This is a genomic window from Collinsella intestinalis (assembly GCF_902501455.1).
Taxonomy (GTDB): domain Bacteria; phylum Actinomycetota; class Coriobacteriia; order Coriobacteriales; family Coriobacteriaceae; genus Collinsella; species Collinsella intestinalis.
In genome coordinates this window covers 569442-684784 of sequence record NZ_CABWIC010000007.1, presented here as the reverse complement: position 1 = coordinate 684784, position 115343 = coordinate 569442, and the positions used below count along the sequence as shown (strand labels likewise).

103 protein-coding genes, 4 tRNA genes and 1 other RNA gene (2 of these 108 cut by a window edge) are annotated in these 115343 nt (G+C 64.1%); 92 read left to right on the top strand and 16 right to left on the bottom strand.

What is annotated here, in order from left to right; genetic code table 11:
* From ftsW to AOBCEHNH_RS04365, 17 genes are all read left to right on the top strand, one after another.
* Window positions 1-1165: the 3' portion of a putative lipid II flippase FtsW gene (gene ftsW / locus AOBCEHNH_RS04445; protein WP_152063303.1), read on the top strand. 542 nt of this gene lie to the left of the window's left edge; 1165 of the gene's 1707 nt are visible here — the last part of the coding sequence; its start codon lies off the left edge, out of view; the stop codon is at window positions 1163-1165.
* Window positions 1155-2285, top strand: coding sequence for a UDP-N-acetylglucosamine--N-acetylmuramyl-(pentapeptide) pyrophosphoryl-undecaprenol N-acetylglucosamine transferase (locus AOBCEHNH_RS04440; RefSeq protein ID WP_152063302.1), 1131 nt, complete (start codon window positions 1155-1157; stop codon window positions 2283-2285). Before ftsW ends, AOBCEHNH_RS04440 begins: the two co-directional genes overlap by 11 nt.
* A 132-nt stretch (window positions 2286-2417) precedes the next feature.
* On the top strand, window positions 2418-3842 hold the full coding sequence (murC, locus tag AOBCEHNH_RS04435) for a UDP-N-acetylmuramate--L-alanine ligase (RefSeq protein ID WP_152063301.1): 1425 nt from the start codon (window positions 2418-2420) through the stop codon (window positions 3840-3842).
* A 3-nt stretch (window positions 3843-3845) separates the two neighbouring features.
* Window positions 3846-4757: a UDP-N-acetylmuramate dehydrogenase gene (gene murB, locus AOBCEHNH_RS04430; protein WP_006722396.1), complete on the top strand. Its 912-nt coding sequence runs from the start codon at window positions 3846-3848 to the stop codon at window positions 4755-4757.
* 148 nt (window positions 4758-4905) lie between these two features.
* A complete protein-coding gene (locus AOBCEHNH_RS04425; protein ID WP_152063300.1) occupies window positions 4906-6048 on the top strand; it encodes a cell division protein FtsQ/DivIB in 1143 nt (380 codons plus the stop codon).
* A 232-nt stretch (window positions 6049-6280) separates the two neighbouring features.
* Entirely contained in the window at window positions 6281-7408 is a 1128-nt protein-coding gene (gene ftsZ, locus AOBCEHNH_RS04420) for a cell division protein FtsZ (RefSeq protein WP_152063299.1), read from the top strand.
* A 492-nt stretch (window positions 7409-7900) separates the two neighbouring features.
* Complete coding sequence (locus AOBCEHNH_RS04415; RefSeq protein WP_152063298.1) at window positions 7901-8689, top strand: purine nucleoside phosphorylase YfiH/LACC1 family protein; 789 nt, start codon at window positions 7901-7903, stop codon at window positions 8687-8689.
* Between the two features lie 271 nt (window positions 8690-8960).
* A complete protein-coding gene (locus AOBCEHNH_RS04410) occupies window positions 8961-9803 on the top strand; it encodes a phosphate signaling complex PhoU family protein (protein ID WP_152063297.1) in 843 nt (280 codons plus the stop codon).
* A 133-nt stretch (window positions 9804-9936) separates the two neighbouring features.
* On the top strand, window positions 9937-10869 hold the full coding sequence (locus AOBCEHNH_RS04405; protein ID WP_226803248.1) for a phosphate ABC transporter substrate-binding protein: 933 nt from the start codon (window positions 9937-9939) through the stop codon (window positions 10867-10869).
* 1 nt (window position 10870) lies between these two features.
* Entirely contained in the window at window positions 10871-11800 is a 930-nt protein-coding gene (gene pstC / locus AOBCEHNH_RS04400) for a phosphate ABC transporter permease subunit PstC (RefSeq protein ID WP_152063295.1), read from the top strand.
* A 3-nt stretch (window positions 11801-11803) separates the two neighbouring features.
* Window positions 11804-12727 carry a phosphate ABC transporter permease PstA gene (gene pstA / locus AOBCEHNH_RS04395; RefSeq protein WP_152063294.1) on the top strand — a complete coding sequence of 308 codons (924 nt, stop codon included), beginning with the start codon at window positions 11804-11806 and terminating at the stop codon, window positions 12725-12727.
* A 9-nt stretch (window positions 12728-12736) separates the two neighbouring features.
* The gene (gene pstB / locus AOBCEHNH_RS04390; protein WP_006722406.1) at window positions 12737-13540 is read left to right on the top strand and encodes a phosphate ABC transporter ATP-binding protein PstB; all 804 of its coding nucleotides are present in this window, start codon (window positions 12737-12739) and stop codon (window positions 13538-13540) included.
* Window positions 13541-13603: 63 nt separating this feature from the next.
* Window positions 13604-14431, top strand: a complete 828-nt coding sequence (locus tag AOBCEHNH_RS04385) for a phosphate signaling complex PhoU family protein (RefSeq protein WP_006722407.1) — start codon at window positions 13604-13606, stop codon at window positions 14429-14431.
* 149 nt (window positions 14432-14580) lie between these two features.
* Window positions 14581-15318: a YggS family pyridoxal phosphate-dependent enzyme gene (locus tag AOBCEHNH_RS04380; RefSeq protein WP_152063293.1), complete on the top strand. Its 738-nt coding sequence runs from the start codon at window positions 14581-14583 to the stop codon at window positions 15316-15318.
* 39 nt (window positions 15319-15357) lie between these two features.
* Entirely contained in the window at window positions 15358-16083 is a 726-nt protein-coding gene (gene sepF / locus AOBCEHNH_RS04375; protein ID WP_006722409.1) for a cell division protein SepF, read from the top strand.
* Window positions 16084-16096: 13 nt separating this feature from the next.
* Window positions 16097-16366, top strand: coding sequence for a YggT family protein (locus tag AOBCEHNH_RS04370; RefSeq protein WP_006722410.1), 270 nt, complete (start codon window positions 16097-16099; stop codon window positions 16364-16366).
* Window positions 16367-16431: 65 nt separating this feature from the next.
* Window positions 16432-17079 carry a DivIVA domain-containing protein gene (locus AOBCEHNH_RS04365; protein ID WP_006722411.1) on the top strand — a complete coding sequence of 216 codons (648 nt, stop codon included), beginning with the start codon at window positions 16432-16434 and terminating at the stop codon, window positions 17077-17079.
* Window positions 17080-17505: 426 nt separating this feature from the next.
* Here AOBCEHNH_RS04365 and AOBCEHNH_RS04360 read toward each other — a convergent pair whose 3' ends face one another.
* The 3 genes from AOBCEHNH_RS04360 to rnpB form a co-directional block, all read right to left on the bottom strand.
* Window positions 17506-18129 carry a DUF47 domain-containing protein gene (locus AOBCEHNH_RS04360; protein WP_152063292.1) on the bottom strand — a complete coding sequence of 208 codons (624 nt, stop codon included), beginning with the start codon at window positions 18127-18129 and terminating at the stop codon, window positions 17506-17508.
* Between the two features lie 47 nt (window positions 18130-18176).
* Complete coding sequence (locus AOBCEHNH_RS04355; RefSeq protein WP_152063291.1) at window positions 18177-19226, bottom strand: inorganic phosphate transporter; 1050 nt, start codon at window positions 19224-19226, stop codon at window positions 18177-18179.
* Window positions 19227-19406: 180 nt separating this feature from the next.
* An RNA gene (gene rnpB / locus AOBCEHNH_RS04350) (RNase P RNA component class A) lies at window positions 19407-19770 on the bottom strand.
* A gap of 235 nt (window positions 19771-20005) precedes the next feature.
* Here rnpB and AOBCEHNH_RS04345 point away from each other — a divergent pair.
* The gene (locus AOBCEHNH_RS04345; protein ID WP_006722416.1) at window positions 20006-20644 is read left to right on the top strand and encodes an IMPACT family protein; all 639 of its coding nucleotides are present in this window, start codon (window positions 20006-20008) and stop codon (window positions 20642-20644) included.
* 112 nt (window positions 20645-20756) lie between these two features.
* Here AOBCEHNH_RS04345 and AOBCEHNH_RS04340 read toward each other — a convergent pair whose 3' ends face one another.
* On the bottom strand, window positions 20757-21197 hold the full coding sequence (locus tag AOBCEHNH_RS04340; protein WP_152063290.1) for a C-GCAxxG-C-C family protein: 441 nt from the start codon (window positions 21195-21197) through the stop codon (window positions 20757-20759).
* Window positions 21198-21297: 100 nt separating this feature from the next.
* Between AOBCEHNH_RS04340 and AOBCEHNH_RS04335 the strand changes: the two genes are divergently transcribed.
* The 5 genes from AOBCEHNH_RS04335 to AOBCEHNH_RS04315 all read left to right on the top strand — a co-directional run bounded on the left by AOBCEHNH_RS04335 (window position 21298) and on the right by AOBCEHNH_RS04315 (window position 25600).
* Window positions 21298-22578, top strand: coding sequence for an O-acetylhomoserine aminocarboxypropyltransferase/cysteine synthase family protein (locus AOBCEHNH_RS04335; RefSeq protein WP_152063289.1), 1281 nt, complete (start codon window positions 21298-21300; stop codon window positions 22576-22578).
* Between the two features lie 10 nt (window positions 22579-22588).
* Window positions 22589-23497: a TIGR02452 family protein gene (locus tag AOBCEHNH_RS04330; protein ID WP_152063288.1), complete on the top strand. Its 909-nt coding sequence runs from the start codon at window positions 22589-22591 to the stop codon at window positions 23495-23497.
* Between the two features lie 24 nt (window positions 23498-23521).
* Window positions 23522-24055, top strand: a complete 534-nt coding sequence (locus tag AOBCEHNH_RS04325) for a nitroreductase family protein (protein WP_152063287.1) — start codon at window positions 23522-23524, stop codon at window positions 24053-24055.
* Window positions 24056-24187: 132 nt separating this feature from the next.
* Window positions 24188-25159 carry an alpha/beta fold hydrolase gene (locus tag AOBCEHNH_RS04320; RefSeq protein WP_152063286.1) on the top strand — a complete coding sequence of 324 codons (972 nt, stop codon included), beginning with the start codon at window positions 24188-24190 and terminating at the stop codon, window positions 25157-25159.
* Between the two features lie 108 nt (window positions 25160-25267).
* Window positions 25268-25600, top strand: a complete 333-nt coding sequence (locus AOBCEHNH_RS04315; RefSeq protein ID WP_370739239.1) for a peptide chain release factor-like protein — start codon at window positions 25268-25270, stop codon at window positions 25598-25600.
* A 12-nt stretch (window positions 25601-25612) separates the two neighbouring features.
* Here AOBCEHNH_RS04315 and AOBCEHNH_RS04310 read toward each other — a convergent pair whose 3' ends face one another.
* Window positions 25613-26590, bottom strand: coding sequence for a diacylglycerol/lipid kinase family protein (locus AOBCEHNH_RS04310; RefSeq protein WP_226803246.1), 978 nt, complete (start codon window positions 26588-26590; stop codon window positions 25613-25615).
* Entirely contained in the window at window positions 26587-27945 is a 1359-nt protein-coding gene (locus AOBCEHNH_RS04305; RefSeq protein WP_152063284.1) for a chloride channel protein, read from the bottom strand. The genes AOBCEHNH_RS04310 and AOBCEHNH_RS04305 overlap by 4 nt, the downstream gene beginning before the upstream one ends.
* A 199-nt stretch (window positions 27946-28144) precedes the next feature.
* Between AOBCEHNH_RS04305 and AOBCEHNH_RS04300 the strand changes: the two genes are divergently transcribed.
* From AOBCEHNH_RS04300 to AOBCEHNH_RS04275, 6 genes are all read left to right on the top strand, one after another.
* Window positions 28145-29425, top strand: coding sequence for a molybdopterin molybdotransferase MoeA (locus tag AOBCEHNH_RS04300; RefSeq protein WP_152063283.1), 1281 nt, complete (start codon window positions 28145-28147; stop codon window positions 29423-29425).
* A 117-nt stretch (window positions 29426-29542) separates the two neighbouring features.
* Window positions 29543-30049: a MogA/MoaB family molybdenum cofactor biosynthesis protein gene (locus AOBCEHNH_RS04295; protein WP_118271305.1), complete on the top strand. Its 507-nt coding sequence runs from the start codon at window positions 29543-29545 to the stop codon at window positions 30047-30049.
* 183 nt (window positions 30050-30232) lie between these two features.
* On the top strand, window positions 30233-31102 hold the full coding sequence (modA, locus tag AOBCEHNH_RS04290) for a molybdate ABC transporter substrate-binding protein (protein WP_152063282.1): 870 nt from the start codon (window positions 30233-30235) through the stop codon (window positions 31100-31102).
* Window positions 31103-31340: 238 nt separating this feature from the next.
* The gene (modB, locus tag AOBCEHNH_RS04285) at window positions 31341-32918 is read left to right on the top strand and encodes a molybdate ABC transporter permease subunit (RefSeq protein ID WP_226803244.1); all 1578 of its coding nucleotides are present in this window, start codon (window positions 31341-31343) and stop codon (window positions 32916-32918) included.
* Window positions 32915-34021: a sulfate/molybdate ABC transporter ATP-binding protein gene (locus tag AOBCEHNH_RS04280; protein ID WP_006722431.1), complete on the top strand. Its 1107-nt coding sequence runs from the start codon at window positions 32915-32917 to the stop codon at window positions 34019-34021. Before modB ends, AOBCEHNH_RS04280 begins: the two co-directional genes overlap by 4 nt.
* 199 nt (window positions 34022-34220) lie before the next feature.
* A complete protein-coding gene (locus AOBCEHNH_RS04275; RefSeq protein WP_193221176.1) occupies window positions 34221-37505 on the top strand; it encodes a sialidase family protein in 3285 nt (1094 codons plus the stop codon).
* Window positions 37506-37585: 80 nt separating this feature from the next.
* On the opposite strand, the gene AOBCEHNH_RS04270 is transcribed toward AOBCEHNH_RS04275, so the two are convergent.
* Both AOBCEHNH_RS04270 and AOBCEHNH_RS04265 read right to left on the bottom strand, forming a co-directional pair.
* Window positions 37586-37659 (bottom strand) — tRNA-Gly (locus tag AOBCEHNH_RS04270).
* Window positions 37660-37664: 5 nt separating this feature from the next.
* Window positions 37665-37741: transfer RNA gene (locus AOBCEHNH_RS04265), tRNA-Pro, on the bottom strand.
* A gap of 213 nt (window positions 37742-37954) precedes the next feature.
* Here AOBCEHNH_RS04265 and gdhA point away from each other — a divergent pair.
* Window positions 37955-39310 carry an NADP-specific glutamate dehydrogenase gene (gene gdhA, locus AOBCEHNH_RS04260; protein ID WP_006722433.1) on the top strand — a complete coding sequence of 452 codons (1356 nt, stop codon included), beginning with the start codon at window positions 37955-37957 and terminating at the stop codon, window positions 39308-39310.
* Between the two features lie 386 nt (window positions 39311-39696).
* Here the strand turns inward: gdhA and AOBCEHNH_RS04255 are convergent, their stop codons facing one another.
* Window positions 39697-40737, bottom strand: a complete 1041-nt coding sequence (locus tag AOBCEHNH_RS04255; RefSeq protein ID WP_152063280.1) for a putative endonuclease domain-containing protein — start codon at window positions 40735-40737, stop codon at window positions 39697-39699.
* 214 nt (window positions 40738-40951) lie between these two features.
* On the opposite strand from AOBCEHNH_RS04255, the gene AOBCEHNH_RS04250 reads away from it, so the two are divergent.
* The 7 genes from AOBCEHNH_RS04250 to AOBCEHNH_RS04220 all read left to right on the top strand — a co-directional run bounded on the left by AOBCEHNH_RS04250 (window position 40952) and on the right by AOBCEHNH_RS04220 (window position 49800).
* A tRNA-Leu gene (locus AOBCEHNH_RS04250) sits at window positions 40952-41036 on the top strand.
* 68 nt (window positions 41037-41104) lie between these two features.
* The gene (gene tig, locus AOBCEHNH_RS04245) at window positions 41105-42400 is read left to right on the top strand and encodes a trigger factor (protein WP_118103529.1); all 1296 of its coding nucleotides are present in this window, start codon (window positions 41105-41107) and stop codon (window positions 42398-42400) included.
* 215 nt (window positions 42401-42615) lie between these two features.
* On the top strand, window positions 42616-43236 hold the full coding sequence (locus AOBCEHNH_RS04240; RefSeq protein ID WP_006722436.1) for an ATP-dependent Clp protease proteolytic subunit: 621 nt from the start codon (window positions 42616-42618) through the stop codon (window positions 43234-43236).
* Entirely contained in the window at window positions 43236-44642 is a 1407-nt protein-coding gene (gene clpX, locus AOBCEHNH_RS04235; RefSeq protein ID WP_152063279.1) for an ATP-dependent Clp protease ATP-binding subunit ClpX, read from the top strand. Before AOBCEHNH_RS04240 ends, clpX begins: the two co-directional genes overlap by 1 nt.
* A 182-nt stretch (window positions 44643-44824) precedes the next feature.
* On the top strand, window positions 44825-47536 hold the full coding sequence (locus AOBCEHNH_RS04230) for a valine--tRNA ligase (RefSeq protein ID WP_152063278.1): 2712 nt from the start codon (window positions 44825-44827) through the stop codon (window positions 47534-47536).
* Between the two features lie 77 nt (window positions 47537-47613).
* Window positions 47614-48423 carry a formate/nitrite transporter family protein gene (locus AOBCEHNH_RS04225; RefSeq protein ID WP_226803242.1) on the top strand — a complete coding sequence of 270 codons (810 nt, stop codon included), beginning with the start codon at window positions 47614-47616 and terminating at the stop codon, window positions 48421-48423.
* A 9-nt stretch (window positions 48424-48432) separates the two neighbouring features.
* Window positions 48433-49800 (top strand): bifunctional folylpolyglutamate synthase/dihydrofolate synthase, encoded by a 1368-nt coding sequence (locus AOBCEHNH_RS04220; RefSeq protein WP_152063276.1) that lies wholly within the window; start codon window positions 48433-48435, stop codon window positions 49798-49800.
* Window positions 49801-49812: 12 nt separating this feature from the next.
* On the opposite strand, the gene AOBCEHNH_RS04215 is transcribed toward AOBCEHNH_RS04220, so the two are convergent.
* The 4 genes from AOBCEHNH_RS04215 to AOBCEHNH_RS04200 form a co-directional block, all read right to left on the bottom strand.
* Entirely contained in the window at window positions 49813-50952 is a 1140-nt protein-coding gene (locus AOBCEHNH_RS04215; RefSeq protein WP_152063275.1) for a septal ring lytic transglycosylase RlpA family protein, read from the bottom strand.
* Window positions 50953-51065: 113 nt separating this feature from the next.
* On the bottom strand, window positions 51066-51449 hold the full coding sequence (locus tag AOBCEHNH_RS04210) for a DUF1667 domain-containing protein (protein ID WP_152063274.1): 384 nt from the start codon (window positions 51447-51449) through the stop codon (window positions 51066-51068).
* A gap of 6 nt (window positions 51450-51455) precedes the next feature.
* On the bottom strand, window positions 51456-52751 hold the full coding sequence (locus AOBCEHNH_RS04205) for an NAD(P)/FAD-dependent oxidoreductase (RefSeq protein ID WP_152063273.1): 1296 nt from the start codon (window positions 52749-52751) through the stop codon (window positions 51456-51458).
* 1 nt (window position 52752) lies between these two features.
* Window positions 52753-54231: an NAD(P)/FAD-dependent oxidoreductase gene (locus AOBCEHNH_RS04200; RefSeq protein ID WP_152063272.1), complete on the bottom strand. Its 1479-nt coding sequence runs from the start codon at window positions 54229-54231 to the stop codon at window positions 52753-52755.
* 301 nt (window positions 54232-54532) lie between these two features.
* Between AOBCEHNH_RS04200 and AOBCEHNH_RS04195 the strand changes: the two genes are divergently transcribed.
* The 3 genes from AOBCEHNH_RS04195 (at window position 54533) to AOBCEHNH_RS04185 (ending at window position 57859) form a co-directional block, all read left to right on the top strand.
* Complete coding sequence (locus AOBCEHNH_RS04195; RefSeq protein WP_006722445.1) at window positions 54533-54964, top strand: double zinc ribbon domain-containing protein; 432 nt, start codon at window positions 54533-54535, stop codon at window positions 54962-54964.
* 193 nt (window positions 54965-55157) lie between these two features.
* Complete coding sequence (gene thrS, locus AOBCEHNH_RS04190; protein ID WP_039910217.1) at window positions 55158-56918, top strand: threonine--tRNA ligase; 1761 nt, start codon at window positions 55158-55160, stop codon at window positions 56916-56918.
* 116 nt (window positions 56919-57034) lie between these two features.
* Complete coding sequence (locus tag AOBCEHNH_RS04185; RefSeq protein ID WP_226803240.1) at window positions 57035-57859, top strand: PLP-dependent transferase; 825 nt, start codon at window positions 57035-57037, stop codon at window positions 57857-57859.
* A 98-nt stretch (window positions 57860-57957) separates the two neighbouring features.
* Here the strand turns inward: AOBCEHNH_RS04185 and AOBCEHNH_RS04180 are convergent, their stop codons facing one another.
* The gene (locus AOBCEHNH_RS04180; protein WP_006722448.1) at window positions 57958-58287 is read right to left on the bottom strand and encodes a winged helix-turn-helix domain-containing protein; all 330 of its coding nucleotides are present in this window, start codon (window positions 58285-58287) and stop codon (window positions 57958-57960) included.
* A gap of 305 nt (window positions 58288-58592) precedes the next feature.
* Here AOBCEHNH_RS04180 and AOBCEHNH_RS04175 point away from each other — a divergent pair, with 305 nt between their 5' ends.
* From AOBCEHNH_RS04175 to rpoD, 11 genes are all read left to right on the top strand, one after another.
* Entirely contained in the window at window positions 58593-60104 is a 1512-nt protein-coding gene (locus AOBCEHNH_RS04175; RefSeq protein WP_006722450.1) for an IMP dehydrogenase, read from the top strand.
* Between the two features lie 166 nt (window positions 60105-60270).
* Window positions 60271-62859, top strand: coding sequence for a leucine--tRNA ligase (gene leuS / locus AOBCEHNH_RS04170; protein WP_152063270.1), 2589 nt, complete (start codon window positions 60271-60273; stop codon window positions 62857-62859).
* 135 nt (window positions 62860-62994) lie between these two features.
* Entirely contained in the window at window positions 62995-63489 is a 495-nt protein-coding gene (gene rimP, locus AOBCEHNH_RS04165) for a ribosome maturation factor RimP (protein ID WP_118103499.1), read from the top strand.
* Window positions 63490-63491: 2 nt separating this feature from the next.
* Entirely contained in the window at window positions 63492-64772 is a 1281-nt protein-coding gene (gene nusA / locus AOBCEHNH_RS04160) for a transcription termination factor NusA (protein ID WP_152063269.1), read from the top strand.
* Between the two features lie 74 nt (window positions 64773-64846).
* A complete protein-coding gene (infB, locus tag AOBCEHNH_RS04155; RefSeq protein WP_118271286.1) occupies window positions 64847-67540 on the top strand; it encodes a translation initiation factor IF-2 in 2694 nt (897 codons plus the stop codon).
* A gap of 84 nt (window positions 67541-67624) precedes the next feature.
* Window positions 67625-68056, top strand: a complete 432-nt coding sequence (gene rbfA / locus AOBCEHNH_RS04150; RefSeq protein WP_006722460.1) for a 30S ribosome-binding factor RbfA — start codon at window positions 67625-67627, stop codon at window positions 68054-68056.
* Between the two features lie 37 nt (window positions 68057-68093).
* Entirely contained in the window at window positions 68094-69062 is a 969-nt protein-coding gene (locus AOBCEHNH_RS04145) for a DHH family phosphoesterase (protein ID WP_006722461.1), read from the top strand.
* 99 nt (window positions 69063-69161) lie between these two features.
* Window positions 69162-70082, top strand: coding sequence for a tRNA pseudouridine(55) synthase TruB (truB, locus tag AOBCEHNH_RS04140; RefSeq protein ID WP_152063268.1), 921 nt, complete (start codon window positions 69162-69164; stop codon window positions 70080-70082).
* On the top strand, window positions 70079-71137 hold the full coding sequence (gene ribF, locus AOBCEHNH_RS04135; RefSeq protein WP_152063267.1) for a riboflavin biosynthesis protein RibF: 1059 nt from the start codon (window positions 70079-70081) through the stop codon (window positions 71135-71137). Before truB ends, ribF begins: the two co-directional genes overlap by 4 nt.
* Entirely contained in the window at window positions 71127-73118 is a 1992-nt protein-coding gene (gene dnaG, locus AOBCEHNH_RS04130; RefSeq protein ID WP_152063266.1) for a DNA primase, read from the top strand. The genes ribF and dnaG overlap by 11 nt, the downstream gene beginning before the upstream one ends.
* Window positions 73119-73276: 158 nt before the next feature.
* Complete coding sequence (gene rpoD, locus AOBCEHNH_RS04125; RefSeq protein ID WP_006722465.1) at window positions 73277-74623, top strand: RNA polymerase sigma factor RpoD; 1347 nt, start codon at window positions 73277-73279, stop codon at window positions 74621-74623.
* A 611-nt stretch (window positions 74624-75234) separates the two neighbouring features.
* Here rpoD and AOBCEHNH_RS04120 read toward each other — a convergent pair.
* Window positions 75235-75309 (bottom strand) — tRNA-Asn (locus AOBCEHNH_RS04120).
* Window positions 75310-75644: 335 nt separating this feature from the next.
* Between AOBCEHNH_RS04120 and AOBCEHNH_RS04115 the strand changes: the two genes are divergently transcribed.
* The 20 genes from AOBCEHNH_RS04115 to AOBCEHNH_RS04020 all read left to right on the top strand — a co-directional run bounded on the left by AOBCEHNH_RS04115 (window position 75645) and on the right by AOBCEHNH_RS04020 (window position 96621).
* Window positions 75645-76673 carry an SGNH/GDSL hydrolase family protein gene (locus AOBCEHNH_RS04115; protein ID WP_193221174.1) on the top strand — a complete coding sequence of 343 codons (1029 nt, stop codon included), beginning with the start codon at window positions 75645-75647 and terminating at the stop codon, window positions 76671-76673.
* A 242-nt stretch (window positions 76674-76915) separates the two neighbouring features.
* Window positions 76916-77500 (top strand): bifunctional pyr operon transcriptional regulator/uracil phosphoribosyltransferase PyrR, encoded by a 585-nt coding sequence (gene pyrR / locus AOBCEHNH_RS04110; RefSeq protein WP_006722469.1) that lies wholly within the window; start codon window positions 76916-76918, stop codon window positions 77498-77500.
* A 3-nt stretch (window positions 77501-77503) separates the two neighbouring features.
* Window positions 77504-78448: an aspartate carbamoyltransferase catalytic subunit gene (locus tag AOBCEHNH_RS04105; RefSeq protein ID WP_118271280.1), complete on the top strand. Its 945-nt coding sequence runs from the start codon at window positions 77504-77506 to the stop codon at window positions 78446-78448.
* Window positions 78432-79721, top strand: a complete 1290-nt coding sequence (locus tag AOBCEHNH_RS04100; protein WP_152063264.1) for a dihydroorotase — start codon at window positions 78432-78434, stop codon at window positions 79719-79721. The genes AOBCEHNH_RS04105 and AOBCEHNH_RS04100 overlap by 17 nt, the downstream gene beginning before the upstream one ends.
* 117 nt (window positions 79722-79838) lie before the next feature.
* Window positions 79839-80609 (top strand): dihydroorotate dehydrogenase electron transfer subunit, encoded by a 771-nt coding sequence (locus AOBCEHNH_RS04095; RefSeq protein ID WP_152063263.1) that lies wholly within the window; start codon window positions 79839-79841, stop codon window positions 80607-80609.
* A gap of 11 nt (window positions 80610-80620) precedes the next feature.
* Window positions 80621-81529, top strand: coding sequence for a dihydroorotate dehydrogenase (locus AOBCEHNH_RS04090; protein WP_193221188.1), 909 nt, complete (start codon window positions 80621-80623; stop codon window positions 81527-81529).
* Window positions 81523-82248, top strand: coding sequence for an orotidine-5'-phosphate decarboxylase (gene pyrF / locus AOBCEHNH_RS04085; RefSeq protein ID WP_152063261.1), 726 nt, complete (start codon window positions 81523-81525; stop codon window positions 82246-82248). Before AOBCEHNH_RS04090 ends, pyrF begins: the two co-directional genes overlap by 7 nt.
* A gap of 204 nt (window positions 82249-82452) precedes the next feature.
* The gene (gene mihF, locus AOBCEHNH_RS04080) at window positions 82453-82761 is read left to right on the top strand and encodes an integration host factor, actinobacterial type (RefSeq protein ID WP_039910222.1); all 309 of its coding nucleotides are present in this window, start codon (window positions 82453-82455) and stop codon (window positions 82759-82761) included.
* A complete protein-coding gene (gene gmk / locus AOBCEHNH_RS04075; protein ID WP_006722476.1) occupies window positions 82762-83331 on the top strand; it encodes a guanylate kinase in 570 nt (189 codons plus the stop codon). It abuts the gene before it with no gap.
* 6 nt (window positions 83332-83337) lie between these two features.
* Window positions 83338-83622, top strand: coding sequence for a DNA-directed RNA polymerase subunit omega (locus AOBCEHNH_RS04070; RefSeq protein WP_039910223.1), 285 nt, complete (start codon window positions 83338-83340; stop codon window positions 83620-83622).
* Complete coding sequence (thiI, locus tag AOBCEHNH_RS04065) at window positions 83623-84864, top strand: tRNA uracil 4-sulfurtransferase ThiI (protein ID WP_152063260.1); 1242 nt, start codon at window positions 83623-83625, stop codon at window positions 84862-84864.
* Window positions 84865-85152: 288 nt separating this feature from the next.
* Window positions 85153-85764: a ComEA family DNA-binding protein gene (locus AOBCEHNH_RS04060; RefSeq protein WP_226803236.1), complete on the top strand. Its 612-nt coding sequence runs from the start codon at window positions 85153-85155 to the stop codon at window positions 85762-85764.
* A complete protein-coding gene (locus AOBCEHNH_RS04055; protein ID WP_152063258.1) occupies window positions 85755-88118 on the top strand; it encodes a ComEC/Rec2 family competence protein in 2364 nt (787 codons plus the stop codon). The genes AOBCEHNH_RS04060 and AOBCEHNH_RS04055 overlap by 10 nt, the downstream gene beginning before the upstream one ends.
* 52 nt (window positions 88119-88170) lie before the next feature.
* Window positions 88171-89142 (top strand): DNA polymerase III subunit delta, encoded by a 972-nt coding sequence (gene holA, locus AOBCEHNH_RS04050; RefSeq protein WP_152063257.1) that lies wholly within the window; start codon window positions 88171-88173, stop codon window positions 89140-89142.
* Window positions 89143-89330: 188 nt separating this feature from the next.
* Window positions 89331-89591, top strand: coding sequence for a 30S ribosomal protein S20 (rpsT, locus tag AOBCEHNH_RS04045; protein ID WP_118271272.1), 261 nt, complete (start codon window positions 89331-89333; stop codon window positions 89589-89591).
* 69 nt (window positions 89592-89660) lie between these two features.
* Complete coding sequence (locus AOBCEHNH_RS04040; RefSeq protein ID WP_152063256.1) at window positions 89661-90098, top strand: 2-thiouracil desulfurase family protein; 438 nt, start codon at window positions 89661-89663, stop codon at window positions 90096-90098.
* A gap of 510 nt (window positions 90099-90608) precedes the next feature.
* Window positions 90609-93437, top strand: coding sequence for an isoleucine--tRNA ligase (gene ileS, locus AOBCEHNH_RS04035; protein WP_152063255.1), 2829 nt, complete (start codon window positions 90609-90611; stop codon window positions 93435-93437).
* An 89-nt stretch (window positions 93438-93526) separates the two neighbouring features.
* The gene (gene lspA / locus AOBCEHNH_RS04030; RefSeq protein ID WP_226803234.1) at window positions 93527-94198 is read left to right on the top strand and encodes a signal peptidase II; all 672 of its coding nucleotides are present in this window, start codon (window positions 93527-93529) and stop codon (window positions 94196-94198) included.
* Window positions 94198-95214 carry an RluA family pseudouridine synthase gene (locus AOBCEHNH_RS04025; RefSeq protein ID WP_152063253.1) on the top strand — a complete coding sequence of 339 codons (1017 nt, stop codon included), beginning with the start codon at window positions 94198-94200 and terminating at the stop codon, window positions 95212-95214. The genes lspA and AOBCEHNH_RS04025 overlap by 1 nt, the downstream gene beginning before the upstream one ends.
* 132 nt (window positions 95215-95346) lie before the next feature.
* Window positions 95347-96621, top strand: coding sequence for a glycosyltransferase family 2 protein (locus AOBCEHNH_RS04020; RefSeq protein WP_006722489.1), 1275 nt, complete (start codon window positions 95347-95349; stop codon window positions 96619-96621).
* 66 nt (window positions 96622-96687) lie between these two features.
* Here the strand turns inward: AOBCEHNH_RS04020 and AOBCEHNH_RS04015 are convergent, their stop codons facing one another.
* Window positions 96688-97041: a hypothetical protein gene (locus AOBCEHNH_RS04015; RefSeq protein ID WP_152063252.1), complete on the bottom strand. Its 354-nt coding sequence runs from the start codon at window positions 97039-97041 to the stop codon at window positions 96688-96690.
* A 60-nt stretch (window positions 97042-97101) separates the two neighbouring features.
* Here AOBCEHNH_RS04015 and AOBCEHNH_RS04010 point away from each other — a divergent pair, with 60 nt between their 5' ends.
* The 21 genes from AOBCEHNH_RS04010 to recN form a co-directional block, all read left to right on the top strand.
* The gene (locus tag AOBCEHNH_RS04010) at window positions 97102-97560 is read left to right on the top strand and encodes a prepilin peptidase (RefSeq protein ID WP_193221173.1); all 459 of its coding nucleotides are present in this window, start codon (window positions 97102-97104) and stop codon (window positions 97558-97560) included.
* A 71-nt stretch (window positions 97561-97631) separates the two neighbouring features.
* A complete protein-coding gene (locus AOBCEHNH_RS04005) occupies window positions 97632-98870 on the top strand; it encodes a deoxyguanosinetriphosphate triphosphohydrolase family protein (protein ID WP_006722492.1) in 1239 nt (412 codons plus the stop codon).
* A 75-nt stretch (window positions 98871-98945) separates the two neighbouring features.
* Entirely contained in the window at window positions 98946-100271 is a 1326-nt protein-coding gene (locus AOBCEHNH_RS04000) for a replication-associated recombination protein A (protein ID WP_152063250.1), read from the top strand.
* A gap of 80 nt (window positions 100272-100351) precedes the next feature.
* Window positions 100352-100915, top strand: a complete 564-nt coding sequence (locus tag AOBCEHNH_RS03995; RefSeq protein ID WP_152063249.1) for a hypothetical protein — start codon at window positions 100352-100354, stop codon at window positions 100913-100915.
* Window positions 100908-101294, top strand: a complete 387-nt coding sequence (locus tag AOBCEHNH_RS03990) for an ATP-binding protein (protein WP_118103440.1) — start codon at window positions 100908-100910, stop codon at window positions 101292-101294. Before AOBCEHNH_RS03995 ends, AOBCEHNH_RS03990 begins: the two co-directional genes overlap by 8 nt.
* Complete coding sequence (locus AOBCEHNH_RS03985) at window positions 101284-102069, top strand: RNA polymerase sigma factor SigF (protein WP_152063248.1); 786 nt, start codon at window positions 101284-101286, stop codon at window positions 102067-102069. The genes AOBCEHNH_RS03990 and AOBCEHNH_RS03985 overlap by 11 nt, the downstream gene beginning before the upstream one ends.
* A 51-nt stretch (window positions 102070-102120) precedes the next feature.
* Window positions 102121-103488: an AI-2E family transporter gene (locus AOBCEHNH_RS03980; RefSeq protein WP_118271260.1), complete on the top strand. Its 1368-nt coding sequence runs from the start codon at window positions 102121-102123 to the stop codon at window positions 103486-103488.
* Between the two features lie 70 nt (window positions 103489-103558).
* Window positions 103559-106213, top strand: a complete 2655-nt coding sequence (gene alaS, locus AOBCEHNH_RS03975; RefSeq protein WP_152063247.1) for an alanine--tRNA ligase — start codon at window positions 103559-103561, stop codon at window positions 106211-106213.
* 21 nt (window positions 106214-106234) lie between these two features.
* Complete coding sequence (gene ruvX / locus AOBCEHNH_RS03970) at window positions 106235-106663, top strand: Holliday junction resolvase RuvX (RefSeq protein ID WP_006722499.1); 429 nt, start codon at window positions 106235-106237, stop codon at window positions 106661-106663.
* Window positions 106656-107939, top strand: coding sequence for an endolytic transglycosylase MltG (mltG, locus tag AOBCEHNH_RS03965; RefSeq protein ID WP_226803232.1), 1284 nt, complete (start codon window positions 106656-106658; stop codon window positions 107937-107939). Before ruvX ends, mltG begins: the two co-directional genes overlap by 8 nt.
* A gap of 5 nt (window positions 107940-107944) precedes the next feature.
* Window positions 107945-108442: a YqeG family HAD IIIA-type phosphatase gene (locus AOBCEHNH_RS03960; protein WP_152063246.1), complete on the top strand. Its 498-nt coding sequence runs from the start codon at window positions 107945-107947 to the stop codon at window positions 108440-108442.
* Window positions 108443-108449: 7 nt separating this feature from the next.
* Entirely contained in the window at window positions 108450-108983 is a 534-nt protein-coding gene (locus AOBCEHNH_RS03955) for a shikimate kinase (RefSeq protein WP_006722502.1), read from the top strand.
* Window positions 108980-110071, top strand: coding sequence for a dehydroquinate synthase/iron-containing alcohol dehydrogenase family protein (locus AOBCEHNH_RS03950; protein ID WP_152063245.1), 1092 nt, complete (start codon window positions 108980-108982; stop codon window positions 110069-110071). Before AOBCEHNH_RS03955 ends, AOBCEHNH_RS03950 begins: the two co-directional genes overlap by 4 nt.
* 36 nt (window positions 110072-110107) lie before the next feature.
* Entirely contained in the window at window positions 110108-111238 is a 1131-nt protein-coding gene (locus tag AOBCEHNH_RS03945; protein WP_152063244.1) for a M24 family metallopeptidase, read from the top strand.
* 53 nt (window positions 111239-111291) lie between these two features.
* Window positions 111292-111855, top strand: coding sequence for an elongation factor P (gene efp / locus AOBCEHNH_RS03940; RefSeq protein WP_006722505.1), 564 nt, complete (start codon window positions 111292-111294; stop codon window positions 111853-111855).
* A 72-nt stretch (window positions 111856-111927) separates the two neighbouring features.
* Window positions 111928-112287, top strand: coding sequence for an Asp23/Gls24 family envelope stress response protein (locus tag AOBCEHNH_RS03935; protein WP_118103422.1), 360 nt, complete (start codon window positions 111928-111930; stop codon window positions 112285-112287).
* Window positions 112288-112290: 3 nt separating this feature from the next.
* Window positions 112291-112941, top strand: a complete 651-nt coding sequence (nusB, locus tag AOBCEHNH_RS03930) for a transcription antitermination factor NusB (protein WP_006722507.1) — start codon at window positions 112291-112293, stop codon at window positions 112939-112941.
* 3 nt (window positions 112942-112944) lie between these two features.
* Window positions 112945-113208, top strand: a complete 264-nt coding sequence (locus AOBCEHNH_RS03925) for an exodeoxyribonuclease VII small subunit (RefSeq protein ID WP_152063243.1) — start codon at window positions 112945-112947, stop codon at window positions 113206-113208.
* Between the two features lie 12 nt (window positions 113209-113220).
* On the top strand, window positions 113221-114036 hold the full coding sequence (locus AOBCEHNH_RS03920; protein WP_118271253.1) for a TlyA family RNA methyltransferase: 816 nt from the start codon (window positions 113221-113223) through the stop codon (window positions 114034-114036).
* A complete protein-coding gene (locus AOBCEHNH_RS03915; RefSeq protein WP_152063242.1) occupies window positions 114033-114893 on the top strand; it encodes an NAD(+)/NADH kinase in 861 nt (286 codons plus the stop codon). The genes AOBCEHNH_RS03920 and AOBCEHNH_RS03915 overlap by 4 nt, the downstream gene beginning before the upstream one ends.
* Window positions 114883-115343: the 5' portion of a DNA repair protein RecN gene (gene recN, locus AOBCEHNH_RS03910; protein ID WP_152063241.1), read on the top strand. The gene runs 1174 nt beyond the window's last position; only the first 461 of its 1635 coding nucleotides appear in the window; its start codon is at window positions 114883-114885; its stop codon lies off the right edge, out of view. The genes AOBCEHNH_RS03915 and recN overlap by 11 nt, the downstream gene beginning before the upstream one ends.

The window sequence follows — 115343 nt, the reverse complement described above, 5'->3', positions numbered from 1 at the left end:
CGATTACTTCGAGGACGGCACCATCGACACCCGTGCGTTCCTCATCCAGATGCTCATCATGCTCCCGTTCCCGCTGTTCTTGATCTTCAAGGAGCCTGATCTGGGCACCACGATCATCATCGCGCTGACGGTGTTCGCCATCGCGATCCTGTGCGGGCTTCCCTGGCGCGTGGTCGCATTCGTCACCATCGCCGCGTTCGTGCTCGGCGCCGCCGCCATCGTCACCTCGCCGTATCGCGCCAAGCGCTTCCTCGCCTTCTTGGATCCGTGGAGCGACCCGTACGACACCGGCTACCAGGCGACACTGGCCATCATGGCCTTTGCCTCGGGCGGCCTGTTCGGCCGTGGCATCGGCAACTCGACGATGAAGTACCACTACCTGCCCGAGGCCCACAACGACTACATCCTCGCCATCATCGGCGAGGAGCTCGGTTTTGTGGGGACGGCCATCTTCGTGTTGGTCTTCGTCGCCATGATCATCGCCGCGTTCTACATCTGTCGCGAGGCGCCGACGCTTCACGCGCAGCTGTTGGCGAGCGGCTGCACGATCATCCTCGCCGTGCAGTTCCTCATCAACGTCTTTGGCATCTTGGGCGTCATGCCCATGACCGGCAAGCCGCTGCCGTTCGTGAGCTACGGTGGCTCGTCGATCATCGCCTCGCTCGTGCTCGCTGCGCTGATATTCCGCGTCTCGGTCGAGAGCAACGTCGAGACCGCGGCCGATCGCCGCCGTTCCGGCATGGCCGTGATGGGGGAGCGTTCCGCCCGAGCATCTGTGCGCCGTTCCGCGGGCTCTGGTGACGATGTGTCGGGCCATATCGGCCGCAGTACCGCCGGCGAGGCCCGCGTCCGTTCGACCCGCCGCGACGGGTCGGCTCCTCGTGCGGACCGCGCCGTTTCGAGCCGATCAGCGCTGAGCGTCTACGACGGCGGCCGGCAGGGCCGCGGTGAAGCGGCGCCGACCCGCCGAGAGTCGCGCGGCACCGCGGGCGGTTACGGCCGTATCGACCTTGGGTCGGATGCCGGGGAGCGCCTTCGCCCCCGCCAGGAGCGCCCGCGAGTCGATTATCGCGGTGTCACGGGCGGAAATGCCCCGCGCCGCTCGGGTGACGGGCGCCCGCCCAGGGGGATGAACGATCGGGAAAGGGGTCGTTATGACCGATAAGCGTCAACTCACCGTCGCCATTGCCGCGGGCGGTACCGCGGGCCACGTCAATCCGGCATTGGCCCTTGCCGACGAGCTCCGCGATCGGGGGCATGAGGTCCATTTCTTCGGAGAGAGCCGCCGCTTGGAGGGCACGCTCGTGCCCAAGGAGAGCTTCCCGTTCCATCCCGTCCACGTCACCGGTTTCGATCGCCGCCGCCCCTGGACGCTCGTGACCGCGCTCGTGCATTTGTCACATGAAGAGCACCGCTTGATCGAGAAGTTCGGTTCGGGCGAGCTTCCCATGCCCGATGTCGCCATCGGATTTGGTGCCTACCTCGAGCTTCCCCTTATGCGCGCCGCCGCGAAGCTGGGGATTCCGATTGCCTTGCACGAGCAGAACTCCGTACCGGGTCTCGCGAACAAGCGCACGGCCAAGTCCGCGCGTCTCATAGCGCTGGGGCAGCCCGCCGCCGAGGACGTCATGCGCTCCTGCGCCGGACGTTCCTCCGAAGTGGTCTTTACCGGCAATCCCGTCCGTTCGAGCGTGCTCGAGGGCGACCGATCTCGCGGCCGCGTCGCGCTCGGCATCCCGCAAGACGCCACGGTCCTGCTGGTATTCGGCGGCTCCCTCGGCGCGCGCCACGTCAACGAGCGCCTGGCCTCCCTTAAACGCGAGCTGCTCGCCATCGAGGGGCTGCACGTGGTCCACTCCACCGGGAAGAACGGCTACGACGAGACGCTTCAGGCCCTCGACCTCACCGACGCCGAGGCCTCTCGATGGCGCGTGATGCCCTACATCGACGATATGGGCGATACCCTCGCCGCCGCGGACCTCGTGGTCTCACGCGCCGGCGCGTCGTCGGTGGCCGAGATCGCCGCGCTCGCGGTCCCGTCCATCCTGGTTCCGTATCCACTTGCGACGGCCGATCATCAGACCACCAACGCCCGTTTGCTGACCGATGCCGGCGCTGCGGTCAAGTTCTCCGATGATGATATCGACGGAGACGCCTTCCGCGATGAGCTGCTCGGATTGCTGGGGGATGCGCCGCGCCGTGCCTCCATGCGCGAGGCCGCACGCGGGTTGGCACAGGATAAGGCGGCCGCCATGCTTGCCGACCTCCTCGAGGGGATCGCGTAGGCGCGACAATCGAGCTGCACTTCATCTGGATTCGTCCGCGAAGGGATTGTGACCGTGCGCATCCGTCTGCGGGTGCGCCGGCGATGGCGTATACTTAATGAGTTTATGTGTACGAAACGACGAGGAGCTGCCATGCCGTCCATCGCTGTCCCTGAGGCGACCACCGCCCCGACCTTCAAGAGCGCCCACTTCATTGGCGTCGGCGGAGCCGGCATGAGCGGCATCGCGCTCGTTTTGCATGAGCGCGGCTGCAGGGTTACCGGTTCCGACCTTAAGACCTCCCGCTACATCCGCCAGCTCACCCGCGCGGGCGTTCCGATCCATGTCGGTCACGCCGCTTCGACCATCGATGAGTTCCAGCCCGACGTCGTGGTCGTCTCGACCGCGATCCCCGAGACCAACCCCGAGCTCGTGCGCGCCCGCGAGCTCGGCATTCCCGTGTGGCACCGCGCCAAGATGCTCTCCGCGCTCGGCTACGGCCGCACGACCGTCGCCTGCGCCGGCACCCACGGTAAGACGACCACGTCCTCCATGGTCGCCACCATGCTCGACCGTATGGAGCTCGACCCGAGCTTTTTGATCGGCGGTGTCGTGGAGGGTTACGGCACCAACGGCAAGAACGGCGACGGCGAGTACTTCGTCGTCGAGGCCGATGAGTCCGACAGCTCCTTCCTCTACCTCGACCCGCACGTGGTCATCGTGACCAACATCGAGGCCGACCATATGGATCACTACGACTCCTTGGAGCAGATCGAGGAGACGTTCTGCACGTTCATGGGCCTCGTGGGCGAGGATGGCACGGTTATCGTCTGCGGTGAGGACCCGCGCCTCGTCGAGTTGGCCCGCTCCTGTGGGCGCACTGTGTTCACCTACGGCGAGGGCGACGGCATGGACGTGTGCCTCAACCCGGCGGCCACGCGCCATGCCTTCGGCTCCGACTTCACCGTCACCCTTCCTGACGGTTCCAAGCGTGAGGTCTGCATTAAGAACAACCCCGGTCGCCATAACATGCTGAACGCCACTGCGGCCCTCACCGCCGCTTACGTGCTCGGCCTCGACACCGAGCGCGCCGCCGAGGCCCTCTCCACGTTCGAGGGCGCCCGTCGTCGTTTCACCCAGGTGGGCGAGGTGCGCGGTGTCACCCTCGTCGACGATTACGGTCATCACCCGACCGAGGTCCGCGCCACGCTCGCCGCGGCCAAGTCCCTCGACTTCCAGCACGTCGATGTGGTTTTCCAGCCGCATCGCTACTCGCGTCTCCAGGCGCTGTGCGACGACTTCGTGGACGCCTTCGCCGATGCCGACACGGTCATTCTCGTCGATGTCTTCCCCGCGGGCGAAATGCCCATTCCCGGTGTCACCAGCAAGATGCTGGCCGATAAGATTCGCGCCGCCCATCCCGGCAAGTCCGTCTACTACGTGTCCGATCATGCGGCGCTCATGGCTCGCATCGATGACGTCGCCCAGGCCGGCGATCTGCTCATCACGATGGGCGCCGGTGACATCACCACCGTCGGTCCCGAGTATCTCGAGCACGTCGCGAACGAGGCAGAGTAGCCCATGGGTGCGTTCAACGCGATGATGGCCCTCTCGGGCATGATCGACACGGATGTCATCGAGAACGAGAAGCTCGCACGCCACACCAGCTATCGCATCGGTGGTAAGGCCGACCTCTTCGTGACTTGCCACAGCTACCATTCGCTGCGCCGCACGATCGAGGTGTTGGCCCGCGAACGCGTCCCGTGGGTCATCATCGGCAAGGGCTCGAACCTGCTTGTCGCGGATGCCGGATATCGCGGTGCCGTGATCACACTCGGCAGCGAGTTCTCCCGCTTCGTGGTCGGGGAGGACGGTTGCACCATCACCGTCGGCGCCGGCGCGATTCTGGCCCGTCTGGTGAACGAGGCGCTCTCGCGCGAGTTGACGGGCCTCGAGTTCGCCGTGGGCATCCCGGGCACGGTCGGAGGCGCCATCTCCATGAACGCCGGTTCGCGCACCGAGTGGATCGGTTCGCTCGTCCGTGACGTGGTCACGTACAAGCCAGGCGAGGGCATCCGTCATTATTCCGGCGAGCAGATCGCGTGGGGGTACCGCCTCTGCGGTCTTCCCCACGACGAGATCGTGCTCGAGGCTACGCTCGAGCTCGAGCAGGCGACCAAGGACGATATCCGCGCCCGGATGGAGCGCGCCCTCACGCGTCGTCGCCGTACGCAGCCGCTGGGGGTTCCCTCATGTGGGTCGGTCTTCAAGAACCCGCCCGATCGCGCGGTCGGCGCCATGATCGAGGAATGCGGATTAAAGGGTTTTTGCCAGGGCGGGGCGGAGGTCTCGTCGGTTCACGCTAACTTTATCGTGAACAAGGGCGCCGCCACGGCGGCAGACGTTGAGGCGGTCATCCGCCATGTGCATGCGAAGGTAAGGGAGACGTATGGGGTCGAGCTTCAGCCGGAAGTCAAGTTCCTCGGCTTCTAAGACGCCGAAGCCCACGTATCGTCGCGCATCCGCGGCGGGCAAGGGCCAAGCCTCGGCCCGTCCCGCCTCGTCTGTATCGCCAAAGACCCCGCGTCCGCGGACCGCGCCCGCAAAGGCCGTATCTCGCCCTGCCGCCAAGCCGCGCGCGATGGCCAAGGCGGTGCCTGCGGCCAAGGCCGCGCCTGGGGTCAAGGCCACGCCTGCGGCCAAGGCCGCGCCAAAAACGCTGAAGTCAGTCGGGGAGAAGACCGTCGCCGGCATCAATGGCGCTGGCAAGGCCGCGGCCAAGCCCATCGCCAAAACCTTCCTCAAGCAAGCTGTCCCCGCTGTCAAGACCCCCGCTTCCAAGCTTCCCAAGACTGCGAGCCCCAAAGCGGGTGCCGTTGCGGGTCCAAAAAAGGCCGTGTCGGCCGCCATGGCTTCCGCGGTGTCCGCTGCGGGTGGCCTTGCCGGCCGCATCCCGCGGCCCAAGATCAATCCCGGCAGGGCCCTCATCGTCATCGGCGTCGTGTTCGTGCTCTTCCTTGCCGGCTTCATCCTCGCCAATTCAGCGTTGTTCGCCGCAACGGACATCCAGGTCAAGGGTTCCGACCATGTTGAGGTTGAGACAGCGCGCGCCCTCATCGAGGTCCCGGAGGGCACCACGATGTTCAATGTCGACGAGAAGGCGATATACGACTCGCTCAAAGCGATTCCCTGGGTCAAGGGAGTCGATGTCAAGCGTGAATGGCCGCACACCCTCGTCGTGACCCCCGTCGAGCGCAAGATGCGCGCCATCGCCTTCATAACCGCCGACGAGGTGGCATGGGCGATCGGCGAGGACGGCACCTGGATCGCGCCGTTGAGCCTGGTCGTTGCCGTGGATGGCGAGGGCAACGAGGTCGCACTGAACGACGACGGCTCGGTGCCCGAGGGCGCAGCGCAACTGCCCGCGTTCGAGGCGGCGCTGCGCATCGCGCAGGACTCCGGCAGCCTGCTGCTTACCGACGTCCCGAGCGACATCTCGCCCAAGGGGGGAGAGCCGGTCAACGCCAAGGTCGTCCTCGCCGGTCTCGATTACGCCAATGGCTTCTCCGACGAGTTCGTCGCGCAGATCAAGGACATCTCCGTCGCATCGGTCGAGGCCATCTCGGCCAATCTCGTATCCGGCGTGGAGGTCTCGCTGGGCAAGCCGCAAAACATCGTGGAGAAGGAGCGCGTGGTGACCAAGCTCCTCGCCGAGCATCAGGGGGTCACGTACATCAATGTGCGCGAGCCCGGCGCCTACACGTTCCGCAGCACACCGCTGTAGGACGCGCAGTCCGCATTCGCGCAGCTACCGCTTGCGCTCGGTGAACGGTCTCGTAGCTATACCTGCGGAAATGGCAAACGTTCCACATTCTGGCCAGCGCGGTTTGACTTACATCCGTGTTTTGTGCAAACATAACACGGTTTATCTCGACTTTTAATCTCTACTTGAGGGTTAACGTCGTGACGATCGCCTGTAGACAGGCTTGCCAATAGTAGTGTTCGGAGGACCGCACATGCACGAGAACGAGATCAACAACTACCTTGCTGTCATCAAGGTCGTCGGCGTGGGCGGCGGCGGCACGAACGCCGTGAACCGCATGATCGAGGAGGGTATCCGCGGCGTCGAGTTCGTCGCCATCAACACGGACGCCCAGGCCCTCGCCATTTCCGATGCGGACATCAAGGTCCACATCGGCACCGACATCACTCGCGGTCTCGGCGCTGGTGCCAACCCCGAGGTCGGTCGCAAGGCCGCCGAGGAGAGCCGTGACGATATCGCCGAGGCGCTCGCTGGCGCCGACATGGTGTTCATCACCTGCGGTGAGGGTGGTGGCACCGGTACTGGCGCCGCCCCCATCGTTGCCGACATCGCGATGAACGACGTGGGCGCGCTGACCGTTGCCGTCGTTACCAAGCCGTTCACCTTTGAGGGCCGCAAGCGTAAGAACTCCGCCGAGGAGGGCATCAAGACGCTCGCCGAGTCCGTCGACACCATGATCGTCATCCCGAATGACCGTCTGCTCGACATCGCCGAGAAGAAGACCACCATGCTCGAGGCCTTCACCACGGCCGACGGCGTTCTGTCCCAGGGCACCCAGGGTATCACCGACCTGATCACCGTCCCCGGCGTCATCAACCTCGACTTCGCCGATGTTAAGACGATCATGAAGCAGGCCGGCACCGCCATGATGGGCATCGGCGTCGCTTCCGGCGACACCCGTGCCGTCGATGCTGCTCAGCAGGCCATTTCCAGCCCGCTGCTCGAGAGCTCCGTGGACGGCGCCACGCGCGTCCTGCTCTCCATCGCCGGCTCCAAGGACCTCGGCATCCAGGAGATCAACGACGCCGCCGATCTCGTGGCCAACGCGGTCGATCCCGACGCCAACATCATCTTCGGTACCGTCGTGGACGAGTCCCTCGGTGACCAGGTGCGCATCACCGTCATCGCCACCGGCTTCTCCGATTCCAACGTGAACCGTCAGGACGAGCTGTTCGCCGCTTCCAAGGCTCCGCGTTCCGACCGCGGCTCCGAGCCCACGGCCGCTCCCGCCGCAATGCGCAACATCGGCGGCGCCGAGCTCCCGAACTTCGGTAACGATCAGTTCGAGCTGCCTGACTTCCTCAAGCGCGGTAACTTCTAAGGCAAGCGGGCTTTCCAGCGACATTCGCCAAGCTTGAGTCATGGGGTGAGCGGTGTATCCGCCCGCCCCATTTTCATGCCCCGCTTCGATTGGCTGGAACCGCCCCAGGTGATGCCGAGCACCCGTCGACGCTTGGCCGGCCGTCTGAAAGTGGTCGCGATGTGCTTCGCTGTTGCAAAGTGGCATATCGCGACCAAAAACACCCCTATTTGCAGCAAGAAATGGTCGAGAATTGCCACGCTGTGACAACGTTGCAATTCTCGACCATTTCCCCCGTCGGGCTCTGTCAGCCCCCGTCGGCTCTCGTCAGGCAAGGTCGGTCCCGTCAGCCCAGGTCTGCCTTTGCTGGCCTGTCAGCCCGGGTTGGATCCGGTTAGCCCTGGTCGGCCCCCTCGGCCCCTGTTCAATTGCGGGACGCGGTGTTCGGATCGCGGATTGCGGAGGCGCAGGGGTAGAATCTTCAACATCATTTGCAGAGGAGGAAGGCATCTCATGGGACAGTTCAACCGCAACGACTACGACGGCCTTGTGCTCAACGAAGTGCGCGACGGAACTGTTGCTGCGGCGTTTACCGAGCGCACGGGCGGCGCTTCCGAGTCGCCGTATGCCTCTTTGAACCTCGGTTCCCATGTGGGGGACGACCTGGCTGCCGTGATGGAGAATCGCCGCCGCGTGCTCGCGGCGCTCGGGTGCGCCGGCGATTTCGAGCGGCTGCTCGTGCCCAACCAAGTGCACGGCGATTGCGTCGCCGTCGTTCGGGAGGGCTCGGATGATGAGCTCGCCCGCGTGCGCGAGCAAATAGCCGAGGGTTCCGATGCCATTGTGTGCGTCGCCGCGCATGTCCCGGTGATGCTGTGCTTCGCCGACTGCGTGCCGGTTGTGCTCACCTGCCCAGGCGGGTTCGCGGTCATTCACTCGGGATGGAAGGGGACGATCGCCCGTATCTCGGCCAAAGCTGCGAGCATCCTGTGCGAGACCGCAGCATGCCCTGCAAGCTCCGTTCGGGCATATATCGGTCCGCATATCCTCGGTGACGAATACGAGGTCTCCCAAGAGCTCATGGAGCGTTTTTGCGCGGAGTTCGGGTGGGCCAACGTGGGGGATTCCCGCATGCTCGATCTCGGCCGTGCGATCAGGCAGGCCCTCGTCGAGACAGGGGTACCTGAGGATACCATCTGCGACCTCGGTCTCTCAACCGTTCGATGCAACGACCGCTTTTTCTCTTATCGCGCGGAGAAGGGGACGTGCGGGCGCCATGCAGCGGTCGCGGCCATGGTGTAGCTCCGAGAAATCGCGTTCGTGGCGCACGGTAAGGTCATCGTGCCCAACATCCTCGTGGCGCACCGCCATCCCGCCGCGCCCCGCCGTGCGCCGTCGCCTCGTGGCGCACCGCCATCCCGCCGCGCCCCGCGGTCCCATCGTGTACCGCAACTTTGCGCCGCATCGCATCCAGACGAACTTTTCATTCTCCTGACATTGCGTTTACGCGTCCGAGGGGTGCGCGCGGCTAGACTCAGCTGCGTGTGTGATACGCCCGTCGAAAAGGATCGCTATGCGCAAGCTCTTCTCACGTCAGCTCATCGAGGCCCGCCACGAGATGCTCTCCATCTTCGAGGCCATCGACCTCACCCTGCACGATGCCGTCAACGCCTTTGTGGTCGACGATAAGGAGCTGGCCCGCCGCGCCCAGCAGGCGACGCTGGCGATCGACGCCCGCAGTGCGAACCTCGAGGCCGTGTGCTACAACCTCATTGCCACGCAGAGCCCGGTTGCGTCCGACTTTCGCCTGCTCCAGACGATCATTTACGTCAATTTCAACCTCCAGCGCATGAGCGACAAGGTTCGTCGCATCGCCCGCGCCGCCAAGCGCAAAGTCAACAACGATATCGAGCTGCCGACCGAGCTGGTCGATCTCATTCAGCGCGAGTCCGAGTGCGTGTACCGCGTCCTGGGCGCCTCTGCTTCCGCCCTGGTCAACAACGACCTTGCCGCCATGGCGGACCTCGCGCAGCGCGACGATGAGGTACACGAGGTGTACGAGCGCTTCTTCCGCACGTACAACCGCATGGACGCCGAGGAACTCGCCGACGACGCCTCCCTGGACGACCTGCGCCGCGTCATCATGGTCTCCCGCTATCTGGATCGCATCGCCGCCATCTCCATCGACGCCGCGTTCCGCATTGCCTTCCTGCTGACCGGTCAGCGCTGGAGCGTGGCGGACCTCATCGAGACCGATGAGGGCGAGCTCGAGAGCATGCGCATCCCCTCCGGCGAGGGCGTGACGCTCGACCCGGTGCGCGATGCCCGGGCTGTGGCGTCCCTGGCCCCCGACGAGGTGGGCGGTAAGCTTGCCTCGCTCATCCGCGAGGTCGAATCCGAGGATGGTGGCGAATAGGGGCAAGGCGTACTGGAAATCCCAGCGCTGGGCGGTTGCGCGCTTATAATTTGATACCATGAATCGAACATTGCGCGGGCGCATGGGCGTCCGCGCGTTTGCGTCTATCGCTCGAAGAGATCGGAGTCCCTCCGTGCGACGTTCACGTCATGCCTGTCCGGGCGCGGCGCCCCATCCCTTGGGTGCGCATCGCTGCTCGGGAGGCGCACACCGCGTCCTGCCGTCCAGGGCGTCTCGGCTGTTTGTCACGGCCGCCCTGTCCCTTTCCACCATGCTCGCCCTGACGTCGTGCAGCTCGGGAGCGTCGACGGAGTCGATCACCGTCGCGGGCTCGACGACCTGCCTGCCGATCGCAGAACAGGCGGCCGAGCTGTTCAAGGAGGAGACCGGAACCGGCGTCCTCGTGAGCGGCCTGGGCTCTTCCGCCGGCATCGAGGCTGTCTCCACCGGCACCGCAGAGATCGCGACGTCCTCTCGCGGCCTGAACGCCGAGGAGCAAAAACTCGGCCTCACCACGATCCCCGTCGCCCATGACGGCATCGCCGTGATCGTGAACACTGCCAACCCCGTTCAGAACCTCTCCATCGAACAGCTGCGCGGCATCTACTCAGGCAAGATCTCCAACTGGAGCGAGGTGGGGGGAGAGGACCTGCCCATCCAGCTCGTGAATCGCGACGAGGCCTCCGGCACGCGCGAGGCCTTCAAGTCCATCGTCATGGATGGCGAGCCCTTCGACCGTCGCGCCGCCGTTCTCTCCGGCACCGGCCAGGTGCGCGACGTCGTCAGTCGTTCCCGCGGCGCCATCGGCTACATCTCCATGGGCTTCGTGGAGTCCGCCTATGCCGAGACCGAGGTCCGCGCCCTCAACGTGAACCACGTCGAGCCCCAGGAGAAGACCATCGCCTCCGGTGGCTATCCCATTTCCCGCGATCTGTACTTCTTCACCAAGGGCGAGCCCACGGGCGCAGCCGCTGAGTACATCGCCTACGTCCTGTCCGATGAGATGGACGATCAGATTCGCGAGGCCGGCTTCATCCCGGTCTCGGGCAACGCGGAGGGGGAGTGAGATGACCGACGCCAAAAGCTCTGAGACGACGCCCGCCGAGAACACCGGCGCCCGCAAGCGCGACCTCGCGCTCGTCTCGCGTAGCACCTATCTCAAGGAGAAGGGGCTGCAGTACCTGTTCTTCGCCTGCGCCTTCCTGGCCGTGGTCACTGTCCTGCTCATCTTCGCGTTCACGATGATGCAGGCCGCGCCGGTGTTCACCGACATCGGCCTGGCCAATTTCTTCAGCTTCACCTGGGCTCCCACCGAGGGCCACTACGGCATCATGTCGCTCGCCGCCGGCACTGCCCTGGTGACGGTCGGCGCCCTCGTGATCGGCGTCCCACTCGGTGTGGGCACCGCCGTCTACCTGACCGAGATCGCCTCCGCTCGTGTCCGCGCGCTTATCAGCCCGGCCGTTGACTTGCTCGCGGGCATCCCCTCGATCATCTACGGCTTTTTCGGCATGGTGATTATCCGCCCGTTCGTGGCCGACCTCACCGGCGGACTGGGATTTGGAGCCCTCACCGCGTGGTTCGTGCTGGCCATCATGATCGTCCCGACCATCACCACCCTCACCATCGATGCGCTCAACTCCATCCCCATGGGCATTCGTGAGGCGAGCTTCGCGATGGGCGCCACCAAGTGGCAGACCATCTACAAGGTCGTGCTGCCTGCGGCCAAGTTCGGCATCGTCGATGCCGTCGTGCTCGGCATGGGCCGCGCCATCGGCGAGACCATGGCCGTCCTCATGGTCGTCGGCAACGCGCCCGTGATCCCCGAATCCATCTCGAGCCCGGTTTCCACGCTCACGAGTCAGATCGCGCTCGACATGAGCTATTCCTCCGGCCTGCACCGCACCGCCCTGTTCGGCATGGGCGTGGTGCTGTTCATCGTGTCCGCGTCCCTGGTGGGCTTTGTGCGCCTGCTGTCGAAGATGAGGAAGGGGTAGGCCATGGCAGACAACATCGACATCCATGAGGCCGCCAAAGCCGACGCCCCGGCTCTGACCTCGGCCCAGCGCATCAAGCGCGCGCTTGCGAACGGCAAGAAGGAGCGCATCTCCAAGAATGCCTCCAACAAGATCATGCTCGGCGTGTTCCGCGTGGCCGCCGCCATCACGACCCTCGTGCTCGTCGCCATCATCGCCTACGTGGTGATCAACGGCCTGCCGCACGTGAGCCCCGCGTTCATCTTCACCTGGCCCCATGGCGTCAACGCCGAGGGCGGCATCTGGCCCACCATCGTGTCCACCGTGTACGTCACGGCGCTCGCCATGTTCATCTGCACGCCCATCGCCGTGCTTGCCGCCGTGTACCTGGCCGAGTACGCCAAGCAGGGCCGCCTGGTGCACATCATCCGCTATGCGGCCGACACGCTGGCCTCCGTGCCCTCCATCGTTATGGGTCTGTTCGGATACGCCCTGTTCGTCGAAGCGATGGGTCTGGGTCTCTCCATGATCTCGGCCGCCCTCGCCCTCGCTCTGCTCATGCTGCCCATCATCATGCGCACCACCGAGGAGGCCATCCGTGCCGTGCCTCGCTACATTCGCTGGGGCGCCTACGGCCTGGGTGCCACCAAGTGGCAGGTCGTGAGCAAGATCGTCCTGCCCTCCGCCTTCGGTCGCATCGCGACGGGCATCGTGCTCGGCATCGGCCGCGCCATCGGCGAGACCGCCGTGGTGCTCTACACCATGGGCCAGGCCATCAACATGCCCTTCACGCCGCTCGATTCGGGCCGTCCCATGACCGTCCACCTGTACCTGCTGGCCAACGACGGCATCAACATGAATGCGGCATATGGCACCGCCCTGCTGCTCATGGCCATCATCCTGGCCTTCAACCTGTTCGCCCGCTGGCTTTCCCGCAAAAGCAAGTAAGGAGCACCCGTGACCGTTTACCGTAACGCGCCCGAGGCCGCGCAGAGCGCCATCACCGTTTCCGACTTCAACTTCTGGTACGGCGACTTCCACGCCCTCACCGACGTGAACCTCAACATCGCCAAGAACAAGATCACCGCCTTCATCGGCCCGTCCGGCTGCGGCAAGTCCACCTTCCTGCGCTGCATGAACCGCATGAACGACCTTATCGAGGGCACGCACATCGAGGGCACCATGCAGCTCGACGGCTCGGACATCTACGCCGAGGGCGTTGACCCGGTCGACCTGCGCCGTCGCGTGGGCATGATCTTCCAGCAGCCCAACCCGTTCCCCAAGTCCATCTACGAGAACGTCGCGTTCGGTCCGCGTCTGCAGGGCGTGACCAGCAAGAGCGACCTGGACGACATCGTCGAGGAGTCCCTCAAGCGCGCCAATCTTTGGAAAGAGGTTTCCAACCAGCTCTCCAAGGACGGTCTCGCCCTCTCCGGCGGTCAGCAGCAGCGCCTGTGCATCGCGCGCGTGCTTGCCGTTCAGCCCGACGTGCTGCTCATGGACGAGCCCTGTTCTGCCATCGACCCCACCTCCGTGCAAAAGGTCGAGGACCTCATGGTGGAGCTCGCGCCCGAGATGACGATCATCATCGTCACCCACAACATGCAACAGGCCGCCCGTATCTCCGACCACACCGCATTCTTCCTGCAGGAGGTTGCCGGCGAGCCCGCCACGCTCATCGAGTACGGCCAGACCAACGACATCTTCACCACGCCCATGGACAAGCGCACCGAGGACTACATCACCGGTCGCTTCGGTTAATGTGTAGAAACGGGCGGCGCGCCATATGCGCCGCCCGCACGCGTATCTGTTAAGGAGGCGCATATGCGCAAACTCTTCTCCAGCCAGCTCATCGAGGCGCGCCACGAGATGCTGTCCATCTTCGAGGCCATCGACCTGACCCTCCACGACGCCGTCGATGCCTTTGTGAATGACGACCGCGAGCTCGCCCGTCGCGCTCAGAACAAGACCCTCAAGATCGACGCCCGCTGCGCCAACCTCGAGGCCGTGTGCTACAACCTGATCGCCACCCAGAGCCCGGTTGCATCCGACTTCCGTCTGCTCCAGACGATCATCTACATCGACTTCAACCTTCAGCGCATGAGCGACAAGGTGCGTCGCATCGCCCGTGCGGCCAAGCGCAAGGTCAACAACGACATCGAGTTTCCTCCGCAGATGGTCGCCCTTATCGAGGAGGAGGCTGCCAGCGTCTATCGCGTGCTGGGCGCCACCGCCTCCGCGCTCGTGAACAACGATCTCGCCACGGTCCTGACCCTGTCCGAAGAGGATGAGGCGGTCCACGGCGCGTATCAGGAGTTCTTCCGCGTCTTCAATCGCACGGAGACCATGGAGGTCGCCGATGATGCGCAGATGGACGATTTCCGTCGCACGGTCATGGTGTCTCGCTATCTGGACCGCGTCGCGAGCATTTCCATGGAGTGCGCGTACCGCCTCGTGTTCCTGCTGACCGGCCAGCGCTGGAGCGCTGACGATATCGCCGAGGCCGACGAGGATGAGCTTGAGAGCCTGCGCATCCCCTCCGGCGAGGGCGTGACGCTCGATCCTGAGTCCGATGCGCGCTTCGTGTCCCACCTCGCGCTCGATGAGGTCGGTCACGATCTGGCAACTCTCATCGCGGAGCTTGCGGAGTAGGTCAAGCGAACCGTTTCGCGCAGCTTGCTTGATGATTCGTGGCAGGGATGCGGCGTCCGTCATGGCCGCCGCATCCCTGCGTTACTATGGCGTATGGTCGCGCGCCAGCAGCGTTGCGGCCATGGTACGTGGATGCGAAAGGAAGTGCGATGGAAGAGGATTACGGCGCCTTCATCGAGGATCGGCGCGCGGAGATTTTGCAGCGCGTTGACGCGTCCCTCGCCGTGGGCGGCCGCACTCGTGACGAGGTGGAACTCGTCGCCGTTTCCAAGACCGTGGGTCTTATGCAAGTACTCGCCGCCATCGATGCCGGATATCGTGTATTTGGCGAGAACCGTCCTCAGGAGCTGCATCGCAAGCTTGAGGGTCTCGAGCTCGTCCAGGAGACGCGTCCCGTGCGCTTCGACATGATCGGCAACTTGCAGACGAACAAGATCAACGCCGTGCTCGGCCGCGTCGAGCTCATCCACTCGATTGGCACCATGCATTTGGCCGAGGCCGTGAGCAACCGGGCGTCGCGTCGTTTGGACGCCGGGGAGCTTGCTGCCCCGCAGAGGGTGCTCATCGAGGTCAATGTCAGCGGCGAGGAGACCAAAGGCGGTTTTTCGCCCGACGAGCTGCGTCGCTCGATGGACGGACTGCAGAACCTTTGTGGAATTCGCATCGAGGGACTTATGACCATGGCTCCTCGTGGGGATAAATCCAGGGCGCGTGCGTGTTTTGCCGGCCTGCGCGAGCTGCGCGACGAGCTTCGCGTCTCGAGCGGGTTGGAGCTCCGCGAGCTGTCCTGCGGCATGAGCGAGGATTACGAGATCGCGCTCGAGGAGGGGTCCACCATCGTTCGCCTGGGGCGTGTGGTATTTGACCCATCCTTTGAAGTACTATAGGCAGGTACGCCCGCACACGGCGCAAAGAGAGGTATAACCGTGGGATTTCTAGATGACATCAAGAGCCGCCTCGGCATGGCCCAGCCCGCCGCCGAGCCGTACGGCGACGAGCCCTATGACGATTACTATGACGAGGGCGTAGACGGCGGCTACGAGGATTACCCCGAGGGTTACGGCCAGCCGGCCCAGGACTCCTATCGCGGCTACGAGCCCCAGGAGCCCGGTAACGGCATGCTCGGCCAGACGCGCCGTGGCGAGGCCGAGTCCGTTGCCGTGTACACGCGCTCCGGCCAGCTGGTTGGGGAGGCCGATCGCCATGCGACGACCTACGGCCCTTCCGCCGAGCCCGCCTATCGTCCCGGTGCCTACGACACGCCCTCGAGCTACGCCCAGGCCCAGAGCCAGCGCGCGGCCCTGTCCTCCGTTCCCACCACGGCCCCGGTGAGCAGCACCGAGGCTCGCGTGAACGCCGTTTTGGAAGGTACACCCCAGCTTCCGGCGTACGTTCTGCGCCCCGAGAGCTACGACGACGTCGAGACCGTCGTGCGCCGTGTGCGCACCCGTCAGCCCGTCGTTCTGGTGTTCGCCGGTGTCCGCACCGAGGTCGCCAAGCGTGTGCTCGATTTCAGCTATGGGTTCGCTTGCGGCTCCGGCGCCTCTGTGCGCGAGCTCGGCGACCGCGTGTTCATCGTCTTGCCGGTGGGTTGCGAGGTCAAGGAGACCGACCTTGCCAAGCTGCGTAAAGACGGCTATCTCAAGCAGTAGGAGCTGCCATCTCGTGAATGCCATCACCATTGCCCGTCTTGTTCGAACCCTATTCGAGTTCTACAACTATCTGATTCTCGGGTACGTCTTGCTGTCGTGGTTCCCGATTCGCCCGGGTAGCCTCATGGACGACATCGGGGCCGTTTTGCAAAGCCTCGTCGGCCCGTATCTCAACTTCTTCCGCCGCTTCATCCCCCCGTTGGGAATGATCGACTGGTCGCCGGTTGTTGCGATACTTGTGTTGAGTCTGCTTGAGAACTTCATTATCAGGCTAATATTGTAGGAACTGACGCAGAGCGGTCCTCGCTCCAAACCGGAGCGTCCCTCGCGTATGAAAGGATAAGTATCATGGCCATCACCCCCGCTGACATCCAGGCGCAGACCTTCTCCGAGGCCAAGCGCGGTTACGACCCCGCTGAGGTCGACGTCTTCCTCGAGCAGCTCGCCTCCGAGGTCGACGCCATGCTCAATAAGATCGTGGACCTCAAGACCCGTCTGACCGCTACCGAGCAGGAGCTCGCCGCCGCCCAGGCTCAGGCCCAGGTCGCCGTTGCCGCCCCCGCTCCGGCTCCCGCCCCCGTGGCCAGCCCCGAGTACACCGCTACCGCCAGCCAGATCTCCGCCGCCCTTATCGCGGCTCAGCAGTCTGCCGACAACATCGTCGCCGAGGCCCGCGAGAATGCCGACCGCATCCGCAACGAGGCCGACGCCAAGGCCCGCGAGGTCATCCGTCAGGCGCTCAACGAGAAGCAGAATGAGCTCGCCGAGATCGACCGCCTGAAGGCCTCTCGTGAGGAGTTCAAGGCTGAGTACCTCAAGCTCATCCAGCACTTCATGGACGAGGCTCAGAACGAGTTCCCGGCCGATCTGCTGGTCAGCGCTCCCACCGGCTCCGAGCCCGCGGCTGCTCCGGCTCCTGCGCCCGCTCCCGAGCCGATGCCCGTGGCCGATCCGTTCGCCCCGCTCCCGAACTTCGGTGCCGACGACCTCGACTAGGCATTGAATCTCGATTGGGCGGCTATTGAGGTGCGACTTCGACTTTGATTGGAAGTCGACCCGATAAAGCCCTGTTTTACATGTCATTGAAGACGGACCCGCGTCAATCGACGCGGGTCCGTCGTTTTCGGGGTTAATTGCGCGTTTCCAAGCAGCATCGGATGGAAAGCGCCTCGGTCGGATGGACAAACGGCCGTGCCCCCGTCCTCCACTCGCGCCTTGTTGAGCTTTTTCGTATCGATACTGGGAAAGCCGATGTATGGCGGGAGCTCGCAAAGTCTCCACCTGGGGATTTGAAATGCGTTGAATTGTGTCTATCCGGCTTATCTCAATTCGAATACGAAAAAGCTCAAGTTCTCACGGCCGTGCAATTGGACGTGAGAACTTGAGCTGTTTTGCAAAGAGGGGAGATGGGCGGATGTTCGCCTAGCTGTTCTTCATCACGATGGACTCGACCGTATCGGCGACAAACTCGCAGGAGTCGGCACAGTACTCGAGGAAGGTGTAGACGTCACGCCAGGAGATGACGGTCAGCGGGTCGAAATCGCCGGTGTGCAGCTCGCGCATGGCGGCGATGTAGATGTCGTCGCACTCGCTCTCGATGGTGTTCACGGTGATGACGTGCTCGCGAAGGCTCTTGGAGCGCTTGAACTGAGGGAGCTCGAGCACGAGATCGTGCATCTGCTCCGTGGCGCGCATGACCTTGGCCGACATCTCAGGCGCGTCGGGGCGCATCTCTTGGATGTTGGTGAAGTAGATGCGGTGCAGAACGCCCTCGATGCGGTCGACGACGACGTCGATGGCGCCGGCGAGCGTGGCGATGTCCTCGCGCTCGATGGGGGTGATGAACGCGCTGATGAGGGCGTCGTTCACATCATGGACAATCTCGTCGGCCTCCTGCTCGATGGCGTGCATCTCGGCCACGGCCTCTTCGATCTTGGCCGGGTCGAAATCGTGCATGATCTCATCGAGCTTCTGGGCGGCCTTGCAGGCGAGCTTGGCGGCGGAGGCGAAGCTGTCGAAGTAGAACGCGTCGTTTTTCTTAGCCATGGTGGGGTCCTTTCAGGATGGTTTGAGAGAGTGTGACGGGATTCGAACTAGATGAACAGCAGGAAGAGCTTGGCCATGCAGAAGCTGATGAGGCCGCAGCCCGGGAAGGTGAAGATCCAGGTCAGGAGCATATCCTTGACCACGCCGAAGTTGATGGCGGAGATGCGCTTCACCGCACCCACGCCCATGATGGCCGTGGTCTTGACGTGCGTGGTGGAAACCGGGATGCCAGTGAGGGTTGCGAGCAGCAGACACAGGGAGCTGGAGAGGTCGGCGGAGAAACCCTGGTACTTCTCAAGCTTCACCATATCCATGCCCACGGACTTGATGATCTTCTCGCCGCCCACGGACGTGCCGACACCCATGACAACGGAGCACAGCAGCATGAGCCACACGGGGATGATCATGTTCTCGACGGAGGATTGGCCGTTGCAGAAAGCCACACCCAGGAACAGGACGCCGATGAACTTCTGGCCGTCCTGCGCGCCGTGCATGAAGCTCATGCCCGCGGCGCCGGCGATCTGCGCCCAACGGAAAAACGTGTTGGATTTACGCCTGTCGGTGTTGGCGAATAGGAGGGTGACGATCTTGCACGCGCCCCAGCCGGCGGCGAAGCCCAGGCCGAGGGAGAGGACGAGTCCGTAGAGGACCTTGACCCACTCGTTCATGTTGACGCCATCGGCACCGCCCAGGGCGATGGCCGCGCCGGTGAGTCCGGCGATGAGGCTGTGGCTCTCACTCGTGGGGATGCCGAAGACGCTTGCTCCCACGGAGTACACGACGATCGAGAAGAGCGCCGCGCACAGGGCGATGAGGGCGATCTGCGTGTTCGAGCCAAAGTCGACCATGTTGGAGATGGTCGAGGCGACGCTCGCGTTGATGTGCGTCATGATGAAGACACCCAGGAAGTTGAAGATCGCGCTCATGATGATGGCGGCCTTGGGCGGCAGGCAACGCGTGGTCACGCACGTGGCGATCGCGTTTGGCGCGTCGGTCCAGCCGTTGACGAAGATGACGCCCAGCGTGAGTAAGACGGTCATGGCAAGTATTGGATTGGAAAAGACTTGCGCAATGAAATAGGAGAAGGATACGTCCACTGATACCACATTCCCATACCGGCGCATGACAGCGCCTATTTACACAGCCCTCCTATTGTATACCTTACGCAATGCTTACCAGGGCTTAACGTCGGAATGCTTTGTAATGGTCGTGTAAGGTTTGGCAAGAGGGAGACGGGTATCCGGTTCGTGTGCGTCTATTGCATTTTTGGATGAAAAAGGCGAAGCGGGCCGATAAGCCGGGTTCTGTCGTGGACGATCATTTATCTCGCCTGCACGTCACCGTGCAGTTCTTCGCACGCTACCCGAGCGCGGGCCGGGCCGACCCATGGCGCTCCTATTCGCGCTTGCTCCGGAAGGGGCTTGCCAAGCCGCCGTGTTGCCACGACGCTGGTGGTCTCTTACACCACCGTTTCAGCTTTTCTCTCACCCGTCATAAGACGGGCAGCGGGAGTCTTCTTTTCTGCGGCGCTAATCCGTCGGGTTGCCCCGCCTGGCCGTTAGCCAGCTTCTTGCCCTATGGAGCCCGGACTTTCCTCACGCCTGCCACGAGGGCTGGTCGCGCGATCGTCTGGCCCGCTTCGCGAAGAGGTATTGTACCATGTGGCCGGAGGTCTTGCGAGCGGACGGGGCTTCACCCGTGCTCAAACAGTCCTGGGCTCGCGCGAAGGCCCCACGGGGCCTTCGGCTCGTGCGGAAGCTGCGCGCGGATGAAGCCCCGTCCGCTCGCAAGACCAAACGATCTCGGTGCAATACCGGGACTGCATTATGTCGTTGGCACGTGGCCCTTGCCGATGTGGGCCCGGTTGTGAGGGGTTATGGCTGATTCGTATTTCACGGTTCGTTCCGGCGCCGAGGTGTCGGGGGAGTTCGAGGACCGCAAGAGCCGGTTTATCGCCCAGCTCGTGCATGTCGAGTCAGTGGATGAGGCCCAGGCGCATCAGGCGGCCATGCGGGCGAGGCATTACGACGCTCGGCACAATGTACCCGCGTTCATTTTGGTAGACGGCACCGAGCGTGCAAGCGATGACGGGGAACCGCAGCGTACGAGCGGGATGCCGACGCTCGAGGTGCTGCGCGGTGCCGGGCTCAAGGATGTGTGCTGTGTGACCACGCGCTATTTCGGCGGAACGCTGCTTGGGCCGGGTGGTCTCGTGCGTGCGTATACGGCGGCGGCGCAGGCGGCCGTCGAGGCCGCGCGCGCGGCAGGCGATATCGTCGAGATGACAAGCGTGGTGAATGTGGACGTCCCGGTGGCGTATCCCCTCTACGAGCAGGTGGTCCGTATGATCGCCGATACCGGGGGCAAGATCGCCGGCACCGATTACACCGATCAGGTGCTGATTCACGCAATATATCGCGAAGGGGAGCACGAGGCCCTGCGTCCGCTGCTCACCGAGCTCATGGCCGGCAAGGAGGTCGTCGAGGTCGGGAGGGCGCATTTCGACGAGTTCTAGGCGCCTGAGTCGCCCCGGTGTGTGATTGCAACGGAATCGGGCCCGGACCGAGGCGTGTGTCTCGGTCCGGGCCCGCTTTGCATGCGGTTTCGCATGCGGCGATGGTGGCGTTTTAAGCCTCGAGGGTGTCGACGAGCAGGTCGATGGCGTCGTCGATGCAGCCGGCGCAGCTACGCAGCGCCCCGGTGTCCGTACCCACGCCCTTGAGCTCGCGGCAGACGGTGGAGCCGTTCTTATCTCGGAACGCGTCGCAGTACGCGCGCGCCATGCGATAGGTGGCGCCCTTGCTGCCGGGTGCGTCGAAACCCGAGCTTCTCACCTGTCCGAGCGCCATGATGCCGCCTGCAATGGCGCCGCAGGTCTCGGTCATGCCGCCCATGCCCGCTCCAAAGCCCTCGGCGAGTGCGAAGGCGGTGTGGTCATCGAGTCCGAGTTTCGGCGCCATCGCGCAGATCACGGATTGCGCGCAGTTGAACCCTTGGGCATGATAGTCGGCTGCCGCCGCCTTGAGCGCTTCGCGGTCGAGCGAGATTTCATCTTTGTTGATTGCCATAGTTCTTCCTTTTCGATTGCTCTGAACGGTATACCATTTTACCTATCTGAACGCAGGGGAGGGCCCGAGTGGCCGAACCCGTATGAACGAAGGAGAGCCCATGGCCGAGCATATCGGAACCACGTGCGTGCAGGGCGGCTACCGCCCCGGTGACGCGGAGCCCCGTCAGGTGCCCATCTATCAGTCCACCACCTGGAAGTACGACACCTCCGAGCACATGGGCAAACTGTTCGATCTCGAGGAATCGGGTTATTTCTACACCCGCCTTCAGAATCCCACCAACGATGCCGTCGCGGCCAAGATCTGCGAGCTCGAGGGCGGCACCGCCGCCATGCTGACGAGCTCCGGTCAGGCCGCGAACTTCTTCGCCGTCTTCAATATCGCCGGGGCGGGCGATCACGTGGTGGCGAGCTCGGCCATCTACGGGGGCAGCTACAATCTGCTCGTCCACACCATGCGCCGCATGGGCCTGGAGTGCACCTTCGTCGCCCCCAACGCGACCGATGAGGAGCTCGAGGCGGCCTTCCGCCCCAACACCAAGTGCGTCTTCGGCGAGACCATCGCCAATCCGGCACTCGCCGTGCTCGACATCGAGCGTTTCGCCGCCGCCGCGCATGCCCATGGCGTGCCGCTGATTGTGGACAACACGTTCCCCACGCCCGTCAACTGCCGTCCCATTGAGTGGGGCGCCGATATCGTGACGCACTCCACTACCAAGTACATGGACGGTCACGGCGCGGCCGTGGGCGGTGCCATCGTGGACTCCGGTCGCTTCGACTGGACTGCGCACGCCGATAAGTTCCCCGGTCTCACCACCCCCGACGAGTCTTATCACGGCGTCGTCTACACCGAGCGCTTCGGTCTCGAGGGTGCCTTCATCACCAAGGCGACCGCCCAGCTCATGCGCGACCTCGGCTCCATCCAGAGCCCCCAAAACGCCTACCTGCTGAATCTCGGTCTGGAGAGCCTGCATGTGCGCATGCCCCAGCACTGCAAGAACGGTCAGGCCATGGCCGAGTTCCTCGCCGGGCACCCCGCCGTGCGTTTTGTGCGCTACCCCGGTCTTCCCGGTGACGAGTACTACGACCTCGCGCAGAAGTACCTGCCGAACGGCTCCTGCGGCGTGGTGAGCTTCGGCTTCAACGGTGGGCGCGAGGCGGCCGAGCAGTTCATGAAGAGCCTCAAGATCGCGCAGATCGCCACGCACGTGGCCGATGCCCGCACCTGCTGCCTGCATCCGGCCAATGCCACGCACCGTCAGATGAACGACGCCGAGCTCGAGGCCTGCGGCATCGCCCCCGATATGGTGCGTCTGTCGTGCGGTATCGAGAGCACTGATGATCTGATCGCGGATGTCGAGCAGGCGCTCGCCGGTCTGTAAGGAGACGGGAATGGCAGATCGCAAGCCCAATTCCAAGAAGCAGGCGCGTGCGGAGAAGGCGCAGCGCCATGCCGAGCAGATGGCTGCCCGCTTTGGCAAGGAGATCGAGCGCAGCCTCGCCGGCGTCCAGCGTCTCGAGGCCCCCGTCACCTCCGAGGTCGAGGGCCGCGTGCCCGAGGTCCGTGTCATGGCCGCCGACGCCGTGGCGGCGATTCTCGAGAACGGCCGTGGCCGCGCCGAGTTCTGCGACTTGGCGGTCCTCGACTTCGCCTCGTTCACCAACCCGGGCGGCGGCTACATCCGCGGCTCCTGGGCGCAGGAGGAGGCCTTGTGCGCCGAGTCGTTCCTGTACAACGTGCTCGAGAAACAGGGCGACTGGTACGGTGAGAATCGCCGTCGCAATATCAACTGCAATCTCTACCGTAATCGCGCACTCGTCGTTCCCAAGGTGCGCTTCTCCCGTGAGAAGATCCACGCCTACGCCGATGTGCTCGTGGTGGCCGCGCCCAACGCCCGCCGCGCCCGCGAGGAGTACAAGGTCGACGAGGCCGCCCTCGTGCGCGCCATGCGCGACCGCATTCACTTCGCCCTCAACATCGTCGATGCGCTGGGTCACAAGCAGGTCGTACTGGGCGCTTGGGGCTGTGGGGTCTTTGGCTGGGAGGCCGAGCTCGTGTCCGAGTTGTTCCGCGAGGAGCTGGCATCGGCTTCCCATGGCATCGAGCTCGCGATCTTCGCCGTCCCGCGCGATCGCTTCAACGAGAACCTCGCGTGCTTCGAGCACGCGCTCTCGACCTTCCCCGAGAGGAATCAGGTGAGCTTCGCCGACGCCCTCGCCGAGCGCCGTGCCGCCGAGCAGGCCGCCGCTGCCGCCGAAGAGGATGATGGGGAAGAGGACGACTGGCGCAAGTACCTGTAGCGCCGACCATCGAAGGAGAGACGCATGTCTTTTGCAGAACTGACCCGTTCCCGGTATGCCTGCCGCAGCTATGAGGAGCGCGCGATCGAGCCCGAGAAGCTCTCAGCGATCTTGGAGGCCGGTCGCATCGCCCCGTCCGCCTGCAACAAGCACCCGAGTCGCGTGCTCGTGTGCGACACGGACGCCCTGCGCGAGAAGGCGGCCAAAGCGGCCAAGCACTTCGCCAAGGACGGCAGCGTGTTTGGCGCGCCGGTCGTCCTGATGGTGTGCGAGAAGGTCGACACGGCTTGGGTGCGCAAGTACGACCAGATGGGCTCGGGTGACATCGACACGAGCATCGTGGTCGACCAGATGATGATGCAGGCCGAGGACCTCGGGCTTTCCACCTGCTGGGTCTGCCATTTCGACCCGCGCGTGGCCATCGATGAGTTTGGGTTGCCCGCCGACCTGTACCCGGTGCATATGCTCACCGTGGGTTACGCCGCCGACGAGATCGCGGGCGAGTGCGTTCGCGAGGCCCGCACCATCCCGATGTCCGATTTCCGCATCGTCCTCTAACCGGCTCATCCGACCGCTCGTCGGTCTCCGCGCCCGTTCACCTCGTCCGCCGACCCTCCCTTTCATTTTGGGTACAAGGAGCGAGATGCGCGCACGCGCCATGAGACCATACCCCGACCCGGAGAGCACGCGATGAAGACCACGACCATCACCTATGCCAGCCGCGACAACGCCTCCACGGTGCGCGCCCTCATGTGGGAGCCCGACGAGGTCGCCTCGGGGGGCGAGGCGCCCCGTGGGCTTGTCCAGATCGTGCACGGCATGTCCGAGCACGTGGAGCGCTACGAGGGCTTCGCCTCCTTCCTTTGCGAGCAGGGTTTCGCCGTCTGCGCGAACGATCATATAGGTCATGGCAAGAGCGTCTCGAGCGCCGAGGACTTGGGTCACATGCCGCTCGAGGTCGGCGAGGACGTGCTCGTCGCCGATGTGCAGACGCTGCGCGAGCTCGCCCTTGAGCGCCTGTCTCAGCGCTGCGACATGCGGGTGAGCGGCATCCCGTACGTGATCTTCGGTCACTCCATGGGAAGCTTCATCACCCGCGTGTTCTTGACCCGCCATGCCTTTGGCGTGCGCGCCGCCGTCCTGTGCGGCACCGGCCATCAGCCCCGTCCCCTTTCGACGGCGGGCAAGGCCCTTACGAGTTCATTGGCCAAAAAGCATGGCGAGCGCTACGTGAGCGAGCTCGTTGACGGAATGGGTGCCGGCGGCTATGGCAGGGCCATCAAGGACGCCGAGACAGATCTGGACTGGATCGCCACCGACCCCGAGGTCGTTGCCGAATACCAGCGCGACCCTCTGTGCGGTCAAAAGTTCACCGTCGGCGCATATCACGTGCTGACGAGCTTGGTGTCCGACGCCACGGATCTGCGTTTGGCGCGCAGGGTCCCACATGCGCTGCCACTGTTGTTCGTGTCCGGCGATCAGGACCCGGTGGGCGAGTGCGGCGCCGGCGTTCATCGCGCGGCGGAGATGTATCGCAAGGCGGGCGTTGAGAGCGTGACCGAGAAGCTTTACCCCGGCATGCGCCATGAGATTTTGAACGAGCCCGTCAAGGGCGAGGTTCATCGCGACGTGCTCGCTTGGCTGGAGCGTCAGGGGCTCTAGGCCGTCCTTTTGGGTCGGTCGCATGGGGCCGTTCCGCGTCGCTGGAAGGGGGTGCTCGAAATGGATGATGGGCGGGTTTCTCGCGAGCGTTATGCCAAATGGGCGTCGATGCCGATCGACGAGCTCGCGCGCGATTGCGATATCCAGGCTTTTCGGGCATCTGGACCCGGAGGCCAGGGCGTGAATACCACGGATTCCGCGGTGCGTATGCGCCATGTTCCGAGCGGCATCGTGGTCACGGCGCGCGAGAGCCGAAGCCAGTTTCAGAATAGGGCGAGCTGCCTGCGGAAGCTCAAAGAGGAACTCACCCGCAGGGCGCGTCCTTCCAAGAAGCGTGTGGCGACGAAGCCCGGCAAGGCGGCCAAGGCCCGGCGACTCGCCGATAAGCGTCATCGGGCACGGATCAAGGCGGCGCGCAGACGCTATGACGGGAGCGAGTGATCGAGGTGGCGGCTACCTCGGCCAGAGTACGCTGAGCGCCGAGGGGAGCACCTCGATTGACATCTCGGCTGCGCCCACTTGTTCGCCGTCGAGTTGGATGGGGTAGGTCGGGCTCGGAAATACGAGGTCGACGCGTTTTGCACGCTGCAGATGCACATGCGGGTTGTGCGTGTGCCCGCCGTTTTTAGCCGAGAGGAAGACGGGCAATGCCACCGCGCGCGGCACCGGGCCGGTGGCGTAACACACATCGAGCAATCCATCGCAGGGGTCCGCCTGCGGGCAGATGCGAAAGCCAGAGCCGTAGGTCGGGCCGTTTTGAATCGCGAATATGATCGCGCGAACGCGCTTCTCGGCGCCGCCGTCGAAGCGGACATGAGCGGGGAAGTCGCGGTAGTCGCGTCCGAATGCCTTTAGGCCGCTTGCCAGGTAGAGTGGGGCGCCGGTCAGGCCCGTGATTATGCGCATGGCGTGCGTGTCGATGGCAATGGCGGCGTCGAGGCCGAACGAGATGGTCTGCACCGCGTATTCCGTCCATGTGCGGGTCGTTCCGCCGGTATGGGAGCGGCAGGTGATTTCGAGTACGTCGATGGGCGCCGCCGAGCTCGTCAAAAGCGGGGAGAAATCCGTGCCCGAGACATCCGTGACATCGGTGAGGCCAAGCGTCCGTGCGAAATCGTTGCCCGAGCCCACGGGAATCACGCCGAGGGTGGGGCGCCTGCCCTCCTCGATGCGCATGAGACCGCAGGCGACCTCGTGCACCACGCCGTCGCCGCCGAGCGCTATGACGGTGTCGTATTCCGCCGCACCGGCCGCGATCTCGGTCGCATGGCGCGGGCGCTCGGTCTGCGCGATGTCGAAGGCCTCGCGGTGGCAGTACATGGTGAGGAATCGCTTGAGGCGCTCGGCCGCTCCCGCTGCGGCACCGCTTTGCGCCGCGGGATTCACCACGATCAGCACTCGCCCGAGGGCGTCCATGCGGTTCACGTTCACTCGTCCATCAGCTCCTCGAGTTCGCGGCGATGGCGCTCGAGGGCACCTTCGACGGTAAGGGCGGCGTCGTCTTTGAGCCCCCTTCGCTTGGGGGTCACGATGCGCTGTGCCGGGTACACGGCCGCGTGCCCCGCCACGAGATAGCTCACAAAGCCGACGATGACAAAATACCCAGCTGCCTGAGCGCCAAACATATCGATTCCGAGCATGATGGTGGTGATGGGCACGTTGAGGGCCGCGCCGAACACGCCGACCATCCCGAGCGCCGCCACGAGGCTCGGATCGCCCATGGTGACCTGGCCGATCCATCCGCCCAGGGATGCGCCGATGCCGAACAGCGGCGTGACCTCGCCGCCCTGCAGGCCCGCGCCAACGGTGAGCGCGGTCATGCCGAGCTTGGCGACTGGATCGACGAGGGTGGTCTCGCCTCGGAAGGCTGCTCCGACCATCCATTCGGACAGGCCGGCGTAGGGGGCCATGCCGAGGCACAAGAACAGCACGGCGATCACGATGCCGCCGGTCGCGGCGGCCGCCAGGTAGTTGGTGAAGAGGCGTGCGTACAGGCGCTTGACCGTGCGGATGCAGAGGGTGAACAGTCGGGCCACCAGGCCGAACACCACGGCGGCGGCGATGACGATGGCGATGGTGCGCGCGTCCATCGCCGGAACGCGTGCGATGGATTGGAAGACGAAGTGACTTCCCAGCGCGCGGCTCACGGCGTTGCCGACGAACGATCCGGTCAGGCAGTAGAGCGCGGCGCTGTAGTCGATCTTGCCCACGAAGCACATTTCCATGCCAAAGAACGCGCCGGCAAGCGGGGTGCCGAACGCCGCGCCGAACGCCGCGGAGATGCCGGCCATCATGAGGTCGCGTCGATCGTGGCCCTCTACGTGGAACAGGCTCGCCACATTGCTCGCGATGGTGCCGCCCATCTGCACCGCGGCTCCCTCGCGTCCGGCCGAGCCGCCGGCCAGATGCGTTGCGGTGGAGCACAGGAAGGTGAGCGGGGCCATGCGAACGTGGATCGGCGTGCCGGTGATGGTGCTGTCGATGACGAGGTTGTTGCCGCGCTGCGCGCGCAGGCCGTGGTTGCGGTAGAGCCAGGCTGTCGCGACGTTTACGATCGGGAGCAGGGCGAACAGCCATACGTGGGCTTCGCGCGTTGTGGTGGCCATGTCGAGGGCGGCGAGGAACGCCCAGCCCGCGACGCCCATGAGGGCAGAGGTGAGGATGCTGAGCACCAACACGCGCGCGCTCGCACAGGCATTGCCCGCGCCCCGACGCGCTTGCGCGCCCGCGCCGCGGGCACCGCGCTTGAGCTCTTTCTGAGCCGTTTCGAGCATGCGCCTGGGCATGACGCCTCCCTTGGATCTCGTTTCCGTCAAATGCGTCCAGTATACGCCCCTTGGCCGTCGGGGCTTTGCGTGGGTGGGCGTCTTGTCCATAGGCAAACGGCGGTCCATACACTATTCTCTATTGAGAATATACAGGCGCGCATATCACGTCGGATGAACGACGATGGATGGCGCGTCAAAACGAGGGAAGGGGCGAGGTATGGCTCGCGGAAAGAATCCCGATGCGAACATGATCCCAGTCGAGGAGGCGCGCCGCATCGTGCTCGGATGCATGCGCTCCACCGAGGTGCGCGAGGTGCCGGCGTGGCAGGCCGCGGGATTGCCGCTGGCGGCCGACATCGAGACCGACATCGATCTGGCGCCCTTCGCCAACAGCGCCATGGACGGCTATGCCCTGCATGCCGCCGACCTCGCCGCCGCCACGGCCGACGGCCCCGTCGTGCTCGACGTCGTGGGTCACGAGGCGGCCGGCCATGTCTTCGAGGGCGAGGTCGGCCACGGTCAGACCGTGCGCATCATGACGGGCGCGCCGGTACCGGAGGGCCTGGACGCCGTGGTGAAGTACGAGGTCGTCGAGGTGCTCGAGGGCGACGGCAACGAGGGCTCGCGCGTGTCGTTTACCGCGCCGGCAAAGCCCGGTGAGAATATCCGCGCCGCAGGTCTCGAGGCCCGTGCGGGCGATGTGGTCATGGCCGCCGGCGAGGTCGTGACGCCGGCGGGCGCGGGCCTACTTGCCAATGCCGGCCATGCGTTCGTGCCGGTGCATCGCGCCCCGCGCGTGGGCATCATCTCGCTCGGCACCGAGCTCGTCGATGCCGGTGCGGTTCCCGCGCGCGGCCAGATCCGAGATGTCAACGGGCCCGCGCTCATGGCGTCGGCCCGCGAGGCGGGCGCAGAGCCCGTGTTCTACGGCATCGCGCCCGACGACGAGGAGCGTATCTGCGAGCTCGTCCGTCGCGCGGCGTCTGAGTGCGATGTCGTGGTGACGTCCGGCGGCGCGTCCGCCGGCGATTACGACTATGTGACGGCGCTCATCGAGCGCGAAGGCGAGGTCCTCTTCGATCGTGTCTCCATCAAGCCGGGCAAAGCCGTGACCTTTGGCTTGCTGGGCGAGATGCCGTTTTTCGGCCTCTCGGGCAACCCCGCCGGCGCGTTCGTGGGCTTTGAGTTGTTCGTGCGCCCGGCGCTGCGCAAGATGATGGGGCATACGGAGCTCGAGCGTCCCGTTCAGGAGGCTCGCGCCACCCATGGCATCAAGAAGCGCCCGGGCCGCGCCGCGTACAACCGTGCGCGCGTGGAGCGAGCCGGTGCCGATGGCGAGCTCGAGGTGATGCAGGCACCCACGCAAAACTCCGCCTTGCTCGTGGACCTGCATCGGGGCAACTGCCTGGTCATGCTCGACGAGGATGCCGGTCGCGTTGACGCGGGGGAGACCGTTGCGGTCTTGCGCTACGACGTGCCCGAGGGCACGGTTCTGTAGTCCGTCTGCCTCGTGCGCCCCGGGCGGGCTCCGTTCTTCGAAAAGGGCGACGCCTGCCTGTCTCTCATGTTCCAAACGACGCGCTCGACGGGGACGTCGGCGCCGAAGGGGGTTTCCATGGATATCAAGTTCGCGATCGTGACCTGCTCTGATACGCGCACCATCGAGCAGGATGAGGCCGGCTCCGCGCTTGTCGGGCTCATCGAGGGTGCGGGCTGGCACGTCGTCTCTCACGTCGTGGCTTGTGATGATGCGCGCGACATCTCGGACGCCATCCGCGCCGCGACCGATGAGCTCGGTGCGGATATCGTCCTGACCTGCGGCGGTACGGGCCTGTCTGCCCGCGATGTGACGCCCGAGGCCACGGCCGTGGTCTGCGAGCGTGACGTGCCCGGCATCGCCGAGGCGATCCGCGCGTATTCGCTTGCAAAGACCCGTCGTGCCATGCTCTCGCGCGCTCGTTGCATGCAGCGCCTGGTGCGCGGCTCGGATGGATCGTTCACCGGCCGCCTGGCGCTCGTCATCAATTTCCCGGGCTCCACCAAGGCCGCGCGGGAATGTTGGGAGGCCGTGTCCGACCAACTCGAGCACGCCATGAAGATGGCGGCCGGTGGCGGGCATTAATACATTATTCTCAGTAGAGTATTATTCTCGAACGAATATAATATAATCGACTCGAGGGGGGCGGCCCGGCTGCCCCCCCTTCTTTCATGACCGGGTCCGATTGGGGTTGCGCTCACGTGGATATCCCATTTGTTCCATTTAGGGACAGGTACAAATTGAGACGGTTGTAGGAGGACCGCAAAGATGGAAAAGACGCTCAACACGCCCGCCCGCGCTGTGTCGCGCCGCTCGCTCGTCGCGTTCGGCCTCACCGCCCTGTTCGCCGGCACGCTCGCCGGCTGCGGCGCCAAGCCCGCCGATACCGCCGGGTCCACTCCCGCCAAGGCCGTCGAGCTGCAGATCTTCGCAGCCAATTCCCTCGAGAAGGCCATGCCCGCGGTCCAGGCCCTCTACACCGAGAAGACCGGCGTGACCTTTGCCGACACCCAGTTCAAGGCATCTGGCGATCTCATCGAGCAGATACGTGCCGGCGCCCAGGTCGACGCCCTGATCACCGCCTCAAAGGGCACCATGGATGACGCCGTCGCGGGCGGGCTCGTCGACGAGGCCACGCGCCTGGACATGTTCGTGAACGATCTGGTGGTCGTGAAGGCGGAGGGTTCCGACGCCGAGATCGCCTCGCTCGAGGATGTGAAGAACATCGAGGGCAAGGTCGCCATCGGCGACGCCGTGACCGTCCCGGCCGGCAAGTACGCCAACCAGGCCCTGAACACCATCGGCCTGTATACCGGCGCCGCAGGTGACGACGGCGTGTACGCGCCCGAGTTCGCCGACCGCGTCGCCCTGGCCGACAAGGTGGGCACCGCCGCCAAGTACGTTTCCACCGGCGATGCGACCATCGGCTTTGTCTACAGCTCTGACATCTTTCGCTACGACGGCATCGAGCAGGCTTTTGTCTGCCCTGAGGATTCCCATAAGCCCATCGTCTACCCCGGTGCCGTTGCCGCCTCGAGCGAGCATGCTAAAGCAGCGGCCGACTTCCTCGACTTCTGCATGAACGATGCCGAGGCTCAGAAGGTTTGGGCCAAGTACGGCTTCGAGCTGTTTGCGTAAGTGCTTCCCCGCGCGCCTCTGGCATACTGATGCCGGGGGCGCGTGTTATGCGTAGGTTCGAGGGCGGTCCCGGTGACCGCCCTTATTCATGTCGAGGGTAGGAGCGTGCCATATGGGCATGGGCCGAGATAGTTGGGATCTTTGCGGGGGTTGCGCAGGCGGCATCGTGCGACGGGTCGGCGCGCTTCGGCGATTCGTCGGCGGCCGCGCGGCGCGTTCATGGGTTTTGGCCCTTGTCGTGATCGTATCGTGCGTGTTGATGGTCGCTGCCGCTGCAATGCCGGTCTCCGCCATGGCCGTCCCGACGGTACTCGAGGCTCCCGAACAACAGACTGTGGAGATCCTCGCAGATGACTCCGCTCGAGTGGATGGCGCCTCGTTTGGCATCATCGGATTTGAGCGCCTCGCCAAAGGCACGGCCCGTGCGTCCGAGGGTGCGCCCGAAGGCTATCGACTTCCAATCTCGGATTCTGCCGGCTTGGTGGTTGTCCGCGCGCCCGGTGAGGTACTCTTGCACGTCGATCGCGAGGTCGCGGCAATGTTCGATCTGGATGACCCGAGCGGCGCGGGCCTATCCGCCTTGTGGTCGATGGTCTGCGCGCTCGACGAGGCCGGCAGCATGGGCGGCGCCCTGCTCTCGGAGGGAGAAGTGCCTCTCAGGCTCGCGACTGATTCCGAGTGCGTGTTCGGTGCCTTTCGGTATCGCTTCGATGCGCGTGGCGATGACGGCGCACGCTATGTGACTGTGACATTGGCGAATGCCGAGGAGGGCGAGGCCGGTCTGGATGCGGCGCGTGCCGCCGGCGTCGACCTGGGCGACGGCGTGTTGTGGTGCGATTTCGCCCAGGTTGTCGATGCGGGAAACATGGTCGCCAAAGACGATCCGGGCGTTGTCGGAGAGGCCCTCGCCTTCTTCTCGTCCATCGATTACCGCCCATTTTGGGTATCGCTCAAGACCAGCGGCCTGGCGCTGGCCATCTCCTTTGCGTTGGGGTTGTTCGCCGCATGGCGCGTCATGGGCACGTCGAGTCGTCTCAAGGGCGTCCTCGATTCGGTGTTCACCATTCCCATGGTGCTGCCCCCCACGGTCTGCGGCTTTTTGCTGCTCATGCTGTTCGGGCAATCCACGGCCGTGGGCCGCTGGCTCATAGCGCACGGCATCACGATCGTCTTCACGTGGGAGGCGGCGGTCATCTCGGCCATCGTGGTGAGCTTCCCGCTCGTGTACCGCACGGCTCTCGGCGCATTCGAGTCGCTCGACGGGCGCATGATCGACGCCGCCCGCACGCTCGGCTGGTCTGAGGTGCGAATCTTTTGCAGGCTCATGATGCCGCTTGCCTGGCCCTCCATCGCGGCCGGAACCGTGCTCGCCTTCGCTCGAGCTATGGGCGAGTTTGGCTGTACGCTGTTTTTCGCCGGCAACTACGCGGGCATCACCCAGACGATTCCCATCGCGATCTACTTCGAATGGATGGGCGGCAATACCGCCGTTGCCCTGTTCTGGGTGATGGTCGTGATCGCGTTCAGCTTCCTGGTGGTCTGGGGCATCAACGCATATACCGCGCGCCATCAGGGGTACCGCGACGGTGCGCATGTAGGGGTCGTCGCACGCGGGGGAGTGAGAGAGAAGACGCGCGGTCATGCCCTCGCTCGTTCGTCGGCGGGCGCGGCGGCGGATGCCGGCGGGTCCCGCGCGGCGGCTATCACGAGTTTCGATGCGGACATGGTCGTCGACGATTTGGAATCGACGGGCGGAGATGCGGCTGCCATCGACCTGTCCGCTCTGCGCGAGCTATTTGAGGACGGTGCGGCATGAGCCTGAGCATGGCGATTAAGAAACGGTACCCGGGTTTTACGCTCGACGTCGCCCTTGAGGTGGGGGAGGAGCGCGTGGCCCTACTCGGGGCATCCGGGTGCGGCAAGAGCCTCACGCTGCGCTGCATCGCCGGCGTGGAGACCCCGGACGAGGGCCGCATCGTGGTGAACGGCGTGACCTTCTTCGATTCCGAGGCGGGGGTGAACCTCTCGCCGCAGGAGCGCAAGACGGCCTTGCTGTTCCAGAATTACCAGCTGTTCCCGCATATGACGGTGCTTGAGAACGTATGCGCCGGTATGGCGGGGCCGCGACTCGGACTGGGCGGCCGCATGGACGGGGAGGCTGCGAGGCGCGAGTCTCGGGCACTACGGTTCCTCGAGATTTTCGGCGTCTCCACCTTTGCGGATCGGTTCCCCACACAGCTCTCCGGCGGCCAGCAGCAGCGCGTCGCGCTTGCCCGCATGCTTGCCGCTCGTCCGGGGATCCTCATGTTCGACGAGCCGTTCTCGGCGTTGGACTCATATCTCAAGAGCGCGCTCGAGCAAAACCTGCTCGACGTGTTCTCCGTGGTGGACCGTACGGTGCTCTACGTGAGTCACGATATCGACGAGGCGTGCCGCCTATGCGATCGCATCTGCGTGATGCATAACGGCCGCGTGGAGGAGAGCGGGACGGCAGGGGAGTTGATCGCGCGTCCGCAAACGCTGGCAGGCATGAGGCTTACGGGGTGCAAGAACACCTCGCGGGCCCGCAAGGTGTCTGACACGGTGGTCGAGGCGCTTGATTGGGGCATGACGTTCGACATGGGCCGCGAGGTCCCCGATGACGTGGCCTACCTCGGCGTCCGTGCCCGGCATATTCACCGCGACCGTGCTCGTGCGGCAGGTGAGCTCGGGCGCAACAGCTTCGATCTGCACGTGGCGCGTGTGAGCGATGCACGATTCGAGCGGCTGGTGCTTCTTGAGCCGCCACTCGGGGGGTCGCGGTCCCGCATCCAATGGAAGGTCGACATCCTCGATGCGCCCACGGGTTCTCTGCCCGAGGCGGGCGAGACGCTTCGTCTGCACTTCGATGCGAGCAGGCTGCTCTTGGTGAATCGATGACGCCTCCGGCGTCCTTTTGCGTTTCTCAAATTGTATAACACCCCATATGACCTGCGCTAGGCTACACCTGTAACCGCTTATCGGCGGGCTGGCGCCGTTTGCCTAAAACAAATGCCAACTTAACGACTATGAAAATAAGTTAATGACGTTGTGTCGACCGAGTGTTTCGCGGCCGAAGGGCCGCGGCTTGGAGGATTGCATGGTCAAGGAACGTCGAATCGCCCTTGCGGCTTTGACTGCGGGGACGGCGCTCGCGCTGTCGTGGACACCTGCGCTGGCGATCGCCGCCGAGGTGGATGGACCCGTGGCGGCTGTCGAGCGCGTGGGTTCAACCGCGAACCTGCCCAAGACGAATGAGTTTCACAAGGTGACGAAGGGAATTGAATCGGGTCAGACGTACACGCTCGTCTCCTCCGATGCCCCTGTCGGCCAAAAACAGCGCATCTTGCACCTGACCGCTGGCAACCCAAAACTCGATCGTTGCCAGGTCGGGAGTGCCGCCGACAAGCTGACGCCGGTCGACTGCACGATTGGCGGGCATGCGGGCAAGCATGAGCATGAGTGGACGGTCTCTGCAGTAGAGGGCGGCTATACGATCAAGTCGAATGCCGAGGATGTCTACCTCAACCTGACCGAGCGCGGGGGAGAGGCGCGTGCGACTCCCCAGGTGCTTTCCATCGCTCCTGGCGAGCATGGCGGATACGTTGTGAGCGCGCAGGTCGAGGGAGCGACTCGGTACCTCATGCATAACGACCGCGGTTGGACCTCTGCAGATAAGCCGTATGAAGTGCTGTTCTATCAGCGCGTCGAGGTGCTGCCGGAGGTTGTGCCGAACCGCAAGCTGACCACGGGAACCACCCAAGATCGCCCCTTTGCTCCCAATACGGGCGGAAGCAAGAACTTCCGCATCCCGTCCCTCATCACGCACAAGGACGGCAGCCTGCTCGCTGCCATCGACGCTCGCTGGAACCATGTGGGCGATGCCGCCGGTTTGGACACCATCTTCAGCCGCTCGACGGACGGCGGAAAGACCTGGTCCTTCAACTTCCCCAACTATTTCCCCGACTCCGTCGACGCCTTTAGCAACGAGGCGACCGCGTTCATCGACCCGGTGATGGCCCAGAAGGGCGATACGACCTACATGATGGTCGACCTATGGCCCGGCGGCGTCGCGCTCAACACGGCAAAGCACCAAGACCCCGTCAACGGCAGCGGATACGTTCAGATCGACGGGCGCCAGCGCCTCGTGCTCTTTGCTTCGCCGGTGCCGAGCGAGCAGCGCAAGGTGGGTGCCGAGCAGGGCGAGGGATATACGCACTATGTGGGCGATTTCGCCGCCGACGGTCTCGCGCCCGTCTACCGGAAGAATGGGGGCGCGGTCGAGCGGTATGTCGACCGGCACTACTACCTCTATGATCAGAATAAAGACCCGCTCTATTGCCAGCAGCTTGGCAGCTCCGCCTTCGTGCAGCAAAACGTGTTTTTCTACAAGGCGGAACTCCACGTGATGGCGACGTCGTACCTGTGGCTCATCAGCTCGAATGACGCAGGGGCGACGTGGACCGATCCGCTCATGCTGAACGAGCAGGTTCGCACCAATCTGCCCGGCGGCAACGCGGCGTTTTACGGCGTGGGGCCGGGTCGCGGCCTGGTGACGTCGGGCGGCCGCATCGTGCTCCCGTGCTATACCTTCATCCGCGGCAAGGGTGATGGCAATGCCAGCGTCATCTATTCCGACGACGGCGTTACCTGGAAGCGCAGCACCTCCCTGCAGTGCCAGACATCGGAGTCGACGGTTGTCGAAGTCGACGGCGTCCTTTATCTGTTCGCGCGCCACGGCTGGTATGCGGTTTCGCACGACGGCGGTGCCACGTGGGAAGAGGAGAGGAGCCTGCGCGATTCCGGCATAGACGTCTACACCGGCTGCCAGATCAGCGCGCTCAAGTATTCCAAGCTCATCGATGGCAAGCCGGCGATTCTGCTCTCGTGTCCCACGGGGAGCAGTCGCGCAAACGGCAAGGTATACGTCGGCCTCGTCGGTGAAGACGGCAGCATCGAATGGAAATACAGTCATGAAGTGCCCGGCGCCAAGGGGCGGTTCGCCTACTCCTGTCTGACCGAGCGAACGGACGGTTCCGTCGATCTGCTCTGGGAAGGCGAGGGCGACGCCTCGAACTTCACGCACTTCGACATGGCCCAAATCGCTCCGGGTGCGGAGGTTTCCAACAAGCGTGCGGTCTCAGTCCCGCTGTACGGGTCGGTCAAGATGAAGGTCGCCGCTTCGTTCTCCGGCTTTGGGGGCGTTGACGGTTCCATCGCCAAGATCAAGCTCGACAAAAACGATGACGGTACGGCGACGTTGACGATCGAAGGCCTCAAGGAGGGGGAAGTTACCTTCACCGATGCGGCTTCGGGCATCGAGTACGTGGTCACGGTCGCCCCCTCTGCGCTGGAGGAAGTGAAGGTCGAGCAGGGAAAGGAAGTGTTCATCCCTGTATCCGCCGGCACGATCGAGCGCAAGCCCGATGTCTCGGTGGCGCGAGTCGAGATGACTCAGGCTCCCTTTGTCGAGGTTTGGGGCGAGTCGGCGGCGGCTCTGGGTTCGGATCCTTCCTTTGCCGAGGGCGTGGCGCGCCTGAGCTCGGCGCTTTACACGTTCGAGAAGACAGATGATGCATGGGCCATCTCCGGGAAGACGGCTGCCGGTGAGCGGGTGTACCTGAACCTGTCCGGTGGCAAGATGCTGAGCCCCAACAAGGCTCAATCTCATCCCATCGAGCTCAAATCGAATGATGACGGTACGTTCAAGCTATACGACCGCGGTCAGCTCGACGACAAAGTGAGTGGAGCTCATCTGCATTTTTGGCGCGATGGAAAGGCGAAGTTCGACCGCTGTCGTAACTCCTGTGGAGCCGGTGATGCATTTGAGCTGTGGAAGCTCGCCGGGGAAGCGCGGGGTGCGTCCGAAATCCCCGGGTACGAGCGCGTCGCCTCCGCTTCGGAGCTTGAGGACGGAGAGAGCTACCTGATCGTCGCAAAGGTGGGGGACGCTCGCTACGTTTTGAATCCCGCACGCGAGGGGGCGGGAGAGTACGCCCATGTCGCCAAGGTCGACCCCGATCGCGTCCAGTACCGACTCAAGGTCACGGCCGTGGGTCCCGGAACGACGGATGTCCTGGTGGGTGGCACTGTCCATCGCATCACGGTCTCCGGTGACCCCACCCCTGAATTCCCTGAGGGCCCAGGCCAGGGAAATGAACAGGGTAATGGGCAATTGGATCCAGAGGACCAGGAGCAGGGCTCCGGTCAGGGCCAGGTTGGCGGTCAGGGTCATGACGGCGGGCAGCATGGCGGGTCCCACAGCGCCTCCGCAAAGCCCGGCTCCGGGCTTCCCCAGACCGGCGACCCCGCGGTTATGGTCGCTGGCGTGTCCGCCCTTGGTGCGCTGATCGGCGGTCTTGGCCTCAGGTTCCGCAAGCGCTAGTGACAGGGCCGGGTTCGAAAACGGTGCCATTTGATGGAAAAGGGCCCGGCACCACAACGGTGCCGGGCCCATAACGTTCCTGGAGCGGGCGACGGGAGTCGAACCCGCCTCATCAGCTTGGAAGGCTGAGGTTCTACCGATGAACTACGCCCGCATGTATGGTCGGGACGACAGGATTTGAACCTGCGACATCCTGCTCCCAAAGCAGGCGCGCTACCAAACTGCGCCACGTCCCGAAGGTGCTGAGCAGCTGGGGTACCAAGACCCTGCTTATCCCAAGGCGTTAGCGATTATAGAGTACCCGCGCGACTTCGGCAACGGTTGCCGACAATTGAGCACATGACGTTTCGAAACCACTACGAAACCTAGAGCCCTTCTCCCTAATCGCTTTATGCCGCCGTAGTACCATATGCAGCGCAAGAGAATTCCCACTTCTGAGGAGCACTATCATGACCTATACCGATAGGGTCATCGCCCAGCTGCACGAGCGCTACGCCGATCAGCCCGAGTTCATCCAGGCCGCCGACGAGGTCCTGACCTCGATCGCCCCGGCTGTCAACGACAATCCCGCCTATGAGGCCGCCGGTCTGCTCGAGCGCCTCGTGGAGCCCGAGCGCGTGATCATGTTCCGCGTCCCCTGGATCGACGACGAGGGCAAGTGCCAGGTCAACCGCGGTTTCCGCGTGGAGTACAGCTCCGCCATCGGCCCGTACAAGGGCGGCCTGCGCTTCAACCCCACTGTCACCCTCGGCATGCTCAAATTCCTTGGTTTCGAGCAGATCTTCAAGAACGCACTCACCACGCTGCCTATGGGCGGCGGCAAGGGCGGCTCGGACTTCGACCCCAAGGGCAAGTCCAACAACGAGATCATGCGCTTCTGCCAGTCCTTCATGACCGAGCTCTACCGCCACATCGGCCCCAACACCGATGTCCCGGCTGGCGACCTGGGCGTGGGAGGCCGTGAGGTCGCGTACATGTTCGGTCAGTACAAGCGTCTCAAGAACGAGTGGACCGGCGTGCTCACCGGCAAGGGCCTCTCCTTCGGCGGTTCGCTCGCCCGCACCGAGGCGACCGGCTACGGCCTCGTCTATTTCGTGGATGAGTATCTCAAGTGCCACAACGACTCCTTCGAGGGCAAGACCGTCGTGGTGCACGGCTCCGGTAACGTGGCGATCTATGCCGTCCAGAAGGCGACCCAGCTCGGCGGCAAGGTCATCGCCGCTTCCGACACCAAGGGCTGGATCGAGGATCCCGAGGGCATCGATTACAAGGTTCTTGAGGACATCTACAACAAGAAGCGCTCCGGCAACGACCGCGGTGTGAGCCTCGCCCTGTATGTCGACGCCCGTCCCAATGCCGTGTGGCATGCCGAGGACGGCCGCGGTGTCTGGCAGCTTCCCTGCGATATCGCACTGCCCTGCGCGCGTGAGAACACCCTTCTGCTCGAGGACGCCCAGGCGCTCGTGGCGAACGGCTGCAAGGTGGTAGGAGAGGGCGCCAACATGCCCACGACCACCGAAGCCACCAACTACCTCATCGAGAACGGCGTCGCGTTCATGCCCGGCAAGGCGGCCAACGCCGGCGGCGTGGCGACCTCCGGTCTGGAGATGAGCCAGAACGCCGAGCACCTGTCCTGGAGCTTCGAAGAGGTTGACGCCAAGCTCGAGGGCATCATGCGCGGCATCTATCATGCCTGCGACAATGCGGCCACCGAGTACGGCTATGAGGGCAACTACATGGTCGGCGCCAACATCGCCGGCTTCAAAAAGGTCGCCGACGCCATGATGGCCCAGGGCATCGTGTAGTCATTTTTAGTTGATTTAACCTTTTGGTTCTCCCGCCGATGGAGCGTTTGTCTCATCGGCGGGAGTTTGCGTCAAATGTCGGTTTTTGTGGGTGGCCGGGGTTCACACGCCTTTGCCCCCCTTGGTCGCTTGAGCGCGCGTCTGCGGACCTGGTTCGTACTGTCAAATTCGACAGATGTGTGACCGATGCCTAGCGAAGGGCGCTGCTTGCCATCTTATTGCCGCCAATTTAGAAGATATTCTGGGTATTGGTGCGCCAAAGTTGGATGTCAGAGCTTCGAACGTTCAAGTTTTTGGCTTGGCGGCTCTAAACTCGACATCCGATGGTTACACTTTGGTCGAATTTGGCAATCGAGGCCTCTAACCGCGGTCTTTTCGGCGCTGATTTAATTCAGGCCAAAGGCTTTTCTAAGCCCGTTGAGTAATTGCAGGTGTTTTTGTTGATAACACTTTGCCCTGGGCCTGAAAAATCTTCCCGACCTTCGGTAGATCATACGCGCAATAGCCTCGAGCGCGTTCGGGTCTCTCAGCTGGTCGCTGTTGAGCCGGTATACGTCGATGCCCATCGACATAAGTCCGAGTGTCCGGGCTTCGTCACGGCGCCTGATCGTTGCGTCGTCGTGGTATGAGCCGTTGTATTCCAAGATCGTATTGAACCGGGGCAGATACGCATCCGCGATAACGTAGGGCAGGCCCGAGAGTGCGTGCGCCGTTTCGTCCATTGCGATCTTACGATTGGTTTCGACGGGCCTGCAGTTGAGTCCGCCGTATTCATGTGGGAGCGCGAAAACGCAGTTCATAATTGCTTCCATTGGCGAGCGGCTTCCCCCGACCGCGTATTTCACTGCCGTTTCTGCCGCCTTTCGGCCGCGCATGCGCGTGGCTGCTGCATGAAAAGACCGGAGCTCTTCGAGGTCGAGGGCGGGAGCGCTCTCGTAGTAGCCGCACGGCTTATCAATGAAATCAAGACTGTCATCCAGCTCGTTGGTTCCGAGGGGCCGTTCAGGTAACGACCAATTGCCGGAGAGCTCTTCCATCAGGGCGAGAAGTCCTTCGAACGATGAGTCGCGGGCGAGGTCGAGCGTAAGTGCGGCGGGAGATAGGGCATACAGCTCTTTGGCTATGCGCATCAGCCCGCCCTCTCCAAGGTTTCCGATGCAATGGGCGATTACGGGAGGAGTTGCCGTGCGCTTTGCGATGCGTCCGACGGCAAGGTCGACCTGCTCGTTTTCAACAAGGACGCCGAGGCGCTCAAGATCTTCGAGATCGATGAGGCTGGACAGGCATGTTGCGCGCCTCATGGCATCGATTTGCTCGTTCAGCTCGACCGAGCCCCACGTGATCTGACTTGAAATACGTCTTTCGCGCCTCAGGGCGCGCAGGGCTGTAGCCCCCGACAACACGACGGTGTGCTTCGTTTGCTCCACAACAATCCCTCCCCGCACAACGGGCCTTCCGAGTGCCTTGCGACGGAGGGCAGAAGGAGCAAGGCGACAACAAGCTTGTTAATTTCATACTGTACCCATGCGGGAGCCGCTGTATGCGATGGATGTGCAGGGTCGGTGCGGCATTGTGTCCACTTTTATGCTCACGTACACGAAAACGGCCTTTTTGCTATTATGTTCGCCTGTGTGACCAGCTGCGGGCGTGGCGGAATTGGTAGACGCGCTGGATTTAGGTTCCAGTGGGCTTTCCCGTGAAGGTTCGAGTCCTTTCGCCCGCACCAGTCGCGCGCACACAAGGTATCAAGGGATCGGCACCCAAATCCTTGCCGAGTGTATTAGAGGAGGAACGTTGAACATCACTTCTGACGTGAAGGACGCCAAGCTCACCGCTACGGTCACCATCCCGGCCGCCGACGTCGACGCCATCATCAAGAAGGCCTACAAGGCTGCCGCCAAGCAGTATCGTTTCCCCGGCTTCCGCGCCGGCAAGGCCCCCCGTCCCGTGATCGATTCCGCCCTGGGCAAGGACGCCGTGCTCGCGCAGGCCACCAACGAGCTGATCGGCTCCAACGAGGGCAACGTCCTCAACGAGCTCGACATCGTCCCCGTCAAGGAGGGCGATTACCAGGAGATCGACCTGTGCGCCGATGGCACCGACTACACCTACACCGTCGAGTTCACCCTGCGCCCGTCCGCTGAGCTCTCCTCCTACGACGCCGTCGAGATCGAGATGCCCCCCGCGGAGGTCACCGAGGCCGAGATCGACCAGCAGGTCGACATGCTCATGGGTTACCACGCCACCTTCGAGGACGTCGAGCGCGCCGTCGAGGGTTCCGACTACGTGACCGTCGACATCAAGAACGTCGCGAACGCCGAGGCGCTCGCCGGCGAGGGCCGCGTCATCGCCATGGGCGCCGGTCACCTGCCCAAGGAGTTCGACGAGGGCCTGCTGGGCATGAACGTCGACGAGACCAAGACCATCTCCTGGACCCCCGAGGTCGAGGGTGCCGAGGAGGCTTCCGTCGAGGTCACCGTCAAGGGCGTCAAGGAGCGCAAGCTCCCCGAGCTCAACGATGAGTTCGCGAAGACCAACTTCGGCTTCGACGGCGTGGACGCCATGCGCGACGCTGTGAAGCTCGAGATCGAGTCTGACAAGTCCTCCCAGCTTCCCCAGCTCAAGGAGAACCGCTGCGTCGCCAAGCTCGCCGAGCGTCTCCAGCTCGACGAGATGGACGAGGATTACGAGCAGTCCGTCTTCCAGGAGCTCGGCCAGAACTTCCTGCAGAGCCTTTCCGCCCGCGGCATGAGCCTCGACGGCTGGCTGCAGGCCAACCGCATCAGCTCCGAGGACTTCATCGCCGACCTGCACCGTCAGGCCAACGACGTCGCCCGTGAGTCCCTCGCGCTGGACGCCCTCGCCCGTGAGCTCAAGGTCGAGGTCTCCGCTGAGGACGTCGACGGCGAGTTCGAGCGCGCCGGCATCGAGGACGTCGAGGCCTCCAAGGCCCAGTTCGTCGCCGATGGCCGCATGCCTGCCGTCCGCGACTCCATCCGTCGCTCCAAGGCCGTTGACTGGCTGGTCGAGAACGCGAAGGTGACCGAGGTCGACGAGGCCGCTCGCGCCGCCGAGGCCAAGGCCGAGTAGCCCTTAGGGTTCTCCATCACGTGATGCGGCGCATGCAAGTTTGTGTCCGCGAAAACGTGTATCATACACAGCTGAACGGCTGAAGTTCTTACGGTGCCCCACCGCGCGAAGTCGAGGTAGGGCACCGTATGTTTCTATCTCGCGGGCGCACGTCGTCCGCACATGCCGAACTTGCCTCGCGTCGCATATGCGCCGCACAACCCGAAAGGAGCCATATGATCAATCGCATCGACTCCGCGCTCGTGCCCTACGTCATCGAGCAGACCCCTCGCGGTGAGCGCAGCTATGACATCTACTCCCGTCTCCTGAACGACCGCATCGTCTTTTTGGGCGAGGAGGTCAACTCGGTGACTGCCAACCTGGTCATCGCGCAGCTTCTGCACCTCGAGAGCCAGGATGCCGAGAAGGATATCTCCCTCTACATCAATTCGCCCGGTGGCGAGGTCTATTCCGGTTTGGCCATCTTGGACACGATGAACTACATCAAGCCCGACGTTTCCACCATCTGCGTCGGTATGGCCGCCTCCATGGCCGCCGTCCTCCTGGCCGCCGGCGCCCCCGGCAAGCGTTTCAGCCTGCCGCACTCCAAGATCATGATCCACCAGCCCAGCGGCGGTGCCCAGGGTCAGCAGACCGAGATCGAGATCGCCGCTCGTGAGATCCGCGAGACCCGCAATACCCTGAACCAGATTCTCGCCGATTGCACCGGCAAGCCGTTCGAGCAGGTCGAGCGCGACACTGAGCGCGACAACTACCTCCGTGCCGAGCAGGCCCTCGAGTACGGACTCATCGACCGCATCGTCACGTCCCGCAATGACTCCGGGAGCGAGCGCTAATGGCGGGCGACGAGTTCGGCCGCACCGCCGGCATGGAGGGCGACGGCCAGGTTCGCTGCTCGTTCTGCGGTAAGACCCAGGAGCAGGTTCGCAAGCTCGTCAAGGGCCAGGACGGCATGTTCATCTGTGATGAATGCGTCGAGGCCTGTAACGAGATCCTCGAGCAGTCCTTCGCGCAGGACGAGATGATGCGTGCCTTTGGCTCTTACGTGAATCACGCCGAGCCCATGGACGATTTCGATATGGACGAGGATGAGGCGCCGGCCCCCACCATGCGCGAGACCGCCGAGCGCATCATCACCCGCGTGCCCACCCCGCACGAGATCTACGACGCGCTGTCCCAGTATGTCATGGGCCAGGAGGACGCCAAGCGCGCCATGTCCGTGGCTGTGTACAACCATTATCGTCGCGTTTTGATGGGCGATACCGTCGAGGGTTCCCTGGGCGCCCATGCCGTCGACGAGGATGTCGAGCTTGCCAAGAGCAACATCTTGCTGCTCGGGCCCACGGGCACCGGCAAGACGCTGCTCGCGCAGACGCTGGCCCGCGTACTCGAGGTCCCTTTCGCCATCGCCGACGCCACGGCCCTCACCGAGGCCGGTTATGTGGGCGAGGACGTTGAGAACATCCTGCTCAAGCTCATCACCGCGGCAGACGGCGATATCGACCGCGCGCAGATCGGCATCATCTATGTGGATGAGATCGACAAGATCGCCCGCAAGGCCGAGAACCTCTCCATCACGCGCGATGTCTCCGGCGAAGGTGTGCAGCAGGCGCTGCTCAAGATCCTCGAGGGCACCGTTGCGAGCGTCCCGCCCACCGGCGGGCGCAAGCACCCGCAGCAGGAGCTCCTGCAGATCGACACCACGAACATCCTGTTCATCTGCGGCGGCGCGTTCGTGGGCTTGGACAAGATCATCTCCGATCGCGTTGGCAACCAGGGCATCGGCTTCAATTCCGAGATCGCCGGCCCCACGTCCAAGGACGAGAACGTCCTGCTCAAGCAGGTTCTGCCCGAGGATCTCAACAACTTCGGCATGATCCCCGAGTTCATTGGCCGTACGCCGGTCATCACGCAGACCCAGGCCCTTTCCGAGGACGATCTTGTGGGCATCCTCACCGAACCCAAGAACGCCGTGGTCAAGCAGTATCGCCGCATGTTCTCCCTCGAGGGCGTGGAGCTCGTGTTCGAGCCCGACGCGCTGCACGAGATCGCCAAGAAGGCACTCGCGCGCAAGACCGGTGCCCGCGGTCTGCGTTCGATTTGCGAGGAGCTGCTCCAGCAGACCATGTTCGACCTCCCGAGCGAGGAGGGCGTTCTCCGTGTCGTCGTTACCGCCGCGGCGGTTCGCGGCGAGGAGCAGCCGCGTCGCGTCTATGCCGGGTCCGATATCGACCTCGACTAGCACTTCGATGCGCATGCATGCGTTGTCTATCTTTGAAACGGCTGGCCATGTGTCAGCCGTTTTTCTTTTGATGCCTTGACGGGATTTGCCCGTGAGCAATGGCGCGCCAGGCTCCAAAGCGCATCTCCCACGTGCTATCCTGTTGGCAATTACGCAAACTTCGACTCTTCGGGAGCATGGCTATGGCAGAAGAGATGCCCAAGAATTACGATCCGGCGGTCAACGAGCCGGCTATCCTGCAGAAGTGGCTCGACGGCGGCTACTACAAGCGTCGCGAGGGTGTGGGCGATTGCACCGTCACCATCCCGCCGCCCAACGTCACCGGCATCCTGCACATGGGTCACGCCACCGACGACTCCATCCAGGACGCCATCGTTCGCATGGCCCGCATGCGCGGTCGCTCCACCCGCTGGATTCTCGGCACCGACCACGCCGGTATCGCCACGCAGACCAAGGTGGATAAGAAGCTGAAGAGCGAGGGCGTTTCCCGCCTGGAGATCGGGCGCGAGAAGTTCCTCGATGCCTGCTGGGATTGGACGCACGAGTACGGCGGCACCATCGTCGAGCAGATCAAGCGCATGGGTTGCTCCGTCGACTTCGACGGCGAGCGCTTCACCATGGATGACGAGTACGCCGAGGCGGTCCGCAAGGTCTTTTGCGACTGGTACCATGACGGCCTGATTTATCGCGGTAAGCGCATCGTCAACTGGTGCCCCGACTGCACCACCGCCATCTCCGACGACGAGGCGGAGTACAAGGATGAGAAGGGCCACCTTTGGCATCTGCGCTATCCCCTGACCGAGCCGGTCAACGGCCAGGAGTACATCGTCGTCGCCACCACGCGCCCCGAGACCATGCTCGGCGACACCGGTATCGCCGTTTCGAGCAAGGACCCCGAGAAGGCGGCGTTCGTGGGCAAGACGGTCAAGCTGCCCATCGTCGACCGCGAGATCCCGATTTTCGACGATTGGCACGTCGACCCCGATTTCGGCTCCGGCTTTGTCAAGGTCACCCCGGCGCACGACCCAAACGACTATGCGATGGGCGAGGCCCACGGCTTGGAGAAGATCAACATCTTCGACGAGCATGCCGTCGTTGTGGAGGGCTATGGCGAGTTCACCGGCATGACGCGCGACGAGTGCCGTGAGGCCGTCCTGGCGTGGTTCGAGGAGCACGACCTGCTCGATCACGTGGATGAGCACGATCATTCCGTCATGCATTGCTACCGCTGCGACCAAACGCTTGAGCCCTGGCTCTCCGAGCAGTGGTTCGTCGCCGTGGACAAGCTTAAGGAGCCCGCGCTCAAGGCCGTCCAGGATGGTCGCGTGACCTTCCACCCGGCCCGCTGGACCGAGACCTACACCACCTGGATGGAGAACCTGAAAGACTGGTGCATCTCCCGTCAGCTGTGGTGGGGTCACCGCATTCCCGTGTTCTACTGCGAGGAGTGTGGCTGGGAGGACGCCTGCATGGACGACGTGACGGTCTGCCCCAAGTGCGGCTGCACCCATGTCCACCAGGACGAGAACGTGCTGGACACCTGGTTCAGCTCCCAGCTGTGGACCTTCGCCACGCAGGGCTGGCCGCAGCATCCCGAGCAACTCGAGGGCCATCATCCCACCACGGCGCTCGTCACCGCGCGCGACATCATCGCACTGTGGGTCGCCCGCATGGTCATGAGCTCGCTGTACTTCCTCGACGAGGTCCCGTTCCATGACGTCGTGATCTACCCCACGATCCTCGCCAAGGACGGCAGCCGCATGTCCAAGTCCAAGGGCAACGGTGTGAACCCCATGGACCTCATCGACATGTACGGTGCCGATGCCATGCGCTACAACCTGCTCACGCTGTGCACCACCAACCAGGACGTCAAGTTCGACGCCGACATCGATAAGAAGACGAAGGCCCTCAAGGGTTCGGCCCGTACCGAGCAGGCCCGCTCCTTTGTCACCAAGATCTGGAACGCCAGCCGTTTCCTGCTCATGAACATGGATGGCTACACCCCGGGCGAGCCCGTCGCCGAGACCGCGGCCGATGCCTGGATGTTCAGCCGCCTGGCCAAGGCCACGCGCATGGTGACCGAGGGTATTGAGAAGTACACCTTCGGCGAGATGGCGCGCGGCGTCCAGAACTTCTTCTGGAACGAGGTCTGCGACTGGTACGTTGAGGTCACCAAGACCCGCCTCAAGGACGATGCGGCGCGCCTGCAGGCCCAGCGCAACCTGATCTTCGTGCTCGATGCGTCGATGCGCCTCATGCACCCGCTCATGCCGTTCGTCACCGAGGCCATTTGGGATCAGATGCCCGCCAGCTGGCTGGATATGAACGAGGACGGCGCCATCGAGCGCGCTGAGGCCCTGATGGTCGCCTCCTGGCCCGAGCCCGAGGCCTTTGAGCGCTTCATCGATGAGGAGGCCGAGCGCTCCTTCGAGCTCGCCCGCGCCGTCGTGTCCGACGCCCGCTCCACCCGCGCTCGCTACCGCCTGAGCCCCAAGGAGGCTTTGCCCGTGGTCGTCAAGGCCGCGAGCGCCGAGGTCGCCGAGGCCATCGAGGGCATGGCCGACTTCATCTGCGGCTTGGCCAACATCAGCGAGCTTTCCGTGCGCGCCTCCGAGGGCTTTGAGAAGCCCGCAGCCGCCATCGCACTTGCCGGCGCCGATTTCGACGCCTATGTCGTCGTGGGCGATTTGGTCGACTTCGACGCCGAGAAGGCCCGCCTGAACAAGGAGCTCGCCACGGCGGAGAAGGAGCTCGCCGCCGCCGAGCGCACCCTGGGCAACGAGGGCTTCATCGCCAAGGCCGCGCCCGAGGTCGTCGCCAAGAAGCGCGAGCGCGCCGCCGAGCTCACCGAGACCATCGCTGCGGTCAAGGCCCAGCTCGCCGACTTCGAGTAATCGGTCCATACGTTGATTCGAACCCCGCCGCATCGGTTGCGGCGGGGTTTGTGTTGCATACGGAACAGGGGGAAATGATGGCGGAAAACGAGACCGGCACGGTGATGCTGCCGCCGGCTAAGACTCAGGAGGCGTTCGTCCACATCGGGTTCGCCAAGGCCAAGCTTACGCGTGGGAGGGCGTTCGTGCTCGCGATCCTCGCGGGCGCTTTCGTCGCGCTCGGTGCGTCCTTCATGCTGATGGTCCGGGCGGATTCCACGCTTTCGCCGTCGGTGTCGCTCATCCTGGGCGGTCTGGCGTTTTGCCTGGGCCTGTTTCTCGTGCTCGTCGCCGGTGCCGAGCTGTTCACGGGCAATTGCCTCATGCTCATCGGCGCGCTCGACGGTCGGTACCCGATGATGAAGATGGTCCGCAAGTGGGCCGTCGTGTACGCGGGTAACGCCGTGGGCGCGCTGCTCGCCGTCGCATTGCTTCTCGCCTCGGGATTCCTCTCCATGCAGGAGGGTTCGGTGGGCGAGCTCGCCTATGCCGTCGCACTCTCCAAGGCCTCGCTCGACCCTGTGACCGCCTTTGCGCGCGGCGTCCTGTGCAACGTCCTTGTGTGCCTGGGCGTTTGGATGGGCAGTGCCGGCAAGACGGTGTGCGACAAGCTCGCCGCGACGATTCTACCGGTCGTGTCCTTCGTGGTGCTGGGATTCGAACACTCCGTTGCGAACATGTTCTTCCTTCCTTTGGGCGTTGCCGCACAGTCCATGCTGGGCGTCGGTGCGATCCCGCTTGCGGGCATGGTATCCAACCTCATGTTCGTCACGCTCGGCAACATTGTGGGAGGTGCGGCTGTGGCGGCCGCCTATTGGTTCGTCTACGGCCGCGATGTGCGCGAATAGGGGATTGATATGAAGCGCGAAGGTGCCTATGTCGTGCCGTTCGGGTTCGAGGAGCTTTCCTACGAGCGGGCGGTGACAATCGCCGCCGACACCGGAAAGATCGTCGGCGAGGCGGGCCCGCTGCTTGAGACTGTCATCGATATGCTCGATGAGCTCGGTCGGCCCGACGAATACTTCGATTGCATCCAGGTTGCAGGAACCAACGGCAAGACGTCGACCACTCGGTTCACCGCGGCGATTCTGCGCGGAGAGGGACTGCGAACGGCGCTGTACACCTCCCCCCAGCTCGTGCGCTATGAGGAGCGCATGGAAGTCGATGGCGGCGTGGTGAGCCCCTCTGCGTTCGCGCACGGCGTCTCCGCTGCCGCAGAGGCGGGCCGCCGAGTGAACGAACGCCGCGCAGCCTCGGGCGAGCCGACCTACACCATCACGCCGTTCGACCTCCTGACTGCGGCCGCCATGGTCGTGTTCGCCGAGGCGAGAGTCGATGTGGCCGTGCTCGAAGTGGGCCTGGGCGGTCGTTGGGACGCCACGAGCGCCACCGACCCCGTGGCCGTGGCCATCACGGGCATCGGGCTCGATCACACGCATATCCTGGGCGATACGCTCGAGGAGATCGCGAGCGAGAAGGCCGCGGTCATCAAGCCCGGTCGCACGGTCGTGCTCGGCGAGGGCACGCATGAGCCGAACGTCGAGCGCGTGATGCGCGCACGTTGCGACGCCTGCGGTGTCGTGCCCTGGGTTGTAGAGCATATGGTCATCGAATTGCCCGTGGGCATCGACAGCGCAGTTTCGTTTTCGACCGAGACCGCTCGTTCCACGTACGAGGTCTCAATGCACAAACCCGCTTACCAGCCGCAGAACGCCGCCTGTGCCATAGCGCTGGCGGAAGGGTATCTGGGCCGCCCGCTCGATGCGTCCTCGCTCGCCGTCTCTCTCGAGTCCTGTCCCATACCCGGTCGTTTCGACGTGGTCCGCGTTGAGCCGTTCGTATTGGTCGATGCATGCCACAATCCGCAGAGCTGCGAGAATTTCATCAATGCGGTTCGCGAGGCCGAGCCTGAGCGCGAAGCGCGGCCCGTACTTCTAGTCGCCGCGCTCTCGGACAAGGACGTACGGGGCATCCTCGATGTGCTCGTGCCGGAGTTTCCCCGTATCGTGGTGAGCGCCACGGCGAGCGATCGCGCCCTGCCTGCGGGGGAGCTCGCCCAGCTCGTCTACGGTGAGCTCGACGCGCTTAATCGTCCGCATACGGATGTCATCGCCATCTACCCCTCGGTTCGCGAGGCGCTCGACGCCCTCACGGAGGCGGGGGAGCCTGTCATCGCGGCCGGCACCATCACGCTTGCGGGCGAGGTCGCGGGCCTGCTCAGGTAAGGGCGATTCTCGCTACAGGAAGCGGTACTGGACGGTCGCCACGCCCACGCTCAGGAAGTTCAGGGCGCGGGCCACGGCGGGCTGCATGTCGATCACGCGACCGTGCACATAAGGGCCGCGGTCGTTCACATAGGCGATCACCGAACGGCCGCCATAGCGAATCTCGACGCGGGTGCCGAACGGGACGTTGAGCATCGCGATGCCCATCGAGGTCTCGGTGACCGTCTCGCCGTTAGCGGTCGTGCCGCCCATGAATCCGTCGCCGATGCCGTAATAGGACGCCACGCCCGTCTTCCATGTGATGGCCGGCGGCGCCGGAGGCGTTGGCGTTACAGGGGGCGCCGGGGGCGCGGGAGGCGTGGTGGTGTCTTCGGGCTTGGGCGCCGCCGGTGTGTCGGGTGCCTGCGGGGTTGTGGTGCCGGCGTTGTTTGAGCCCGTGTCGGGTGCCGGAGCGCTGGGCCTGTTCTGGCTCGCGTTTTGCTGCGCCTGCAGCTGGGCCGCCTGATCGGCGGCCTGACGCGCGATCTCGGCCTCCTCGGCGTCTTCGGCATTCGCCTTCGCCTGGATCTTGACGGCTGCGGATTGCGCGGTGTCGAGCGCGTCCTGCGCACGGGAGAGTTGCAGGTCGGCCTCGTCTTTCGCGGAGCTCAGCTCCGCGAGCTTGCCGTTGAGCTCGTCTTCGAGCGCATGCAGCTCGTCGAGAGCGGCGATGTTGGCGCTCTGCACGGTGCCCAGGTATTTGGTCATGCTGAGGAAATCGGCGAAGGAACCGGCGTTGAGGAGCATGGAGAGGGCGCCGCCGTTGGACGCATGGCGTTTGTACAGCTCACGCGCTGCCAGGGCGGCGCGGTTCTGCACCTGCGGCATGAGCTCCTGCTCAATGCGAAGGATATCGTCGGCGGCCGTTCGCACCTGCTCGTTGAGCTCGGCGGCGCGTGACGTGGCATCGGCGTAGGTGCCGGCGGCACGGGAGACCTCTTTTTGCAGGGAGGCGAGCTCGCCGCGCGTCGCCGCCGTTGCGGCCAGTGCGGGCTCAGGCGTGCCCGTGAGCGCGGGTATGCCTGAGCCCAGGGCGAGTGCTGCCGTGAGCCCAGCGACGCAGGCGATCCGCCCTCTGTGCGTACAAATCCCTCTCATGGTGGCACGTGCCATGTAACAACCGCCTTTTCTCGTTGACGGTATCAGTATAAGGCAACCCTCAAGCTGAGGTTGAGCCTAAGGGTTGCGTTCAAATCTTCTATGCGACTGTGCCGGCGTGCGGAAGCCTATGCGAGTCCTACGTCCATACTCGCGACCAGGTCGACGCCCGTGTCGAGCAGGTTGGCGGCGATGACGTCTCCCATGCGCACGGGGGCAGAAACGCGCAGCTCCCGTATGGTTTCCATGGCGTCCTTGTGCAGGGCGCGGGGAATGGGGGAGCAGGTGCGCACGGGGACAAGGCGCTCGTCTCCGCCATCGACCACAACCGTCGTGGCCAGAATGCGCATCGGGCACACGACTTCCTGCTCGGCGAAGCGCTTGCCGCGCGGGCACCGGTTGCCATGTACGCTCGTGACGCGCGCGACTCCGTCCCCGTCTCGCTCCACGCATGCCGTGAGCAGGCATTCGGATGGGCAGGTCGTGCAGTGGAACGTCTCAGTGCTCGTCATGGGACATCACGCTTCTTCCACGGGGTCGATGGATACGGTCAGGGTCTCGCCCGGTTTCACGGCGGCGAGCATCTTGGGCGTTATAGGGGCCGCTTCCATGATGCTCGGCTTGTAGTCGCGCGTCTTGCCGTGGAAGAGAACGGCATCGCCCGCACGGATCACGAGCTGGGCGTGCTCGAGGGGGCGACGCACGCGGAAGAACGCCTTCGTGGCGACCGTTCGGTTGATGCGCGCCGGCACGATGTAGCTGGCCATGTCGCCGGGCTCGAGGGTCACGGCTTCTGAGAGAACATCGGGTCTCGCCGTGCCGAGGGCGTGGGCGGCCGCGGCCGCTCCCGCGCGCGTCGCCTCGGCGGTGACGTTGTCGGCGAGGTCGTGTACCTGCAAGACGTTTCCGCAGGAGAAGATGCCGTCGACGTTCGTTTGCAGGTCCTGATCCACGCGTGCGCCGCGTGTTCGCGGGTCGATCTCGACCTCGGCGGCTCGGGCGAGCTCGTTTTCGGGGATGAGGCCAACGGAGAGCAGCAGCGTGTCGCAGGGAATGATGCGCTCGGTTCCGGGGATAGGGGAGAGGTCCTCTCCAACGTTCGAGACCTCGACGGCCTCGACGCGGTCTCGACCGATCACGCGCGTGACGGTGGTGGATAGGTGCAGCGGGATCCCAAAGTCCTCAAGGCAGTTCTTGACGTTGCGGTGCAGCCCGTTGGCATAGGGCATGAGCTCGTAGACGCCCTCGACTTCGAGGCCTTCCAGGGCGCATCGACGCGCCATGATGAGACCGATGTCGCCCGACCCCAAGATCACGACGCGGTGTCCGGGGCGCAGGTTCTCGATGTTGATGTAACGCTGGGCGAGGCCCGCGGTGTATACACCAGCAGGACGGCTGCCCGGGATTTTGATCTCGAAGCGGGTGCGCTCGCGACAGCCCATGGCGAGCACCACCGAGCGGCAGGTGAGGCGGACCATACCGTCTTCGCCCATGACGGTGACGCTGTGTGCCGCGTCTTCTCGTCCGCCTTCGTCGATGCCGAGCGCCATGGACCCGAGCATGACATCGATGCCGGCCTCGCGCACGCGGTTGATGAAACGCTGGGCGTATTCGGGGCCGGTGAGCTCTTCTTTGAAATGGGTGAGGCCGAAGCCGGGGTGGATGCACTGGCGCAGGATGCCGCCAAGATGCTCGTTGCGCTCGATGACTACGGTCGACGCGCCGGCTTCGTGCGCTGCGAGGGCAGCTCCCATGCCCGCGGGGCCGCCGCCGATGACGACGACGTCGTAATCGCCTGTTTTAATCTGAGCCATGCTAGCAGTCCTCCTCGGCGATGGCGCCCATGTGGGCGCCCGGGTTCTTGAGCGGTCCGTCGACGATCCATGAGCCCGTGTCTTCCAGCGGGACTTCGGAGGGGGCGACACCGAGTTCGCGGGCGAGGATCTCCACGACGCGACTTTGACAGAAGCCGCTCTGGCAGCGGCCCATGCCGGCGCGGCAGCGGCGTTTGACGCCCTCGACCGAGATGGCGCCCGGCTTGCGGTGGATGGCGGCGACGATTTCGGCCTCCGGCACCGTCTCGCAACGGCATACGATGCGGCCCCATGCCGGGTCCGCCTCGATGAGCTCCTCCTTGCGCTCGAGGGGGGCGAGGTCGAAGTCGTCCGGCATGCGGCGGATGGGGTTCCAATCGGCGCGTTCGACGAGCTCAACGCCCGCCTCGCGCAGGAGCTGCTCCATGCGATCGGCAACCGCCGGTGCGCTTGCGACGCCGGGGGACTGGATTCCTGCGGCGTGGAACAGACCAGGCGTGGACTCGGAGGCTTCGATGAGGAAGTCGTTCGTTTTCTCAAGTACGGCGCGGCCCCCTGCGAAGGTGCGGACGACGCGGCGGGTATCCAGGTCTGGTACGAGCTTGCGCGCGCCGGAGAGCAGGGCCTCCACATCGCCGGCGTACGTGTCCTTGTCGCCTTGCTCTCGCATCTCGGCGGTGGCGGTGATGACCGTGTTGTTGTGCACGGTTCCCGTGACGATGACGCCCTTGGAAACCGGGGTCGGCACCGGGTAGAGCGGCATGATGGCGCGGGGCTCCTTGTCGAGCACGGCGATGTTGCCCTGGCGCCATACCATGCGCAGCCCGCGATCTCCTGCCATGCGTGAGATCTCGCCCGCGCCGCTGCCGGCGGCGTTGATCAAGATCTCGCATCGGACGTCTCCCTTGGGCGTGGAGAGGACGAACCCTCCCTCTTGCGGGCGGTCGATAGCCGTTACTGGGGCGCCGCGCAAGAAGGCGGCTCCGTTGGCTACGGCGTTCTCGGCTGCGGCGATGGCAACCTCGAACGGGTCGACATAGCCGGTGGAGGGGCACCATAGGGCGCAGGTGGCGTCCGGATTGGCGCGCGGTTCCAATTCGGCGATGCGATCGGGGCCGACGATCTCGAGGTGGGGGACGCCGTTGGCCAGGCCGTTGTCGCGCAGGTGCTCGAGGGTGGCGAGGTCCTCGTCGGTAAAGCCGAGAACGAGGGAGCCCGTGCGCTGGAACAGGAAACCGAGTTCCTTTGACCACGTTCCGTACAGCTCGCACCCGCGGGCGTTCATCTTCGCCTTCATCGTCCCGGGGGCGGGGTCGTATCCGGCGTGGATCAGGCCGCCGTTGGCCTTCGATGCCCCGAGCGCGATGTCGTCGGTCGCCTCGATGAGGCATATCGTCTTGTCGTATCGCGCGAGCTGCCGTGCGATGGCGCAACCGGTGATGCCCGCGCCTACGATGGCGATGTCGTACCTAGGTTCCATGGTGCCGCTCCCGTCTGAGCACCGGGCGTGTGTCCATGGGCTCGCAGCCGGTGCATTCTATAGACAAAGTGTCAACAAATAATGCTACGCGTGTCGTTTATCATCGCCAGGGCCAATCGGGCGAGCGGGCGGCTAGGTCCGCAAACGGCCCCGGCGCTGCGCGGTCGCGGTGGTCGACGGGCCCGCTGTGTCGTTAACGTGCGCGGTTGCCGGTCGTTTCCGATGAGGGGGCGGGTGGTATACAATACGGTGCGATTATGAACAGCTTTGCAATCTCGCAACCGGCTGAAAGGTGAGGCTCATGTCCAAGTACATCGAGGAGCTCATGTCCCCGCAGTTGATGTTTGCCATGTACGGCTTCATCGCCTTCGTGGTCGCTCTCTACCTGCTCTCCGTCGTGTATGTCTTCATCGACGCGAAGCGTCGCGGCGTCCAGGCGTTTTGGGCCTGGGGCCTGCTCGCCCTCGTCCCGTTCGTCGGCCTTATGGCCTATATCGTGATGCGCCCGGCGTCCTACGTGGCGGATCGCGAGGAGCAGGAGCTCGACATGGCGCTGCGCGAGCGTCAGCTCGCCCAGTATGGTAGCTGCCCCAACTGCGGCACCACCATCGAGAAGGACTTCATCGTCTGCCCGGTGTGCAACACGCAGGTCCGCAACGTCTGCCCCACGTGCAAGCGCCCGCTGGAGGCGCACTGGAAGGTCTGCCCCTTCTGCCGAACTCACATCCAATAGGCGCGAGCTTCCCCCGTGCGCCGCACGGGGCCGATGAACCGCGCCGTAACGCACCCGTCACCCTTTGGATGGCGGGTGCGTTCCTATTCCGTGCTTCTTGGCGCTCTTCTGGATTGGAGGCGCAATTGCGCGGGCAAACAGGTACACTGGAAAAGTTACAGAGGTAATGCACCGTATCGGAAAGGTTCTAGATATGAAGGCACTGTACAACGACGGCTCCGTGGCCGAGGTTGAGGCCGACGAGGCCCAGCACGTCATCCGCCATTCCGCCGCCCACATCATGGCCCAGGCCATCAAGCACCTCTACCCCGAGGCCGACTTCGCCTACGGTCCCGCGACCGACAACGGCTTCTATTACGACGTCGACCTCGGCGATAAGAAGATCTCCGAGGACGATCTGCCCACCATCGAGGCCGAGATGAAGAAGATCGTCAAGGAGAACCTTAAGTTCCAGGTCTTCGAGCTGCCCCGCGAGGAGGCCATCGCCCTCATGGAGGAGCGCGGTGAGAAGTATAAGGTCGAGCACATCGGTGACCTGGCCGATGACGCTCGCATCACCTTCTACCAGCAGGGCGATTACATCGACATGTGCGTCGGACCGCACCTCACCTATACCAAGGCCCTCAAGGCCTTCAAGCTCACCGGCGTGTCTGGCGCCTACTGGAAAAACGATGCCAACAACAAGATGCTCACGCGCATCAACGGCACGGCTTTCGCCACCAAGGATGAGCTGGAGGCGCACCTCACCCTCCTCGAGGAGGCCAAGAAGCGCGATCATCGCCGCATCGGTCGCGAGATGGACCTGTTCATGATGCGCGACGAGGCCCCCGGCTTCCCGTTCTTCCTGCCCAACGGCATGGTCCTCAAGAACACCCTGCTCGACTACTGGCGCGAGATCCATCACAAGGCTGGGTACGTCGAGATTTCCACGCCCCAGATCATGAACAAGAGCCTGTGGCTCACCTCCGGTCACTGGGACCACTACAAGGACAACATGTACTCCACGATGATCGACGACGAGGAGTACTGCATCAAGCCCATGAACTGCCCGGGCGGTGTGCTCGTCTACAGCTCCAAGCCGCATAGCTACCGCGAGCTGCCCATCCGCGCCGGCGAGATCGGCCTGGTGCACCGCCACGAGCTCAGGGGCGCCCTGCACGGCCTGTTCCGCGTCCGCTGCTTCAACCAGGATGACGCGCACTTGTTCGTCACGCCCGAGCAGCTGACCGACGAGATCGTGGGCGTTGTGCGCCTGATCGACTCCGTGTACCAGAAGTTCGGCTTCAAGTACCACGTTGAGCTTTCCACCCGCCCCGAGGACTCCATGGGCTCCGATGAGGATTGGGCCGCCGCCGAGGAGGGCCTCAAGGTCGCACTCGATAAGCTGGGCATGGATTACGTGGTCAACGAGGGTGACGGCGCCTTCTACGGTCCCAAGATCGACTTCCACCTGGAGGACTCCCTCGGCCGCACCTGGCAGTGCGGTACCGTGCAGCTGGACTTCCAGATGCCGCAGAACTTCGACCTCACCTACGTGGATGCCGACGGCGAGAAGAAGCGCCCCATCATGCTGCATCGCGTGTGCTTCGGCTCCATCGAGCGCTTCATCGGCATCCTGATCGAGCATTATGCCGGCAAGTTCCCGGTTTGGCTCGCCCCCATGCAGGTCAAGGTCCTGCCCGTGTCCGAGAAGAGCCGCGACTACGCTCACCAGGTCACCGAGCAGCTCGAGGCCGCCGGCATCCGCGTGGTGTGCGACGATCGCGACGAGAAGATCGGCTACAAGATTCGCGAGGCCCGCGGCGTCGATCGCGTGCCCTACATGCTGATCCTGGGTGAGAAGGAGGTCGAGGCCGGCAACATCTCCGTCCGCGACCGTTCCAACGAGACCGTTCCGATGGCCGTCGATGAGTTCATTGCCAAGGTCGTTGAGGAGACCCGTACGCGCGCGTAGGACGCAACCGGGTTCATCGCTATGATGCGCACGCCGCCTCGGGCCCCACGGGCTCGGCGCGGCGTGCGTTATGCTTCGGGCCCACTGTCCAGGAGAGGAAGGGCGGTTTCAGCGTGATGGCTCAACAGGAACTCGAGACCCGATATGCGCAGCTCGTTTGCGCCGAGATCGCCGTCTTCGTGTACGGCGATCGCGTCGACGAGGCGCTCGCGCGCCTTGGCATCGTGGCGGACGAAGACTGTTTGGCCGATATGGTCGGCGGCGTGGGCCTTCGCGTGGCGGATGTTCGTGCCGAGTCTCGTGAGGTTCATGCCCACGGCGGTCTTATGTGGGTTGACATCACCGTGCCGTCACATTTCGGTTGCCATGCTTTCGAGCTTGGTGCCGACGTGCAGTGCGAGGCGCTCGACCGCGTTGCTGGCGGGTTACTCGATCGCAAGGTGGTTGCGCTTTCCGCACGTGGTGCTCGCGCGGTCGCTCGCGTGGGGGACCAGCCTTCTTGCGCGTTGGCTCAGGCCGATCTCGAGGTCATCGCCCATGGACTCGATAGCGTCTCGACGCGTATGCAGCGCCATTTCGATCATGCCCGCGCCCTCGCTGAGTACCTTGCCTGTTGTGATGGTTTGGTCCGGGTCGATTACCCCGGTCTCGCCACACATCCCGATCGCTCGCTGGCTGAGCGCGTGCTGCGTCACGGCTTCAGCCCCGCCGTCGATTTCGAGCTCCCTGGGGACTGGGGCGCCACAGCGGGGGATTTCATCGGGCGCTGTCGTCTCAACGGCCGAGATTGCCACGCCGGCGGATCCCGCACGCGCCTGCATGCGCGCGATGGGTGGCAGGGGGGCGCGGTTCGCATATTTGCCGGCCTCGATGACCCCCTCGCTATAGCCGACGATCTCGATCAGGCCATGCGCTGGTTCCGCAATCCTCCGCAGCCGTAGGAGGCCATCGTGCTCATCCTGATCGGCGTCAAGGCGTTTTTGGGGTTGTAGTTGCCCTGTCCGAGCTTTTGCCAGGAGGGCGCTCGTACCCGAGGTGGCTAAAACAGCTCGGTGAGGCGCTTCGCGATCATCGCGTCGAGCTCTGCCTGGAGGGTTCGATAGGCGTGGAGGGCATGTTCGCCCTCAGGGGTGAGCACCGAGCCGCGCGCACCGTCGCGGGCGAGCAGTTCGCAGCCCAGATGCCCCTCGGCCTCGCGTACGATTCTCCACGCCTTGGAATACGCCATGCCCATGCGTTTCGCCGCACGGTTGAGCGAGCCCTCTTCGGCGACGCCCTCCAGCAGTGAGGCGCACCCGCCGCCGAAAGCACCGGGCAGGTCGCGGTCGTCGTCGGAGATGGTGAGTCGGGCGTGGGCGGAAAGCGACATATGGGCTCCAAGCTGGTGGTACGGTCGCGATGGCGCAGGGCCCGCGCCATCGCCGATAAGATCCTTGCGTCTTTTTCGGGCGGCATCGAGGCGCCCTTACGCGAATCCGGGATGCGGGCGGGTGTGTCGATTGGCCGAAGGCGGCGTCGGAGAGACATTGAGATTGGGCAGACCATTTGAAGTCTGGTAACGAGAGCCATTGTAGCAGTGGCTCTGCGCTACAATACCCCCACTTGTATTGGGAGCGAATGGCACGGCGGCAAGGAGTCGCCGCCGCGTCGGCAGCAAAGAGTCGAAGGAGCGACATGGCAACGTTTTTCCCTGGTGAATCCCATACTTTCTCTGAGTATCTGCTCGTCCCCGGATACTCCTCCGCTGAGTGCGTTCCCACGAACGTCTCCCTCAAGACCCCGCTGACCCGCTTCAAGCGCGGCGAGGAGCCCGAGATCACGCTGAACATCCCCATGGTCTCCGCCATTATGCAGTCCGTCTCCGGCGTGGACATGGGCGTCGCCCTGGCCACCGAGGGCGGCATCTCCTTCATCTACGGTTCCCAGACCCCCGAGTCCGAGGCCGCCATGGTCAAGGCCGTTAAGGACCACAAGGCCGGTTTCGTGCAGTCCGACTCCACCCTTACGCCCGACATGACCATGGAGCAGGTCATGCAGCTCAAGGACCGCACCGGTCACTCCACCATGCCCGTTACCGATGACGGCACCCCCACGGGCAAGCTCCTCGGCATCGTCACCAGCCGCGACTACCGCCCCAGCCGCGATGATCACTCCAAGCTCGTCTCCGAGTTCATGACCCCTCGCGCCGAGCTCATCGTGGGCGACAAGGACATCACCCTCAAGGACGCCAACGACCTCATCTGGGACAAGAAGCTCAACGCCCTGCCCGTCGTCGACGACAACGACCATCTGGTCGGCATCGTCTTCCGCAAGGACTACGACTCCCACAAGACCAACCCCAACGAGCTGCTCGACGCCAACAAGCGCTACATGGTCGGCGCGGGCATCAACACCCGCGACTACGCCGAGCGCGTGCCGCTGCTCGTCGAGGCCGGTGCCGACGTGCTGTGCATCGACTCCTCCGAGGGTTACTCCGAGTGGCAGAAGCGCACCATCGAGTGGATCCGCGAGAACTACGGCGATTCCGTCAAGGTCGGTGCGGGCAACGTCGTCGACGCCGACGGCTTCCGCTTCCTGGCCGACTGCGGTGCCGACTTCATCAAGGTCGGTATCGGCGGCGGCTCCATCTGCATCACCCGTGAGACCAAGGGCATCGGCCGTGGCCAGGCCACCGCGCTGATCGACGTCTGCCGCGCCCGCGATGAGTACTTCGAGGAGACCGGCGTCTACGTGCCCGTCTGCTCCGACGGCGGCATCGTCTACGACTACCACATGACCCTGGCGCTTGCCATGGGTGCCGACTTCCTCATGCTCGGCCGCTATTTCGCCCGCTTCGACGAGTCCCCGACGTCCCGCGTGAACGTCAACGGCCAGTACATGAAGGAGTACTGGGGCGAGGGTTCCGCGCGCGCCCGTAACTGGCAGCGCTACGACCTGGGCGGCGCCCAGAAGCTTTCCTTCGTCGAGGGCGTCGACTCCTACGTGCCCTACGCCGGCTCCCTCAAGGACGGCGTGAACGGCACCCTGTACAAGGTCAAGTCCACCATGTGCAACTGCGGTGCGCTCTCCATCCCCGAGCTGCAGGATAAGGCCCGTCTCACCCTCGTCTCCGCCACCTCCATCGTCGAGGGCGGTGCTCACGACGTCGTGGTCAAGGACTCCCAGCAGACGGTGAGCTACAACTAAACCTCGCCGGCCAATAGAGAGTCGGAAGTGGGGCCCGCGCGGGAATCGTCCGCGTGGGCCCCATCGTTGTTATGCGAGGTCCACAGACCTGTTAAACTCTTGAACATTACCGACGCGGCGCGGCGGCCCCCGAGCGGCCCCGGCGCTTGAACGATAGGAGCCAACCATGTGCGATTGCCACGAGCACGATCACGCCGGTCGCGCGGCGGGGGAGATCCCGGCTTACGACGCGCAGACCATTGAGGAAAAGTGGGTGAAGTCCTGGGAGGAGCAGAATCTCTTCGCCGTGGACACCGATTCCACCAAGCCCAAGAAGTACGTCCTCGAGATGTTCCCGTACCCTTCGGGTGACCTGCATATGGGCCACGCCCGCAACTACACCATCGGCGACGCCATGGCCCGCCAGGCCCGTATGCGCGGCTACGACGTGCTGCATCCCATCGGTTTCGACGCTTTCGGTCTTCCCGCCGAGAACGCGGCTATCAAGCACAACACCCAGGCTGCCGCGTGGACCTATAAGAACATGGACCAGGCCCTCGCCACCATGAAGCGCATGGGCTTTTCCTACGACATGGATCGCCTGGTCAAGACGTGCAGCCCCGATTACTACCGTTGGGGCCAGTGGATCTTCGAGAAGCTTTGGGAGCGCGGTCTGGTCTACCGCAAGAAGAACCCGGTCAACTGGTGCCCCAAGTGCGAGACCGTGCTCGCTAACGAGCAGGTGACCGAGGGCCGCTGCTGGCGTTGCGACTCCGAGGTGGAGAAGCGCGACCTCGAGCAGTGGTACATCAAGATCACCGAATATGCGCAGGAGCTGCTCGACGATCTGGAGAAGCTCCCCGGTTGGCCCGAGCGCGTCAAGCAGATGCAGGCCAACTGGATCGGCCGCTCCGAGGGCGCCGAGGTCGACTTCACGCTGTGCGACGTCGATGGCAACCCAATCGAGGGCGATGAGGGCAAGATTACCGTCTTCACCACCCGTGCCGACACGCTGTTCGGCAACACGTTCTTCCTGCTCGCCCCCGAGTACAAGGGCCTGATGGACCTGGTCGAGGGCACCGAGTATGAGGCCGGCGTGCGCGAGGTCGTCGAGGGTGCCAAGCACATCTCCGCCGTCGAGCGCGCCCAGGGTACGCTCGAGAAGCATGGCGCTTTCACGGGCCGCTATGTCATCAACCCCGTGTCGGGCGCCAAGGTTCCCGTGTGGGTGGCCGACTACGTCATCTCCGACTACGGCACCGGTGCCGTCATGGCTGTGCCCTGCGGCGACGCGCGCGATTTCGACTTCGCCAAGAAGTATGACCTGCCCATTGTGCCCATCATCCTCTCCGAGGACGACCCGCTGTATGAGGACCTCAAAGATGAGCAGGGCACGCGCGTGACTTCCGTCGACTGGGACGAGGCGCTCACCTGTGAGGGCAAGCTCGTCCAGTCCGGTAAGTACACCGGCATGACGGGCGGCAAGCATTCCGAGGGCGAGGCCGCCATCGTGGCCGACCTTGAGGCCGCCGGCACCGGCAAGCGCTCTGTCCAGTACCGCCTGCGTGACTGGCTCATCTCCCGTCAGCGCTACTGGGGCAACCCCATCCCGGCTATCCACTGCGAGCATTGCGGGATCGTCCCCGTGCCCGCCGATCAGCTTCCGGTCATGCTGCCCGAGAACCTCGACCTCACCGCGGGCGAGACGCTCGCCGAGTGCCGCGACTTCTACGAGACGACCTGCCCCGTGTGCGGCGCACCTGCTCGCCGTGAGACGGATACCATGGACACCTTCACGTGCTCCAGCTGGTACTACTTGCGCTACACCGATCCGCACAACACCGAGCTGCCGTTCTCGCGCGAGGCCGCGAACCGCTTCATGCCGGTCGACAATTACATCGGCGGCATTGAGCACGCGATCCTTCACCTGCTGTACAGCCGCTTCTTCACCAAGGCCCTGCGCGATATGGGTCTGCTCGACGTCGACGAGCCGTTCACCAACCTGCTGTGCCAGGGCATGGTGAAGGACGAGAACGGCGATACCATGTCCAAGTCCAAGGGCAACGTCGTGCCCCCGAGCTCGGTCATCGAGCCCTTTGGCGCCGACACCATGCGCCTGGCGATCCTGTTCATCGCCCCGCCCGAGAAGGACTTCGACTGGGATCCCAAAGCCGTCGAGGGCGCCAACCGCTTCATCAAGCGCGCCTGGCGCATCGTTTGGCAGCTGGCCGAGACCGCCGGCGACGCCGCCTCGCTCGATAAGGGCGCCCTGTCCAAGCCCGCGCTCGAGCTGTACCGCGAGCGCCATCGCACGCTGGCCAAGTGCACCGAGGACTTCGATCGCGGCCAGTTCAACACGGCCATCTCCGCGATGATGGAGCTCGTGAACGCCGCGAGCGCCTATATCAACGCCGTGCCCGCCGCGGAGCGCGACGCCGCCCTCACTGCGCTCGTCGCCTGCGACATCGTCTCCGTCCTGGCGCCCATCTGCCCGTTCGCCTGTGAGGAGCTGTGGCACGCCGCCCTCGGCCGCGAGGGGAGCGTCTACACCGCCCCGTGGCCGGAGTTCGACGCCGCCGAGGCCGCGGCCGACGAGGTCGAGATCGCCGTCCAGGTGCTCGGCAAGATGCGCGCACGCGTGATGGTGCCGGCGGGAGCCGATACCGCCGCTATGCAGACTGCCGCCGAGGCCGCCGTTGCCAAGCACATCGAGGGCAAGACGGTCGTCAAGGCTATCTGCGTCCCGGGCAAACTTGTAAATCTTGTGGTGAAGTAGGCTTCCAAATCGGGTCGATCCACGGCAAAATTGCCCCGTACGCTGGGAATGTGTTATAGTCCCCTTAAATGAAGTTGTCACGTGAAGGGAGTGCGGGTTCGCCCGCGCTCCCTTTTCATGAAAGTGAGGTGTCACATGGTCAAGAGCAAGGTGGAGCAGGACATCATCGATGCCCTGGAGGCCCGCGCCGCCGAGCACGGCATCGACATCGTCGACGTCGAGGTAGTCGGTGCCACCAAGGCCCCGTGCGTGCGCGTGCGCCTGGATAAGCTCGAGGGCGATCCCATCAACCTCGACGAGGTCACTGCCCAGACCGCCTGGGTGTCCGAGACCGTCGAGGCCCTGGATCCCATTTCGAGCGCTTACACGCTCGAGGTCAGCTCCCCCGGCATGAAGCGTCCGCTGCGCCGCCCGTCCGACTTCGCCCGTTTCGTGGGCGAGGACGTCGAGCTCACCACCACGGCCATGGAGGGGCGCCGTTCCTACAAGGGCGCCATCGCCGCCGCCACCGACGCGTGCGTGACCATTCAGCCCGAGGGCGAGGATGCGGTCACCATCGCATTTGACGACGTAAAGAAGTGCACCTTGAAGCCGGTCTTCGACTTCAAGGGCGTGAAGGAAGGGAACTAACCATGGCAGATGCCGATTTCACCATGATGGAAGCTCTCATGGAGCTGTGCCAGGAGAAGCACATCGACCAGCTCTACCTGCTCGATCGCCTTGAGGCCGCACTCGCCGAGACCTATGCTCGCGTTCTCAAGCTCGATTGGGGCGCGAAGGTCACCATCGACCGCACCACCGGCAAGATCTACGTGTACCGCCTCGAGCCCATCGACGATTCCATGGATGAGGAGGGCAACTTCACCGAGTACGAGGAGATCGACGTCACGCCCAAGGACGTGAGCCGCCTCGCCGCCCAGACTGCCAAGGCCGAGATCAACGCCATCGTGCGAAACGCCGCTCGCGAGCAGATCTACGAGGAGTTCTCCGGTCGCGTGGGCGATCTCATCAACGGCACCGTGCTGCAGTCCACGCCCGACTTCACCATCGTGAAGATCCGCGAGGGCGTCGAGGCCGAGCTGCCTCACTTCGACCAGCGCCGCTACCCCGACGAGCGCAACGAGCGCCCCGCCGGCGAGCGCTACCTGCACAACCAGCACCTCAAGGCCGTCATCATCGACGTCCGCGACCCCAACTCCACGCTTCCCCCGGTGCGTGGCGAGCACTCCCGCCCGCCGATTGTCATCTCCCGTACCCACTCCGAGCTCATGCGTCGTCTGTTCGAGCAGGAGGTCCCGGAGGTCTACGAGGGCACCGTCGAGCTCAAGTCCATCGCCCGCGAGCCCGGCCAGCGCTCCAAGGTCGCCGTCCACTCCCTGGACGACCGCCTCGACCCGGTCGGCGCCTGCGTCGGCCCCAAGGGCAGCCGCGTGCGCGCCGTCGTGGGCGAGCTGCGCGGTGAGCGCGTCGACGTCATCCTGTGGGACGAGGATCCGGCCGTCTACGTCGCCAACGCCCTGTCCCCGGCCAAGGTGACCCGCGTGCTGATCGACCCCGAGAAGAACTACGCCGGCGTCATCGTCCCCGACGACCAGCTGTCGCTCGCCATCGGCAAGGAGGGTCAGAACGCCCGCCTGGCCGCCCGCCTCACCGGCTGGCACATCGATATCAAGAGCGAGACCCTCGCGGCCGACATCCTCAAGAACGTCCCGCTGGCACCTCAGCCCGTCGTCGAGGACCTGATCGACGATGAGCCCGTCGACCTCGAGCCCGAGCGCTGCGCGCACGTCGGCGAGGACGGCACCCGCTGCCGCAATCAGGCCCGCCCCGGTTCCCGCTTCTGCGGCGTGCACGACGGCGAGCTCGATGGCGCCGGCGACGACGCCCTGGCATGCGCCGAGGACCTCATCTAGGCCCGCGTTCCCACGCATTGATTCTTGTTGATTGAAGATGCGCGCCCGGTGCGCGTGAGAGGTAGGTGAAGGATATGGCGAAAGTCCGTATTTCCAGCCTGGCCAAAGAGTTCGGCATGACGTCCAAGGAACTCATGGGCCACCTTGAAGAGATGAAGATCCCGGCGAAGTCCGCGTCGTCCTCCCTCGAGGACGCCTTTGTCGCCATGGTCAAGAAGCAGCTCGCCCCCGTGATCGAGGCCCGTGCGGCCGAGGTCGAGGCCGCTAAGCGCGCCGAGGAGGAGGCCGAGCGCGCCGCCGAGGCCGAGGCCGCTGCCAAGGAGGAGGCCGAGCGCCTCGCCGCCGAGGCCCGTCGCGAGGAGGAGCGCCGCCTGTCCCAGGAGGCTCAGGCCGCTGCTGAGGCCGCCCGCGCTGCCAAGGAGGAGGCCGAGCGCCGCGCCAAAGAGGAGGCCGAGAAGGCCGCCCGCGAGGCCGAGCTCGAGGCCAAGCGCCGCGCCGTTCCCGCGTCCGACTCCGGCATGAGGTTCCGCTCTCTGCTCGACCAGATCGCCGAGCAGGAGGTCGTCCTCAAGGAGAAGAAGGCCGCCGAGGCCGCCAAGCCCGCGTCCGACTCCCGCTCCGACCGCGGCGGTCGTCGCGGCGGTCGCAACGCCGGTCAGAACGGCGCCGCCACCACGGACGCTCCGGCCCGCACCCGTCGCCGCAGCTCCGCTCCGGCCGCCAACATGCCGGACAACTTCCCGCCCTCGCCCGACAAGGCCGGCAAGGGCAAGAAGGGCCGCAAGGGCGCTTCCCATGAGAACCACGAGGGCGAGGATCGTTACGCCCGCATGGCCCGTGAGGCCGAGGAGTACAGCCGCGAGAAGGTCCTGGCCGACGCTCGCGCGGCCGTCGAGGAGGCCTCTCGCGAGTCCTCCGGCCGTCGTAAGAAGCGCAAGGAGAAGCGTGCAGCCGAGGCCGCCGCTGCAGCCGAGGAGCGCAAGATCGAGGAAGCGCTCGCACAGGGCATCAACCCCGAGGACCTCGACGCCGTCAAGGTCTCCGAGGGCGTGACCGTCGCCGAGCTCGCTGAGATTCTCGAGGTTTCCGCCAACGACATCATCAAGCGCCTGTTCCTGCTGGGCACCCCGCTCACCATGACGCAGACCATGAGCAACGACCTGGTCGAGCTCGTCGCCGACGACCTGGGCCGCCAGGTGCGCATCGTCACCGCCGAGGAGGAGAACTCCTTCAGCTTCTACGACGCGCCCGAGGACCTCAAGTCCCGCCCGCCCGTGGTCACCGTCATGGGCCACGTCGACCACGGTAAGACCAGCCTGCTCGACGCCATCCGCCACACCAACGTCTGGAGCGGCGAGGCCGGCGGCATCACGCAGCACATCGGCGCTTCCGAGGTCACCATCAACGGTCGCCAGATCACCTTCGTCGACACCCCGGGTCACGAGGCGTTTACCGCCATGCGTGCCCGTGGCGCCAAGATCACGGACGTCGTCGTCCTGGTCGTCGCCGCCGACGACGGCGTCATGCCGCAGACCATCGAGGCCATCAACCACTCCAAGGCCGCCGGCGTGCCGATCATCGTCGCTGTCAACAAGTGCGATAAGCCCGAGGCGAACCCCGACAAGGTGCGCCAGATGCTGACCGAGTACGGCATCATCCCCGAGGAGTGGGGCGGCCAGAACATGTTCGTCAACGTCTCGGCCAAGAAGGGCCAGGGCATCGACGACCTGCTCGAGACCATCCTACTTCAGGCCGACGTCCTCGAGCTCAAGGCAAACCCGGACACCTTCGCCTCCGGCAACATCATCGAGGCGAAGCTCGACCGCGGCCGCGGCCCGGTCGCCACGCTGCTCGTCACCCGCGGCACCCTGCATGTGGGCGACACCATCGTGGCCGGTCAGAGCTACGGCTCCGTCCGCGCCATGCTCGACCAGCACGGCAACCACAAGGACGAGGCCCGTCCCTCCGACGCCGTCGAGATCTTGGGCCTCAACTCCGTTCCGGCCGCCGGTGACGAGTTCCGCGTCTTCGAGGATGCCCGCGACGCCCGCGACCTCGCCGAGCAGCGCGCCCTCAAGGCCCGCATCGAGGAGCAGAACAAGGTCAAGCACGTCACGCTCGAGACCCTGTTCGACGAGATGAGCCAGAACGAGCTCAAGGAGCTCAACCTGGTCGTCAAGGCCGACGCCCAGGGCACCATCGAGGCCCTCGCCGACTCCATCGGCAAGATGGACCAGTCCGAGGTCCGCATCAACATCATCCACTCCGCCGTCGGCGCCATCTCCGAGACCGACGTCACGCTGGCCATGGCCTCCAACGCCATCATCATCGGCTTCGGCGTTCGCCCGCAGCCCAAGGCCCGCGACGCCGCGGAGCGCGAGAACGTCCAGATCAAGACGTACTCCATCATCTACAAGGCGATCGAGGACATCGACGCCGCCCGTATCGGCATGCTCAAGCCCACGGAGGAGGAGGTCCAGACCGGTTCCGCCGAGGTCCGCGACACCTTCCGCGTGCCCAAGGCCGGCACCATCGCCGGTTGTATGGTCACCGAGGGCGAGATCAGCCGCGACGACAAGGTTCGCGTCGTGCGCGACGGCGTCGTTGTGTTCGACGGCTCCTTCGGCTCCATGCGTCGCTTCAAGGACGATGTCAACGTCGTCAAGAGGGGCTACGAGTGCGGCCTGGGCATCGAGAAGTTCCAGGACATCAAGGTCGGCGACATCCTCGAGGCCTACAAGATCGTCGAGGTTGCTCGTACCGAGTAACGACCGCTTGTGCGGCTCGCGCCAAAAGGTGCGGGCCGCCTTCGGCCCTCAGGGCCGCTTGCGCTGCATCTAAAGGAGAGAGACATGAAGCAGACCCCGCTGACTCGCCGACTGGGAGAGCAGCTGCGCGAAAAGCTCGGCTACATCCTCCTGTTCGAGATCGCCGACCCGCGCCTCGACCTCGTCACGCTCACCGGCGTCGAGGTGGCGCAGGATCGTTCCTTCGCCCGTGTGTACGTGAGCTGCGACGGCGACCGCTACGAAGAGGTCCTCGAGGCGCTTAACGCCGCCAAGGGTCGCATTCGCAGCCTGCTCGCCCGCGCTCTCGATTGGCGCGTCACCCCAGAGCTCGCGTTCCAGATCGACCGCTCGACCGACGAGGCCGAGGCCATCTCGCGCGCACTCGAGAACGTCCCTGCGACGCTTTCGGTCGAGAAGGACGAGTTCGGCTACCCCCTCGCCGATTCTGAGGGCGAGGATACGGATTCCGATGAGGAAGATGTCGATGAACAGTAGCACCTCGCCGTGCTCCGGTCGGTCCACCACTCCCGACATGTGGGAGGGCGTCATCGAGTACGTCGAAAACGCCCGGACCATCGCGATCTCCGGTCACACGAATCCCGACGGCGACGCGCTCGGGTCCCTGTTGGGGCTCGGCGCCTCGATTCGGGCCCAGTTCCCCGACAAGAAGGTCGACTTGCTGCTCGCCGATGACGGCTCGATCCCGCGCGTCTACCGCTTCCTTGCGGGGGCCGACGAGCTCGAGCCCGCCGTGCGTCACGATGAGCGTTATGACGTGTTCATCTCGGTCGACGTTCCCACTCTCGGCCGACTGGCCGACTCCGCCGCGGTCGCCAAGCGTGCCCACGGTCGCGTGGTCATCGACCATCATCCCACGTGCGAGGAGTTCGGCGATGTAACGGTCCGTGTGACGTCGGCCGCCGCCACGGCGGTCCTCGTCGAGGAACTGCTCAACGCCGCCGGTTGGCCGTGCACCCCCGATATCGCCACGTGCCTGCTCACCGGTGTCGTGACCGATACCGGCAGGTTCCAGTACCAAAATGCGAACCCTTCCGCCTTCGCCTGCGCCTCGCGCTTGGTTGACGCCGGTGCACAGCCGGCGCGTATCGCGCTCGAGGTGTATCAGAGCCAGCGTTTGGAGTACCTGCACCTCGAGTCGATCGTCATGAGTCGTATCGAGGGCCGTGCCGGCGGTCGTGTGGCCTTCAGCTATGCGTATGAGGACGATCTTCGCTCGTGCGGGGTCAAGCCCGCGGAGTGCGATGGTCTGATCGATATAGTCCGCCAGGTCGGGGGCACCGAGCTGTGCCTGTTCCTGCGCGAGGACGAGCCGGGCTCCGTGCGTGGAAACCTGCGCTCGAAGGGCTCCATCGACATCTCCGGTATCGCCGTCGAGCTCGGCGGGGGAGGACATGCCGCGGCTGCGGGTTTCACCTTCAAGGGGACGGTGGAGCAGGCTGCGCAAGTCGTGCTGCCCAAGCTCGAGGCGCTTTTGCAATAGACATTCACGGACAGGGGTACCCGTCCCGACCGGCCGTCTGGCAATTTGCCCGGCGGCCGGCGGAGGGCGCCCCTTCCCGCATACATACGAGAGGACAGCATGGGAAAGCGCAAGCCCAGCGAACTGAATCTTCTTCTCGCAATCGACAAGCCCGTGGGCATCACCTCGCATGACGTGGTGTCCAAGGTACGTCGTGCGCTCAACGAGCGTCGCGTCGGCCATGCGGGCACGCTCGACCCGCTGGCGTCGGGCGTGATGATCGTCGGCGTCGGTCAGGCGACGCGCCTACTCGGTCGGATCACGCTCGACCGAAAGCGATATCTCTCGCGCATCATGTTCGGAGCCGAGACCACGACCGATGACGCCGAGGGCGAGGTGACCCGCACGGCCCCCATGAGCGACGACCTGCTGTCTCCGATGTTCGCCAAGCAGCTGCTCGCCGATTTTGTGGGCGAGCTCGTCCAGGTCCCGCCGGCGTTTTCGGCTATCTCCGTCGACGGTGTTCGCTCCTACAAGCGTGCCCGCGCAGGCGAGGATGTCGAGCTGCCCGCACGCACGATCGAGGTGTATTCGGCCGACCTGGTCTCCATCGACGAGGTCGACGGCCACGCCGTGTGGACCGCGTCCTTCGATGTGAGCAAGGGCACCTACATCCGGGCATTGGCGCGCGATATCGGGCGCGCCGCTGGGAACGCGGCGCATATCGTCGACCTGCGAAGGACCGCCTCCGGTCCGGTGGGCATCGGGTCGTGCCTTCATGTCGAGGATCTTGACAAAGAACTCGCCCGTGCATCCGCCTTGGACCCCGCGAGCGTTTTGGGGTACCCCGCGCGCGAGCTGTCCGACGCAGAGCTTGCCGACGTGCTCAACGGTAAGGCCATCGCTTGCGCCGCACGCGACGCGGCGGGCGGCATCGCGCTCGTCCATGGCGGCCAGCTGCGTGCCATCGGCCTTGCAGAAGGCGGGCATGTCCGTATGGAGACGGTCTTTCCCCAGGGTGTTGAGGGGGCGCGGAGATGATTTCGCCTGACGGTCAGACCCGCTGCAAGGGTGTTATGCCCGCCGTGGAAGAGCTCGCAGCCGATTTCCTGTGCGCCGGGATGGGGGGCGACGCGCCGGTGCTGAACGTCGGCGGAGCAGCCGATGCCCCCGCTGACGGACCACTGTCGTGCGTCATCGCCATAGGCGCGTTCGACGGCGTGCATCGCGGTCATGCCGATCTGCTCCGCCATGCCATCGACGATGCGCGTGAGCGCGGCGTGGCGGCCGTCGCCGTCACGTTCGACCCGGATCCCGATGAGGTGGTGAGTGCTCATCCCGCTCCCAAGCTGACTTCTATGGATGGGAGGCTGCGCGCATTGGCCTCGATCGGCGTGCGTGTGGCCGTGGTCCCGTTCACCCGTCAGCTCGCCGCCCTCGATCACGTGGCCTTCTTCGAGGGCGTGCTCGCCCCGTATCTCGACATTCGCGCCATTCACGTGGGAAGTGACTTCAGGCTCGGCGCCCGCGGGGCCTCGACCGTTCCCATCATCGCGGATTGGGGAACGCAGAAGGGCATCGCGGTGACGGGGCATGACCTGATCTTGGACGGTGACGCACCCATCACGGCGACGCGCATCCGCTCGCTCATCGCTCGCGGCGACGTCGACTCCGCACGCCGCCTGCTCGGCCGTCGCCCCATGCTGCGGGGTCAGGTCGGTCCCGGCAGGGGGCAGGGGACGGGCATGGGGTTCCCCACCGCAAATGTCGAGGTCCCCGGATATGCGCAGATGCCCGCCGACGGTGTGTACGCCGGTTTTGCCGAGGTCGACGGTGTGGTATGGCCCGCCGCGATCAACGTCGGCGTGCCCCCGATGTTCGCCGACTCGGTTAAATCAGCCCGTCTGGAGGCGAATCTCATCGGGTTCTCGGGAGACCTGTATGACAAGAAGGTCGCCATCGCCTTCGACCGTCTCCTGCGGCCCTCTCATTCTTTCGAATCGGTCGACGCGCTCATCGAGGCCGTCAACCGCGACATTGAAACGGTACGTGAACAGTTCGGCACATCGCCGGTAAGGATCGCGCGTGATTTCTGAGGATGACAAGAACAAGGTGCGGGACGCCACGGACCTCGTGGCCCTGGTGTCGGAGACCGTGGAGCTCAGGCCCCGCGGTAACACCGACCTGTGGGGATGTTGCCCGTTTCACGGGGAGAAAACCCCGTCCTTCCATGTGATACCCGCCACTCAGGTGTGGCACTGCTTCGGCTGCGGTGAGGGTGGCGACGCCTTTACCTACGTGATGAAGCGCGAGGGCCTGAGCTTTCCCGAGTCCATCCGCTACCTCGCTGACCGTGCCGGCATCGAACTCGAGGAGGACCATTCCTTCAAACGCTCCGGCACCAAGCGGAACCGCCTGGTCGAGGTATGCGAGGAAACCTGCTCCTTTTACCACACGTTGCTGATGCGCGGTAAGGACGCGCGCGGCCGCGACTATTGCAAGGAGCGCGAGCTCGATGCGGAGACCTGTCGCAAGTACCGCCTCGGTTTCGCGCCGGGCCACGGCATGCTCGTCCGCCATCTTGGATCCAAGGGCTTCACGCCTCAAGAGATGATCGATGCCAACGTCGCCTTCAGGAGCCGCGGCGGCGGTCTGGTCGACCGCTTCTTCGACCGCGTGATGTTCCCGATCTTCGACGAGCAGGGGCGTTGCATCGCGTTCGGCGGGCGCGCGCTCGACAAGGAAAAGACCAACGCCAAGTACCTCAACTCCTCCGAGACGCCGATTTTCCATAAGGGTAAGAATCTCTACGGCTTCAACTGGGCTAAGGACCATATCGTCAACAACAACGAGGCGATCGTCGTCGAGGGCTATATCAGCGCCATGAGCTGCTGGAAGGCCGGTATCGAGAACATCGTGGCGGTACTTGGCACCGCGCTGACCGAGAATCACGTGAAGACGCTCATGCGCTTCACGAAGAAGATCGTCTACATGTTCGACGGTGATGCCGCCGGGCAGAAGGCGGCGCGACGCGCGGTCCAGTTCATCGAGAAGGACGACCTCGACCTGCGCTGTGTGATCTTGCCCAACGGCCAGGACCCCGATGACTTCGTCCGCGCCAATGGGGGAGAGGCCCTACGCGAACTCCTCGACAATTCCATTCCGCTCATGGATTTCGTCTTTGGCAAACTCGAGGAGGAAAGCGATATCTCCACCCCGGGCGGCCGCGCCAAGGCGATGCGTTCGGCCCTCGAGCTCATCTATCCGTTGCGTGCGAGCTACATGATCGATAGCTATTACATGCAAATCGCCGATCGACTCGGTTTGGATGTCGATACGATCCGCGCGAGCGCCGGCAAGGTGTTCAGAGAGGTGCAGCAGCGCGAGGAGACCGCGCGTCGTCGCGAGAAGCAGCGCGAGCGCGCTCAGTCGTCTCCCGATGCTCAGCAGGCCGCAGGTGCTCCCGCGTCTGCTCCTTCCGGCTATGACGAGGTTCCCTACGAGGAGGTCCCTTACGACTACGAGCCTGTGGAGGACCCGGTTCAGGGGGCGCCGGTCCCCACGGAGGCCGATGCCGGTCCCGATGTCGGTAACGGGCTGCTCACCGATCTCGAACGCCGGCAGCTCGCCTGCGAACACGAGTTGCTCACGTTGCTGACCACGTACCCCGACAGCTTCCGCGCTTACGCGGAGCGCATCACCGAGGTCGAATGGGTCGACGCCCGCAGCGAGACCATCGCCTGGTCGATTCTGGCGACGCCCGAGGGGACCGCGCCCGCCGACGCGATGGCCGCCGCGCGCGCCGTCTGCCCCGAGGCCGCGCAGCTGGTCGGTTCCGGTCTGCTCTCCGCTACGAGCAAGCACCCGACGGAGACCAACATCGAGTTCCTCCTCGATACGCTCGAGCTATACACGACGCGCCGTCGCATGAAGACGGCCCAGGCGCGTCTGCGTTCGAACCGGTCCATGTCGTCCGATGAACGCAGGGAGCTCGCGATCCAGGCGACGCGAGACGCCGCACGCATCCGTGAGCTCGAGCAGGCCGTCGAGGGCATCGCCGACCCATTTAGGGAGTAGGGAGTTTGAGGTCATCATGATCGGGCGTCACGATCGACGGCGGCGTCCCAAAACCGCGTTCATGCATAGAATCTGCTCGGATGCTGCAATTTCTTCTGACAGACGGGTATAGAAGCGTGGTAAAGTAATGAATCCTATGTGCTAAGAAGGGAGCATCTGTGCCGAAAAAGTCTGCAAGCACCGGTTCCGCTCTGGACGCAACCATCGAGAAGCTGCTCGACCTGGGATCCAAGGCCGGTTCCGTCACCGAGGATGAGATCCAGATCGTCCTCAAGAACGTCGACGTCACTGATGCACAGCTGTCCTCCATTTACCAGTTCCTTCGCGACCGCGGCGTCGAGATCGTCTCGGCCACCGAGGATGACGACTCCGAGCTGATCGTGGATGACGATGACCGCGACGTGTCGCACGATGACGACGACCTCGACGGTGACGAGAGCGATGAGGACCATGACCTCAAGATGGCCCGTCAGGCCGATGCCGAGATGGCGTCTACCAAATCCAAGAAGAAGGCCCGCACCGTCCGCACCACGCGCAGCCGTTCCCGCGCCCGCGGCATCGATGCCTCCACGGTCATGCTCACCGGCGACCCGGTGCGCATGTACCTCAAGGAGATCGGCAAGGTCGACCTGTTGACCGCAGCCGAGGAGGTCGACCTCGCCATGAAGATCGAGGCTGGTCTCGATGCCGCCGATAAACTGGAGAAGCAGGAGGCCGGCGAGATTGAGCTGACCCGCGCCGAGATGCGTCGTCTTATGCGCGTCGAGCAGGTCGGCCTCGATGCCAAGCAGGCCCTTATCTCCGCCAACCTGCGTCTTGTCGTTTCCATCGCCAAGCGCTACGTCGGTCGCGGCATGCTCTTCCTGGACCTCATCCAGGAGGGCAACCTCGGTCTCATCCGAGCGGTCGAGAAGTTCGACTACGAGAAGGGCTTCAAGTTCTCCACGTACGCCACGTGGTGGATCCGTCAGGCCATTACCCGCGCAATCGCCGACCAGGCCCGTACCATCCGTATCCCGGTCCACATGGTCGAGACCATCAACAAGCTCGTGCGCGTGCAGCGCCAGCTGCTTCAGGACCTCGGCCGCGACCCGACCCCGGAGGAGATCGGCGCCGAGATGGACATGAGTGCCGACCGCGTGCGCGAGATCCAGAAGATCTCCCAGGAGCCGGTGTCCCTCGAGACGCCCATCGGCGAGGAGGAGGACTCCCAGCTGGGCGACTTCATCGAGGACGCGCAGGCTGTCGTCCCCGCGGACGCCGCCAGCTTCTCGATGCTGCAGGAGCAGCTCACGCAGGTTCTCGATGGACTTGCGGAGCGCGAGCGCAAGGTTATCGAGCTGCGCTTCGGCCTTGAGGACGGTCATCCCCGTACGCTCGAGGAGGTTGGACGCGAGTTTGGCGTGACGCGCGAGCGCATCCGCCAGATCGAGTCCAAGACGCTGGCCAAGCTGCGCCACCCCAGCCGTTCGAGCAAGCTCAAGGATTATCTCGAGAACTGCTAAACGCCGCACACGGGTCGCGTGGGCGCTCGGGTTTGCGAGCGTTCGGGATCCGCAAGTGCCAGTTTATATAGCGAGCCTTTTTGGCCGCCGGCTTGTGTCGGCGGCCATTTTTTGTGGCTGGTTGGGACGTGCGGATTGCTGGGCCGTGCGGCTCCTCGGGGCCGTCCGGCCTGTCGGGACGTGTGGCCAGGCACGCAAGCGATGACGCGAGTGTCCTTGCGGGACCGCGCAGGCTTGGAGGTTATGAACGATTGGAGCTTGTGAACGGTTAGCTAGAGCTTACATTTCTGAGCTTAACAAACCCGCAGGTAGATGCGTCGATGAAATGGAGGTTATGCACGAATCGTTCAAACCCTCCATTTGTGTACACCCAAATCGTGCATAAGTTCATGGCTCCCAATTGACGGGCCCTTAATGCGGCGCAGATGGCGGCTCGGAGAGGGCGGTCGCTCAGTGCTGTTGGTCATTCGATACGAGCGATGGCCATGTTCATGTATTGCCGCACCGCTGATCAATCGAGGGGAGGCTCAACCCCTGCATAGCAAAAGAGAGGGAGTGGGGGTTCACTCAATGCATAACAAAAAGACCCGCCGAAGCGGGTCTGAAAATTCTGGCTCCTCGAGTAGGACTCGAACCTACAACAACGCGGTTAACAGCCGCGGGCTCTACCATTGAGCTATCGAGGAATTGTCAAGTTGCTTTTGGCTGTCTGCTCGCAAGCAACGAAATTTATTATACGGATGGAGGGAATCGTTGCAAGCCCCAATTTCATAATTTTTTAGATTTTGCCCGCTGCCGGTTTTAGAGTGATCAAACCTGCAGGTCAGATATACCGTCGCCCGAATAAATCGGGTCAAGAGACCTTGGACGACTATCATTGAGCGGGCCTGCCGATCGAAATGCCGCAAATGTGCCCGAGCGCCTCGAGGGTGAGACGGCCGTTGTATTGCTTTACGGCTGAGAGCTCCTTGTCGCCAGGGACGGCCGGACGTTGCAGAAGGACATGAGGGGGAGGACCACCATGAGCCCTGATCATATGAGCACCGAGGAATCTGTCGTTTCCGGAACTGTCAGATGCGCCGAGGCCGCCTCGTCTGCCAAGGAAGTCGGGAGCGTCAATTGTGCCAATGAAACTGAGGCCAATGTGTCTCGCTCGGTAAGCAGCCGCCTGAGGGGGCGGGGCTTCTCCGTTCTGGGTGATTCCATCAGTACGCTTATGGGCTGGGTTCCCGAGGGCTGGCGGGTTCATTATGAGGGCGAGGTTCACGTCGATGGGGTCGAAAGCCCCCAAGACACATGGTGGGGGAGAGTCATCGATCACTTCGACGGCCGCCTGGTAGCTAACTCCTCCTTTTCCGGGTCCGTCGTCGAGGGATGCGGCTTCCCTGCGGGCAATAGCGAGAAGCGCATCACTTCGCTGCTCGGCGCGCAGGGCGAATGCCCCGATGTCGTCCTCGTGTACATGGGCATTAACGACTACGGCTGGGGCGGTGGTCGCAACCAGGTGATGGGCGGGTCGCTTTCCGCGTCTGCGCGCCCCGAGGACCTTGCGGGCGAGCGCTCCGTCGAATGGGTTGTCGGCCCCGATGCGCTGGACCGGTTCGCTTCTGCGTATCGAGATGTCCTCGTCTCGATCCATCGCCTCGCGCCCTCGTCCGAGGTCTGGTGCCTGACACTGTGCCCCGCAACGTCCCCGAGCGAGGCGGAGCGCTGTTACAAGTATCAGATGCGCGGCATTGAGCTGGATGCGTACAACCGCGCCATCGTTCAGGCGGCTCGAGAGACGGGGGCGCATGTCGCCGATGTGCGGGCGTACGGCATCCAATACGACGCGGTGGACGGGTGCCATCCGTCGGCTCTCGGCATGCGTCAGATCTCAGACATGGTCATCGCGCGGATGGAGGGGTCTTCTGAGATGCCCGCATCCATCGGGGATGCACCGCGCGCCGTTCGGACATGTGGACGCGCCCATTGCCACGGGTGCCCCATGGACGAGTCGACCGACTCCCGCTGGACGATAGCCTGTCGCGGACCGAAGGACGGACGCTAGCCAAAGACCACACGCACCGCCCCATTGTGAAGATTGGGGCGGTGCGTGTTTTTTCAGGCCCTCGCCACGGGGGATGCGTGTACAATGAACAAGACCTTTAAACGTGGTACGAGATACCCGCAAGGAGAACATAGCCCGATCGCTTCGGGTCCTCGTGGGATGCTCGTGCCGTGCGTGAACGGTCGGGCATTATTTTTTGACGCGGCACCGCGCCGGCGTCGAAGAGGCAAGGAAGGAGTTTGATGGGCATGTCTTCACCGAAGGCGGTCATCATGGACGAGACCGCGGTCAGCCGCGCGATCACCCGTATCGCTCACGAGATCGTCGAGAAGAACGAGGGCGTTGAGAACCTCGCGCTCGTCGGCATCGTGACCCGCGGCGATTTGCTCGCCAAACAGCTCGTGGACGAGATCGAGCGGATCGAGGGGGTGCGCGTCGACCTGGGAAGCTTGGACATCAGCTTCTACCGCGACGATTACCTGACCAACTTCGCACCGGCCGTCCACGCCACGAACGTCCCGTTCAACTTGGACAACAAGCGCATCGTGCTCGTCGACGATATCCTCTACACCGGTCGCACCATCCGCGCCGCTCTGGACGCCCTCATGGACCTCGGTCGCCCCAGTCGCGTCGAGCTGGCCGTCCTGGTCGACCGCGGTCATCGCGAGCTTCCGATCTGCCCCGACTTCGTGGGCAAGAACGTCCCCTCCTCCCATGAGGAGAATGTGCGCCTCTACCTCGAGGAGGTCGACGGCCGCACCACCGTTGAGATCACGAACGTCGAGCAGGGCGCCCGTGTGGGCTCCGCTCCGCTGGGAGGCGAGTAGGCAGTGTTCAACAACCACAAGCACCTCATCGATATCTCGGAGTACTCCGACTCCGAGCTCATGACGATCCTGCAGACCGCCAAGGCGTTCTCCGAGGTCAATGAGCGCACCATCAAGAAGGTCCCCACCCTCAAGGGCAAGACCATCGTCAATATGTTCAACGAGCCCTCCACGCGTACCCGCAGCTCCTTCGAGCTGGCTGAGAAGCGCCTGTCGGCCGATACGCTGAACTTCGGCGGCTCCTCCACCTCCACGGTGAAGGGCGAGAGCCTCATCGACACCGTCATGACGCTCGACGCCTACAAGATCGACTGCATCGTCGTGCGCGACAAGCACGCCGGCGCGCCCCACATCGTGTCCCAGGCCAGCCCCGCCGTCGTCATCGACGCCGGCGATGGCAAGCACGGCCATCCCACTCAGGCCCTGCTCGACCTGTACTCCATCTGGGAGCGCAAGGGTAGCTTCGACGGCCTGAAGGTCGGCGTCGTGGGCGACATCGGTCACTCCCGTGTCTGCGGCTCCCTCATCCCCGCGCTCAAGATCATGGGCGCCGAGGTCACGGCCGTGGGTCCCAACACCCTCATGCCGCCCCGCCCCGACATCCTGGGTGCCGATCACGTGTCCAACAGCCTCGATGATGTGCTGCCGGACCTGGACGTCGTCTACATGCTGCGTATCCAGCGCGAGCGCCTCGAGGGCGCGCCGTTCCCGAGCGAGCGCGAGTACCACCAGCTCTACGGTCTCACCAAGGCCCGCGAGCGCCTCATGAGGCCCGACGCGATCGTGTGCCACCCCGGCCCGATCAACCGCGGTGTGGAGTTCGACTCCTACATGCCCGATCATCCGGAGCGCTCCGTCATCCTCGACCAGGTGTACGCCGGTATCTGCGTGCGCATGGCTGCCCTGTATCTGCTGCTTGGAGGTGCCGATAATGGCCTTGCTTCTTAAGAATGCCCACGTCGTCGACCCGTCTGTCGAGCTTGATGGACGTGTAGACGTCCTCGTCGAGGACGACAAGATCGCCGCCGTCGGCGAGAACCTCAGCCACGAGGGCGCCGAGGTCATCGACCTGTCTGGCAAGTACCTCGTTCCCGGCCTGGTGGACATGCACGTCCACCTGCGTGAGCCCGGCTTCGAGGCCAAGGGCGACATCGAGTCCGAGACCGCCGCTGCCGCCAAGGGTGGCTTCACCGGCGTGTGCTCCATGCCCAACACCAACCCCGTCACCGACAACGGCGTCGTGATCGAGTACATCAAGTCCGTCGCCGCCGCCAAGGGCCACTGCCGCGTGTACCCCTCCGGCGCCATGACCCGTGGTCTCAAGGGCGAGATCATCTCCGAGATGGGCAACATGGTCGAGCACGGCTGCGTCGCCTTTACCGATGACGGTCACGGCATCCAGGGTGCCGGCATGCTTCGCCGCGCCATGGACTACGGCCAGATGTTCGGCAAGGTCTTCATGAGCCACTGCCAGGACAACGACCTGGTCGGCGACGGCCAGATCAACGAGGGTGCCGTTTCCACCCGCCTCGGTCTGCTCGGCTGGCCGGCGGAGGGCGAGGAGCTCCAGATCATGCGCGACATCATGATCGCCGAGCTCACCGGTGCCAAGCTGCACATCCAGCACATCTCCACCGCCAAGGGCCTGGAGATGGTCCGCGCCGCCAAGGCCAAGGGCCTGCCCGTGACCTGCGAGGCTACCCCGCATCACATGTTCCTCACCGAGGACGCCATCGACGGCACCTACAACACCTGCTTCAAGGTGAACCCGCCGCTGCGCACCGCTGCGGACGCCGAGGCGCTCATCGCCGGCGTCATCGACGGCACGGTCGACACGATCGCCACCGACCACGCCCCGCACTCCGACTGGGAGAAGTCCCGTGAGTTCGAGCTCGCCCCGTTCGGTATGACCGGCCTCGAGACCGCGCTCGGCCTCGTGATCACCAACCTGGTCAAGACCGGTAAGATCACCTTCGGTCGCATGGTCGAGCTCATGGCCATCGAGCCCCGCAAGATCCTGGGCCTCGACCAGGTCAAGATCGCCGAGGGCTCTGTCGCCGACCTCACCGTCTTCGACGCCGACCAGGTCTGGACCGTCTCCGAGGATGACTTCGCCAGCCACGCCAAGAACTCCGGTTTCAAGGGCGTCGAGCTCACCGGTCGCGCCACCGACGTGTTCGTGGGTGGCAAGCGCACGCTCGCCAACGGCGTCGTTTGCTAACATAAGCTTCGAGCGCCGCACGGGCCGCGTCTTCGCGCGCTGCCCGTGCGGCATTGTCAATCAACCATGCCTCGCATGGGGAGGGGAGCATATATGCCGAATCCTTCGCCTGCGCGCATGCATGACTTCGAGGTCATTTCGAACGAGAAGATCGCCGACGGCATCTTCTCGCTCGTCATTTCGGCCCCGCGTCTCGCATCCGCGCTCAAGCCCGGTCAGTTCGTGAACATCCGCGTTCCGGGCGACCCGAGTGAGCTGCTGCGCGTGCCGCTGAGCTACGTCGCCGCCGATCCGGAGGGCGGCACCGTCGAGATCTGGTACGCGGTCGTCGGCAAGGGCACGCAGCGCATGTCCGAGTGGGATCGTGGCTTCACGAGCGACCTGCTCGGCCCTGGCGGCCACGGCTGGCGCGTCCCCGAGGGTGCCCGCCGCGTGCTCGTGGTCGGCGGCGGCATCGGCGTTCCCCCGGTGCTGTGCCTGGCGCGTGAGCTCGCCGAGGCGGGTGTCGCGGTCGATGCGTGCGTGGGCTCCGCCACCGCAGCCAAGCTCGTCGGCGTCGAGGACTTCGAGGCGCTGGGCGCCGGCGAGGTCTGCGTGGCGACCGATGACGGCACGGCCGGCCTGCACGGTTTTTGCACCGAGTCCGTCGCTGAGCTGCTCTCCTCTCACGAGTACGACTACGTGGCCACCTGCGGTCCCGGCGTCATGATGAGCAAGGTCGCTGCCTCTGCGGCCGAGGCGGGCGTGTACTGCGAGGCCTCCCTCGAGCGCATGATGAGCTGCGGCTTTGGTGCATGCAGCACCTGCAATGTCGAGACGACCGACGGCATGCAGGGTGCCTGCATGTGCGGACCGGTCTTTGATGCGACCAAGGTGGTGGTCTGGTGAGCCAGGTGAATATGGCCGTCGACTTCGGCGGCGTGAAGATGAAGAACCCCATAAACACCGCTTCCGGCACGTTCGGGTACGGCTGGCAGTTCAGCGAGCTCATGGATGTGAGTCAGCTCGGTGCCATCACCACGAAGGGCTGCGCGGCGGAGGCTTGGCCGGGCAACCCCGCGCCTCGTATGGCCGAGGTCCCCGGTGGCATGATGAACTCCGTGGGCCTGCAGAACCCCGGTGTGGCGGCTTTCGCCGAGCAGTCCGGCCCGTGGCTGGCCGACCTCACCGCCAAGGGAACGCAGGTCATCTGCCAGGTCGCCGGTCACTCCACCGAGGAGTACGTCCGTGCTCTCGAGATGTTCGTGGAGCTGTGCCCCTGGGCCGCCGGATACGAGATCAACGTGAGCTGCCCCAACATCGCTGCCGGCGGCGCCGCCTGCGGTTCCACCCCCGAAGGTGCTTCCGAGGTCATGCGCGCTTGCCGCAAGGTGACCGACAAGCCCCTCTTCGTCAAGATGGCTCCCGTACGCATCCCCGAGATTGCGCGTGCCCTCGAGGCCGAGGGCGCCGACGGCCTGACCGTCATCAACTCCATCCCCGGCATGTCCATCGACGTGCACACGCGCCGCTCCAGGCTCTCCAAGCCCACGGGCGGTCTGTCCGGCCCGCTGTGCCACCCCATCGCCGTCCGCATGGTCTGGGAGGCCGCCAATGCGGTCGATATCCCGATTTGCGGTGTCGGCGGCGTCATGACGGGTGAGGACGCGGCCGAGTTCATCCTCGCGGGCGCCTGCTGCGTTTCCGTGGGCATGGCCAACTTCGTCGAGCCCGATGCGTCCGTGCGCATCCTGCACGAGCTCGAGGCCTGGGCCGAGAGCCAGGGAGTCAAGGACATCAACGAGCTGATCGGAGCCTTCGAATGTTAGAGACCGATGCCCGCGACCGCATCATCGTCGCGATCGATTGCGACCGCGACCGCGCCATCGAGCTTGCCGATGCGTTGTCCGGTCATGCCTCCTGGCTGAAGGTCGGCATGACGCTGTTCTACGCCGAGGGTCCCTCCATCGTCCGCGAGTTCAACGAGCGCGGTTTCAAGGTCTTCCTCGACCTGAAGTTCCACGACATTCCGCATCAGGTGCGTGGCGCGGCCCGCTCCGCGGCACTCGCCGGCGCCGACCTGCTCTCCGTGCACGGCTTGGGCTCCGGTGCCATGCTCGCGGCGTGCCGCGAGGGTGCCGAGGCGGCCGCGGAGGTGCGGGGGAACCGCCCCAACCTCGTCGCCATCACCGTGCTCACGAGCATGAGCCAGGACTCGCTTACCGAGATCGGCGTCGAGTCCCCGGTTGCCGAGGAGGCCGCTCGTCTGGCGTCCCTCGCGCAGGCCAACGGCATCGACGGCATCGTGTGCTCCCCGATGGAGGCGCAAGGCATGCGTGAGCTGTTGGGCCCCGACGCGCTCATCGTCACGCCGGGCGTGCGTCCCGCGGGCGCCGAGCTCGGTGACCAGACGCGCGTCGCCACGCCGTCGCAAGCCATCGCCCGCGGCGCGAGCCACATCGTGGTTGGCCGTCCCATCACGGGAGCCGACGACCCAGTCGAGGCGTACGAGGCCATCGTCGCCGAGCTGTGTGAGAACGTGAAATAATGATGAAGCGCAGGTGTCTACCTGCGCTTCTTTCCTCTATAGGGCCTCTATGCAGGGGTTTTGACGCCGATTTTGGCTCGATATCTTGCAATTTGGCAGAGCATGGACTACCCTAGATTGCCGTTGAAGGTTCAAACATGCACGTAAAAGCACGTATTGCACCCCGAACGCAGTTAGAAGATGCCTAGTTTTATGGAGGTTCAAATGGCGCTTCCTCAGCTCACCGATGAGCAGCGCAAGGCCGCTCTCGAGAAGGCCGCTGCCGCCCGTCACGCTCGTGCCGAGCTCCGTGAGAAGATCAAGAAGGGCGAGGTGTCCCTGGATTCCGTCCTGAACTCCGACGACCCGATCGCTTCCCGTATGAAGGTCTCCACCCTCATCGAGTCCCTCCCCGGCTATGGCAAGGCCAAGGCCACCAAGATCATGGACGAGCTGGGCATCTCCGCCACCCGTCGCGTTCAGGGCCTCGGCGTCCGTCAGCGCGAGCAGCTCCTCGAGCAGCTCACCAAGTAAGTGGGCCAGAGCGAGTCAAAGCTCTTTGTGATTTCCGGGCCGTCAGGCGCAGGAAAGGGCACTCTTGTCGCGCGTGTGCGTGACCGGGTTCCCAACCTGGGCCTGACGGTTTCCGCTACCACGAGGAGCCCGCGCGCCGGCGAGGTGGACGGCGTGAATTACTACTTCCTGTCCGAAGATGAGTTCTCGGCCCGCATCGAGGCCGGCGACTTCATCGAGTGGGCACAGGTGCACGACCATCGCTATGGCACCCTTGCCAGCGAGGTCGATCGCAACCTCTCCACCGGCCAGTCCCTCATCTTGGAGATCGACGTCCAGGGCGCCCTGGCCGTCAAGGAGCGCTTCCCTGAGGCCGTGCTCATCTTCATCGAGCCCCCGTCGCTCGATGTTTTGCGCGAGCGCCTCCTCGGCCGCGGCTCCGAGACCCCGGAGTCCCTCGAGCTCCGTCTCCACACCGCCGAAGGCGAGATGGCCCTGCGTGACCGCTACGACGAGATTATCGTGAACGACGATCTCGAGCGCGCCACAGAGGAACTCATCGCCGTACTGCACCGTCACGAAAGGAATTGATCCGAAGTGTCTGTTGTGAAGCCTGCCATTGATGACCTGCTGGAGAAGACCGACCACAATAGGTTCCTGCTCTCCTCGCTCGCGTCCCAGCGCGCCAGCGACATCAACAACATGCTGCGCGGCCAGCACAGCCGCGTCCTCGCCGTCCAGGACACCGATGACCTCACCGTCATGCTGTCCGGCAAGGACACCATCTCCATGGCCATGGAGGAGATCGTGGATGGCACCATCTCCTACGACCACGAGCGTTATGAGGCCGCCCTCGGCCACATCGACCCCCAGGAGGCCTAATTGGCAAGTCGCGTATGCCTGGTGCACTATCACGAGATAGGGCTCAAGGGCAAGAACCGCACGCGGTTCGAGCGCGTCCTCATGGATTCGTTGAAGGCGGCCTTGGCCGCCTTTTCCGTTTCGTGCGTGACGCGTATCTCCGGCCATATCCTCGTCACCTTCTCCACCAAGGGCGAGGCCGAGCGCGCCATGCCGCTCATCGCCCAGGTTCCGGGCGTCGCCCGCTGCTCGCTGGCGTTCCACACGAACCGTGAGCCCGATGAGTATTGCCGCGCTGCGATCGATGCTCTCGCCGAGTTCGGACCGTTCGAGACCTTCAAGGTCGCTGCGCGCCGTTCGAACACGGACTACGAGCTCACGAGCATGGATCTCAACCGTCAGGTCGGCGAGGCGCTCTGTCTCGCGTATCCCGAGAAGAAGGTCCAGATGCGCGAGCCCGATGCCTGTGTGCACGTGCTCGTCGTCCAGGGCAGCGTGTATGTATACGCCCGCAGCATGCGCGGCGTGGGTGGCCTGCCGCAGGGCAGCGCCGGCAAAGTTGTGACGCTGCTATCCTCCGGTATCGATTCTCCGGTCGCAACCTGGCAGCTTGCCCGTCGCGGCGCCGTCGTGGTGCCGATCCATTTCTCCGGTCGTCCCCAGACGGCCGATACGAGCGAGTATCTGTGCCGCGATATCATTGAGCAACTCGCGCCTGCGGTTCAGATCGGCCGCATGTACGTCGTCCCGTTCGGCGATTGCCAGCGCGAGATCTCGATGAAGACCCCGTCCGATCTGCGCGTGATCATGTATCGTCGCGTCATGTACTCGGTGGCGGAGCGCATCGCGCGCCTCGAGGGCGCCAAGGCAATCGTCACGGGCGAGTCGCTCGGCCAGGTCGCGTCGCAGACGCTCGAGAACATCATGGCCGTCAACGAGGTCGTGGATATCCCGGTGTTCAGGCCGCTCATCGGCTCGGACAAGCAGGAGATCATCGAGCGCGCAAAGCAGATCGGCACGTACGAGATCTCGTGCGAGACCGCGCCCGACTGCTGCACGCTGTTCATGCCGCGTCGTCCCGAGACTCATGCGAAGCTCGACGAGGTTCACGAGGCATGGGAGATGTTCGATCACGAGGCGATGATCGATTACCTGATCTCCCATGTCGAGTACGTCGATTTCGAGGCGCCGGTATACAAGCGCCCCCGCTGCATGCGCGAACGCCACAGTGAGATCGAGATTCGCTACCAGGCAGCCGAGTAATCCACACGCCTGCCCACAATCTGGCTCTAAATCTGGTCGCAATCTGCCCACGATGGACAGGTTGCGGCCAGATTGCCATACAGACCGACCGACGCTACTTCATATTGTCGGTGCCTCGCGCCTCCCGTCTTGCGATGCTTGAAGAGGGGAGGTGCGCATATGGCACAGGTGCAAGAGGAGAGAATGACATGGGCAAGACGTTGCAGGCTCTATGCGAGGCAGCGGCCGGCGGTGCTGGTGATCGGGGCGGTTGTCGCGACTCTCTCGATCATGGCCCTTGGAGCGGGAGTGACGGGGGCCCTCGGGGCGGCGGGTGCCGGTGACGGGGGAGTTCTGGTCACGCGTTCGGATGCTGGGAGTTCGGAGCGAGGTGCGGCAGAGGTCGAACATGACGACGCTGCTTCGGATGACGGCGTTTCGGGATCTGGGAGTAAACCGGAGAAGCCAGAGGTCATCGTGGTTGATGTTGCTGGCGCCGTAGGCGCTCCTTCCCTTGTGACCCTGCAGGCCGATTCGCGAGTGGGGGATGCCATCGAAGCTGCCGGTGGGTTTGCCGCAGATGCCGATGCGGCTCGCGTCAATCGAGCCGCAAAGCTGCAAGACGGGCAGCAGGTGTATGTACCGCGTATGGGGGAGGTGGGCGGTGGTGGTTCGGGCGCCGTGGCTCCCGATGTCGGAGCGTCTGCGCAGGGGGCCGCCACTGCCGACGGGCCCGTCGACATCAACCGCGCCTCGGAATCGGACCTTGATGCGTTGCCAGGGGTGGGGCCGTCGACCGCACGCGCCATCGTCGAGGATCGCGACGCGAACGGCCCGTTCTCGACCATCGAGGATCTCATGCGCGTGAGTGGCATCGGCGAGAAGAAGTTCGAAAAGCTCAAAAGCTCGATATGCGTGTGATGGGCATGGTGGGTAGCGGCAGGGATTTGCCGGTTCGTCCGTATGTTCCGCCCACGGCGTTTCTCGCAGCGGGCGTATGCGCATCGGCGCTGCTCATGCTCGAAGCGGGGTGGCGACTGCACGATTGCGGCGATGTGGTGTCCTGGCCCGGCGCTTGGGCGTTGAGCTTGATGTCCGTCTTATCGTTCGCTCTCGCTCGCCGTTTGCGAGGGTCGGGTCGCCTCGGCTCCATCGCTCGCCCGATTGCGATGTTCGGCATGGGTGTCTTGATCGGCTGCATCACCGCAACCGGATGGTTGTTGAGATGGCAGGCGGGGAGTCGCGCGGTCCTCGGTGCGGGTGGCGGGGCGTGCGTCCTGCTCATCCATGGCGATCCTTCTGCCGGTGAGCGGGGTTTCTCATCGACCGCTCTCATGGTCGACGTCGATACGGAGAAGCGCCTTGGGCCGGTTCGCGTCCTGAGTGACGCGAAGCTTGAGAATGGGTCTTCAGTTCGCGCCGCGTGTCGCGTGAAAGCGCTTGATGACTCCGACTATGCGCGAAGCCGATTTGCGAAAGGGGAGGTCGCCTCGGCCCGTATCGTGTCGATTTTGGAGCAAGGGACCGAGGCGCGCGGCGTGTCGATTGGGTCGCTTCGGGCCCGAGCGCTGCGCGTGCTCGACGCGGGAGGGAGCGATTATCGGGCGCTGGTTGCCGGGACGGTGTGCGGTAGGACGACGGAGCTCAACCAGTCGGAAGCTCAGGCCGATTTCTCCGCTTGCGGACTCACGCACCTCGTGGCGGTTTCGGGAAGCCATTTCGCTTATATCGCGGCCATGCTTGAGCGAGCGCTTCGCCATGTGGGGCTCTCAAAAGGAGCGCAGCAGCTGGTCATGCTTCTCGTCATGGCTGCGTACATGGTGTTCACCGGGGGAGCCCCTTCTGCGATCCGCTCGGTTTGCATGGTGGCGATCGCATCGGCGGCGATCATGGGCCATCGCCGCGCGCACGCGCCTTCGGGACTTGCGATCGCGGTGGCCGCCCTGGTCGCCGTCGATCCCGGTGCTGTTTATGACCTTGGATTTCGGCTTTCGGTTGCGAGTGTGCTGTTCATTATCCTTTTCGGCCCCTATGTTCGGCACCATCTATGCGCTCTGCATGTCCCCGCGCCCATTGCAGATGCCCTGTCCATCACGTTGGTAGCCCAATGGGCCACGTTGCCACTGACCTTGCCGGTGTTCGGCGAGGTGTCGCTCGTTTCGCCGCTGGCGAACCTGCTTGTCGGCCCGGCCATGAGCGGCCTGCTCGTGACCGGACTGCTTGGCACGGGGGTGGCAACTATATCTGACGTGCTTGCCCAGGTTACGGGTGTGTCCGGCGCAGCCGGGGCCATCGCCGAATTCGCCCTGGCGCCCGCCGACGGCCTTGCGCGCATATCCGTCTTTTTCGCGCAGGTGTGTGCGGGCATTCCGTTTGCGCTCGTTTCGGTCGAGTCGTCGTGGGTAGTGGCGCCGATCGCTTACGGTGCGGCACTCCTGGTGTATGTTCGCTGGAAGCCCGTCATGCCGAAGCGTCTCGTGCTCGTGCTCGCCCTCGTATTCGCCTGTATCGTCGTGCATGTCTTCTATTGGACCCGCTTTGCTCCTCCTGAGGTCATCGTGCTCGATATCGGACAGGGAGATGCGATCTTGATACGCGACGGACCGTCGACGCTGCTTGTCGATGCGGGGATAGGGGAGGCGACTCGGACGGCCCTGGCGCGCAATCATGTCTTTGGACTCGACGGTGTTGTGGTCACGCATTGGGATAAGGACCATTGGGGCGGCCTTCCCGATGTTCTCGAGGGTGTGCGGGTCGATCGGCTGTACGTTGCGGATGGTGCGGCGGACCATATTCCGGCGGAATTGTCCGATGGGCCCGCCGTGAGCGAGCTGCGCGAGGGCGATGCAGTGCGAGTCGGCACCTTCGTCTGTGAGCTTATTTGGCCGGATACCAGGGTACGTGGCGACGAGAACGCGGATTCGGCGGTGCTGGATGTTTCCTATGAGGGGGCACGCGGGAGCCTTCGCGTTTTGTTGACCGGTGATACCGAGCGGGATGAACTCGAATCGTATATGGGGGAAGTGGGCGATATCGATGTCTTGAAGCTCGGGCATCACGGGTCCCGCGTTTCGGTATCTGTCGAGGCGCTTGACTCGCTGTTGCCGGAGCTTTGCGTGGCGAGTGCCGGCGAGGGGAATCGTTATGGGCACCCTAATCCCACATGTGTGCGCATGGTCGAGGCGTCGGGATCGATGTTCTTGTGCACTAAGGACGTAGGAGATATTCATGTGACGCCGGGGCATCCGTATCCTCGGTTTCGAACGCAGCGCTGAGCGCTTCGCTATACTGAGACGTCAGTTGACCGGTGAGAGAGGGGCTGCACATATGGCGGAGTTGTTGCCGGGATACCTCGTCGTGGGCTCCGACGAGCTCAAGAGCTCGCACACGATCGAGAAGATGAAGGCGCGCTTGGATGCGTCCGGCATGGCTGCGTTCAACCTTGATGAACGGGATATGGTCAAGGACCCACAGATCGATGACATCATTGCCTCCCTCAACACCTTCCCCATGGGATCAGAGTTTCGTTTGGTCATTTTGAGAAACTGTGACAAGCTGCCCAAGGCGGTGAGCGAGCCGTTGGTGGAGTATTTTGCCAATCCCTCTCCCACGACGGTGTGTTTGGTGGTTGCCACAACGCTTGCGAAGAACACGAGGCTCTACAAGGCGATCGCAAAGCTTGGGGCGAAGGCCGTCATCTCCTGTGCTCCCATGAAGGCGTATGAGCTTCCACCCCGCGTGGCGAAGATGGCGCAGGCACACGGGAAGGCGATGGGCATCCCCGCCGCCGAGGCCCTGGTTTCTCGCGCTGGCGAGAACATGCGCATGCTCGACAACGAACTTAAGAAACTCGCCTCGATGATCGACGGCCCCGAGATCACGCTCGCCGACGTCGAACGGCATGTCATGCGTACCGCCGAGGTCAAGCCGTGGGAGCTTCTCAATGCGGTGGCCGCCCGCGACCTTACCCGTTCGCTTGAACTGCTCAAGCTGCAGCCGGCCAAGAGCGAGGTCCGAATCTGGTCATTGTTGGTGACGCGCCTGCGCGAGCTTATCATCGCGAAGTCCCTCGATGCCCGCGGACAGGCCGGGCAGCTGGCCTCTACCCTGGGCGTCCAGACCTGGCAGGTCAAGAACCACGCCTCATGGGCGCGTCGATGGAAGATGGACGAGCTGCTCGAGGCACTGTCCTCGGCGGTCGATGTCGAGTTGGCACTGAAAGGGTCGCGCGACGGCGAGCTGGCGCTCCAGATGTGGGTCATGGGCATGTGCCGCCCCCAGCAGCGCCGGGGCAGGTAAATCCTCGGTCATTGTGGCGAGTTGGTGGGTGAACTTGTGAATAATCCCGCGCAACCTGCACATATTGCTTGATTTCTGTTGCGTGAGCTGGGTTGCGCGTGTAAAATACTCGCCCGTATGACCTCAACAACCGTGTCTCAGAGGCCGGATAGTAAGACCTTGTAAGTACCCGAAAGGAACCGAACCCGATGGCAAACATCAAGTCTCAGAAGAAGCGCATCCGCACCAGCGAGGTTGCTCGCGTCCGCAACAAGGCGATCCGCTCCGAGCTTAAGACCGTTATCAAGCACGTCAAGGCCGCCGTTGAGGCTGGCGACAAGGCTGCTGCCCAGGCTGCTGCCACCACCGCCTACCGCAAGCTGGACAAGGCTGTCGCCAAGGGCGTCATCCACAAGAACCAGTCTGCCAACCGCAAGTCCGGCATCCAGAAGCTCGTGAACACCCTCTAAGGTATCGCGAACATAGCTTGTTCTTTAACGGGTCCCGCTTGCGGGGCCCGTTTTTGCATAGGAGGTGCCATGAAAATCGCGGTAAGCGCCTGCCTTCTGGGCGAGAACTGCAAATACAGCGGCGGCAATAACCGCAGCGAATGTTTGCTCTCGGAGCTGGCAAAGCATCCCGAGATCGAGATCATTCCGGTATGTCCTGAGGTGGCGGGCGGTCTTCCCACGCCTCGTCCTCCCGCGGAGATCGTTGACGGGGAGGTTGTGAACAATTGCGGAGTCAGCGTCGATGCCGAATACCGTGCGGGCGTTGCCGCTGAGATGGCGCGGCTTAAACCGCATATCGTGTCGGGCGAGCTGGCCGCCGCCGTCCTGCAGTCGCGTAGCCCGAGCTGCGGTGTGCACGAGGTGTACGATGGCACGTTCACCGGTCGCTTGATTCCCGGTCAAGGGCTGTTCGCGGAGGCCCTTGAGCGCGGGGGAGTGCGAATCGTGGACGTGGCCGACGTCTGAGTTCACCGAATGCCGGTAGATTGGGGCAAAACGTTCCCCAAAACGTACACTTTGAAATCCGAATCCTGGGGTTTTGCAAAATAAGTGTACGTTTTGGGGAACGTTTTGCGCTGATTTAGCGTGGCGTTGTGGCGCAGGGCCACATGATCGTTTGCTCGACATGGTCGGGCTGTGAGTTTCGCCCTCTGTGCGGTCCGCCCGTGCTATCATGTCGACTCACAGGCGTTGATGGGGACGAGTAGGTCGGACCCGCACGGCGAAGAGAGCCCGGGGAGCTGCGATCCGGGTGCGTGCGGCCGCATCGAATATCACCCCGGAGCCGCGGCCCCAACGGCGCGTTCGCGCCCAGTAGGCGTCGCCGGGATGGTCGTCGTGACAGACCAGCCGAGTACGAGGGGAGCGCGATCGCGCGAACCTTTGAGCTGGGTGGTATAGCGAAACGCACGCGGGTCTGCTTCCCGCATTCATAGGCGCTTCGTCCCAGCTTGAGCTAGGACGGGTGCTTTTTTCATGCGCCCACAACAGAGAGGGGTATTCGTGGCAAACGAGTACAAGCAGACCATGAACCTGCCCAAGACCAAGTTCCCCATGAGGGCGGCCCTGGCGCAGCGCGAGCCGGAGCGTCTCAAGCGCTGGCAGCAGAACCACGTGTACGAGCTCATGCTCAAGAAGAACGAGGGCCACGAGAAGTTCGTCCTGCACGACGGTCCTCCCTACGCCAACGGCCCCATCCACCTGGGTCACGCGATGAACAAGATCGCCAAGGATATGATCAACCGCTACAAGGCCATGCAGGGTTATGAGACCCCGTACGTGCCCGGTTGGGACTGCCACGGCCAGCCTATCGAGCACAAGGTCGAGACCCAGATGGGCACCGAGAAGTTCAACCAGGCCTCCACGGCCGAGATCCGCGAGCTCTGCAACAAGTTCGCCGTCGAGAACATCGACCTGCAGCGTGAGGGCTTCAAGCGCCTGGGCGTTCTGGGCGATTGGGACAACCCCTACCTCACGCTCTACCATCAGCATGACGCCGCTGACATCGAGGCCTTCAAGGCCATGTTCGACCGCGGCATGGTGTATCGCGGCCACAAGCCGGTCCATTGGTGCAAGCACTGCCACACCGCGCTCGCCGAGGCCGAGATCGAGTACGCCGACGAGACGAGCCCGTCCATCTACGTCCGCTTCGAGCTGACGAGCAAACCCGCCGGCCTCGAGTCCTTCGATGGCCCGGTCGACTTCGTGATTTGGACCACCACGCCCTGGACCATCCCGTCCGACCAGGCGGTCTCTCTCAAGCCTGAGGCGATCTATACCGCCATCGAGCACGACGGCCGCGCCGAGATCATGCTCAAGGACCTCGCCGAGAAGGTCTGCGGCATCGCCGGCTGGGATGTCACCCCCGTGATGGTCGACGGTAAGCCTTACGAGGTGCCCGCCGAGGTGCTCGATCACCTGCATTACAAGCAGCCCGTCTTCGACGGTGTCGAGGGCGTCGCCCTGCTGGCCGACTACGTGGGCACCGAGGACGGTACCGGTATCGTTCACAACTCGCCCGGCCACGGTGTGGATGACTACTACGTCTGCATGAAGGAGGGCATGGACGTCTGCATGCCCGTCGACGACGACGGCCGCTTCTACAACGGCGACGAGTTCGGTGCCGGCGGCCCGTTCTCCGGCATGGACACCGACGAGGCCAACCCGCACATCATCCAGTTCCTGCGCGACCGCGGCATGCTCGTGGCCGAGGTCAAGATCACCCACAGCTACCCGCATTGCTGGCGCTGCAAGAACCCGGTGCTCTTCCGTGCCACCGATCAGTGGTTCGTCTCCATGGACAAGACCGGCCTGCGCGAGCAGGCGCTCGACCAGGTGCGCAACCACGTGTCCTGGTATCCCGAGCACGCCGTCAACCGCATCGGCGCCATGGTGGAGCAGCGTCCCGATTGGTGCATCTCCCGTCAGCGCAACTGGGGCGTGCCGATTCCGTCCTTCACCTGCGCCGACTGTGGCGAGAAGATCATGAACGACGACACGCTCGACGCGGTCATCGCTCTGTTCCATGAGAAGGGCTCCGACGCCTGGTTCACCGACGCCCCTGAGTCCTACCTCGGCGACGCCTGCGTGTGCCCCAAGTGCGGCGGCCATCACCTCAAGGCCGATCGTGACATCCTCGACGTGTGGTGGGACTCCGGCGTGTCCTGGAAGGCCGTGTGCGAGTACCGCCCCGAGCTCAAGTATCCGGCGGACGTCTACCTTGAGGGTTCCGACCAGCACCGCGGCTGGTTCCAGTCCTCGCTGCTGACTTCCGTGGGCACCAACGGCATCGCTCCGTACAAGGCCGTCATCTCCCAGGGATTCACCCTGGATGGCCAGGGCCGCAAGATGTCCAAGTCGCTCGGCAACGTGATCGACCCCAACAAGATCTGCGACGAGATGGGCGCCGACATCATCCGTCTGTGGGTTGCTTCCGTGGACACCTCCACCGATGTCGCCTGCGACCACGAGATCCTCGCCCGCACCTCCGACGCGTACCGTCGCTTCCGCAACACCCTGCGCTTCCTGCTGTCCGTGCTCGAGGGCCAGTTCGAGCCCACGATCGACGGTGTGGCTTTTGACGAGCTCATGCCGCTCGACAAGCTCATGCTCGCCCGCCTTACGCAGGTGCAGGCCGAGGTCGACGCCGCCTACGAGGGCTTCGAGTTCAACCGCGCGTACCGCACGCTGTACGACTTCGTGGTCACCGAGCTCTCCAATGTTTACCTCGACGCGCTGAAGGACCGCCTGTACTGCGAGAAGCCCGGCAGCCACGAGATGCGCAGCGCGCAGACCGTCGTGGCCGAGCTGCTCTCCATGCTCATGCGCGACCTGCAGCCGATTCTGTCCTACACGGTCGACGAGGCCATGGAGTTCGCTCCCGCCGGTTGCCGCGACAACCAGGAGTACGCGGCCCTTCTCGATTGGTACGAGAGCCCCATCACGCTCGAGCAGGCCAACGAGTTCGCCGGCGTCCTCGAGGCGTCGCTCGAGCTCCGCAGCGTTGTCACCAAGGCCATCGAGGCCGCGCGCGCCGAGGGCACCTTCACCAAGAGCCAGCAGGTTCGCGTGAAGGCGACCGCCCCGGCAGAGGCTTTCGCCCTGCTCACCGGTGACAAGGCCGTTGACCTTGCCGAGTTCTACATCGTCTCCGAGGTGGAGCTGGCCGAGGGCGATCAGTTCACCGCTGAGATCGAGGCTGCGCATGGCGAGGCCTGCGACCGCTGCTGGAACTTCCGCGAGAGCACGGGCGTCCATGGCGAGCATGCGCACATCTGCGACCGCTGCGCCGCCGCGCTGGCCTAATCTCCTGTTCGCGAAGCATACGAATTGAACATGCCGAGGCTCGGGCGGGGCGCTTGACCCCTCCCGAGCCTCTGATGAAAGGGGCCGACGTGGCAGACAAGAAGACGGAAACGGCCTTCCAGCCGTCTCTATCGTGGCGTGCCTGCGTGGCGTTGATCGCCGCCGTCACGACGCTCGCTCTCGACTACGTCACGAAGGTGTTCGTGAAGAACACCCTTATGGCGACGGGGGAGAACGTCCCTGTGATTCCGGGGATCTTGAGCTTCCGTTTTGTGGCGAACAAGGGTGCCGCCTTCAGCCTCGGTGAGGGCATGGGCCTGATCTTCGTCGCCTTTGCGGCCCTTGTGATCGTCGCCATCCTGCAGTACCTGACTCGCACCCGTCAGGTCTCCAAACTCGAGACGCTCGGGTTGGGCCTTGTGGCCGGAGGAGCGCTCGGCAACGCGATCGACCGCCTGATGCTCGGCTATGTCGTCGATTTCATCGCCACCGATTTCATCGACTTCCCGGTTTTCAACGTCGCGGATATCGGTATTTGCGTCGGCGTCTTCTTCGCGTTCGTGGGCTTTATGTTCCTTTCGCCCGCGGCAAAGGTCGATGCGACGGCCGAGCTGAACGCCCGTGATGAGGCCGCGGCAGCGCGTCGCGAGAAGCGTCGCGCCGAGCGTGTCCGTCGCGTGCGCGCCGCTTCCAATGCGCAGGGCGGAGATACCGCACGCCCGGAGGGCGAGGACGTCCCCGCTGACGGCGGTGATGCGTAATGGCAGCCGACGTGCATCTGCTCGTTCCGTCCGAGGCGGCCGGTGAGCGCCTCGACGCCTATCTGGGGGCCCAGGATGCCTGCCCCTCACGCTCTGCCTGCGCGAAGCTGGTCGAGGCCGGCGCCGTTGCCGTCAACGGTGAGACATGTCTGTCCAAGAAGCAGGTCGTATGCGAGGGTGACCGCATCTCCATCGAGCTTCCCGAGGTGCGCGAGCCGGGGGCGATCGTGCCTCAGGCCATTCCGCTCGACATCCGCTATGAGGACGACCATCTCCTTGTGCTGTCCAAGCAGCGCGGCCTGGTGTGTCACCCCGCTCATGGACATGAGGACGGCACCCTGGCCAACGCACTTGTTTATCATTGCGGGATCGAGCACCTTGGCACGGTCCAGGGCGAGGATCGCCCCGGCATCGTGCATAGGCTCGACCGTGACACGTCCGGTCTCATGCTCGCGGCTAAGGATGACGAGACCCAGCGCGCCCTGCAGAACCTGATTCGCACGCGCACGCTCGACCGTCGCTACATCACGCTCGTCCACGGCGAGATCGTGATGGATGAGGGTACGATCAACACCGGCATCGCGCGGTCCACGCGCGACCGTGTGAAGATGGCCGTGTCCGACGATCCGTTCGCCCGTCAGGCTATCACCACCTTCCAGGTGCTCGAGCGCTTCGAGCCCGCGCGTGGAGATGAGGGATACACGCTCGTCGAGTGCCACCTCTATACCGGGCGCACCCATCAGATCCGCGTGCACATGCGCCATATCCACCATCCGCTCGTGGGCGACCCGCTCTACGGCAAGGGTAACGGGCGCATGAACCTCGACCTCGATCGTCAGTTCCTGCATTCGTGGAGCGTCCAGTTCGAGCATCCCATCACCGGTGAGGTCGTGAGCTGTCGCGACGAGCTGCCCTGGGACTTGGCAGCCGCTCTCGAGGAGCTGCACGATCGCTCGCTCGGCCGCACGGCCGCGGGCGATGTCATCGTTCCGCAACTCGGCTTGCTCGAGGACTGAGTTTGAGGGCGCGCCCGCTGTTCATCGGCGTGGTGCACCCGCCTCAGTCATGTTCATATCCTGCCGGATGCCATAAGGCCCATCCAGTGGCGTACACTTGAACGGTCTGCACCCTTCGTCTCGGGAGATGCTTTGACTCCGATTGTCATCTTCAACACCATCGTCGGTCTGGTGTTCTCTGTCTGTTTCCTGTATCAGGTGGTTTTCTTCTTCATCGGTCTCATTCGCGGCCAGGTGAAGATTCCCCCGGCGAAGAAGCAGCATACCTATGCGTTCTTCATCGCCGCCCATAACGAGGAGGCGGTCATCGCCAACCTGGTCAAATCGATCAAGGACCAGGATTATCCGTCCGAGTTGATCGACGTCTTCGTGGTGGCCGACGCCTGTACGGATAACACCGCCCAGGCCGCGCGTGAGGCGGGCGCCATCGTCTACGAGCGCAATGACCTCTCGCGCAAGGGCAAGAGCTGGGTCATGGATTACGGGTTCGACCGCATCCTTCGTGAGTACCCCGGCAAGCACGAGGCGTTCTTTATCTTCGACGCCGACAACCTGCTCTCCCGTGATTACGTCACCATCATGAACGATGCGTTCGACCAGGGCTATCTTGCGCTTACGAGCTACCGCAACTCCAAGAATTTCGGCAGCAGTTGGATCTCCTCGGCTTATGCGACCTGGTTCATCCGCGAGGCCCGCTATCTCAACAACGCTCGCATGATCTGCCATACCTCCTGCGCCGTGTCGGGCTCGGGGTATCTGGTGAGTGCCAAGCTCATCGAGGGCATGAAGGGCTGGGATTTCCATACCCTGACCGAGGACATCCAGTTCTCGACGTTCTGCGCCATCCACGGCGTTCGGATTGGGTACGCGCCTGCCGAATTCTTCGATGAACAGCCGGTCACGCTCAAGGCCTCGATCAAGCAGCGCATGCGTTGGACAAAGGGCTTTTACCAGGTGCTGTTCACTTACGGACGCCATATGTTCAAGTCCATCGGCAAGTTCCATCGGTTTGCGGCCTACGACATGCTCATGGTCGTCGGTCCGGCGATGCTGCTGACTCTCATGTGCCTGCTTGTCAACGTGACGTTCATCGCGGTAGGCAGCTTGAGCCACGGCTTCTTGGCCACGGATGCTGAGATAGAGATGGCGATCGGGTCGATCATCATGATGCTCGCCTACATGTACGGCACGTTCTTCGTGATGGGCCTGTCCACCACCATCACCGAGTGGAAGCACATTCACTGCCCGCAGAAATGGCGCATCTTCACCAACCTGTTCACGTTCCCACTGTTCATGTTCACCTACGTGCCGCTTACCGTGGCCGCCCTGTTCCTCAAGGTCGACTGGGTGCCCACGCCGCATGATGTGAGCGTCACGCTGGACGAGGTGCTCGACGGCGCAAAGTAGCGAAGGACCCCGCGGCCCGATGATGGGCGGCGGGGTCCTTCGGTCTTAAGCGTGTTCGGATGGGCGCTACGCGTTGCGATGACTGCTGTGGTACTCGTCCCACAGCTGGTCTTCGAATTCCTCGAGCTCGCTCGAATAGTCATCCCAAGAATCGGTGTGGGACTCCTCCATGTGGTCGTACATGTAGGGGGCGGTTACGGCGGACTGCATGACGCCGAAGGCCAACCACAGGAACGCGATGGTGAACACGGCGAGGCCCCCCAAGACGCATCCGGTAAGGATGTAGGCGAAGTTCGAATCGTTCGCCTGATTCGCGGTGGACGCGCTGGCGCTCTCGATTACCGGCTGGCGCGAAACGAGATCGGTATCCTCGGGGGCGTTCGGTGCTATCTTGCTGTAATCAAAAGAGGGTGCTTCCATGGTGTCCTCGCTTGCATTCGCGGTTTTTAACCCATTATACCGATGGTGAAGGAGGCGGTCATGCCCACGCAACTGTCGACCGTCCTCGACATGCTCGTTTCGGTCATCCTTGCGGGCGAGATTGCGGCGGCCGCCTTTATCGATGCGCGTGAGCGACGGTTCCCGCATGCTCTTTCGGTCTTGTTGGCGGCCACGAGCGCCATCTTTGGGTTGATGCATGGTGGCATCCGCGGTTTTGCCTGGCATGCATTGGCGGCCGTTGCGGTGATGGCGTTGTTGCTTGCGACCGAGACCCTTTGGCGCCGCATGCACAGCGGAGCCGCAGGGCTCGGTGGGGGAGACGTCAAGTTCCTCGCCGCGCTCATGTTGGCCGACCCGCTCTATGCGCTCGCTTCGTTTATCTTGGGATTGTGCCTGCTCGCCGTTTGCGGCTTGCTGGCGCGACGAGACGCCCTGCCGCTGCTGCCGTTCGTCGCCATTGGGTGTGCGCTCGTCCCGCTCGCTTCTTTGCTTCCGTGAAACTGGACCGTGTTTTGTCCTCTCGGTATGCGACTATAAGCGCATGAAATCGTGAGAGATTGGATGAGCACATGAGTACGACCGAGAGCACCTTGTTCGACCGCCTAAATTCCATGCCCGACCAGCTGTCCCATGCGCTCGTCGAGCGTATGGAGGACGACCGCGCACGGGGATGGGTCAATCCCTACCGTGCATTCGATGAGGACGTGATCCGCAGGGAGGACCGCCCGGCCGATCGCAACAGCATCTGGCGCCCCTCCTACGTGCGCGACACCGAGAAGATCTTGCACCTTCCCGCATACAACCGCTATAACGGCAAGACGCAGGTCTTCAGCTTCCGCAGCAACGATGACCTGTCCCGTCGCGGCCTGCACGTGCAGCTCGTGGCCCGTATCGCGCGCGACATCGGCCGCGCACTCGGCCTCAATTGCGATCTCATCGAGGCGATCGGTCTCGGGCACGACCTCGGCCATACGCCCTTCGGACATACGGGGGAGGCGTTGTTGAACGACATCAGCGAGGCTCGGACCGGCCGTTCGTTTTTCCACAACGTCCATTCCGTCCGCGTCCTGGACGGGCTGTACGGCAGGAATCTCTCGCTGCAGACCCTCGACGGAGTGCTCTGCCATAACGGCGAATACGAGCAGCGCGTTTTCGAGCTGTCCGGCTTGAGTGGATTTGAGGAGTTCGACGCAGTCGTCGATCGTTGCTATGCGAGCGATTTCGACTACGTGAAGACGCTTCGTCCCATGACGCTCGAGGCCTGCGTGGTCCGCATCTCCGACATCATCGCCTATGTCGGGCGCGACCGCCAAGACGCCATCGAGGCGGGTCTTGTGGATGAGGGCGCGTTTGCCGACGGTATGGGCGGCCGGTATAACTCGTGGATCCTAACGCGTGCGTCGATCGATATCGTCGAGCATAGTTACGGCAAGGACCGTATCGAGATGAGCGAGGAGCTCTTCGAGGAGATTCGCCGTGCCAAGCGTGAGAACTACGCGATGATCTACCATTCCGTCGCGATCGAGGAGGAGCGCAAGGACATGATGGCACGGGCGTTCAGCCTCATGTACGAGCACTTCCTCGGCGACCTCAAGGCGCATGACGAGCATAGCACCATCTTTAGGCACCACATTGCCAGGATCGACAAAGCGCTTGCGCATTACGGCCGCACGTACGATTGGTCGAGCGACTTTGACCAGACGGTGATCGACTATATTGCCAGCATGACGGACGGCTACTTCATCGAGCTCGCATGTACGCTGTTCCCCGAGCTCGATTTTCCGCAGCGCACCTACATCAACGAGTGAATACGAACAGGTGTTTGAATAGGGCTGGTCGTTTGATACACTCTTGTTTGAATGAACGATCGTCGGAGAAGGCCCATGGACACGTTATTTTCCAGCAACGAGCGCGTAAAACAGCTCAAGAACGCACCGCTTGCGGTTCGCATGCGCCCGTCGACGCTCGATGATTACGTGGGTCAGAAGAAGGCCGTGGGCCCGGGCTCCTGGCTTCGATCCGCCATCGAGCACGACGTGCTTTCCAGTGTGATTCTGTACGGACCCGCAGGTACGGGCAAGACCACGTTGGCGCATATCATCGCCTCGCACACCAAGAGCGAGTTCGTGGAGGTCTCCGCCGTTACGGGCACCGTCAAGGACCTGCGCCGAGAGATCGATGAGGCAAAGCACCGCCTCATGATGTTCGACCGCCGCACCATCTTGTTCATCGACGAGATCCATCGCTTCTCCCGTTCCCAGCAAGATGCCCTGCTCCACGCGGTCGAGAACCGTACGGTCGTCATGATCGGCGCCACGACGGAGAACCCGTACTTCGAGGTGAACTCAGCGTTGCTGTCGCGCAGCCGCGTCGTGGAGCTCGAGCACCTGGCCGATGAGGACGTCGAGCGCCTGGTCCGCCGTGCCCTGAGCGCACCGGAGGGGCTCGACGGGCGCTTCAGCGCCAGTGATGAGGTTGTTCGCGCGATCTGCACGCTCGCCGCCGGCGACGGGCGCAGTTCGCTCACCACGCTCGAGTTGGCGAGCGAGATCGCCCTTACCAGGCCCGGTCGCGAGGGCGAAGCCCCGGCCGATTCCGCATCTCCCATCCCGATCGAGCTCGAAGATGTGAAGCAAGCCAATCCGCGCCGCGGCCTGTCGTACGACAAGTCTGGCGACATGCATTACGACATCATCTCGGCTTTCATCAAATCCATGCGCGGCAGCGATCCCGACGCGGCGGTGTATTGGCTCGCCCGCATGATCGACGCGGGGGAGGACCCCAAGTTCATCGCCCGACGCATCATGATCCAGGCGAGTGAGGACATCGGCAATGCCGACCCCACCGCGCTCCTTGTGGCCGAGGCCGCATTTAAGGCGGCCGAGGTCATCGGCTATCCGGAGTGCCGCATCAACCTTGCACAGGCCGCCATTTACAACGCCCTCGCGCCCAAGTCGAATGCTGCCGAGGCCGCCATCGACGCCGCTCTGGCCGACGTTCGCACAAGCGGGCAACGTGAGGTTCCCAGCTACTTGCGCGACCGTCATCGCCCCGGTTCAGACGAATATGGCGACTACAAGTATCCGCACGATTACCCCCAGGGCTGGGTGGAGCAACGCTATTTGCCCGAGGGCCTGGAACGCGGGGCGTTTTGGCAGCCCAGCGGTCGCGGTTGGGAGCAATGGCGGGCGGAGAACAAGCCGCGCTAGGGTTTGGACCTTGTTTGCGCCCGGTCCTTGTGGGGTATCATCAACCTTACGTGTGTCGCTCGTTTGTAATGGAGGCATCCATGGAACCTATGCAGATCGTCCTTGTCGTGCTCGCCTTGGTCGGCGTTTGGGCCGTCGCGGAGCTCGCGCTTACCTTGCGTCGCACCCGCGACGTCGTGGCTTCGCTCGACAAGACGGTGGAGCAGGTCAACAGCACTATCGAGGAGGCTCGTCCTGTCGTAGCCAAGCTCGACGGCGTCGTCGATGAGCTTCAGCCCGCAGTTGCCCAGGTCGAGCCTCTGCTCAAGCAGGCAACCGTCGCCGTGGAGGCGCTGTCTGCCGATTTGATCGAGGTCAATGGCGTTCTGCGCGATGTCTCCGCCGTGAGCGGTGCCGCCAGTAGCGCTTCTAACGCCGTCACCGAGCTTGCCGACGCCGCATCCGGTAAGGTCCAAAGGTTGCTCAACCGTGGCCACAAGGCTGCAGCCCCCAAGGCCGTCAAGCCCGCGCCCGTGCACGATGACGAACCCGTTGCCCAGTCTGCGGTCCAGCCTGCCGAGGCGCCCGCGCCCGAGGCCGAGTCCCAGGCCGAGCCCCGCACCTACTTCACCTACAATCCCGGCGAGGAGACCATCAATGAATAACCCAACTGCCATCTCTCTCGTCGTTTCGTGCGACCCCGATCTGGCCCGCCTCGTCCGCATGACCGCCGCGAACGTCGCCACGCTCTCCTCCATGTCGGTCGAGTGTGTCGAGGATATCCGCATGGCGGCCGAGGAGGCCTTTATCTACGCGTGTGCCACTTCGCCCGACGAGACCCTCACCATCGATTTTGATGTCGACTCCACGCGCGTGGCCATGACGTTCACCCTCGAGGCGGATGCCTTTGCGGAGCCCTCTGCCGACGATCCCACCGCCGCGTACGCCGATTTGATCCTCGGCTCCGTCTGCGATGTCTATCAGAAGGTCGAGTCTCCCGCCCGTCTCGTGCTCGAAGTGAAGGCGGACGTCGATGACCTCTAAGAACTCGGGTAAGAGCGCTTGGGATAAGGAGAAGACCCGCGAGCTCTTCCGCCGATTCAAGGAGGAAGGGGACATGGATGCGCGCGAGAAGCTCGTCATGTCCCATCTGAATCTCGTGCGCTTCATCGCAAATAAATTCAAAAACAGGGGAGAGCCCATCGACGATCTGATCCAGGTCGGGTACCTCGGTCTGCTCAAGGCGATCGACCGTTTCGACCCTAGTCGCGGGCTTGAGTTCACTACCTTCGCCACACCCACCATCATGGGCGAGATCAAGCGCCATTTCCGCGATAAGGGCTGGTCGGTCCGCGTGCCGCGCCGCCTGCAGGAGCTTTCTGCCAAGGTCAACCAGGCCACAGACACGCTCACCTCGCAGCTGCAGCGCTCTCCGACCATCGCCGAGATCGCCGATTACCTCGACGCGACCGTGGACGAGGTCCTCGAGGCCATGGAGTCCTCCTCTGCGTACAGCTCGGTCTCCCTCGAGGCCCCGTCTGGCGCCGACGACGATGACACCCCGTCGGTCATCGATCGCTATGCGACCGAGGATTCCGATCTCGCGTTTACGGACGACCGTATCATCATCGAGGAGGCGCTTGCGAGCTTCTCCCCGAGGGAGCGTGACGTCATCGAGATGCGCTTCCTCAAGGGCATGACGCAGATCGAGATCGCCGAGAAGCTCGGCATCTCCCAGGTCCAGGTCAGCCGCCTGCTGCGCCGGACGCTCAAGAAGATCCAGGATAAGATCGACCCCGAAGGGGTCATGACCGGTTAAGCCCGGCCGCCGCGCCATCTCCGGCGATGCGCCGGATGCATAAGGGGAATCATGAAGCACGACACCGCCCGCGCCGAGCGCCTCATGCGCACGACGTTTTTGAACATTTGGATCGTCATCGGAGTGATCATCATCTGCGCGGTGGTGTTCCAGCTCATCGGGTCCCTGTCCAACGTCCTGATTTTCCTTTCGGTTGGTGCGATCTCGGCTTTCATGGCCTCCCCGATCGTGAACTTCCTCGAGCGGCGCGGTCTGCCGCGCGCCGGTGGCGCACTCATCGGCCTGCTCGTCGTCATCGTGGGCTTTGTCCTGCTCTTTGCCCTGGTGATCCCTATGGTCACCGGTCAGCTGATCGACCTTTTACGCGACGCCCCCGCCAAGCTCGCCGCCCTGAGTTCCTGGGCCATGCGCATGGAGAACAAATTCGCCATCGTCGAGCACCTGAACGATGTGGTGAATATCGAGTCGCTGTTCGCCTCCGCGCAGGACATGATCAATCAGGCGCTCTCGGGCCTGCTCTCCGCGGTCCGCGACGGTATCGTGCCCATGGTGAATAACATCGCCTCCATGGTGTTCACTGTCTTCCTTGGATTCGTGTTGGCGTTCTGGCTCGCGTGCGACTATCCGCGCATCAACGAGGAGATCTGCCGCATCCTGCCCGAGGATAAGGCCGACGATTATCGCCTCATGGTCGCGGTGCTCAGCCGTTCCGTGGGCGGCTACCTGCGCTCGACCCTGATCAACTCCATGATCCAGGGATTCCTGGCGTTCGTCGGGTTCATGATCGTGGGCCACCCGTATGCCATCACGATGGGCATCCTCTCGGGCATTTTGAACATCATCCCGGTGGTCGGCCCTTCGATCTCGGCCATCATCGCGACGCTCATCGCCCTGGTATACAGCCCGATCATGGCCATCTGGACCATGGTCATGGCCATGCTCTCGCAAAACATCACCGACAACGTGATCGCCCCCAAGATCAATCAATCCACCATGCAGGTCCATCCCGTGCTTTCGCTCACGGCTCTCGTGGTCGGTTCCACCTTTGGCGGGGCGATCGGCATGATCGTCGCGTTGCCGCTCGTGGCGGTCATCAAGTCGCTGTTCATCTTCTATTTCGAGACCCGTACCGGCGAGCAGATCGTTTCGTATGAGGGTGCGCTGTTCCGCGGCGCCCCGTTCCGAGACGCGCAGGGACGCCCCGTCCCCGCGTTCGACGCACTGGGCGACGACACCTTCGTTGCCGACTCGCAGATTCTTGCGAGCGATTCGGTGCCCGAGGCCGAGGCGCTGCCCAAGCCCGAGCTCGAGAATCCCTGGGCGAAGCTCATCGATTTTGAGATGCCCTTCTCCGCGCACGAGCGGGTGGAGGATGCTAAGAAACCCGAGGAAACCGACACAACTGACGACGTGCGTTAACGTATAATAGCTGGGTTTGGAAACTGTTCCCCCTAGGTGGGGACGCGAATTGAACCCAGGGAGTTTACGCATGGCCGCTGACTATCCCACCATGTCTACCGCCGAGATTCGCTCGGCCTATCTCAACTTCTTTGAGGAGCGCGGCAACAAGCTGTATGCCAGCTCGTCCCTCGTCCCCGACGACCCCTCGCTGCTTCTCGCCAACGCCGGTATGAACCAGTTCAAGGAGTACTACCAGGGCAAGAAGGTCATGAAGGAGATCGGTGCCTGCTCGTGCCAGAAGTGCGTGCGCACCAACGACATCGACATCATCGGCTCCGACGGCCGTCACGCCTCGTTCTTCGAGATGCTCGGCAACTTCGCCTTTGGCGGCGTGACCAAGGAGCAGGCATGCACCTGGGCCTACGAGCTGATCACCGAGGTCTTCAAGCTTCCAAAGGAGCGTCTGCACTTCACCGTCTTCACTGACGACGACGAGACGCATGACGTCTGGCGCGCCCTTGGCGTTCCCGAGGACCACATCACCCGCCTCGGCGAGGACGACAACTTCTGGGCTGCCGGCCCCACCGGTCCCTGCGGCCCCTGCTCAGAGATTTACTTCGACCTCGGCGAGGAGGTCGGCTGCGGCTGCCCCGACTGCGCCCCCGGCTGCGATTGCGATCGCTTCCTGGAGTTCTGGAACCTCGTGTTCACGCAGTTCGATCGCCAGGAGGACGGCTCCATGCCCGAGCTGCCCCACCGCAACCTCGATACCGGCATGGGCCTCGAGCGCATGGCCGCCATCATGCAGCACAAGAGCTCCTTCTTCGACGGCGACGTCATGCAGAGCCTCATCAAGCTGGGCGAGGAGATCTCCGGTAAGACCTACGTCGATAATGAGTACACCGGCGCCTCCCGCTCCCTGCGCATCATCGCCGACCACGCCCGTTCCGTCGACTTCCTCATCTCCGACGGCGTCCTGCCCGGCAACGAGGGCCGCGGTTACGTCCTGCGCCGTCTGCTGCGTCGTGCCGTGTTCCACGGCCGCCTGCTCGGCATCGAGGACGCGTTCCTCGGCCGCTTCATCGATGCGGTGAACGACGTCATGGGTGAGGCCTATCCCAACCTCGTCGAGAACGCCGGCCTGGTCAAGGGCATCGTGAACGCCGAGGAGGAGCGCTTCTCCACCACGCTCAACAATGGTCGCGTCTACCTCGACGAGCAGCTCGGCGCCCTGGGCGAGGGCGAGCAGCTCTCCGGCAAGGCCGCCTTCATGCTGCACGACACCTTCGGTTTCCCGATCGACCTCACCGTCGAGATCGCCGAGTCCGCCGGTCATGCCGTCGACATCGACGGCTTTGACGCCGAGATGGCCGAGCAGAAGGCCCGTGCCCGCGCTGCCGCCAAGGGTGACGCCTGGGGTTCCTTCAACGACGTTTGGACCGAGCTTGCCGACCAGCTCCCGGCCACCGAGTTCGCCGGTTACGAGGAGGAGAGCATCGAGGGCGCTCATGTTCTCGCCATCGTCGTGAACGGCGAGCGCGTGGCGTCCGCCGAGAACGCCGCCGAGGCCTCCGTCGTGCTCGATCGCACCCCGCTGTACGCCGAGATGGGCGGTCAGCTGGGCGACCACGGCCTCATCGACACCTCCGACGCCCAGTTCTTCGTCTCCAACACCGTTTCCAAGGGCGGCCTGTATGTTCACGAGGGCAAGCTCATCGGCAAGCTCTCCGAGGGTGACACCGTCTTTGCCGGCTACGACCTCAACCGCCGTGGCCTGCTCGCGCGCAACCACACCGCGACCCATCTGCTCGACGCCGCCCTCAAGGAGGTCCTGGGCGACCATGTGAACCAGGCCGGCTCGCTCGTCTCCCCGGAGGCCCTGCGTTTCGACTTCACCCACTTCGAGGCCATGACCTCTGAGCAGATCCGCGCCGTCGAGGACCTCGTGAACGAGCAGATCCTCGCCGCTAAGCCCGTGGTCACCCGCGTGATGGGCATCGAGGAGGCCAAGGCCTCCGGCGCCGTCGCCCTGTTCGGCGAGAAGTACGGCGACACCGTCCGCGTCGTCTCTATCGGCGCCGAGGACGAGCCGTTCTCCCGCGAGCTGTGCGGTGGCACCCACGCGGCCAACACCGCCGAGCTCGGTCTGTTCAAGATCGTCTCCGAGTCTTCCACCGGCTCCAATGTCCGTCGCATCGAGGCTGTGACCTCTACCGGCGCCATCGCTTACCTCGAGCAGCGCGCCGCGCTCGCCGAGTCTGCCGCTTCGCAGCTCAAGTGCCGTATCGAGGAGGTTCCTGCGCGCATCTCCTCCCTGCAGGCCGAGCTTCGCGAGTCCAACCAGAAGCTCAAGCGCGCGCTCACCGGCGGCGGTTCCGATGCCATTTCCTCCGCCATCGAGAACGCCCAGGACATGGGCGGCTACAAGCTCGTCGTGGCTGAGCTTGCCGGTCTCGAGGCCTCCGACCTCCGCAACGTCTGGGACACCATCCGTCAGAAGGTCTCCGGCGCCTGCGCCTGCGTCCTCGCCACGGTGACCGAGAAGGGCACGCCCGCCCTCATCGCCGCCGCCACCGACGACGCGGCTTCCGCCGGCTTCCATGCTGGAAACGTCATCAAGCAGATCGCCCCGCTGGTCGATGGCCGCGGCGGTGGCAAGCCCACCATGGCCCAGGCCGGCGGCAAGGACGCCCAGGGCGTCGCGGCTGCTCTCGAGGCCGCTCGCACCGCGCTCGGCGCGTAACAAACGGCAGGAAGGCAGCACGTGGTAGCTCTCGCCCTCGATATCGGCGGTACGCGCACCGGCATCGCGGTCTCTGACCGCACCGGTCGCGTGGCCATGCCGCTCAAGGTCCTGCCCGCGTGCGAGGTGGAGGGCATGGCCCGTTCCTTCCGCATGATCTTGGAAGACCATGAGCCCGATGTCTTGGTCTGCGGCCTGCCGCAGACCATGTCGGGCGAGGAGGGCCCACAAGCCGAGCACATTCGGGAGGTCGCCGGCCGTATTGCCGCCGCGACCGGCCTTCCGCTCGAATTCATCGATGAGCGCCTCACGTCCACCGAGGCAAAGCGCATCCTGCGCGAACAGGGTTTGAACGAGAAACAGATGCGCGGTAAGGTCGATATGATTTCCGCCTCCCTGTTCCTGCAGGCCTGGCTCGATTCCCATGGACGAAAGGACGATCGTGGCTAACGACTACGGCTCGCATCGCGATCAGCGGGACCAGCGTCCCGCCGGCAAGCGATTCCGCACGAACGCCCCGGCTCCGGCCCCGCGCCCCGCAGCGAACGCCCCTCGTCCCCGTGCGGCGGCCCCGCGATCCGCTCGTGGAACGGCGCCGCGCCCGCAGCGCGTTCAGGCGCCGTCCCAAGCTCGCGCGCACGGCCGCTCCGGTGGCGTGCACCCCGCCTACGCGCAGGCTGCAGCCAAGCGCTCCAAGCTCCCCGTCATCTTCGGCGTGCTTATCGCCATCGCCGTGGTTGCCGTGGCGGCCGTTTTCGTGTTCCCACGCGTGTTCGGCGGTTCGGGTGAGGCCATCGAGGCCGGACAGCCCGTGAACGTCGTCATTCCCGAGGGCGCGACGGGCGACGTCATCGCGCAGACCCTGGTCGAGAACCACGTCGTTGAGGACGCCGGCGAGTACTACGCCGCCGTCAAGAAACTCGGCGCCGAGATGCAGCTCAAGCCCGGCGAGTACCGCTTCGAGACCTTGCAGGACCCCATCTCCGTGGTTAAGCAGCTCGTGGTCGGCCCCAACGTCGAGGGCGTAAAGCTCACGGTCCCCGAGGGCAAGACCGTCGCCCAGACCGCCCGCATCGTCGAGGGGGTTTACGGCATCCCCGCCGACGACTTCATCGCGCAGGCCAAGGCTTCCAACTACGTTGCCGATTTCGCGTTCCTCTCCGAGGCCGCCGACGATTCCCTCGAGGGCTACCTGTTCCCCAAGACCTACACGTTTCAGGGCACGCCGACCGCCGACCAGATCATCCGCGCCATGCTCGGCCAGTTCCAGCTCGATGTCCTCGACGCGTTAGATTTCAATGCCGGTCTGGCTTCAATCAAGGCGAGGTTCGGCGTCGAGCTCACTGCTTATCAGCTGCTCGATCTTGCCTCCATTGTCGAGCGTGAGGGTCTTCACGCGGAGCAGCGATCTCACGTCGCGTCGGTGTTCCTGAACCGCCTTGCCGGTAAGGGCGACTTTGCCGGGCGTCCGTACCTGCAAAGCGATGCCACGCTCATGTACGTGACGGGTGGCGAGGTCACCGCCAACGACATCCAGACGATCGACAGTCCGTACAACTCGTACAAGAACGCCGGTCTTCCCCCAACGCCGATCTGCTCTCCGTCTGCGGAGGCCATCAGCGCTACGTTGAATCCCACCGATTCCAACGATCTGTATTTCTTCATCACGCAGGACGAGGAGTTCTTCTCCGAGACCTACGACGATCATCAAAAGTCCTGGGAGTAGCGCCTATGAGCATCTTTTCCCCCAGCCGCTACATCACGCGCGTCGAGCACATCGACCTCGATGCCCTGTGGGCGTCGGGTAAGCGCGCGATTCTGCTCGATCGCGACAACACCCTCGTTCCGCGCGACCGTACCTGCGCGCCCGATTCCGTGGCAGCCTGGCTCGATCACGCCCGTGAGCTCGGCTTTGAGCTCATCATGGTCTCCAACAACTGGCATGTGAGTCACGTCTCGCGCTCCGCGGGCGAGCTCGGCATGGACTATATCTCCTTCGCCTGCAAGCCGCTTCCGTTCGCCATCACGGCGGGCATGAAGCGCCTGGGCGCCCGCAAGGAGGAGGCCGTCATGATCGGCGACCAGCTCTACACCGATGTGTGGGGCGGCAAGCTCGCCGGCGTGACCACCATCCTCGTCAAGCCGCAGTCCACCGCCGATCTGTGGTACACGCAGATCTTCCGCATCTTCGAGCGCATGGCGCTGCGCGGCGTTCCCTGCGAGGAGTAACGCTGCCATGACCTCTACCGTGAAGCGCGGATGCGACCATATCTTCTTCGTCGGGTTCTTGGGGGCGGGCAAGTCCACGCTCGCCCGCAACCTTGGGCGTATGTTCCATCGGCGTTTCGTCGACACCGATCGCCTCGTCGAGCGCAAGTGCGGCCAGACGGTCTCGCAAATCTTCGAGGCTGAGGGCGAGCAGCGTTTCCGCACGCTCGAGACCGAGGCCCTCGAGAGCCTCGCCTCCGAGCGCAGCCTGCTCGTCTCTTGCGGCGGGGGAGTGGTCGAGACTCCTCGCAACATCGAGCTCATCCACGAGATGGGCTTCTGCGTCTACCTCGAGGGCGACATCGGCGATTCGCTTCGCCAGATCCGCCGCTCCGACACCCGACCCGATTTTCGCAGCGCCGAGCATGCCGCCCGGCTGCTCGAGCATAGGCGCCCGCTGTACGAAAGCGCCGCCGACCTCACCGTGGATATCCGCGGCACCTCGTTCACCGAGGTTTCCTATACCGTTGCCGAGCTTCTCTTGGAGCGTGGTCTTATATGACGATTCGTCGCAAGTTGCTTTCCTTCGGTTCGAGGAGCACCGATGTCCGCCTTGGCTTCGGGGCTCTCGATGAGCTTCCCAAGTTCCTCTCCGGTGCGGTTGGCAAGCCCTCGCGCGCCTATGTGCTGAGCTCCGATGACATCGATCCCGTCCATATCGAGACCGTGCGTCGCGCGCTCGTCGACAGCGGGTTCAACGCTGCCGTTCGATGCATCGCGGCCTCCGATGCGCTCGGTGCCGAGACCGCACTTGCGCAGTATGCCGAGCTTTCCGCGGCCGGTATCACCGCCGAGGACCTGATCGTGGGCGTGGGTGGCGACGAGGCTTGCTCCCTGGCGAGCTACATTTCCCGCACGTGGTGCGGCGGCGTGTCGTGCGCGCTCGTTCCCACCACGCTCGATGCCATGATCCGCTGCTCCACGCAGATGACACCCCTCACCGTTTCCGGGGGTTCCCTCGTCAGCCTCGAGCCCGAGGTGTCGCTCGTCGTGTGCGACCTCGCGTTGGTGGGGGATCGCCCGATCGAGGAGAATGGCCTGGGCTATGCGCTCATGTGCGGTGCGTATCTCTCCGAGAGCCGAGCCTGCTGGGACAGCCTTGGCACTGCCGTTCGCGGCATCGTCGAAAAGAACGAGACGTCGCTGTCCGATGCGCTTTCCACCACGCTCACCGCACGATTGAACATCGCCAAGTCCGTGAGCCCCTCTGCGCGCCGCGCCCTGCTGTTCGGCCATACCACCGCCCGCGCCCTGTCTGCGTGCCTGGGCGAGGGCGCGCACCCGTATTACCTGTTCCTCGCCGAGGGCATGCGCTTCGAGGCACGCTTGGCCATCGACGCTTGTGACTTCTCGGTCGATGAAGTCTTTGCGCTCGACGATCACCTCGAGGATCTCGGCATCGGCGAGCTGTCGTTTGACATCGATCCCGCTGCGCTCATCGAGGCCCTTCGCGCCGAGCGCTTCCGCGTCGCCAACCGCTTCCAGCTCGCGCTGCCCAAGTACCCCGGCGTCATCCGCCTTTCGTCCATCGACGACGAGGTCCTTGAGCGCCATGCACGCGCGTTCATCGCCTCACGCAAACCCGAGTAGGCCTGTTTACACATCTTTCGCGAGAAAGGAACCGATATGTCCGAAATCCTCAACGGTCCCGCTGGGCGCATCGCCCGCCTGCGCACCCTCATGGCTGAGCGCGGCTACGATGCCGTGGTCGTGCGCGACGAGGCCAACCTGCGTTGGCTCACCGGCGCCATGCGCGTCTTCGACTACACCGGCGAGTACCCGCACGTGGCGTTTGTCACGGCCGACGAGTGCTTCCTGCACACCGACTCGCGCTACTTCAACTCCTTCGAGGAGAACATGCCCGCCGGTAGCCCCTGGAAGCTCGATATGGACGAGATCGACATGCCCCGCTGGGTTGCCGAGCACGCCCGCTCCACCAAGAGCCGCGTTGTCGCCGTCGAGGACGACATGCACATCAACTTCTTCCGCGGTATCGAGCGCGGCCTTGAGGATTGCTCGATTTGCGCGAGCCTCCCGCTCATGCACGGCGACCTCCAGCTCATGCGCGCCGTCAAGGACGCCGAGGAGATCGAGCTCATGCGCCACGCGCAGTCCATCACCGACGCCGCATTCGCCCATATGTGCGAGTTCATCCGTCCCGGCTACACGGAGAAGCAGCTCCGTACCGAGCTCGAGACCTTTATGTTCGATCACGGCGCGGACGACCTGGCCTTTGGCTCCATCGTCGCATCCGGCCCCAACACCGCCAACCCGCACGCCATTTCCAGCGACCGCGTGGTGGAGAAGGGCGACTTCGTCCTTATGGACTACGGTGCGGGCTACCGCGATTACAAGTCCGACATGACCCGCACGGTCTGCGTGGGCGAGCCGAGCGAGAAGCAGCGCGAGATCTACGACATCGTCCGCCGCACGCACGAGGAGTGCGTCGCAGCTATCCACGCCGGCGTGGATGGCCACGACATCCACCTGCTCTCCAAGAAGATCATCGGTGACGCGGGCTACGGCGAGTACTACGGCCACGGCCTCGGCCACGGTGTGGGCATCGACATCCACGAGCTTCCGGTCTTCGGCCGCAAGAGCAACATCGTGGAGGAGGGCGCGGTCATCACCGTTGAGCCCGGCATCTACCTGCCCGGCGTGGGCGGCGTGCGCCTGGAGGACTACGGCGTGGTCACCAAGGACGGGTACGAGCCCTTCACGACCTCTACGCACGAGCTGGTCGTCATCGACTGCTAGGTCGTTTTGCGAGTATAATTCCTAAGTTCGATTCTTCTACAGAAAGGCAAGCCATGGCTTCCATCACCACCGCCGACTTCCGCAACGGCATGGGTCTCAAGATCAAGGACAAGTACTACACCATCGTCGAGTTCCAGCACGTCAAGCCGGGCAAGGGCGGCGCCTTCGTCCGCTACAAGACCAAGGACCTCAAGACCGGCCGCGTGGTCGAGAACACCTGCAACGCCGGCTCCAAGTTCGAGAGCGTGCAGCTCATCACCAACGAGATGCAGTACCTCTACAACGACGGCGACAACTACTACTTCATGGACATGACCTCCTACGAGCAGATCGCCGTCCCGGCCGACTTCATCGGCGACAACTCCAAGTGGCTGCGCGAGAACGACAACGCCCAGCTGCTCTACGCCGACACCGAGCTGCTCGGCGTGAACCCGCCCATGTTCATCGAGGCCGAGGTCGTCGAGACCGTCCCGGGCGCCAAGGGCAACACCGTCCAGGGTGCCACCAAGCCGGCCACCATCGACACCGGCGCGGTCGTCCAGGTCCCCATGTACCTCAACGAGGGCGAGCGCATCAAGGTCGACACCCGCACCGGCGAGTTCGTCCAGCGCCTCTAATCGCTCTCATCCAGTGCACGTCCGTCGCGCGGCCCGCATGAGGCCGCGCGCTTACCACGTAAAGGAGTGGGCATGTCGCAAGAGATCACCATCGCCGGCATCGGCATCGCGCCCGAGGTGCTGACCGCCATCGTTTCCCGCGCCGTCGAGGAGGTCGAGGGCATCGCGTCCGTGGGCGTGAAGGACCTCGCCACCAACCTCGTCTCCATGTTCTCCACCAAGTCCGTGCCCATGGGCGAGGACGTCGAGGCCGAGGTGGTCGACGACAAGCTTCGCCTGACCGTGCACCTCACGGTCTTCTTCGGCTATCCGTTCAAGCCCCTGGCCGAGGCCGTGCGCGTCGCCGTCGCCAATGCCATCGACGCCCAGGTCGGCGTTGAGGTCGAGTGCGTGAACATCTGTATCGACAGCCTCGTCTTTCCCAAGGAGTAGCGCGTGGCAAGTCTCAAAGTCAATCGCGGGCGCACGCTCGCCCGCAGCCAGGCGCTGCAGATCCTGTTCCAGTCCGAGATGCGAAAAGTCTCCGTCGAGGACGTCCTGGCAGGGGATTACACCCTGTCCAAGGGTCCGCTGGCACCGTACGCCATCGAGATCGCGCGCGGCGTTTCCGCCAACCGCGACCGCATCGACTCCGCGCTTCGCGCCGTCTCCGCGAACTGGACCCTCGAGCGCATGCCCGGTGCCGATCGCAACCTGCTTCGCGCCGCCGTCTACGAGCTGTACTTCCAGGTCGCCGACACGCTCGACGCAGCCGTCGTCATCAACGAGGCCGTCGAGATCGCCAAGGCCTATGGCACCGATGAGTCCGCCGGCTTTGTTAACGGCGTGCTCGGTCGCATCGTGCGCGATCGTCATCTGCCGAGCCTGCAGCATGTCGCCTGCACTATCACCGCCGAGGATGCCGAGGCCGCCTGCCTGGCCGCCCTGTGGTTCGAGATCGACCCCAAGCGCCTGGCAGCCGAGGAGGAGGCCGCCCGCGCCGCCGAGGAGGCCCGCGCCCGCTTCGAGGCCGACGACTACGGCTTTGCCGAGGACGACCTCGATCACATCTTCAACGATCCCTTCGACGCCGAGGCCGGCGAGTAGCGCATGGCCGAGGGCAACTTCGACGAGATCACCGAGCGCCTGGACGAGATCATCGCCCAGGTCCGCTCCAAGGACACGTCCCTCGAGCGCAGCCTCGACCTGTTCGACGAGGCGATCGAGCTCGGCTCCCGCGCCGTGGACATGGTCGATTCGTTCGAGCTGTCCCCGCGCGAGGCCGATATGCTCGATGCAGAGCTTGCGACCGAGGCCCAATCTGAGCAGCCTGCCGAGCAGGCCGAGACCGACCCCAAATCGAGCGGGGCATAAGGAAGGCGCCACGTGGCACGCGTTCGTTTGGATGATGAATTGATTTCCCAGGGCATCTGCGAGAATCGCGCAGATGCCCTGCGCACGTTGATGGCCGGTTTGGTTTCGTCCGGCGGCGAGCGCTTGAGCTCGCCCGGCATGATGGTCAAGCCCGGCATCGAATTGCATGTGAAGGGCCGCATTCCCTATGTGGGGCGTGGCGGGCTCAAGCTCGCCGGCGCCCTCGATGCGTTTCGAGTGGACCCTTCCGGCCTTAACTGCCTGGATGTTGGATGCTCCACCGGCGGCTTTACCGATTGCCTGCTCAAACGCGGTGCGGCCCATGTCCTGTCCGTGGACGTGGGGCGGGCGCAGTTCGACTGGTCGCTGCGCCAGGATGAGCGGGTGACCCTGCTCGAGCGCACGAACATTGTGGACGTTCCCGAGCTCGGCTATCGTTCGAGCGCCGACCTGGCCGTGTGCGACGTGTCGTTCACGAGCATCGCCACGATCCTGCCAGCGGTGCTCGAGCTCCTCACGCCCAACGGCGCTTTCCTGACCCTCGTCAAGCCTCAGTTCGAGGCGCCGCAGGGCGAAGTGGGGGAGGGCGGCATCGTTCGCGACCCTGCCGTGCATGCGCGGGTCCTTGCCGATGCGGTCGAGCTCTTCCGCGAAAACGGGCTTTCCCCGCTGGGGCTGTGCGCCTCACCCATCACGGGCGCCAAGGGCAATCGCGAATTCTTCCTCCTGGGCGCACGCGGTGCATCCGCGGCATCTCGTGAGGAGATGGACGCATCTGCCGTTTCCGCGCGCATCGACGCGCTGGTGTATTCGGAGGTTCCTCGATGAAGGTCCTGCTCGTCCCCAATTACTACAAGCAGGAGGCCGTCGAGAGCGGGCTCACCCTCGAGCTGTGGCTCACGCGCCAGGGTTTTGAGGTCGAATGGGCTGCCGACCAGCGCTCCGGTATCGAGTCGACCCCCGACCTCGTGGACTGTGGCCTTGTCATCTCGCTCGGCGGCGACGGAACGCTCCTGCGCGCCGCGCGCATCGTGGGGTACCGCGAGATCCCAATCCTCGGCCTGTCCTATGGTCACCTCGGGTTTCTCACCGCGGCGAGCCCCCAGGACAAGAACATCCTCTCGGTTGTGTCCGACGCGCTTGCCGGCGAGCTGCATGTGAGCCGCCGGGCCACGCTCGCCTGCGAGATCGTGAGCGTGAATGAGCGTGGTGAGGAAGAGGTCTGCACCGGCTTTGCCCTGAACGACCTCGCACTCGCCCGCGGCCCGCTCTCCGATATGGTCGAGTTCGACATCACCGTTTCCGGCCATCACATCGACCGCCTGCGCGGGGACGGCGTGGTGGTTTCCACGGCCACCGGATCCACGGGCTACGCCCTGTCCGCCGGCGGCCCCATCGTGAGCCCGGAGTACACCGGCATGGTCTGCGTGCCCATCGCGCCCCACACCATCCAGGCCCGCGCCTTCCTCACGTCCCCGTCCGACGTCGTGGAGATATCCGTTTCTAAAGATCGCCCGTCGGTCCCCGCCATCGCGCTCGATGGCCAGTTCATCACGCCGTCCGGCGAGGTCGAGCGCGCCGTCGTGCGACGCGGCGATGCCGACATCCTGTTGCTCGATTACGGTCCGGAGAGCTTTTACACGTCCGTGAGCCGCGTCTTTTACGGGGTGCGCAATGATCGATGAGATCCATGTCGAGAACATCGCGCTGATCAAATGCGCCGACCTGGTGCCCGGTCCCGGTCTCACGGTTCTCACCGGCGAGACGGGCGCGGGCAAGACCGCCCTGCTTTCCGCCCTCAAGCTGCTGATGGGCGAGCGCGCGGATTCTGCGACGGTTCGCGAGGGGAGCGACGGCGCGCTTGTCGAGGGACGTCTGTTCAGCGGGGCTCGCGACGAGGAGGGCTTCGTTATCCAGCGTCGCCTGGGTTCCGACGGTCGTTCCCGCGTGCGTGTGGACGGCTCGCTTGCGAGCGTGCGCGAACTGTCCGAGCGCGTGAGCCCCCTGATCGACCTGTGCGGTCAGCACGAGCACCAGAGGCTGCTCGACCCCGCCTCCCATGTTGGGATGGTCGATGCCTGGGCCGGCGCGGGCGTTGCCGAGGCACTCGCCGCGTATCGCGACGCGCTTGCGCG

Bases quoted from the DNA above. Each gene is read 5' to 3' on its own strand.
- AOBCEHNH_RS04440 (WP_152063302.1), top strand. From the start codon at position 1,155: ATGACCGATAAGCGTCAACTCACCGTCGCCATTGCCGCGGGCGGTACC.
- murC (WP_152063301.1), top strand. From the start codon at position 2,418: ATGCCGTCCATCGCTGTCCCTGAGGCGACCACCGCCCCGACCTTCAAG.
- murB (WP_006722396.1), top strand. From the start codon at position 3,846: ATGGGTGCGTTCAACGCGATGATGGCCCTCTCGGGCATGATCGACACG.
- AOBCEHNH_RS04425 (WP_152063300.1), top strand. From the start codon at position 4,906: ATGGCCAAGGCGGTGCCTGCGGCCAAGGCCGCGCCTGGGGTCAAGGCC.
- ftsZ (WP_152063299.1), top strand. From the start codon at position 6,281: ATGCACGAGAACGAGATCAACAACTACCTTGCTGTCATCAAGGTCGTC.
- AOBCEHNH_RS04415 (WP_152063298.1), top strand. From the start codon at position 7,901: ATGGGACAGTTCAACCGCAACGACTACGACGGCCTTGTGCTCAACGAA.
- AOBCEHNH_RS04410 (WP_152063297.1), top strand. From the start codon at position 8,961: ATGCGCAAGCTCTTCTCACGTCAGCTCATCGAGGCCCGCCACGAGATG.
- pstC (WP_152063295.1), top strand. From the start codon at position 10,871: ATGACCGACGCCAAAAGCTCTGAGACGACGCCCGCCGAGAACACCGGC.
- pstA (WP_152063294.1), top strand. From the start codon at position 11,804: ATGGCAGACAACATCGACATCCATGAGGCCGCCAAAGCCGACGCCCCG.
- AOBCEHNH_RS04385 (WP_006722407.1), top strand. From the start codon at position 13,604: ATGCGCAAACTCTTCTCCAGCCAGCTCATCGAGGCGCGCCACGAGATG.
- AOBCEHNH_RS04380 (WP_152063293.1), top strand. From the start codon at position 14,581: ATGGAAGAGGATTACGGCGCCTTCATCGAGGATCGGCGCGCGGAGATT.
- AOBCEHNH_RS04365 (WP_006722411.1), top strand. From the start codon at position 16,432: ATGGCCATCACCCCCGCTGACATCCAGGCGCAGACCTTCTCCGAGGCC.
- AOBCEHNH_RS04360 (WP_152063292.1), bottom strand. From the start codon at position 18,129: ATGGCTAAGAAAAACGACGCGTTCTACTTCGACAGCTTCGCCTCCGCC.
- AOBCEHNH_RS04345 (WP_006722416.1), top strand. From the start codon at position 20,006: ATGGCTGATTCGTATTTCACGGTTCGTTCCGGCGCCGAGGTGTCGGGG.
- AOBCEHNH_RS04340 (WP_152063290.1), bottom strand. From the start codon at position 21,197: ATGGCAATCAACAAAGATGAAATCTCGCTCGACCGCGAAGCGCTCAAG.
- AOBCEHNH_RS04335 (WP_152063289.1), top strand. From the start codon at position 21,298: ATGGCCGAGCATATCGGAACCACGTGCGTGCAGGGCGGCTACCGCCCC.
- AOBCEHNH_RS04330 (WP_152063288.1), top strand. From the start codon at position 22,589: ATGGCAGATCGCAAGCCCAATTCCAAGAAGCAGGCGCGTGCGGAGAAG.
- AOBCEHNH_RS04325 (WP_152063287.1), top strand. From the start codon at position 23,522: ATGTCTTTTGCAGAACTGACCCGTTCCCGGTATGCCTGCCGCAGCTAT.
- AOBCEHNH_RS04320 (WP_152063286.1), top strand. From the start codon at position 24,188: ATGAAGACCACGACCATCACCTATGCCAGCCGCGACAACGCCTCCACG.
- AOBCEHNH_RS04315 (WP_370739239.1), top strand. From the start codon at position 25,268: ATGCCGATCGACGAGCTCGCGCGCGATTGCGATATCCAGGCTTTTCGG.
- AOBCEHNH_RS04305 (WP_152063284.1), bottom strand. From the start codon at position 27,945: ATGCCCAGGCGCATGCTCGAAACGGCTCAGAAAGAGCTCAAGCGCGGT.
- AOBCEHNH_RS04300 (WP_152063283.1), top strand. From the start codon at position 28,145: ATGGCTCGCGGAAAGAATCCCGATGCGAACATGATCCCAGTCGAGGAG.
- AOBCEHNH_RS04295 (WP_118271305.1), top strand. From the start codon at position 29,543: ATGGATATCAAGTTCGCGATCGTGACCTGCTCTGATACGCGCACCATC.
- modA (WP_152063282.1), top strand. From the start codon at position 30,233: ATGGAAAAGACGCTCAACACGCCCGCCCGCGCTGTGTCGCGCCGCTCG.
- AOBCEHNH_RS04280 (WP_006722431.1), top strand. From the start codon at position 32,915: ATGAGCCTGAGCATGGCGATTAAGAAACGGTACCCGGGTTTTACGCTC.
- AOBCEHNH_RS04275 (WP_193221176.1), top strand. From the start codon at position 34,221: ATGGTCAAGGAACGTCGAATCGCCCTTGCGGCTTTGACTGCGGGGACG.
- gdhA (WP_006722433.1), top strand. From the start codon at position 37,955: ATGACCTATACCGATAGGGTCATCGCCCAGCTGCACGAGCGCTACGCC.
- AOBCEHNH_RS04240 (WP_006722436.1), top strand. From the start codon at position 42,616: ATGATCAATCGCATCGACTCCGCGCTCGTGCCCTACGTCATCGAGCAG.
- clpX (WP_152063279.1), top strand. From the start codon at position 43,236: ATGGCGGGCGACGAGTTCGGCCGCACCGCCGGCATGGAGGGCGACGGC.
- AOBCEHNH_RS04230 (WP_152063278.1), top strand. From the start codon at position 44,825: ATGGCAGAAGAGATGCCCAAGAATTACGATCCGGCGGTCAACGAGCCG.
- AOBCEHNH_RS04225 (WP_226803242.1), top strand. From the start codon at position 47,614: ATGGCGGAAAACGAGACCGGCACGGTGATGCTGCCGCCGGCTAAGACT.
- AOBCEHNH_RS04220 (WP_152063276.1), top strand. From the start codon at position 48,433: ATGAAGCGCGAAGGTGCCTATGTCGTGCCGTTCGGGTTCGAGGAGCTT.
- AOBCEHNH_RS04215 (WP_152063275.1), bottom strand. From the start codon at position 50,952: ATGGCACGTGCCACCATGAGAGGGATTTGTACGCACAGAGGGCGGATC.
- AOBCEHNH_RS04210 (WP_152063274.1), bottom strand. From the start codon at position 51,449: ATGACGAGCACTGAGACGTTCCACTGCACGACCTGCCCATCCGAATGC.
- AOBCEHNH_RS04205 (WP_152063273.1), bottom strand. From the start codon at position 52,751: ATGGCTCAGATTAAAACAGGCGATTACGACGTCGTCGTCATCGGCGGC.
- AOBCEHNH_RS04200 (WP_152063272.1), bottom strand. From the start codon at position 54,231: ATGGAACCTAGGTACGACATCGCCATCGTAGGCGCGGGCATCACCGGT.
- AOBCEHNH_RS04195 (WP_006722445.1), top strand. From the start codon at position 54,533: ATGTCCAAGTACATCGAGGAGCTCATGTCCCCGCAGTTGATGTTTGCC.
- thrS (WP_039910217.1), top strand. From the start codon at position 55,158: ATGAAGGCACTGTACAACGACGGCTCCGTGGCCGAGGTTGAGGCCGAC.
- AOBCEHNH_RS04185 (WP_226803240.1), top strand. From the start codon at position 57,035: ATGGCTCAACAGGAACTCGAGACCCGATATGCGCAGCTCGTTTGCGCC.
- AOBCEHNH_RS04180 (WP_006722448.1), bottom strand. From the start codon at position 58,287: ATGTCGCTTTCCGCCCACGCCCGACTCACCATCTCCGACGACGACCGC.
- AOBCEHNH_RS04175 (WP_006722450.1), top strand. From the start codon at position 58,593: ATGGCAACGTTTTTCCCTGGTGAATCCCATACTTTCTCTGAGTATCTG.
- leuS (WP_152063270.1), top strand. From the start codon at position 60,271: ATGTGCGATTGCCACGAGCACGATCACGCCGGTCGCGCGGCGGGGGAG.
- rimP (WP_118103499.1), top strand. From the start codon at position 62,995: ATGGTCAAGAGCAAGGTGGAGCAGGACATCATCGATGCCCTGGAGGCC.
- nusA (WP_152063269.1), top strand. From the start codon at position 63,492: ATGGCAGATGCCGATTTCACCATGATGGAAGCTCTCATGGAGCTGTGC.
- infB (WP_118271286.1), top strand. From the start codon at position 64,847: ATGGCGAAAGTCCGTATTTCCAGCCTGGCCAAAGAGTTCGGCATGACG.
- rbfA (WP_006722460.1), top strand. From the start codon at position 67,625: ATGAAGCAGACCCCGCTGACTCGCCGACTGGGAGAGCAGCTGCGCGAA.
- AOBCEHNH_RS04145 (WP_006722461.1), top strand. From the start codon at position 68,094: ATGTGGGAGGGCGTCATCGAGTACGTCGAAAACGCCCGGACCATCGCG.
- truB (WP_152063268.1), top strand. From the start codon at position 69,162: ATGGGAAAGCGCAAGCCCAGCGAACTGAATCTTCTTCTCGCAATCGAC.
- ribF (WP_152063267.1), top strand. From the start codon at position 70,079: ATGATTTCGCCTGACGGTCAGACCCGCTGCAAGGGTGTTATGCCCGCC.
- AOBCEHNH_RS04115 (WP_193221174.1), top strand. From the start codon at position 75,645: ATGAGCCCTGATCATATGAGCACCGAGGAATCTGTCGTTTCCGGAACT.
- pyrR (WP_006722469.1), top strand. From the start codon at position 76,916: ATGGGCATGTCTTCACCGAAGGCGGTCATCATGGACGAGACCGCGGTC.
- AOBCEHNH_RS04100 (WP_152063264.1), top strand. From the start codon at position 78,432: ATGGCCTTGCTTCTTAAGAATGCCCACGTCGTCGACCCGTCTGTCGAG.
- AOBCEHNH_RS04095 (WP_152063263.1), top strand. From the start codon at position 79,839: ATGCATGACTTCGAGGTCATTTCGAACGAGAAGATCGCCGACGGCATC.
- AOBCEHNH_RS04090 (WP_193221188.1), top strand. From the start codon at position 80,621: ATGGCCGTCGACTTCGGCGGCGTGAAGATGAAGAACCCCATAAACACC.
- pyrF (WP_152063261.1), top strand. From the start codon at position 81,523: ATGTTAGAGACCGATGCCCGCGACCGCATCATCGTCGCGATCGATTGC.
- mihF (WP_039910222.1), top strand. From the start codon at position 82,453: ATGGCGCTTCCTCAGCTCACCGATGAGCAGCGCAAGGCCGCTCTCGAG.
- AOBCEHNH_RS04055 (WP_152063258.1), top strand. From the start codon at position 85,755: ATGCGTGTGATGGGCATGGTGGGTAGCGGCAGGGATTTGCCGGTTCGT.
- holA (WP_152063257.1), top strand. From the start codon at position 88,171: ATGGCGGAGTTGTTGCCGGGATACCTCGTCGTGGGCTCCGACGAGCTC.
- rpsT (WP_118271272.1), top strand. From the start codon at position 89,331: ATGGCAAACATCAAGTCTCAGAAGAAGCGCATCCGCACCAGCGAGGTT.
- AOBCEHNH_RS04040 (WP_152063256.1), top strand. From the start codon at position 89,661: ATGAAAATCGCGGTAAGCGCCTGCCTTCTGGGCGAGAACTGCAAATAC.
- ileS (WP_152063255.1), top strand. From the start codon at position 90,609: ATGCGCCCACAACAGAGAGGGGTATTCGTGGCAAACGAGTACAAGCAG.
- AOBCEHNH_RS04025 (WP_152063253.1), top strand. From the start codon at position 94,198: ATGGCAGCCGACGTGCATCTGCTCGTTCCGTCCGAGGCGGCCGGTGAG.
- AOBCEHNH_RS04015 (WP_152063252.1), bottom strand. From the start codon at position 97,041: ATGGAAGCACCCTCTTTTGATTACAGCAAGATAGCACCGAACGCCCCC.
- AOBCEHNH_RS04010 (WP_193221173.1), top strand. From the start codon at position 97,102: ATGCCCACGCAACTGTCGACCGTCCTCGACATGCTCGTTTCGGTCATC.
- AOBCEHNH_RS04005 (WP_006722492.1), top strand. From the start codon at position 97,632: ATGAGTACGACCGAGAGCACCTTGTTCGACCGCCTAAATTCCATGCCC.
- AOBCEHNH_RS04000 (WP_152063250.1), top strand. From the start codon at position 98,946: ATGGACACGTTATTTTCCAGCAACGAGCGCGTAAAACAGCTCAAGAAC.
- AOBCEHNH_RS03995 (WP_152063249.1), top strand. From the start codon at position 100,352: ATGGAACCTATGCAGATCGTCCTTGTCGTGCTCGCCTTGGTCGGCGTT.
- AOBCEHNH_RS03990 (WP_118103440.1), top strand. From the start codon at position 100,908: ATGAATAACCCAACTGCCATCTCTCTCGTCGTTTCGTGCGACCCCGAT.
- AOBCEHNH_RS03985 (WP_152063248.1), top strand. From the start codon at position 101,284: ATGACCTCTAAGAACTCGGGTAAGAGCGCTTGGGATAAGGAGAAGACC.
- AOBCEHNH_RS03980 (WP_118271260.1), top strand. From the start codon at position 102,121: ATGAAGCACGACACCGCCCGCGCCGAGCGCCTCATGCGCACGACGTTT.
- alaS (WP_152063247.1), top strand. From the start codon at position 103,559: ATGGCCGCTGACTATCCCACCATGTCTACCGCCGAGATTCGCTCGGCC.
- AOBCEHNH_RS03960 (WP_152063246.1), top strand. From the start codon at position 107,945: ATGAGCATCTTTTCCCCCAGCCGCTACATCACGCGCGTCGAGCACATC.
- AOBCEHNH_RS03955 (WP_006722502.1), top strand. From the start codon at position 108,450: ATGACCTCTACCGTGAAGCGCGGATGCGACCATATCTTCTTCGTCGGG.
- AOBCEHNH_RS03950 (WP_152063245.1), top strand. From the start codon at position 108,980: ATGACGATTCGTCGCAAGTTGCTTTCCTTCGGTTCGAGGAGCACCGAT.
- AOBCEHNH_RS03945 (WP_152063244.1), top strand. From the start codon at position 110,108: ATGTCCGAAATCCTCAACGGTCCCGCTGGGCGCATCGCCCGCCTGCGC.
- efp (WP_006722505.1), top strand. From the start codon at position 111,292: ATGGCTTCCATCACCACCGCCGACTTCCGCAACGGCATGGGTCTCAAG.
- AOBCEHNH_RS03935 (WP_118103422.1), top strand. From the start codon at position 111,928: ATGTCGCAAGAGATCACCATCGCCGGCATCGGCATCGCGCCCGAGGTG.
- AOBCEHNH_RS03925 (WP_152063243.1), top strand. From the start codon at position 112,945: ATGGCCGAGGGCAACTTCGACGAGATCACCGAGCGCCTGGACGAGATC.
- AOBCEHNH_RS03915 (WP_152063242.1), top strand. From the start codon at position 114,033: ATGAAGGTCCTGCTCGTCCCCAATTACTACAAGCAGGAGGCCGTCGAG.